This is a genomic window from Cronobacter sakazakii (assembly GCF_000982825.1).
Classification (GTDB): Bacteria; Pseudomonadota; Gammaproteobacteria; order Enterobacterales; family Enterobacteriaceae; genus Cronobacter; species Cronobacter sakazakii.
The window spans coordinates 2,622,664-2,734,792 of sequence record NZ_CP011047.1; the positions used below are offsets into that span (position 1 = coordinate 2,622,664).

Genomic DNA, 112,129 nt, shown 5'->3' on the forward strand with positions numbered 1-112,129 from the left:
CCACACCATTAACACTAAAACCCAGAACCGGACGATCAAGATCGCTATGAATTATCAGCGTTACCGCCCCGGTTGGCGGTCCCCAGATGCTTGCCCATACCAGCCAGGCGGCGTAAATCATCACCGGGAGTGATAACCCAAACCAGACCCATTTTCCCCAGCGGGCATATCCCCGGTTAACTGCCGCATCTATTTTTTCGAGCCGACGATAAAATCCCATTTTTATTCCCTGCCTGCCTTGCTTTCGTTTGGGGATATTAAACTTTAAAAAATAATGGAATATTGATCAGACAATGCTCCGGTGTGTGCCGTTGAATCTTACGGCCGATGTCATTGGCTTGGGCACATCTCTCCGGTGTCGGAGTGATGCTGGCGTTATCAAACCGCGAGTTGTACCCGATGCAATGCAGATAGTTACTGACGTCACAGAGATTTATTTTTAAGTGTTTTTTATGACATGTGGGTTTACGTTATAAAAAATGCATCATGCGCGGAATCTATGGAGCAGTGAGGTCACAATATAGAGGGAGGAGGTTTGGCGACAGTACGCTCAAGAAAAGCAAAAAGCCCGCTAAAAAGCGGGCTTTTTTGAATCTGGCTCCTCTGACTGGACTCGAACCAGTGACATACGGATTAACAGTCCGCCGTTCTACCGACTGAACTACAGAGGAATCGTGTGGAGGCTAATCATAGCGGCCCCGCGCCAATTGTCAAATGCCATTTTCCTTCGGCCTGCGTGTTCGGACATTCTCTGAACATTACGCGCTATTTTCCAACAATATCTCTGGAAAGCCTTTGCAGGAATGCGGGTTCTAACTCATTATTTGAAATGAGGTTTCAACTTTCACGCGCAGGTTCATTTTGAGTGTAACCACCACCGTTCGCCAGGCTATCGCTCGTACGCCCTGGTACAAGAAAAGAAAAAGCTATCGGGTTCTGTTCTGGCGCGAAATCACGCCGCTGGCTGTGCCTATTTTGCTGGAAAACACCTGCGTGCTGCTGATGGGCGTGCTGAGCACGTTCCTTGTAAGCTGGCTCGGCAAAGAAGCGATGGCGGGCGTGGGCCTCGCCGACAGCTTCAATATGGTGGTGCTCTCCTTTTTCGCTGCGGTCGATTTAGGGACGACCGTTGTGGTGGCGTTCAGCCTTGGCAAGCGCGATCGCAAGCGGGCGAGGGCGGCGGCCAGGCAGTCGCTGGTGCTGATGACTATCGTCTCGATTCTGCTGGCGGCGCTGGTGCATGTGACCGGTGAATACATCATTGACGTGGTGGCGGGCGAGGCGACGGCGCAGGTCAAAGAACTCGCGCTCATTTACCTGCAACTGACTGCCTGGAGCTACCCGGCGGCGGCCATCGCGCTTATCGGCAGCGGCGCGCTGCGCGGGGCGGGGAATACCAAAATCCCGCTGCTGATTAACGGCGGGATGAACATCCTGAATATCGTGATCAGCGGCTTTTTGATTTACGGGCTGTTTTCCTGGCACGGCCTCGGTTTTATCGGCGCCGGGCTGGGGCTGACTATTTCGCGCTATATCGGCGCTATCGCCATTCTTTATGTGCTGATGATCGGCTTTAACCCGGCGCTGCGCATCTCGCTCAAAAGCTATTTCTCGCCGCTTAAGCTCAATATTCTCTGGGAAGTGCTCGGCATCGGGCTGCCTGCGAGCATTGAATCGGTGCTGTTTAACGGCGGCAAACTGCTGACGCAGATGTTTGTGGCGGGCATGGGAACCAACGTGATTGCCGGTAACTTTATCGCGTTCTCGGTCGCCGCCCTGATTAACCTGCCGGGGAACGCGCTCGGCTCGGCTTCCACTATTATCACCGGTAAACGTCTCGGCAAAGGCCAGATTGGCCAGGCGGAACGCGAACTGCGCCACGTCTTCTGGCTTTCGACAATCATGCTGACGGCCATCGCCTGGGTGAGCGCGCCGTTCGCCGGGCTGTTTGCCTCGTTTTACACCCATGAAGACGATGTGAAAGAGGTTGTAAAAGTCCTGCTGTGGCTCAACGCGGCGTTTATGCCGATCTGGGCGGCCTCGTGGGTGCTCCCGGCGGGGCTTAAAGGCGCGCGCGACGCACGCTTTGCGATGTGGGTGTCGATGCTCGGCATGTGGGGCTGTCGCGTCGTGGCAGGCTATACGCTCGGGATTGTGCTCGGTATGGGCGTTGTGGGCGTGTGGCTCGGCATGTTCCTCGACTGGGCCGTGCGCGGCGTCTTCTTCTACTGGCGCATGGTGAGTGGCAAGTGGCTGCAAAAATATCCACGCCCGCCGAAGCGGCCCGTGGTACTGGACACCCCCGCACCGCCGGGGCAACCGAAGGCGATGTAAGCCTGAAGCCAAAAAGCCCGCTATAAAGCGGGCTTTTTTATACTCGTTATGCGTCATCTGAAAGCTACTTATCAGCGAAACGGTATTTCTTACTCCCCGAAAAGTTTTGTTTATATATCCATTCAGTTTCATTATTCATTTAATAAATTAATTCACGTGATAAATATTATTGGCTATATGTTCTGGTAGTCAAAAATAAATATTAAGCATTGTTTTTTCTGCGTGATGGCTATAGCAAGTATTCGCATCGAAATATACCGGGCTAAAAATGATTTATTACCTTTTTCCGGATTGACCCGAATTTTTTGCGGCTTATCCTGTTATTTTTTTTCGTTATTAAAACTGATCGGACGATTGCCGGACGCGGCAATGTTTTTCAAAGGAATGAAGGATGGATATTTCCGGTAAAGGATTCAGTGTTTCTTCCCGTTATACGCTTGAAATCGCCCACAGCCGGGTGAGGCCTGACGTACTTAATTTTCACGGGCGCGAAGCCCTTAGCGAGCCATACCAATGGCGCATTGAATTCACCGCTCCGCAGAGCGACCTGGCGCCTGATGACGTTCTTTTGAAATACGCCACTCTGAAGATGCTTTCTGGCCGCGTGGTATATGGCGTCATAACCCGTTTTGAATGGCTGGGAACGTCAGCAGACCAGACGCACTACGCGGTGACGCTCGCTTCGCGGCTGGCGTTACTGAGCCTGACCCGCCGCTGCGCGGTCTACCAGAATCTCTCAGTGCCTGAATTGCTGGAGCGGATACTGCGCGCGCACGGCCTGGAAGGGCCGGATTTTGATTTCCGCCTTGAGCGGTCGTATCCGCAGCGGGAACTCATCACCCAGTGGCGGGAAACCGATCTGGAATTTATTCAGCGCATTCTCTCCGAAGTGGGTGTGTGGTTTCGCACAGAAATGAACGCGGTGACGCAACTGGAAACTCTCATCGTTGGCGACAGCCAGCTTAACTGTGTGTTCGGCGTCAGCGTGCCATACCGGGAGCCATCCGGCCTGTATGACGGCGCGCAAGACGCCGTGTGGGATGTACGGTGCTGGCAGAACACAGTCACCGGCGTGGTACGCACCCGGGATTACAACTATCGCACCGCTGATACCCCGATGGATTCTGCCGTGACGGTAAGGAGCGAGGCTATCACCACCGGCGAGCATTACCGGTATGGCGCGCCGTTTCTTGAAGCGGGCGACGACGCGACGTCAGAGCCGGAAACGGAGAGCGGCGCGTTTTATGCGCGCATCCACCATGAGCGCGAACTGAACAGTGCTACGCGTCTGCATCTTTTGAGCAACGCCTCGCATCTCACGCCTGGGCAGGTGCTGGAAACGCCAGAAAGCCCGGTAGCCGCGCTGAAAGAGGGGATGCTGATTACGCTCGCAACATACCGCGCCGCGCGGGATACGCGCCTGCATGTCTCGCTGTGGGGCATTCCTTATTCCGAGCGGGTGAATTATCGCCCGGTGGAGATTATCCGCCCGGAAATTCACGGTACGCTGCCCGCCCGTATTGAAAGCCGTGAGCCGCATGACACCTACGCCTGGCTGGACGATACAGGCCGCTACCGGGTGAAGCTGGATTTCAGCCGTGAAGATGCTGAGCCTGGCTATCACTACCTGTGGGTTCGTCAGGCAAAGCCGTATGCGGGTGATGCCTTTGGCTGGCACACGCCGCTTCTGGACGGCACCGAAGTTAGCATTGCGTTTGACGACGGCAATATCGACCGCCCTTATATCGCCCATGCGTTTCACGACGCTGAACATGCCGACATCGTCACGCGCGACAACCGCAGCCAGAACATTCTGCGCACAGCGGCGCGCAATGAACTGCGGATGGAGGATCTGCGCGGGCAGGAGCACGTCGCGCTCACCACTCCATACGGTGCATCTTCTTTGAATCAGGGCCACATCACGAATGAACAGAGTCAACAGCGTGGCGCGGGTTTTGAACTCAGAACGGATGAATATGGCGTTATCCGCGTGGCAAAAGGGTTGTTTGTCACCGCCGAAGGCCAGACGAAAGCCGCAGGCGAGGTGCTGGAGAGGGAGGTGGTGCAGAGAGAAATAGAAATTTGCCTTAACCAGATCCAACAGTTAGCTGACGCCGCAGCGCAGGCACAGGCGCTGGAAGCAGATATTGCCAGCCAGATGGCGATGTTTAATGCGCGGTTAAAGCCGTTAAACCAGATGGTGCATTTCCACGGCCCGCAGGGAACGGCGTTCACCAGCGGCGAACATCTACAGATGACGGCCAGCAAGAATGTGGTAATGAATGCCGGAGGCTCTTTGAGTATGGGCGCGATGGGAAACATGACCCTGAACGCCGGTGAAAAAATCGGCCTGTTTGCCCGAACGGGAAAACTGAATGTTATCTCCGGTGAAGGCCCGGTGCAGTTTCAGGCACAGAACGGCACGATGTCTTTGAGCGCGCAGCAAAAAATAAGTCTGGTTTCGACAGGCGATATGCTGTTTGCCGGCAAAAAGAAGGTGACGCTGATTGGCGGCGGCAGCTACCTGAAAATAGAGCAGGGGAAAATAGAGTACGGAACGACGGCCACGTATTTACGCAAGGTGGAGCGGACGTTTGTTGGTGGTTCAGCCTCTCAGCCCCTGACGTTCCCCGAAATTCATCCGGTGATACAGAGCACTATCTGCATTCCATGTCTGCTTAAAGCGATTCAGGCGAATGATGCCATTATTGAGGGATTATAACGATGAACAATACTGCGCTATTCACGGCACTGAGTGTGACCAGGGAAGAAAAGATCAGCCTGATTTTTGAAGCAGGAGCGCAACCGGAAGCCGATTTTCTGACATTCAGGGATAAAAACGATAAAAGACTACACTCGCTCTATATTCACCCGCAACTTACGGCACTCCAGAATTACGGACCATGGCTGCTTGAAGTCGATGGTACGGAGCAACTACAGAGCGACATGAACACGCTGCCGGGCAGTGTGGCCGTCATTGTCTCCACACTCAACCGCCCCTTTCTGGCAATTCAGTTGTCCCGCGCCTGCACCATCGTCCAGCCAGGAGGAGCCACTACGCTGGTGCGCTTCTATGCAAATCATGTCATTACCGTACTTGCCACCTGCGCAGATTATGGCTGGCATGCGTGTTTATTTGATGGCATCACGCAGTGGTGGTTACCGGGAGAAACGCAGTGGCAACCTCTTCACATTGCACCATCACAAGCAGAAAGGGCCGACGACCCGATTATTCGGCTTGATGAAACCACCTGGCAGCAGATCGCGGATAATCCACTGGTGAAGAGTGTGCTGAGCGAATGGCGGAAAATGGCGTCCAGTCACGCTTTCCCGGCATGTACGCAGCGACGAATGGTTATCAGGGCACTGGACAAGGCGAAAAGCTTCGGGCTGGATGCGCCCGCCGACCAGCAACTGTATGCGCTTTGTTATCTCAATGGCGGGAAGAAAATACTGGAGTCAGAGACGGTTCGCACGTTATTGCCCGGAGTTGTGAACGGGAAGGAGTCTCTGGCAAACGTGTTATCCCGGGCGTCTGAATCGTGATGATTCGATAAAAGGGATTTTGGCGCTAATGAATTCAAGGAAAACATATGGAGTTATATAACCTTCTGAAGAAGCGTGCTGATAGCGAGCTAACGCAACTCTACGCCCGGCGTAAGCGCTGGCTATGGGGGTTTTTACTTACCCCTTTTATCCTGATGTTTGCCTGGACGTTTTGGGTGGCAAACTGGGGGGAGACAGCGGGCGGGGTGACGCTAATAATTCACAGCAGGCTGGATAGACCTGTTCTCGGGTTCAGTGTAAATGGTGTAGCCGGAGGTAATGCTTCCGCTTACGGAGAAGGTGCGACAACGTGCTGTGGTTCAATTCAGGGGCCCTCAGCAGAGGTTATCTGGACGCTGAGTGTTACCGGTCCGCAATATGAAGCGGGTATGCGGCCAGAAAAACACCGGGTGGTGCTTCCGCTGCCCGAGAGAAAGCGCGGTGAAAACGATCTTCATGTGCACTTTTTACCGGGGGATAAAGTGTTGCTGGGCTGGAGCGATAATGCCTGGTCGCCTTATGATAAAAATAATCCTAATTTTGATTTATCCGGTGATGATAAGGAATAACTCATATGGATATGGATGCAATAATTGCAACGGCAAGCCGTGCAAACCAGTCAATTCAGTATAACTTAGGGAGTTGCTCCCGGGTTTTGCATATTGGCTTTTTCTTTGATGGAGTGGGGCATAATGTTGAACAGGATGCGCCTAATGAACGGTTAAGCAATATTGCGCGTTTATTTCGAGCCTTCCCTGATGATAAAGACAATACTGATTATGCTTTTATTCATTATAAGAAACACTATATCTCCGGCTTAGGCACGCCCTTTAACGACGACCCCGCAGAGTTTTTGCAGTCTCAAATGAATAAGGCGCGCGATGATTATCAGGGCGGTTTGCCCACGGACCCGAAAGACGCGGCAGAAGATTTTGCCAAAGACGCGCTATCGGGTAAAAGCCCGAAAGAGACGTTGACTGAAATGAGAAATAAACTTCTGTCTCCTGTCGGGCGCCTTGATTCACTTAAACAATCTTATATGGGAAACCTTAAGAAAATTGTTACGGAAGCGACTCCCTGGCTACGCGACTCTCGCATCATGGCTTATAACTTTGCGACAGGTGTTGATAGTCGCTTGGAAAGCGCGAAAGCACGCTTTGCCTCTTCCTTTAAGGAGGCTGTCAGCACGGGAGAAATTCCTGTTAAGCTCATTTCTATTTCACTCTTCGGATATGATCTTGGCGCAACGTTAGCGCGTCAGTTTATTGATATGTTATTGACCTAAATATGTAAGAAAAATGGCGAGCAGTATATCTATGAGTCGGTGCCTATTGATATTGTTTTTACCGGATTATTTGATTGCTCAAGAGATACGCCTGCAAGTAGCAATAATGGTATGGAATATGCCGGTACCGCCGCTGCGTTTATTCCTGGAGGTATTGCGAAAGTAGCGGCTACGATATGTTCTATGTTGGGACGTAAATATATTGATCATATGTCCCCTCTACCAGAGCAGGTTAAAAAGTCTCTGCATTTGGTTGCAGCCCATGAACGCAGACCGTGGCGCTGTCTTTACCGAACAGGACAAAATGATCGTCATTGCGAAGAGCTGATGCCGGGATGTAGTGAAGATATCGGAGGTGGGCTGAAACCCGATGAGCAGAAACCCAGCGCGGAACTGAGCCGTGTAGCTCTTAACCGGATGTATCGTGAAGCGATGAAAGCAGGTGTGCCTTTCCCCGATTTAAGTTCTCTGTACCAGACGGACGCAATGGTGTGGTCATATTTTGCGATGAGCGATACCGTTAACGGGTTAACAGCCTCTGAATGGACTGCGCGTTACCAGCGTGCAGTGCCGCCAAAACGTGTGACATATCAGGCATTGAATCGACATCTTGATAGCTATTTTGAATGGCTGGGTGCGCAGTATTATCTATACAGAAAAAGATTACGACTGCTTGAGGCGCAACATAGCGCTATTTACAGATCGTATGAAGCCGCCAACGGGCTGCTGGGCATTTCATCTCAGGCGAAAAGCGCAGCGGATGATATTGTTGAGGATATTGCCATCCTTAAAAAGCACTGGGGTTGGCTTGATGAGGTTCGTGATGCGGCATACCAGCAATTAAGGGATGACCAGGATCTTCCGCCAGTTTATTACGAGAATGTTTACGAACCCGCTTGTATCAGAGCGCAATATTTTATCGACTGTGGTGGCTTTGGTTATCGAGGGGAACCTGCTCCGCCGAAATGGGATCGCGCACCTTCTGAAATTTACTCATGGTTTGTGCATGACGTTCAGACGCTACGGAATGGCGATAGTATTACCAACGAATTCTTTTGCATCAGATGGATGGAGCCTCATTAATGGCCGTCATTAGACCCTCACTTACAGAAAATAATTTTATTACCCGCGATTGATGGCTGACATTTTCATGGGAAGTCAGAACGGCTGGCCCGTATGGAGATTGCGTAAAAGGCATTATCAAAGTAGGTGGAAAAACGTACCAGATGAACCTTAAACAGCTCATGATGAGCGGACTTATCCGCGCGGATGAAATCGCCCGTAATTACTATTTGCGTCGGCGCGCTGGTAGTGACGCTGGGTATTCCGGAGGCCATTATTAGCGCATTTCTTCTGATTATTCGTCTGGCGATAACCGCCTGGGAAACCCTTGTAACAATTCTCGGCGGTGGCGCAGGCGCAGCGGCACTGGGTGCCGGTTAAAAGGAGCAGATATGGTATTACGGGATGTTGAGCTGAACTACCTTGAGAAGTGGCTGCCGGAAGCGTCAGTGAAATATAAAGACGGCAGCCCGGCAGTTAATCTTGGTCTGATTATCACGGTATTTTTTAAGGACGGGCATACGCATGACGTGCGCCGCAGGATGGTGGAGTGTGTCGATCGCTTTTATACGGAATTTAAGCCGTATCTGAAAAAGCATCTCACCCAAAACTGGGTTGGAATTACTGAGAAAAATTACGCCAGAAAGCGACAGGAGATTATCGATTCAACACCTGAAGAGATCTTTTCCTGGTATATGGGCAGCGCAGAGAAAGACTTCTTAGCGCCTGACTACAGTATATTAATTATGGGCAAACGTATCTTCCATAAAGATACTGATCGCTCCGTCATTAAACTGACATTTCCGCTCTCGCTGCTGAAAGAGCCTGACGGTAAAGCACAATATGAAGGCTGGCTGCTGTGGCTGTGTAACACCTTTGCCGTGGAAAGCGGCTATGCCGGGTTGTCATTTATTCTTCCTTATTCGCGTGAACGAATGTTCCCGTATGAGTACGCCCTGGCGCAGCGTTTCTTCGGTGTGATGGTGGATTCTATTGGTACGCTTGAAGGCAGAGTTGCAGTGAATAGTATAAAAGGCGCCTGCTGGTACACCATTCTCGGCACCCCGTGGCTGGAAAAGCTGGGCGGTACAGAACAGTTAACGCATCGCCTGGCTAAAACGCCGGAAATCAGGCTGTTGCCCTACAGCAACGGTGTGATTCTTAAGGCCGGAGAGCTTCCTCCGCCGTTGGGTGACATGAAAACGGAAGGGTTATCGCCACTCCTGATTAAGGTAAACCAGCTTATTCGCCCGGTGCGGTATGACGGGCATAATGGCCTGCACTTTTTTTCAGGCTATGAAAACTTACAGTTTGAAAAAGCGTCGTCCATGGCCTGGTTTGCCCGCTTTGACGAAGCCAGCGCTCAACTGGATAAAGCCGAAGCAGAGAGATCCCGCGAGCCGTGAGGCCAGCGCGTAAATTTACGATACAAAAAACCCGGCGATCTTTAGCAGAAGCGCCGGGTTAATTTGTTTTTAGCATCCCAGGATTGACTGGCACATCACAGGATTAAAATCTGGCTCCTCTGACTGGACTCGAACCAGTGACATACGGATTAACAGTCCGCCGTTCTACCGACTGAACTACAGAGGAATTGCGAGAACGGGGCGCATAGTAACGGCAGCGTTTCGGGTTGTCAAAGCCTGAATGTGAAATGCTGAACCGTTTGCTGAATAATTCCACAAACCCCGGCGCAGCCAGCGCTACGCCGGGGTTGCGTTAATCAGCGGAAGGGCGGCTCGTTAAAGGTGCGCAGTTTGCGCGAATGCAGGCGTTCGCCTTCCGCGCGCAGCAAATCGATTGCGCGAATGCCAATCTGCAGGTGTTCGGAAATCGCGCCCTCATAGAAGCGGTTCGCCTGGCCCGGCAGCTTGATTTCGCCATGCAGCGGTTTATCGGACACACACAACAGCGTGCCGTAAGGCACACGGAAGCGATAACCCTGGGCGGCGATAGTCGCGCTTTCCATATCAATAGCCACCGCGCGGCTCAGGTTAAAGCGCAGCGCCGAGGCCGAATAGCGCAGTTCCCAGTTGCGGTCGTCGGTTGTCACCACGGTGCCGGTACGCAGACGCTGTTTCACTTCCTCACCCGGCATATTGCTCACAAGCTTCGTGGCGTCATAGAGCGCGCGCTGCACTTCGGCGATACTCGGCACCGGAATATCCGGCGGCAGCACGGCGTCCAGCACGTGATCGTCACGCAGATACGCGTGCGCCAGCACGTAGTCGCCAATCGACTGGCTTTCACGCAGGCCGCCGCAGTGGCCAATCATCAGCCAGACATCCGGGCGCAGCACCGCGAGATGATCGCAAATCGTTTTGGCGTTGGACGGGCCGACGCCGATATTCACCAGCGTAATGCCCTGCCCGTCAGCGGTAATTAAATGCCAGGCGGGCATCTGGTGTTTTTTCCACGCGAGATCGGAAATCGCCGCTTCCGGCGCTTCGGTATCGGCGGTGATCCAGGTGCCGCCCGCGCACGAGAGCGCCACGTACGGGCTGTCCGGATCAAGGATCTGGCTGCATCCCCAGCGCACAAACTCATCGACATAGCGCGTGTAGTTAGTAAAGAGCACGAAGGGCTGGAAATGCTCGACCGGCGTGCCGGTGTAGTGGCGCAGACGCGCCAGCGAGAAATCGACGCGGCGGGCGTCGAAGTGCGACAGCGGGTAGAATTCGGTCGGGTGGAAAATCCCGTCGGCGGTCTCATCGCCAATCTGCGCCAGCTCGGTGGTCGGGAAGTGGCGGGTCAGACCGGCGCTCATCGAACGATCCAGCGTCAGCGCCGAGCCGTCAATCACATACGGGTAGGGGATCTCATGCTGTGAAGGGCCGACTTCAATCGTCGCGCCGTAGTCTTCATACAACAGAATCAGCTGTTCGCGCAGATAACTGCGAAATAACCCAGGACGCGTAACGGTGGTGGTGTAACACCCCGGATGGGTGAAACGCCCGTAAGCGCGCGTCTTCTGCGCTTTGCTGCCGTCACCATCCCAGCATACCCGCAACTGCGGATAGACAAATAAACCCTGCGCGCGCGCTGTCTCATCGGGGAGGCGGCCTTCGTTAATATAGGCGGCGATTGCCTCGCGCAGCGCGTTAACCGCGTCATCATATAACGCTTCCAGCTTGTCGAGCGCCTCGTCGGGCGTCAGTGGTGTTGCAGTAGTATTCATCGGTTCTCCTGATCCCACATAGCTCGGCGGGGAGATGGGCTGTCTCTGATAATTATTTCACAGGTTTATGAAACATAAAGGAATGGCGCAATGGCATAAATCTGTAAAGTGTTTACTTGCTGAGATTGTGCGCAATGGGCCTGGCCGACTCACGTCTTAACGTATTCGCGTTATGAGTAAATATTTTCACTGGTTATACATCTGTTTTTATTAATTAAAGTCGCAATAGCCCATAGTGAGCGACTTTTTGCGGGCAAATTCGCCGCTTGCGGTGAAAAGCGACAGGGTATACTGATTTTTTATATGACCTGAACATGCAGGAAAACGATGCTATCTACCCTGATTTACCGCAGTCGGCTGAAAGGCGATATCGACCAGGCGAGCCTGCAGGCGATTGTAAGGCAGGCACAGACGCGGAATGCGCAGATGCAGGTCAGCGGTATTCTGGTCTTTGATGGTCATCAGTTTCTTCAGGTGCTGGAAGGGCCGCTGCATGCGGTAGAAGCCCTTTTTGGTCGTATCAGCCGGGACGAACGGCACGATTTCGTCGTGGAGCTGATGCGCGACTACGCCCCTCGCCGGCATTTTGAAAATGTTGGCATGGCGCTCTTTGATCTGCGCAACGTCAAAGCCCACGCGGTGCTGAAAGCGGTGGTTAAATCAAGCGTGGTGCCGTTTAATCTCGCCCGCGAAGCGCGGGTGTATCAGTTTATCCGCTCTTTTTTGCGTCGGCCGGACAGCCTGCAGCTTTCCCGTCAGTTTCAGCCTGGTGCCTGGCGGATGGAGCCCACCTCGCCGCCACCGCTGGCGTCTGTCGCGCCCGTGGTGACGGATATCGCCTGCCAGTTTGCCCTGCAGCCGATTGTTGAGCCGACGACCTGCAAAATTAAAGCGTATGAGGCGCTGATCCGCTCCCCTGAGGGGGGCTCGCCCGCCGCGTTGTTTGCATCACTCTCCAGCAAAGCGCTGTATGAACTCGATCTGCATTCCAAAGAAATCGCGTTTGCACTGGCGAAAGCGTTCAATATCGGCAGCCAGATGATCTCGGTTAACCTGCTACCCGGAACGCTGGTGCAGATGCCGGGCGCGGTGGAGATCCTGCTGGCGCAAATTGCGCGCCAGGGGCTGTTACCACAGCAAGTGATTGTTGAGGTCACCGAGAGCGAGGTTATCTCGCGCTTTGATGAATTTGAGTGCGTCATTCGCCAGCTGCGTGCCGCGGGCATTAACCTGGCGATAGACGATTTTGGCGCCGGGTTTGCCGGTCTGTCATTGCTGACCCGCTTCCAGCCAGGCCGCATTAAAATCGATCGCTGCATCGTCGCCGATATTCACCTGCACGGCCCGAAGCAGGCCATCGTGCACGGCATCGTGCGCTGCTGCGCCGAGCTTGAGATAACGGTGGTCGCTGAAGGCGTCGAAAAAGTGGAAGAGTGGTGCTGGCTGGAAGCGGCGGGCATTCGCTATTTCCAGGGGTATCTGTTTGCAAAGCCATTACTCAACCGCGCCCCGTCGGTAAGCTGGCCAACGGCCAGATAAGCAAGCTCACGAAGGCTGGCATCGGAAACTGTCGTCAGCCTTATTCTGCCAACCCGTCATGCCATTTCAGCTTTCGCGCCAGCCCATTCTTCAAGAAATTTGAACCATTATGTTAAACAAAGGGCATTTATTCTTTCCCGTTATCAGCACAGAGTAGGGTATCTGAACCAGACAACGCGGCGGGCATGGCGTGATTGATATCGGTTGCGCCATATATGCTCGCCCTGAAAACGGGATCAACATGAAAAAAATAGGCTTTTTGTCATTTGGCCACTGGACGCCGTCGCCGCAGTCCGCCACGCGCACCGCCGCAGATGCGCTACTGCAATCCATCGATCTGGCCGTCGCAGCCGAAGAGCTGGGCGCGGATGGCGCGTATTTCCGCGTGCACCACTTTGCGCGCCAGCTCGCCTCGCCATTTCCGCTGCTGGCCGCCATCGGGGCCAGAACACGCAATATTGAGATCGGTACCGGCGTTATCGACATGCGCTATGAGAACCCGCTCTATATGGCGGAAAGCGCAGGGGCGGCGGATCTTATTTCAGGCGGTCGCCTGCAGCTGGGTATCAGCCGCGGATCGCCGGAACAGGTGATCGATGGCTGGCGCTATTTTGGCTATGAGCCTGCCGCCGGTGAAAATGAATCCGACATGGCGCGCCGTCACACCGAGACGCTGCTGGAAGTGCTGCGCGGGGAAGGCTTCGCCAAACCCAATCCGCAACCGATGTTTGCTAACCCGCCAGGCCTTCTGAGGCTTGAGCCGTGGTCTGAGGGACTTCGCGAGCGCATCTGGTGGGGCGCAGGCTCCAACGCCACCGCAGTCTGGGCGGCGAAGCTCGGAATGAACCTGCAAAGCTCCACCCTGAAAGACGATGAAACCGGCGAGCCGTTCCACATTCAGCAGGCGCAGCAGATCCGCGCCTACCGCGCCGCCTGGGCAGAGGCCGGGCATACGCGCACGCCCCGTGTGTCGGTGAGCCGCAGCATTTTTCCGCTCATGGACAGCCGGGATCGCGCCTGGTTTGGCAACAGCCGTGACGACAGCGATAAGGTCGGTTTTCTGGATGAGAAAACGCGCGCCATCTTCGGGCGCAGCTACGCGGCTGAACCGGAGAAGCTCATCGAACAGCTTAAGCAGGACGACGCGATTGCCGAAGCGGATACCCTGCTGTTGACGGTGCCGAATCAGCTGGGCGTGGAGTACAACGTACATGTGATTGAATCGGTACTGCGCCACATCGCCCCGGCCATGGGATGGCGTGACTAGCCAGGCGCAGAAAAGCAAAAAGCCCGTTTAAAAGCGGGCTTTTTAGAATTTGGCTCCTCTGACTGGGATCGCCTTTGCCATTAACTGGCTGATTGGTAAGCTAAACCTAAAAATTGGGGTTGTCAAGACCACCAGAATGACCACCTATTTAGCCAACACCGAACACACAATGAGTAAGCCTTGTAGATTCAACTATTCCATATATTTCTTAGCAAAATTTGCCAATTCTTTCGCCTTGGCAGGTTCCCAGCCATTATTGACTGCAAACTGTCTGATTGCCTCTTCAGTTGCTCTGAATCCTTGCTTTTTTAGGTCAGAAAAAATTCGCTTTGCCATGTCTTTATCACATGGATGGCTGAGCCCTGTTGCCATGTTGATGCATCGACCTAGTCGCAAAATCTCATCGCCTACATAGGTTGGCAATTGTGGCTTTTGTACTTTCCAGTGAGACTGACCGACTATTTCAGGATCCCATGTAGATAACCAGCGTTTACCTTCTTCCTCTGACCAGGGTAAGAAGACGATGCTGTTGATATTTTGCGCACTATCAACAATATCCATGTCTTTGCTCAGAAGATACGTTGCCAGTATTACGTCATAGTTATCATATGGTAAGAAACTCTTAGGGATCTTAAAGTCTAGTCGGATATTATCTCCCAGATCGACGGTTTTGCCTTTTCCCAATGCTTTTGCAGTTTGTGCGCCGAGAAATGTTGCAATATCAGAGTGCAAAAACATTCCTTTTGCAGGGAACACCAACGTGATTTTTTGAAGCCCAGCATCTTTGCATAGATGGTAAGCTTTACTGAAAGCGGCTTTTATATTGTCTTGATTCGAACCGATATTTTCGATCAAAAATCTGAGATTTGGCATGAAAACTCCTGTTACTAAACCTTAAGAATTAATAGAAAACGCTTGGGCCAGATAGCTATGGCTAAACTGAGTCATATCAAACACCAGTATCATCCCCTGTTGGCCCGTTCTCAGATGCTGGCAAAGCTTCAAGTTCTGATTTGAGTTGTTCATCTAACTGAGAAGCTAACGAGAGAAACGCGGCGAGTTTTTTCTGCCGTTTCTCCAGTACTCTTCTTTGTACAACCGTCGGATCATCTTTATTGACAGGATTATCCAGAAATCGAAAAATCCGCAATTCAATCATATCGATGTCTTCGTTAAGTCCGGCCTGTTGCGCCAATTCAACCCATTCTTTAGATTTATCAATAGCATTTTCTGCAGCTAAAGAGAGGCAGTAATCAATCAGCATTTTCGCCGTAGAATCAATATGATTAGCGATTGGGTAATGACTCCAACTTATTGATAGTGTTTTATGTTCAGATAATGCCCGATGACTTTGTCATGCAGCTCCACCGATTTTGAGAACGACAGCGACTTCCGTCCCAGCCGTGCCAGGTGCTGCCTCAGATTCAGGTTATGCCGCTCAATTCGCTGCGTATATCGCTTGCTGATTACGTGCAGCTTTCCCTTCAGGCGGGATTCATACAGCGGCCAGCCATCCGTCATCCATATCACCACGTCAAAGGGTGACAGCAGGCTCATAAGACGCCCCAGCGTCGCCATAGTGCGTTCACCGAATACGTGCGCAACAACCGTCTTCCGGAGCCTGTCATACGCGTAAAACAGCCAGCGCTGGCGCGATTTAGCCCCGACGTATCCCCACTGTTCGTCCATTTCCGCGCAGACGATGACGTCACTGCCCGGCTGTATGCGCGAGGTTACCGACTGCGGCCTGAGTTTTTTAAATGGCGGAAAATCGTGTTGAGGCCAACGCCCATAATGCGGGCGGTTGCCCGGCATCCAACGCCATTCATGGCCATATCAATGATTTTCTGGTGCGTACCGGGTTGAGAAGCGGTGTAAGTGAACTGCAGTTGCCATGTTTTACGGCAGTGAGAGCAGAGATAGCGCTGATGTCCGGCGGTGCTTTTGCCGTTACGCACCACCCCGTCAGTAGCTGAACAGGAGGGACAGCTGATAGAAACAGAAGCCACTGGAGCACCTCAAAAACACCATCATACACTAAATCAGTAAGTTGGCAGCATCACCAGCGATTGAGAGCCATTTTTTAACTTCGTCTGGTTCTTTTTCGGTATCTATCAGTTCTTGTGCGGGGGAAAAATATCTTCGCTGCTCGTTTTCAGGATCAAGGCTTTGTAAGGCTCTCAGAATAGGTTCAGCTTCCTGAAAAGATTTATTGCCAATTGGCAATTCGTAGCGATTAACCCAGAATGCCCAAATAGAGTCCCTGAGCTCCGCATGTTTAGTTGCACGAATAATTTCATCCGGGCTATGTTTCGCATCGTAAAGGAGTTCTGCAATATAGTGGGCCATCCACCGGCCCAACGTATCAACAGAGTCATTCAGTTTAAGCTCATCAACTAACTTCTTCCCCAATTCGATAATTGCCGTATAGCGTGTGGATGGTTCCGTCATGTCGGAAGAGGAAGAGTCGAGTGCTTGAAGGGATATTGTCGAGCTCATTTTCATTATTCCGTTCATATCTGCTGTTTCGTGAATAGCGATCAACATCAACCTCTAAAATGAGATCCATGTTGAATGTTTCTAATGCTGATTTTATGAAGTGTATTGAAGCACATAGCCTATAACCATGTGATTTTTCCTCCTCATTTTTACCTGATAGATAGCCCCAGATACTGGAAACCATCGCCGGTTCAACACTAGAAGGTGAATACCATACCCGATGATCTTTATCAGTAGTTAATTTCATCGCATCAATAATAAATGAGGCTGGTTCTGGGATTGGAAACCTTACATTACCCGCCCAAGGATCAAACTCATCAATTCCACAGTATTCAGCAATATCTTTAATCCATCCTTTTAGCTGATAGTGTGCGTGATTTATTTCAAGACTATCTCCAGCATCAGGGATTTTGTAGTCATATATGTTTTTAGTTGTTTGTAATGCTCTGAGGAGCGATAAAGATCGCTCCGGCGATACTAACGCAGAATGGACAACAATAGATTCTTTTCGATCTGAACAAACGTCAGACCAACGTCCCCATAGCGTTAATATTCCGGGGCTGGGGCATAGTGTTTCGTTAAATACATTTTCAGACATTGATGCCAGCCATTCATCCCTATTTTCAGCGCTGCTATTGAGCCAACTGGAGCGCTCTTTGGGCTGTATATCTCTCCGATCTGCGAGCCAGCGATTATCGTTCCGAGAAATATCATGCCTTCTTAACCAGTCTTGGAAAACATCCTCAACCTCATCGTAGCGACTGGTTACTTGAGGTTTTGTTGCTAGTAGCTTACCGGCTGTCATAAACATTGCATGGTATGACAAGTAAAAATGGTAATCATCGACACGTGGATAGGAACCATGGCTGTGATGGTTATCTCTGTCGTGATAATAGCGTCGTTTATTACGCTCATCTTCGTTCCAGTTGCGGCTGCCTTTATAACCAAGATCATCGCGAATAATGCGAAGCATTTCAGGTTCTAACTGTTTTTGAGATACGCCGAAACAACGGCCCAGAGGTTCTAACCAGTATGGGCCGAAGTCGATACCAAAAGTATATGAATCTTCACCTCTATGCTCTTCAACTTCATCTAGCACAGGGAGAGTCGTAGACTGGTTTATATTTCGGAGTTTATCCTCTTCTTGTGCAGGGATAGAGATCAGGCCGCTATCATGCAGCGTAAGTAAAGTTCTGGCAGCAAAAAGACGGATTAATACATGTGGCTGATCAGTAGTAGCATAGCGGTAGAAATAACCAATATTGGGAATCAGCGATTTTCCATCATCCAGCGCAACCCTTGCAGCAGCGATCATTAGCCACAATTGAGCATGAAGGGTATAAAAGGGCAGATTGCGATCACAAAAAGGTAAAGTGGTAGCATTTATCGCGTGCTGAAAAATTCCTTGTATAACGCTTGTACGATTCATTCGACATAGTGCCAGAACCGCATGCGCTGCCTGCCAGCGCATTTCTGCTTCTGGAGAACCCAACCGTGCCCAAATATATCCTGCAAGTGAATCTTCTACATGAGTTGGCGGAGATAATTTCTCGCTCCATGGGCCGTCACCATCCTCATCTTTTAGCACACCATCGAATAAATCCAGGGCATAAGATAATACATTTAACGCTTCGTTATGCTCCAGTTTACTAACAAGAAGGCCTGGAAGGCTAAACAAACGATCAGCATTTGCAGGATCTGGTGATTCTGCAATGGCTTCCAGGATAATACCGAAAATCTCTTTTTCACTTATATCAGAAAGCCTGCTGGCCAGACCGAAGGGAAAAATCTCGTAAAAACGACTTCTCCCTATCCGCATACAGAAACGTTGGCAATACTCTTTTATTAAACCTGCCAGGGCAGTTTTAATGCTTAAACGCGATGCCCATTCATCAGGTATAGATTCAAAAATATATTTGAAATCATAAAGCCCCCAGTGAGACATGGTACTAACAGCAGCGATAAAATTACATTCTTTCCCCGTCTTAACTCGGCTTATTGCTTTTTTGATGAAGGTTTCTTTGGAATAGAGCTCAGGAACACTACGAAATTTTTCGTATGCTGTACTAATACCATCAATAGACGATAAATCACAATCCTTTAAAACGGACTCCCATTCTTGGGCGTGATCTTGCTGACTATCACATGATGAGCAACTGGATTTTGTTGAAACCGCCTCAGTACGTTGTAGATGTGCGATTGTTTCTTTCAGTTCTGAGTGTTCAATAGTTAATGATGTAGCAATAGCATCCAGCTTTTTAAGACTTTGGATATTTTGTACGTCAAATTTCGTATAGTGGTAAACCACTTCGAATACCGCAATCTTATCTTCGTCATCAGTACACGAGGATAAAACTGAGTCAAGCAAGTTGCATTTATGCCAACCGTTCTCAGGTGATGCTGCCAACTTACTGATTTAGTGTATGATGGTGTTTTTGAGGTGCTCCAGTGGCTTCTGTTTCTATCAGCTGTCCCTCCTGTTCAGCTACTGACGGGGTGGTGCGTAACGGCAAAAGCACCGCCGGACATCAGCGCTATCTCTGCTCTCACTGCCGTAAAACATGGCAACTGCAGTTCACTTACACCGCTTCTCAACCCGGTACGCACCAGAAAATCATTGATATGGCCATGAATGGCGTTGGATGCCGGGCAACCGCCCGCATTATGGGCGTTGGCCTCAACACGATTTTCCGCCATTTAAAAAACTCAGGCCGCAGTCGGTAACCTCGCGCATACAGCCGGGCAGTGACGTCATCGTCTGCGCGGAAATGGACGAACAGTGGGGATACGTCGGGGCTAAATCGCGCCAGCGCTGGCTGTTTTACGCGTATGACAGGCTCCGGAAGACGGTTGTTGCGCACGTATTCGGTGAACGCACTATGGCGACGCTGGGGCGTCTTATGAGCCTGCTGTCACCCTTTGACGTGGTGATATGGATGACGGATGGCTGGCCGCTGTATGAATCCCGCCTGAAGGGAAAGCTGCACGTAATCAGCAAGCGATATACGCAGCGAATTGAGCGGCATAACCTGAATCTGAGGCAGCACCTGGCACGGCTGGGACGGAAGTCGCTGTCGTTCTCAAAATCGGTGGAGCTGCATGACAAAGTCATCGGGCATTATCTGAACATAAAACACTATCAATAAGTTGGAGTCATTACCCCGTTCTCAAATGTAATTAAAGGCAGTGCATCGAGTGCATTAATTTTATTTTTCTTTACAAGATGCTCAATGGTCCATGCCAGTATGCTTCTGTGATTACCAAATGTACGGTCACGCCAACGACTTATTATTGACATGGCTGAAGATGGACATAACTCAGCCAAAATCTCAACAGTATCACTCCACGCAAAATGTTTATCCCGATCAACATATTCTCTGGTTAGCTCAGCACACCGGGCTAGTTTATAGACAATTTCAGGTGGAACTTGCGTTTTTCCAGCAACATATTCAGCAAGATCAAGTATCGCTTCCCATCGACTTAAATTTTCATCACCCAGCTTATTTGTAACTTCAATCGCTTTGTTAAAGTATTCTTTAGCTTCTGGCTCATCAAGTGAAATGAGTGAACGGGAAAGGTCTATATAGCCATCAGCTTTGACCTGAGCATCAGAGTGCTCATCTCTCCATAAGGATAAGGCGAGTTCGGCGAAGTGATATGAAAGCCCTTCAAGCCCTGAAATCTTTGCACATACAGAACTGAAACGGTGAAACGTTGGTGTGAATACTCTGTTCCCTTTATGCTGACTCCATTTGATGATGCTTTCCACATCGTCTTTTGAAGCATTACCTGCTTCAATCAGAATATCAAACCATGCATTTGCGATCTCATTTGATGATAATGAATGCTCAGAGTAAGAATAACCCTTAATAGCCGCCGATTCTTTTTGAGTATCACTTAGCTCACTTTCTAAGTCTGCTTTCCCTGTTTTACCAAGAATTACTTTGGCCCGTAAATTATACCAGGGGATTAATACCCCACTGTACTGCTTCAACTGACGCAGGTCATCAGATTCGCTATGCCGTTTTTCAGCAATTAGTTCTTTTTTAACCTCAGCGGAGGCTAAATCGCTAAGTGCTAATTGAGAACCCATCAGGTTTGCCTGAAGAGCATATGCTCGGACGTAAGCAACTCTTTCTTGGTGATGCTGCCAACTTACTGATTTAGTGTATGATGGTGTTTTTGAGGTGCTCCAGTGGCTTCTGTTTCTATCAGCTGTCCCTCCTGTTCAGCTACTGACGGGGTGGTGCGTAACGGCAAAAGCACCGCCGGACATCAGCGCTATCTCTGCTCTCACTGCCGTAAAACATGGCAACTGCAGTTCACTTACACCGCTTCTCAACCCGGTACGCACCAGAAAATCATTGATATGGCCATGAATGGCGTTGGATGCCGGGCAACCGCCCGCATTATGGGCGTTGGCCTCAACACGATTTTCCGCCATTTAAAAAACTCAGGCCGCAGTCGGTAACCTCGCGCATACAGCCGGGCAGTGACGTCATCGTCTGCGCGGAAATGGACGAACAGTGGGGATACGTCGGGGCTAAATCGCGCCAGCGCTGGCTGTTTTACGCGTATGACAGGCTCCGGAAGACGGTTGTTGCGCACGTATTCGGTGAACGCACTATGGCGACGCTGGGGCGTCTTATGAGCCTGCTGTCACCCTTTGACGTGGTGATATGGATGACGGATGGCTGGCCGCTGTATGAATCCCGCCTGAAGGGAAAGCTGCACGTAATCAGCAAGCGATATACGCAGCGAATTGAGCGGCATAACCTGAATCTGAGGCAGCACCTGGCACGGCTGGGACGGAAGTCGCTGTCGTTCTCAAAATCGGTGGAGCTGCATGACAAAGTCATCGGGCATTATCTGAACATAAAACACTATCAATAAGTTGGAGTCATTACCAGCTATAGCCAACAAGCATTAACCCCACAGCGCAGTATTGGCTGTCACAAACTCCGCGAATCAATACAGGCATGCTTTCAAAGTCTTGGTTTTTTCTTAAAACAGCAATCGCAGCTTCAGAAAGTGCATGAGCCTGTGATAGCCAAAGAATTGGGTTCTTTAACTCATCACCTGTCGCTGGTTTTGTTATATCAACAGGAAATCCTGCACTAGTGGTAGCCATTCCTAACATTTGGCGAGCTAATGCACTGTACCCGAAGGGATCGCTGGCGAAAATAGATCTATTTGGTACTATATGTTTGCCGAACTCATTCATGTTGTTTATCTATCGTTACATCAAAAAATGTTGGTTTGTACTGATTAACCAGTATAAATATGAAAGCCAACGTCTTGGTTGAGTTTTTGCTACTGTTAGTAGCATTCTCTTGATTTGAAACCGAAACGCTATTCCAGCCTCAATCTCTCCCTAAGTTCCTTCACCAGCGAAACATCATCCAGCTCCGCGCTAATCTCATGACGAATAGCGTTACTGAATGGCTCGCTACGCTCACAACCATCATGATAACCATGTGACAGCCAGTTCCAGCTCCCGAGAACAATGTAGCGGCCATCGATCATCAGCACCTTTTCATGAGTACCTTCGGTCAGGCGGATAACATTGTCTTTTCCCAGCTGTTCGCGGTACTCAGCAATCAGAGTTTCATCATTGTCCCCTGCACGGTCCAGACGTTGATGATAGTAGCCGTAATAGACTTTAACCCTGATTCCACGCCGCTGTGTTGCCACCAGTTGTGCCAGTTCCGGCTCCGGCCTTTGATATTGTTTACCGCCCCGACGGATCCACGGAGTGATGATAACCAGCTCCTATTCGCACTGGCTCGCCAGCGCACTGAATGCGGCGATATGTTCACAGTCACGGTAATAACGTTGTAGGCGCGGTGTCTGGCTCAGGCTGTCGAAATTCGGATGCTGGCTGCCTTGTTCCAGAAGGAAATCTTCAGCAACAGTGTCCGCGAGAACTTTCAGGTATCCACCCGCCTGTCGCAACCGGTGGTGGTTACCTACCACGATAAACTGCTGTTTTGCGCGTGAAACCACAACATTCAGCATGTTTGGTGCATCGTTTTGAAAATTCGGATTATCAAGAGGATGAAAAATTACCGGGCTGTAAACAAGTCGGGTAAGTTCATGCTGTACCTGTTCGTTTGAGCCGCTATGAAACCACAACCAGTCAAGCTCTTGAATTGCAGGATCGCTGCGCAGATCATCAATGATATTTTCCACTGCTTTTATTGCCGTGGAGGTTACCAGCATGCCGAAGTTCTGATCCTTACTATCAGCAATTGCCAGCGCTCTGGCGACCAGTTGTTGGGCGATGAGTGACTTGAACAGAGTAGTCTTACCCGTGCGCTGGCGCGCCTTGCACTGCAATCAGACGCTCATCCTGATTAATGGCCTGAATTGCCGCCATCTGTCCATGACCCAGTGGATATTGTGTTTCAAACAAGCCACAGGTGACCACTTCATCTGGTTGCCAGGCATTTTCAGCATTATGGATATGGTTGAGATGCTGCTCCAGCAGAGGGAAGTCACCAGTCGAACTATCACACAGCCAGGTAAAATCTTCCGCATCTCGTTTGAGGTTATAATCTTCATTATGCAGCGGAGCCAACAGGGCATTAAATGCATTTTCCAGACTATGTTTACGGTTTGGTTGCTGAGCGATCCTTGTCTGAAGAGCCTCAAATGCTTCAAAGAAGGTGTCATATTTACATCCGGTGAGGGCGCTGACTACACTCATCATATGACGGTTTTCACCAAGCTCATTCAGCCGGATGCCAAACATTTCACGAAAAGCGAAGGGGAATGCGCTAACAAGTTGGTCATCCTTAACGGGAACCCGCAGCGTGGTTCCTCCCTGTTCAAAAAATGACTTTGGAAGCGGGAAAGAGAAAAGCGGTAAGTATTTTACATGGGATTTTCTGCGCTCATTTTTTATACAGCGGAGCACAGGAAAAAGCAGATTGACTGGTTCAATATAGGTGATCTCACCCTTTTCGCCATACTTAACAAAACGCTTGCGCCAGTTTTCGCTAATTTCAGGCTTAACATTGATGACTATGCCATTCTGATTTTCTTCACAGTTCTCTTCATCAAGCATGAGTTGCTGATGCTCATGTACCTGGCTGGCCGGTATTTTACTTTTTTCCGCGCCGCTGAGTTTTATATAGTCACGCCACGCTGAAAGAATATCTCTGGACGAGTTTTTCATCATACTAACAGAGCCTTAATCTGATTATCTCCCTGACATTCATAACCATAGAATAACACAATTGAAGATTATCTTATCCTGCCAATCAGTTTAAATTCATCAGAACATATATTTTGAGTTACAGGAGAATTACACATACTACCTGAAATAGTAAGTGCGTATCGATATCTTTTATCAGGAAAAGATTTTGGCCTTTCACGGCACTACGCCTGGACGTCTTGTTATAGATGCCTGTTTCCGAAATCTATTGAGACGTTACTTAGATCAAGGTGGTTTCTTATCAATGGGTGATTTCGACGGCAGGAATAAGCCCATATGTTTATTGTTTCTGTTGGTTATCACCTTGGATGCCACTCAGGATTAGCAACCTTCATAAGATTTCATGCAGGGCGTTAAACTACTAAGCCGACAGACTTAATCATTCAGCCCAGTATTATTATGAGTAATAATAGTGGAAACATAATAGGCGAACTTGAAATGGCTCCTCATTCTGCATGAACTGAATTATCAAGTCCCAATGGCGGCGCTATGTCAGAAGGTTTTTTATTGTGAAAACTTAGCGTCTGATTTGGCATCTGAGCAAGGAGCATTTCAGACCCAACAGAAAAAGCGTAAATGAAAACAGTGGTGACCTTCACATCCTAAGACAGAAAGGTGAGTGCAGAAAAGCAAAAAGCCCGCTAAAAAGCGGGCTTTTTTGAATTTGGCTCCTCTGACTGGACTCGAACCAGTGACATACGGATTAACAGTCCGCCGTTCTACCGACTGAACTACAGAGGAATCGTGTGAACGGGGCGCATAGTACCGAGGTCGCCTGGCGTTGTAAAGCCCTGAACGCACCAGAAAATTCGTTTGCTGAGAAAAGCGTCAACCAGCCGAAACCTTCCGCCTTTGCACTCTTCTGGTGCAAACGTACCTCTTATGGGGCATAAGCAAAACAGTGTTTCAACGTTGTAAACCGATAAGTTATCGCTTTCTCTTATAATTTAAGCAGTTATATTAGCCGCTCCCGCTTTTCAAAAACTGGCAAGCATCTTGCAAAACCTGTTACGACATCATTGCCGGCATTGGCTCTGGCATTCCGTACAGGAGGCAAAATGAACTTAAGACGACTGAAATACTTTGTGAAAATCGTCGATATCGGTAGCCTGACGCAGGCTGCGGAAGTGCTGCATATCGCGCAGCCCGCGTTAAGCCAGCAGGTTGCGACTCTGGAAGGGGAGATGGATCAGCAACTGTTGATTCGCACCAAACGGGGCGTCACGCCAACGGAAGCCGGGAAAATTCTTTATGCGCATGCCCGCACCATTTTGCGCCAGTGCGAACAGGCGCAGCTCGCCGTACATAATGTCGGCCAGACGCTACAGGGCCAGGTCTCTATTGGCCTCGCGCCTGGTACCGCCGCCTCTTCAGTAACCATGCCGCTGCTGCAGGCCGTGCGCGCCGAACTCCCGGACGTGCTGGTTTACCTGCATGAAGACAGCGGTGCGACGCTGAACGATAAACTGCTAAGCGGCCAGCTCGATATGGCGGTGCTGTATGACCGCGCGCCGGTGGCCGGGCTCACCAGCCAGCCGCTTATCAAAGAAGATCTGTTCCTGGTCGGCACGCGCGATTGTCCGGGGCAGAGCGTGGATCTGGCGAGCGTCGCCCAGATGAATCTTTTCCTGCCGCGTGATTACAGCGCCGTGCGCAAGCGCGTCGATGAAGCTTTCTCGCTGCGCCGCCTGACGGCAAAAATCATCGGCGAAATCGAGTCGGTGTCCACGCTGAGCGCGGCCATCGCCAGCGGCATGGGCGTGACGGTGCTGCCGGAATCCGCCGCGCGCTCGCTTGCCGGTTCAACCAACGGCTGGCTCGCGCGTATCACCAGCCCGTCGATGACGCTGCCGCTCTCGCTCAATGTCTCCTCCCGCGTGCCGTTAACGCCGCAGGCGCAGGCCGTGAAAGATATTCTGCTGTCACTGGTGGCGCGCCCGGCGCTGGAAAACCGCGAACTGCTGCTGGTGAGCTGACAGATATTCCCCAAAGGAATAACAGACAGCTTTTTATTATTTGTGATGCCCTCCGGGGGACTTTAACAATAGCGTCATGTTGAATCGCTCCCGGGGGCGCTGTGAATTTCCAGCAACTGAAAATTATTCGTGAGGCGGCAAGGCGGGATTTCAATCTCACCGAAGTGGCCAATATGCTTTATACCTCGCAATCTGGCGTCAGCCGCCATATTCGCGAACTTGAAGAAGAGCTCGGCATTGAGATTTTCATTCGCCGCGGCAAACGGCTGCTGGGCATGACGGAGCCTGGCAAAGCGCTGCTGGTGATTGCCGAGCGCATTCTTAACGAGGCCAGCAACGTGCGCCGCCTGGCCGATCTCTTTACCAACGACGCCAGCGGCGTGCTGACTATCGCCACGACGCACACCCAGGCCCGCTACAGCCTGCCGTCGGTGATTAAAACCTTTCGCTCGCTCTTTCCCGAGGTGCGTCTCGAGCTGATTCAGGGCACGCCGCAGGAGATAGAATCGCTGCTGCAAAGCGGCACGGCGGATATCGGTATCGCCAGTGAACGCTTAAGCGCCGATCCGGGCCTGGTGGCTTATCCGTGGTTTCGCTGGCATCACAGCCTGCTGGTGCCGAAGGATCACCCCCTCACGCAGGCCAACCCCCTGACGCTTGAAGAGATTAGCCGCTGGCCGCTTATTACCTACCGGCAGGGCATCACGGGCCGTTCGCGCATCGATGAGGCCTTCAGCCGAAAAGGGCTGACGCCGGATATCGTCCTGAGCGCGCAGGATTCCGACGTTATCAAAACGTATGTCGAGCTGGGGCTTGGCATTGGGCTGGTGGCAGAGCAGGCGAGCGAACCCCATGAAGAGAGCCTGCTCACGCGGCTCGACACGCGGCATCTGTTCGACGCTAACACCGTCTGGCTGGGCCTGAAACGCGGGCAGCTTCAGCGCAATTACGTCTGGCGCTTTATTGAGCTGTGCAACGCCGGGCTGTCGGTTGACGAAATTAAACAGCAGGCGCTTGAGCCTGCAAGTGACGTGGTGATCGATTATCAGATTTAGCGGTAAACGCCCCGCCAGCGCAGGGCTGGCGGAGCGTGACGATTACTGCGCCTGTGGCGTTTTAATAAAAAGCGCGGTCAGCGCCGACAGCAGACAGCCCGCCATCAGGTAAATCGCGACCGTATGCCATGCGCCGCCGGAGAAAGTCAGCAGGGCGGCGGCGATAAAGGGCGTAAAGCCGCCACCCACCACGCTAGCCACCTGATATCCGACGCCCGCGCCGCTGTAGCGATACCCCGCGCCGAACATCTCAGTAAACATCGGCTGCTGCACGCAGACCACCATATCGTGCGCGATGTTCGCGAGCATCAGCGAGAAAATCACCACGCCGACAATCGAACGGGCTTCCAGCGCCATAAAGAAAGGGAAAGCGCTCAGCGCGCCGAGCAGCGCGCCGGTGATATAAATGCGGCGCCGTCCGTAGCGATCGGCCATCCACGCGAACAGCGGAATGGTCAGGCAGCTCACGCCGCCCACCAGCAGGCCGATATTAAGAAACAGCTCGCGCGGCATGCCCAGATTCTGCGTGGAATAGTTAAGGGCGAAGGCGGTAACGATATACATCGTCAGCAGTTCGCACAGGCGCAGGGCGATGATTTTCAGGAATGCGCCAGGGTGGCGTACCAGCGCCTCAAAGACCGGCGGTCGCTTTTTCGCCTGCGCGGGCTTTGCCGCCTGCGCGCGCTCAAATTCCGCGGACTCCGCCATACCGTTACGCACCCACAGCGCCGCCAGCACCAGCACAATGCTGAACAGGAACGGCAAGCGCCAGCCCCAGCTCAGGAACTGCGCATCGGTCGTCAGATAGCTGATAAGCGACACCAGCCCGGTGGCGAGCAGCAGGCCTACGCCATATCCCACCTGAACGCCGCTACTGTAAAACGCTTTTTTCCCGGCGGGGGCGCTTTCCACCGCAAGCAGCGCCGCGCCGCCCCATTCGCCGCCCACGGCAAACCCCTGAATGGCGCGCAGCGTCACCAGCAGCACCGGCGCCCACCAGCCAATGGTAGCGAACGACGGCAGAATGCCGATGCAGGCGGTGGCGATGCCCATCATCCAGACGGTCATCATCAGCATCCGCTTGCGGCCCAGGCGATCGCCGAAGTGGCCAAAGACAATTCCGCCGAGCGGGCGGAATAAAAAGCCGACGCCGAAGGTGGCGAAGGCGGCAAGCGTGCCCATGGCCGGTGAGATCTGCGGGAAAAACTCGGTGTTAAACACCAGCGCCGCGGTAATGCCATAGAGTAAGAAATCAAACCAGTCTACGACCGCGCCGGCAAAGCTGCCCCAGGCCGCGCGGCGCGCGCGATTGCAGGCAGGGAGCGCCTCATCAGGGCGGGGAGTTGTGATTGTGGAATCCATCGTTGTCCTGTCCATTCGTCAACATTCTGTATTGTTATTGTTATCAAAGCAGATTGAAGGTTACTCACATCGTACGCAGCCAAAAAAAGCCGTTACTGAGACTACAGCGCCAGCCGCCGGGTGAAAACCGTTTTGCGCCGTGACGGACGTTTAAGGACCAATTAACTCAGAGATGCCGTGTGGGCAGAGGAATATGCGGTAAAGAGGGAGAGAATAACGGAAGCAGAAAAGCAAAAAGCCCGCTAAAAAGCGGGCTTTTTTGAATCTGGCTCCTCTGACTGGACTCGAACCAGTGACATACGGATTAACAGTCCGCCGTTCTACCGACTGAACTACAGAGGAATCGTGTGAACGGGGCGCATAATAATCATGCCCCGCATCAGTGTCAACGCAAAAAATTACGCTATGTATTCAAACGCTTAATTCTGCGTCAGATTGCGCTTTTAATGTACCTGACCGCCGTCGGAAAGGGCGGGCGTTTCACGCAGGCGTAAGCGCAGCAGCGGATCCTGACCGTAAAAGTGACAAAAACGCTGCCACAGCGACGGGAAGCGCGGCGCGAAAAGCTCCGGCGCACTGAAGAAATATTCGGAGAGCACCGCGAAGCACTCCGCCGGATCGGTGGCGGCATAGGCATCAATGCTGGCGGCGCTTTCACCCACCAGATCTATCTCATCCTGAATATTTTCCATCGCCGCGTGCAGGTCGTGCTCCCAGCCTGCGACTTCACGCAGCGCGATAAGCGGAATGCCGCTTGCGCGATCGCCGTTACGCATATCGAGCTTATGTGCCACTTCATGAATGATAAGGTTAAAGCCGGAGGCGTCGAACGAATCCTGAATATCGAGCCAGTTAAGGATAATCGGCCCCTGCTGCCAGCTCTGACCGGACTGCACCACGCGCTGGTTATGCACCAGACCGATGTCGTCTTCCCATTCGTCATCCACCACGAACGGCGCGGGGTAAATCAGCACTTCGTGAAAGCCGTCGAGCCACTCTAAACCGAGCTCCAGCACCGGCAGGCAGAAGAGCAGGGCAATGCGGGCGCTCTTCAGCTCATCCAGCTCAAAACCCTGTAAGGGCACCAGCCGCTTTTGCTGTAAAAAACGCTCGCTTAAGCGCACCAGCTTCTGCTGCTGTTCGTCGCTCAGGCCCGCCAGTAACGGAATGGCGAGCGCCGCTTCCCAGGGAAGAGGTGCCAGCGCGGCGGTGTGATTTGCTTTCCAGGGCCACTTAATCATCTTATTGCTCGCAAACTCGTCACTTGAACAAAATCGAAGAGGCAGGGACTGTTAAAATGCCAAAGATCCTGGCATCATGGCAACCTCAAGTACGGAGAGATGCCGGAGCGGCTGAACGGACCGGTCTCGAAAACCGGAGTAGGGGCAACTCTACCGGGGGTTCAAATCCCCCTCTCTCCGCCACTATTCAAGCACTTACCGCCTCGTTTTTCAGTGATAAAAATCCCGTTGAGAAAAGTTTGAGACTAATCGCGCCGTGAATTGTGCCCGGCTTCGCTTCTCGCCTGGAAGCTTTTTACCTTTCTTTGCAGTTTTCACCCGCTTTCATGTTACTGGTAGCCTCTCTTTTAAACGCGACAACGCGCGTCAGTCACCCAAACTAACCCTTAACGATTACCACTGAAAACTGCCGCCTGTGACGCAATCGGGTCTATTCTTATCTGATGCATATTGATGTTAACTCGCGGAATTCTCTGGCTTGTCGTTCGGGGGCTTTCAAAGTGAGTTAAAAACGAGCCTGACGCGGCTTCCGATAAACTTCAGTAAAATTAATGCAACGCGGGCAGGATACGCAGGAGGTGGCCGTCGTGCCTGAGAAAAAACAGTTTATCCGCATTCTGGCGCTGGATACGCCGCTCGGGCGCAGTCTGGCGTCCTTTCTGTTTATTCTGCTGGCAGGAAGCATCGCGGCCAATGCGGTAACGCTGTATCTCTCCTGGGAGCGCACGGTTGAAGATGCCGAGAGCAAGGCGATTAACCTGTCGCTTTCGCAGGTGCGCCAGGCGGATGACACTTTTCTCCAGACAGAGCTGACCCTGCAGGAGATCCGCCGCAATCTGGCTTATGGCTATCTTCCCAATCATGAACTCAACGCATCGCTTGCCGAGCTGGAACAGCGGCTGCCGCAGCTTGATGGGCTGTTTATTTACGATGCGCACGGCGCATGGCGCAACAGTTCTTTTGGGCAGGAACCTGCTGAGGACAACATTGCGGACCGCGATGATTTTCTCTACCACAAAGATCATGGCTGGATGGGAATACATATAGGCCATGTGGTGCGCAGTAACATCAGCGGCCAGCTGGTGATACCGGTTTCGCTACGCCTCAATGACATCACCGGCGGCTTTGCGGGCGTGGTAATGGCCACCGTCAAAATGGACTATTTCCGCCAGTTTTACAGCTACTTTGAACTGACGAATAATGACATCCTGGCGCTGCTGCTGGTCGATGGCAAGCCGCTGTACATTCGCCCCTTTGATGAAAGCGTGCTGAATAAAGATCTCTCTGACAGCCCGCTTTTTACGCAGGTGCTGCTGCGAGCGCGCCAGGGCAGCGCCACCTGGCTGTCAGCGCTTGATCAGGTCGTCAGAATCTACGGCTTTGCGCGCTCGACGCGTTACCCGATTGTCGTGGTGGCCGGGTATGACAAAGACAATCTGCGCGCGACCTGGCTTAAAAACAGTATTCCCGATTTGCTTATCAACGGTGCGCTGTTGACCGCCATTATCCTGATGGGCATGGTGCTGTTCAGACAGGTGAGAGTGAATATCCGCGATCGCAACGAGCTGGCGACGCTGCGTGACGAGCTGGTGAAAATCAACCACACGCTGCATTCCATGGCGATGGTCGATGGTCTGACGGGGCTTGCTAACCGGCGGCGCTTTGACGCCTTTCTTGAGCAGGCGCTGGCCGACACCGCTGTCACCGGGAACCCCGTCTCACTCATTCTTATCGATGTCGATTTTTTCAAACGTTATAACGACAATCGCGGTCACGTGGCCGGTGACGCCTGCCTGCGTCGTATCGGCGGTGTGCTCCAGCAGGCTTCTTTTAGCCATGGCGATCTGGTGGCGCGTTACGGTGGCGAAGAGTTCGCAATCATACTCTCTGAGGCTTCGTCCGCCGACGCCCTGCGCGTCGCGGAAAAGGTGGTCAGCATGGTGCGGGAGCAGGCGCTGCCACACCCCGACACCGAACTGCCCGATGGCGTGGTGACCATCAGCGCGGGCTGTTACAGCATGACATCTGACGGCAGAATGGCGTGTCTGACCGAGCTTATCAAAGGGGCGGACGAGGCGCTCTATCAGGCGAAAAGCACCGGGCGTAACCGTGCCGTCCTGTTGTCATAAGCCCCACTAGCCTGTTGCCTGCTGTATGAAGCGAATAAACGCTTCACTGGCGGATGACAGCCCTTTGTGCGGCGCGTAAATAAGCGAAAAGGGGCGCGTGCGGCCGCGGGTTTGCGGGAGGATCTCCGTCAGCAGGCCGTTTTCCATGAGCGGGCGCGCGATAAAATCGTAAGTCTGACAGATCCCCGCGCCGCTGACGGCAAGCGAGATAACGCCCAGAATGTCATCCGAGACCTGAATCTGCCCCTTCGGCGTCCACTCAATGGGGGCTCCTTCCTCGCACAGGCTCCACTGCGCGATACGCCCGCTGCTTGGCATGATAAACGGCAGGCATCGGTGGTTTTCAAGCGCGGCTAATTCGTGCGGCTCGCCGTGCTGGCGCAAATAAGCGGGTGCTGCGACCAGGCACAGCGGTGCCTCTTCAAGCTTACGCGCGACCAGCCGGCTGTCCGGCAGCGTGCCCAGACGGATAGCGAGATCGTAGCCTTCGGCCACCAGATCCACGTTTCGGTTAGTGATATTCAGCTCAACGGTAATCCCCGGATAGTGCGCGGCGAAACGCTGCAACAGCGCCGGAAGCCGGTAGTGCCCGTAGGTGGTCGGCGCGCTAAGCCGGATATGGCCGACCGTCTGTGCGCCGCGTCCCTGAATATCCCGCTCGGCGCGCTCAAACACACTAAAAGCGCTGCACGCCTGCTCGTAATAGTGCCGCCCGGCCTGCGTCAGGCTGAGCTGGCGCGTGGTGCGTCTCACCAGCTGTACGCCAAGCCGCGTCTCAAGCCTTGTTAGCGCCCGGCTCAGTACGGATGCCGTGGTGCCTAGCGCCACCGCCGCCGCGGTGATCGAGCCTTTCTCAATGATCGTCACGAAGATTTCCACATCGCTGAGATGGGCGAAACGTCGGCTCATTATGTCTCCTGAAGAACAAATGAATGTCTTTAGCGGTGGTTTATCCACTTTTGAGGAAACACTACAGTGTGCGCCAGTTGCAGGCAAGGCTTGCAAATCTAAAGACATCAACAGGAGTACATGGTGAAAATGGTACGTCATCTCGCGCTCGCCGCAGCGCTTGGTCTTTCTGCCCTGAGTGCGCAGGCCGCCAGCGTGCTGGTAGTGCTGTCGGATTCTGACCATCTGGATCTGAAAGACGGCAAAGTGTTTCAGACAGGCTTTTATCTCAATGAACTGATGCAGCCGGTAAAACGTCTGCTGGACGCCGGGCATCAGGTCACGTTCGCCACGCCGAATGGACAGGCGCCGACGCTCGATAAATCCTCTGATGACAAAATGTATTTCAACAATGACGTGAACGCGTGGCGCACGCATCGCGCGTTGCTCGATAAACTGAAACTGACGTCGCCTTCGTCTTCGCCGGTTATTAGCCTGGCGCGTGCCGCGCAGCGTGGCTACGGCGAGTTTGACGCGATTTACATTCCGGGTGGCCATGCGCCGATGCAGGATCTGCTGACCAGCCCGGCGCTCGGCAAGGCGCTGGCCGCGTTTCATGCCGCCGGTAAGCCAACGGCGCTGGTCTGCCACGGCCCCATCGCGCTGCTCTCCACGCTGCCGGATGCGCCGGCATTCACCCGCCAGCTGGCGGAAACCGGCCATGCCGCGGCGCAGCCCGGCTGGATTTACGCGGGTTACCGGATGACGGTTATCAGCAATGCGGAAGAGGAGATTGCCAAAGGCCTGCTGCCGAAAGGCGGGGCGATGAAATTCTATCCGCAAACCGCGCTCGAGCAGGCGGGTGGCCAATACAGCAGCAATACCGAACCGTTCACCTCGCATGTCGTGACGGACAGGGAACTCATCACCGGGCAGAACCCGGCTTCGGCAACGGCGGTGGCGCAGGCGCTGCTGGAACGTCTCCATTAATCTCTGACGCACTGCACTGAGGAACTAACATGGATCTGCAACTGAACACTAAAACGGCGATAGTGACGGCGGCGACGGCAGGCATTGGCCTTGCGATCGCCCGGACGCTGGCGCAGGAAGGCGTGGCGGTCACCATCACCGGCCGCGACCATAAAAAACTGGCGGCGGCGGTCGCGACCATTGAGGCGGAGGCGAAAGGTGCCTCCGTGACCGGCGTGCTGGCGGACGTCAGCACCGTGGAAGGCGTCGCGGCGCTGACGGCGCAACAGCCGGAAACCGATATTCTGATTAACAATCTCGGCTTTTATGAGGCGACGCCGTTTGCGGAAATCACCGACGAGGCGTGGCTGCGGATGTTTGAAGTTAACGTGATGTCCGGCGTGCGGCTCTCCCGTCACTATTTCCCGCAAATGCTGACGAAAAACTGGGGACGCGTCATTTTTATCTCCAGCGAAGTGGGTGCGTTTACGCCGCCGGATATGGTGCACTACGGGATGAGCAAATCGGCGCAGCTTGCGGTGGCGCGCGGTGGCGCGCGGCATGGCGGAATTAACCAAAGGCACCGGCGTGACGGTAAACAGCGTATTGCCTTCGGCCACGCGTTCAGAAGGCATTATGGAATATTTGCGCCAGACCGCGCCGCAACCGGGCATGACCGACGCCCAGATTGAAGCGAATTTCTTTGCGACGTATCGCCCGAGTTCGCTGCTTGCGCGCATGATTGATGCCACGGAGATAGCCTCAATGGTGGCGCTGCTGGCAAGCCCGCTGGGCGCGGCGTCAAACGGCGCGGCGGTGCGCGTGGAAGGCGGTACGTACCGCTCTATTCTGTAATCAGAGGCATAGCAGGAGAAAAGGGCTGGCCGGGCGTGACGCCGGGTGAATCTGAATAATAAAAAACCCGCGCTGGCGGGTTTTTTACTGTCGCTTATTCGTTAACCAGCCACATATCGGCTTCGTCGAACATCTCTTCCAGCATCCGGTTCAGCTTTTCGCGATCGTTTTTATTGGCGTCGGAATTGAGACCGTTTGTCTGCATCGGCTTAACGCGCACGTCAGCATCCGGAAAAATGCGGTGTACGCGGCGGGTCAGCTCGGCCAGGATAATCTCACGCGCGCCGGGCAAGCCTGCGACATTGCGTTTGTCATAAACCAGTTCAACAAACATGGAAAACTCCACAGTATGGATATATATACAGTCCTGGCACACTATAGCGCCCGTCCGGCATCCGGTAAAGAGGAGAGTGAAGGCGCGCGTGAAGAAGCGTGGAAAATAAAAAAGGCCCACACGCGGCGGGCCTGAAAAGGATGAGTAAAACGCTTAGAACTGATACACCATACCAATGCCGACGATGTCGTCGGTTGCGATGCCGTTGTCTTTATAGAAGTCGTCGTCGCTATCCAGCAGGTTGATTTTGTAATCAACGTAGGTCAGGAAGTTCTTGTTGAGATACCAGCTGGCACCGACATCCGCGTATTTAACCAGATCGTTGTCCTGGTACTTACCGGCATACCACAGATCTTTACCGCGGGATTGCAGGTAGGCCAGTGACGGACGCAGGCCGAAATCAAACTGGTACTGCGCCACGATTTCGATGTTCTGCGTTTTGTTGGCAATGCCGTCGCCGTCGCCATACGGCGTCATGTTGCGGGTTTCAGCATAGGTGGCGGCAAGATAGATATTGTTGGCGTCATACTTCAGGCCAGTCGCCCACGCATCCGCGCGTTCGCCGCCTGCGACGATAGAATCGCCACGGCCCTCATTAACCTGTTTTGACGTACGGTCAGAGGATGAATAGGCCGCGGATGCGCTAAAGCCCATACCGAAATCATAGGTCGTGGAGAGACCAAAACCGTCGCCGTTCTGGGTCTGGATGCCGTGACCGTTGTTGGTGCCTTCGTTGCCGTTGCCGTCGTCTTCGTTATTGCCCTGGTATTGCAGCGCGAAGTTAAGCCCGTCAACCATGCCGAAGAAATCGGTGTTGCGGTACGTCGCCATCCCGTTGCCGCGGCCCACCATGTAGTTATCGCTGTAGGTGTAAGAGTCACCACCGAATACCGGCAGCATATCGGTCCAGGCTTCAACGTCATAAATCACGCCGTAGTTACGGCCATAATCAAAAGAGCCGTAATCGCCATATTTCAGGCCCGCGAACGCGAGTTTGTTGTAAGAGGTGTTGCTGTCCTCGGTGCTGTTGGCCATGATTTTGTAGTTCCACATGCCATAGCCGGTCAGCTCTGAACTGATTTGGGTTTCGCCTTTAAAGCCGAATTCCAGATAGGTGCCGTCGCCGTCGTCACCCGGGTTATCGGAAAAGGTATGACGCGCGTCGACTTTACCAAACAAATCGAGTTTATTGCCGTCTTTATTATAAATCTCTGCCGCATTCGCAGCGCCTGCCATTAATAAAGCGGGTACTACAAGAGCCAGTACTTTTCTTTTCATTATTAATTTCCTTATCGTCATAAATAAAATAAATGAATGGTTTAATTGAATGACGTAACGGAGCATCGTCCGCGGCACGCATATTAGCAGAATGTAAAAACGCCACAAAAATTATTTCCCAGGGCGAATTCTGGTGAAAATTAATATATTTGTGTTGGTTATTTTATTTTTTCTTTCATTATTTTCATCAATGTTCTTGGTAGGGCGTTGAAATTATTTATAAAGGGTTGTTCTGGCTGAAGTACAGGTCCAGAGGGCATGGTGGCTGGTTTTTCTGGATGTGCGCGCTATCAAATAAATAAGCGTTAAAGGCATCAGCAATAAAAGATAATTGCCTGTTGAATTATTATTCGGATAATTAATTTTCAGAAAAAAGAACGGTACGAAGCGGGTCTGTCAGCGCTGAAAAAAGTCCGGTTCCGGTGTGTGAAAATAAAAATCAGATAAATGATGAATGCTTCCTTTTTTAAGGAGCGACTTTTAGGACCCGATATCAATCATTATCCCTGCTACCCGGCACGTGCTTTTTACTTAGCGATTTGTTACGCCTGCAGAAAGCCGTCCGCGCAAAAGCGCATAAAGCATGCTAATTTTGTGATCTGCATTACAGAAAAAACCGGACTGACCCGCGTAGAAGGAGACGCTATGTCGCTCACCCACTGGCAGCAGCGTTTTGAAGACTGGCTGCATCAAAGCTGGAATCAGGATGACAAAGCGCATGATATCGCGCATTTTCGCCGCGTCTGGAAAACCGCGCAGCAGATCATGGCAGGCAGTGAGGCCAACCGTCTGGTGGTGCTGACCGCCTGCTATTTCCACGACATCGTCAATTTGCCGAAAAACCATCCGCAGCGCCATCTGGCCTCGACGCTGGCCGCTCAGGAGACGTTGCGGATTCTGGACACTCACTTTCCCGATTTCCCACGAGAAATGTATGACGACGTGGCCCATGCGGTGCGTGCGCACAGCTTCAGCGCCGGTATTGCGCCGACGACGCTTGAGGCCAAAATTGTGCAGGACGCCGACCGGCTGGAGTCGCTCGGGGCTATTGGTCTTGCGCGTGTCTTTTATGTCTCCGGCGCGCTTGGCCGCGCCCTGTTCGACAGTGACGATCCGCTTGCCGCACACCGTGAACTCGACGACACCGCCTGGGCGCTCGATCACTTCCAGAAAAAATTGCTGACGCTGCCTTCCACCATGCAAACCGAGGCGGGCAGGGCGCTGGCGCGCCATAACGCTGATTTTCTCGTGCATTACATGGCCAAGCTCTGCGCCGAGCTGAAGGGCGATTTTTGTGAGCTTGATGAAGAGGTACTGCGTCGCTTTATTCAGGTTACGCCTTAACCGCAGCCCCGCGCGAAAGTGTGTTACTCTGTCCTATATCGGTTTTGTATGGCGAAGGTAATGCTCGACAATCACGCTGTTACTGAAGACGGACTGGCAGGCGCGGAGTTCAACGCCGCTCCTGCGCTGAGCGCACACGCGCTGCTGCAAAAAGTGCTGGAGATTTACGACACCAAAACGGTGGTGGCGCTGTTAAATGAGGCAGGCGAAAAGCGCTGGAGCCGCGCCAGGCTTAAGCGCCAGCAGCTCAACGCGGATGGCGCGCGTCTTGGCCCGCAAGAGTATCGCCGCCTGCTGGCGTTACTGCCCACGCCACCGCGCCATCATCCGAACTACGCGTTTCGCTTTATCGATCTCTTCGCCGGTATCGGCGGTATTCGCAGCGGGTTTGAAGCCGCAGGCGGCCAGTGCGTGTTTACCAGTGAGTGGAATAAACACGCGGTGCGCACCTATAAAGCCAACTGGTATTGCGATCCGCAACTGCATCAGTTCAATGAAGATATCCGGGATGTCACGCTAAGCCATAAGCCTGAAATCAGCGACGAGGCCGCCGCCGAGCATATCCGCGCGTGTATTCCGCAGCATGACGTTCTGCTGGCGGGCTTTCCGTGTCAGCCGTTTTCGCTCGCGGGCGTGTCGAAGAAAAACGCGCTGGGCCGCGCGCACGGTTTTGCCTGCGAAACTCAGGGCACGCTGTTTTTCGACGTGGTGCGTATTATCGCCGCGCGCCAGCCTGCGATTTTCGTGCTGGAAAACGTCAAAAACCTTAAAAGCCACGACAAGGGCAATACTTTTCGCATCATCATGCAGACGCTGGATGAGCTGGGCTATGAAGTGGCGGACGCCGCGGAAATGGGTCCGGACGATCCGAAAATCATCGACGGCAAACATTTCCTGCCGCAGCACCGCGAGCGCATCGTGCTGGTGGGCTTTCGCCGCTCGCTCAATCTGCACGACGGGTTTACGCTGCGCGCGCTGCCTGAGTTTTACCCCGCGCGTCGCCCGGCGTTTGGTGAACTGCTCGATCCGACCGTCGATGCCCGCTACGTGCTGACGCCGACGCTGTGGAAATATCTCTACCGCTACGCCCAGAAGCATCAGGCGAAGGGCAACGGCTTTGGTTATGGTCTGGTGGACCCGCAAAATCCCGCAAGCGTGGCGCGCACGCTCTCGGCACGTTATTACAAAGACGGCGCGGAAATCTTAATCGATCGCGGCTGGGATAAAGCGCTTGGCGAGCGGGATTTCGACGATGCCGCCAACCAGCAGCGCCGCCCGCGCCGCCTGACGCCGCGCGAATGCGCGCGCCTGATGGGCTTTGAAGCGCCGCAGGGCAGCGCGTTTCGCATTCCGGTTTCCGATACCCAGGCCTATCGCCAGTTCGGCAACTCGGTGGTGGTGCCTGCTTTTGCGGCGGTCGCAAAGCTACTGCGTCCGCGTATCGCGCAGGCGGTGCGGCTGCGGCTGGAGAATCGCGATGGCGGACGTTCATAGCAAGGCCGTTCGCAGTAAAAATATGCGCGCCATCGCCACGCGCGATACCGCCATTGAAAAGCGGCTCGGCGCGCTGCTCACAGAGCAGGGGTTTACCTTTCGCGTGCAGGACGCCGCACTTGCCGGTCGCCCAGATTTCGTGCTCGACGACTACCGCTGCGTTATCTTCACCCACGGCTGTTTCTGGCATCATCACGACTGCTATCTCTTTAAAGTGCCTGCCACCCGCACCGATTTCTGGCTTGATAAAATCGGCAAAAATGTGGCGCGCGATAAGCGCGATGTGGCCACGCTGCTCAGTGAAGGCTGGCGCGTGCTGTTAGTCTGGGAGTGTGCGTTACGCGGTCGTGAGAAACTCTCTGACGCGGCGCTCGCCGAGCGGCTGGAAGAGTGGATTTGCAGCGGCGGGGCGCATGCCGAAATAGACATCCAGGGCATTCACGCCCTTGAGGGCGAGCGGCCTGCGCCATCCGCCGGTTAAGGCTTACTTCTGAACGTCACAGGGCTCAACGACCGGTTTGGCCGGCAGCAGATATTTGCCGAGCGTCACCAGCAACACCGCCACAATGATCACGCCAAGCGCAATCCACTCAATCTGTGACAGGCTTTCGCCGCCAAAGCCGGTGCCGAGCAGCACCGCCACCACCGGGTTGACATACGCATAGCTGGTGGCGACCGCAGGCGAGACGTTGCGGATAAGATACATATAAGCGTTGATGGCAATCACCGAGCCGAACAGCGCCAGATAGCCCACCGCCAGAAAGCCCGAGAGATCGGGCAGCGCGGTCATCCGCTCGCCGGTGAGCAGCGACGCCACCATCAGCACCAGGCCCGCCGCCAGCATCTCAATCGCGCCCGCCATCATTCCCGTCGGCAATTCAATACGCGAGCCGTAGACCGAACCGAACGCCCAGCTTAGCGAGCCAATCAGAATTAACAGCGCGCCCCACGGATTGCCGTTCAGGTTGCCGCCGCTGTTTAACAGCACAATGCCCGCCAGGCCAATCGCCACGCCGAGCCACTCCAGCTTACGGGTCTGGATGCCAAAGAAACGGCTGAAAATCAGCGAGAAGAGCGGGACGGTCGCGACCATCACGGCGGCGATGCCCGACGGCACATGCTGATGCTCCGCCACCGTCACAAAGCCGTTACCGACGGCCAGCAGCAGCACGCCAATCAGCGCCGCGTTTAACATCGGGCGACGCGCCGGGAGTTTGTGACCGGTCGCCAGCAGATATGTCAGCAGCAGAACGCCCGCACAGAGAAAGCGCACGCCCGCCATCATAAACGGCGGCCAGCTTTTCACGCCGACGGCAATCGCAAAATAGGTGGAACCCCAGATGATATACAGCGCGAACAGTGCGCCAAGCAGCGGTAATACTCGACCGAAACGCATACTCCCTCACGACGTGAAATAAAGAACGCTTATAGTGAACGCTAAAATTATTGCCGAGGCGAGATTTTTAATTGTTTCGCTTAGGTTAATTTTGCGTTGACAGAAGGTGGTAGTTTCGGGGTAGCGCCTTTTACTCCATACTTAACACTTCAGAATCACAACACGAAGGAATGAAATTTTGGCCGGAAGTAGTTTATTAACGCTGCTGGATGATATCGCCACGTTGCTGGACGATATCTCAATGATGGGAAAACTCGCGGCAAAAAAGACCGCCGGGGTGCTGGGCGACGATCTTTCGCTTAACGCACAGCAGGTGACTGGCGTGCGCGCGAATCGCGAACTGCCGGTGGTCTGGGCGGTGGCGAAAGGATCGCTGCTCAATAAACTGATTCTGGTGCCGCTCGCGCTTATCATCAGCGCCTTCGCGCCGTGGGCCATTACCCCGCTCCTGATGGTGGGCGGCGCGTTTCTGTGCTTTGAAGGCGTGGAAAAGGTGATGCACAGTATCCACGCGCGTAAACACAAAGAGACACCGGAGCAGAAACAGCAGCGTCTGAATGAGATAGCAAAGCAGGACCCGAAACTCTACGAGCGCGATAAAGTGAAAGGCGCGGTGCGCACCGATTTTATTCTCTCGGCGGAAATCGTCGCCATTACGCTTGGCATCGTGGCCGAAGCCCCGCTCTTAAACCAGGTGCTGATATTAAGCGGTATCGCTGTTCTTGTGACGCTCGGTGTCTATGGCATCGTGGGCGTCATTGTGAAGCTTGACGATATGGGCTACTGGCTTGCGGATAAACGCTCGGCGCTGGCGCGCGGCGTTGGTAAAGGGCTGCTGGTGACGGCGCCGTGGCTGATGAAGGCGCTCTCTGTCCTCGGCACTATCGCGATGTTTCTGGTGGGCGGCGGCATTGTGGTACACGGCATCGCGCCGCTGCATCACGGGATTGAACACTGGGCGCAGAGCTTGGGCGGCGTGGGCGCGGCGGTGATGCCCACGGTACTAAACCTGGTGCTCGGTTTTATCCTCGGCGCTGTCGTGCTGGCCGTTGTTTCGCTTATCGGACGGCTGCGCGGTAAAGCGGCGCATTGAGAATATTCCTGAAACTGCACGTCTGACAGGCGAAAATCGCGTGCGTTGACTATCTTCTGGATGTTTTCACACTGATAAAGGAGGCAGGCATGGTCTTTTTAGTCAGCGATGAAGTCCGGCGCAAAAACAGCGGTCAACGCATGGTCGTGACCGGTTATTCAAGCGGCATGGTGGAATGCCGCTGGTATGACGGTTACGGCGTGCAGCGGGAAGCGTTTCGTGAAGACGAACTGCTGCCCGGCGAAAGGAAATCTCGCGAAGAACGTCGTTGAAAGAACGCCCGGTTACACTGCCGGGCGTTTTCTTTCCCCCCTCCATCCTGCAACAGATCAATGACATCCTTTTACTTTCCAGGCGACAATCCGTAAAAAAACGGCCACACTTTTAATATCCGCGCCGCCTGGTATTATCTGAGCCGCCTGACCTTCACTCTGCTTCATCCAGTCGAGCCTTTATCAGTACAGGGAGTCTGACGTGCCTGACAAGTTACTCATCAGCCGCTGGCGGACCAAAAACCCTATTCGGGTCGTCAACTTCTGCTTCTGCGCCGTCTTTATCTTCTCCACGCTGCTGACCTGGCGTGAAGGAGTTATTCTGCAGGACGCTTTTATCTCCTCGCAGCGCAATCAGCTCGACAGCATCGCCACGGCGATGGACCGTAATTTGCAATACAGCGTCGATAAACTGCTGTTTTATCGCGCGGGTATGCGTTATGCCATGCATAACCTGTTAGAAGGCCCGCAGACCGACGCTCTCATCGCCGGGTTTAAGGCGGAGCGCGATAAACCTGAATGGACGCTGCCGACCGGGCGCGATCTGGCACCGGAAATTCAGGGCGTATCTGACGCGTTTATTGGTCAGAGCACGCTGCTTGAGCGCGACGACGCGCTACTCTATAGCGAGCTGAATGCGACGCTGGCGCTCGGCCACATGCTGAGCATCGCCGATGCCCGCGCTGAGCGCCCGGAAGTACGCACTTTTTATGTGTCGCGCGCCGGTTTTTACCTCACTAATTTGCCGTTTTACGGTCACGGCAGCATACCGGAACTCTACTACCAGCAAGTCAGTAGCCGCTGGTTTCTCGATCAGTCGCGGCGGCGCAATCCTGGGCGTGGCGTGCGCTGGCTGCACGGGCGCGATCTCAGCATGCCCACGGGGCAGCGCGTCACCGCCAGCATCCCGCTCGATGATAAAGGCCGCTGGTTCGGTGTGCTGGCGATGGATTTCCCCATCGGCGCGATGCGCGATTTCCTGAAAAACGCACTGAATGACGACGACAGCGGCGGCGAAATTCTGCTTTTCGACAGCCAGCTAAGCCCGATAGCGACGACGGCTTCCGGCAGCGACACCGCGCTGCATTTCACGGCGCAGGATAAAGCGATGCTGGCCCGCCAGATGGAGCTTGGCAACGAGGGCGACGCGCGGATGGATACCCGCTTCATCACCTGGGCGAAGCTCGATTATTTCGACGGTGTGCTGGTGAAAGTCACCACGGTGTCGCAAAGCGCGGAAGGGAAATTCGGCAAAGTGGCGATGGTGCTTGGCCTGCTGTGGCTGCTCTTTACCGCCATGCTGTTTCTCTCCTGGCGGGTGATCGTGGGCATGGTGCGCAATATGCTGACCATGCAGCGCTCGCTGAAATGGCGCGCCTGGTATGACACGCTGACGCGCCTGTACAACCGTGGCGCGTTCTTTGAGCGCGCGCGTATGGCGGCGAAAACGTGTTTTGCGCAAAGTGAGCCGTTTTCGGTTATCCAGCTCGATCTCGTCACTTTAAAAGCATCAATGACCGCTATGGTCATCAGGCGGGCGATAAGGTACTGACGTGGGCGGCGGGCATGTTAAGCCGTTCGCTGCGCGCCCAGGATGTGGCGGGGCGCGTCGGTGGGGAGGAGTTTTGCGTGATTCTGCCGGGTACGACCGCTGACGGGGCGCGGCAGGTGGCAGAGCGGATACGCCAGCGCATCAACAGCCAGGAGATTCTGGTGCGCCCGGATACGACCATTCGTATCAGCGTGTCGGTAGGCGTGAGCGAAGCACGACGCGACGGCGATTACGATTTCGAGCATCTGCAGTCGATAGCCGATCACCGGCTTTATCTGGCCAAACAGCGCGGGCGCAACCAGGTATGTGACGAGGGGTAAGGCTTATGCCTTATCCAGAAAGTGATCGAGCCCTTCGCGAAAGCCCGCCGGGCCGCGCTCGGTCGTACGGTAGACGCGGGTGGGATCGTCATTTTTAAGCATCACGCCCTGGCGGTTTAAGCCTTTCACCACCACCGCCAGGTCGACGTTATCAAGCAGCGAGGCATCATCCGGCCCGTCGCCAAGCCCGATTGTGGTGCGCAGTGTGCCTTCACGCTTGCGGTACTGCTCTTTCAGCCAGTTCACCGCCTGGCCTTTACCGCCGCGTGCATCCAGCACATGCCAGAAACGGCCACCCTCAATCATCATCAGGCCGAGCGCTTCAAGGCTTGCGGTAAAGCGCGCCAGGTTTTCGTCGCTGTCGCGCCAGATAACCGTCTCGGAGGCTTCCAGCAGCGTCGCCATCGCGGCAAGTTTCGGGCTAAGCCCGGTCCATTCGGCAATGGTTTTCTCATCCACATCGCTGAAGCAGAAAAGCTTATAGCCGTGCTCGTCGCGCAGGCGGTTAATCACGGCGAGGATGTCGTCATGGGGAACGCCATTTAGCAGGCGAGGGAAGTCAGGGCTATCCTCCCAGGCGGCGTCAAGCTGAATAATCGCGCCGTTCTCGGCGATAAAAGGCTGCCCGGAGAGACCAAGCGCATCCTGGATGGCGATAATTTCCGCCGCCGTTTTGGTGCTGGAGAGAATCACCGGCACCTGATGGTCAATAAGGCGAGTAAGCCACGCCTGCGCCGGTTCCCATTCATGCGTATTCGGATCAAGCAGCGTGCCGTCCAGGTCGGTAATCACCAGCAAATCGTCATGCAGATGCGCCATAGTGGCTCCTTTTTACGCGCAGCCATTTGCCTGGCTAACCAGGAATAATCTCAATTAATCGGCCTTTTTTGCAGGGTTATTTTGAGATCGTTGCCACGAAAGGCGCGCGGTTGTTGGCTTGCAGTGAATATATGGTTCCATAATATTAGCAATGTATTATTCACCAAGAAAATATATCCTTGTGCGGCAAAAATTTTGCGGTATGTTGTTCATCGACATCAGTTTCCCTGGTGTAACGAATTTTAAGTGCTTCTTGCTTTCGCAAGCTTATCCCGGCTCCCCAGGCCGGGATATTTTTATGCTCAATGGTTCACTTCGCTCGGCCCCGCATCGCGGATATCCAGTTCAAACTCCTCGCCAAGCTCCCGACACGTATCCTTTCTGCGCGCATCCGCCAGCGTCGGGGAGACGCATTCTGGCGTGTGCCGCTCGTCTTCGCTAATCACCTCAATCGCGCCCAGCAGCGCGTCGATATCAGCCTGTGGCGTTTCTGGCGTTGGGTTTTCCGGTTTCATGGCATTCACCTCAGACGACCCCATCACACTAATTATAGCTGTCCGCTGGCAGGCGCCACTCAGCCCGGTGCCAGCAAAGCGGTTTTGTTCTACACTGGCACAATAGTGATAAGAGGAGCAGTTATGAACGTTAACGATCGGGTTACCGTTAAAACGGATGGCGGGCCGCGTCGTCCAGGCGTGGTGCTGGCCGTTGAGCCTTTTAATGAAGGTACGATGTATCTGGTTTCACTGGAGGAGTATCCGCTGGGAATATGGTTCTTTAATGAGAAAGATCACCCGGACGGGATATTTGTCGAAAAGGTAGAATAATACGTCATATTTTTTACTTATTGTTACGCCGCTCCGTTAATTCGGGGCGGCGTTATTTTTAAGACAGGGTTCATCCTCGCCTGAGCGATATGATGATGAGTCATGTAATCGTTCCGACGAGCGTCAGAGACGAATCGTGTAGGGTACAGGGTAAATTAACGTGCTGCGTTAGCGCATATTCACAAAAATGCCGTTGGTGACGTTATCGGTCAACCGCACAACATGATAGATCACTTGCTTATTATGGGTCTTGATTTTACGTTTTATATTCCCTTTGTGAGACGAAACTGTCTTGGCCTTAATATTCATCTGATCGGAAATCTGAATCGTATCCTGGCCCGACATCCACATTCTCAGCATACTGGATTCAGTACGGCTTAAAGAGAGTGTAGGCAAACTGATTTTCCCAATACACTGCATATCTTTGGTTAAATAATCTCCCAGAATAGCATCCAGCGACTCTGGTTTAATCGATTTAGAGCTAATTAACAGATTCTTACGCACCCGTAAATATTCATCGAAGTGAATATTGGCAATCGCCATAAAAACGATAAATAACGTACCGGGATGCTGATTAATGATGTGCTTTATATGCTGACTGCTTTCGGGATCGTGAATAAAACAGTCTTCATTAATAAACACCACATGGGGCTTACGCAGCTGACAGGCTTCTTCCAGAGTTTCAACACTATCAGCATGAAATATCTGACGTTTTCTGACTCCTCTTGTCGATAAATAACCGGTTAGCCCGAGCCTGGTATAGCTGCAGAGATCCATAATAATCGTTGACATAGCCTACCCTCACTAAACGCGTTATCCGTTAAAGCACAACGATTGCTCCACCAGCCTGAGAACGACCGCCGTTCTGCCAAGACCAGCATTTACGGGATAATAAAGCGTCAAACGGCGTACCGCAGACCGATAGCGTGAATCGTATCAGCCGGGTATCGAAGTCATTCAGGCGACCCCAACTATCCCGTAAAGTTACGTATAATTTGCCAGGAAAGTTCTTAAAGTAAAGAGGCGATCCGGTTCTGTGAGAGGCGTAAAATCATTAATTCCGCCTGGGATGTATGGTCAGCCAGAGAATATATTTTCCATATTAGGAATATCCTTAGGATGACCATTTAAAAAGAGGGGTTAACCCTTTGCAGGAATTTCGCTAACGATATCAGTCAACAAGTGAAATATTTCTGCGAATAAATGTTCACAGAACGGTGCTATTAAGGGCATTAACGCAGCGAGGACGATTATCCCGATACTCAGCGTCAGCGGAAAGCCAATGGCGAATACGGTCAACTGCGGGGCCATACGGTTTAACAGGCCAAGCGCCAGGTTTAATGACAGCAAAAGGGTAATCATCGGCAGCGCCAGCATGACGCCATTAATAAAAATCAGACCGCCCGCGCGAGTCAGCGCCATGAAAGCGTTGCTGTTAATTGCTTCGCCGCCAATGGGCAGAGTGTGAAACGTGTCGGCAAGAATGGAGATAAGCCACAGATGACCGTTAACCGTGAGAAACAGCAGCATCGCCAGCATATCGATAAAGCGCGCCAGCACCGGCATATTCAGACGGCTGCCCGGATCGAAAAACGTGGCGAATGAGAGCCCCATTTGCAGGCCGATAAGCTCGCCTGCGGTGCGCACCGCCGCGAAGGCAAATTGCATCGTAAAGCCGATAGCAACGCCGATAAGGATCTGCTGCAACCCCAGCCACAGCCCTTCGAGCGAGAAAATCGGCACGTTACTGCCGGGAATATTGGGCGCGAGCGCGATGGTAATCAGCAGCGCCAGACCAATCTTGACGCGGATGCTAATGGAACGCTCGCTTAAGATAGGCGCGGTGCTGATAAGAGCCAGCACGCGCAGCAGCGGCCAGAAGTACAGAGTCAGCCAGTGAAGATACTGGTCGCTGGTAAATTGCAGCATGGGCGCGGCCGTCAGCCGATGATATACGGCAGGTTAGAAAACAGCGTGCGCATATAGTCAAGCAGCAGGTTGAGCATCCACGGGCCCGCCGCCACGATAACCACAAACACCGCCAGAATTTTCGGAATGAACGAGAGCGTCATTTCGTTAATCTGGGTGGCCGCCTGCAAAATACTGATAAACAGGCCGGTCACCAGCGCCACCAGCAGCAGGGGCGCGGCAAGCGCGAGCGCGACTTTCATGGCTTCCGTGCCCATCATCATGACCGATTCTGGCGTCATCATGCACCTCGTTAACTGTAAAAGCTTTGGGCAAGCGAACCGACAAGGAGCTGCCAGCCATCAACCAGCACAAACAGCATCAGCTTGAAGGGCAGGGCGATAGACGCAGGCGGCACCATCATCATCCCGAGCGCCATCAGCACGCTCGCCACCACCAGATCGATGATCAGGAAGGGGATAAACACGGTAAAGCCAATCTGGAACGCGGTTTTCAGCTCGCTGGTGACATACGCGGGCAGCAGGATGCGCATCGGCACCGCTTCCGGCCCCTGAATCGGCTGCGTATTGGCAAGTTTCGCAAACAGTGCCAGATCCGCCTCGCGGGTCTGACGCAGCATAAATTCGCGCAGCGGTTGCGCGCCGCGGTCGAGCGCCACTTCCATCGAAATTTTGTTTTCGGTGAACGGCTGATAGGCGTCGGAATAGATCTTATCGATAACCGGCGACATGATAAAAAAGGTCAGGAACAGCGCGAGGCCCAGCAGCACCTGGTTTGGCGGCGCGGACGGGGTGCCGAGCGCGTTACGCAGCAGACCGAAAACGATAATGATGCGCGTAAAGCTGGTCATCATTAACAGAATGGCGGGCAGGAACGTCAGCGAGGTGATAAACACCAGCGTCTGTACCGGCAGCGACCAGCTCTGACCGCCGCCCGATATCGGTTGGCTGACAAGACCCGGCAGTTGTGCCATCGCAGGCGCCGCCAGCAGGCCGAGCGCGAGGAAAGAAAGATTTAACCAACGACGCATTACTTTCTCCCGCTACGCTTAAGCAGATTTTTCATCAGGTTCTGGAAGTCAGCGCCAGGCACGGTTTCCGGCTCCTGCGCGGGGGGCGCAGGCGGCAGGGTGTGCAGGGGCGTGATAGAGGTGGCGGTCACGCCCAGCACCAGGCGGGCGTCTTCCACTTCGACAATCACAATCTTTTCGCGAGCCCCAAGGCTCAGGCTGCTGTTGAGCTTCAGACCACGCATCCCGGTGCTTTTAGCCGCGAAGCCAAAACGCTTTGCCATCCAGGCAAACAGCAGAATAAAGAGGATAATCAGCGTCAGCGCGCCGCTTACCTGGATTAAGGATGAGCCGGCGTCGGGCATTGCCGGCTGTGCAACCGTGGTCTGATTTTTCATTTAACGACTCAGGCGACGCATACGTTCTGACGGGGTGATGATGTCGGTGATGCGCACGCCATATTTATCGGCGACGACCACGACTTCACCCTGAGCAATCAGGTAACCGTTGATAAGGATATCCAGCGGCTCGCCAGCGAGACCGTCCAGCGCGACCACGGAACCCTGCGTCAGACGCAGCAGCTCTTTAATGGTCATGCGGGTGCGGCCCAGTTCCACGGTGAGTTTCACCGGGATATCCATAATCAGGTTGATATCCTGGAGCGCGCCGACCATGTCGCCGCCTTCCAGCGCGCGGAACACGCTGTCCGCCGAGCTCTTGCCCGCGGTTTTCTGCTCGCTCAGCGCATCGGCCCACAGATCGTCTGCGGAGTCGCCGGTGCTTTTTTGTTCTTTCAGTGCATCAGCCCACAGATCGTCCATTTCACCAGCATTTTCATCGGACGGTTTGTTAATGTCACTCATTGGGCTGTTCCTCATTCAGCGAATTCAAAATTGGGTTGATCAAATGTTCAACGCGCAGGGCGTATTGCCCGTTTACGGTGCCGTACTGGCTGGTGAGAACCGGTACGCCATCCACATGCACCAGAATGCGATCCGGCTTATCAATGGGCAGCACGTCGCCTGGCTTCAGCTTCAAAATCTTCGAGAGTCGCAGCGGGATCTCGGCGAAGTTAGCAATTAACTCCAGCTCCGAGTGCTGCACCTGCCGTACCAGAGTGTCGCGCCAGTTCTGATCTTCCTGACGGGAGTTTTCCAGCGGCGGGTTAACCAGCAGTTCGCGCAGCGGCTCAATCATGCTGAACGGCAGACAGATATTAAACTCGCCGGTCAGGTTACCAATCTCGACGTGAAACGGGGTGTTAACCACGATATCGTTCGGCGAGGTGGTGATATTGGTGAATTTCACCTGCATCTCTGAACGCACATACTCCACGTCCAGCGGGTTAATCGCTTTCCACGCGTCGCTGTAGGCTTCAAGCGCCAGCTTGAGCATACGGTTGATGACGCGCTGTTCGGTGTGGGTAAATTCGCGGCCTTCCACTTTAGTCGGGAAGCGGCCATCACCGCCGAACAGGTTGTCCACCGCGATAAACACCAGGCTTGGCGAAAACACAAACAGCCCGGTACCGCGCAGCGGTTTTAAATGAATCAGGTTAAGGTTGGTCGGCACCGGCAGGTTGCGGGCAAACTCGTGGTAGGGCTGAATACGAATCGCCCCCACGGTGATGTCCGGGCTGCGGCGCAACAGGTTAAACAACCCCATACGGAACTGGCGCGCGAAGCGTTCGTTGATAATCTCCAGCGCCTGGAGGCGCTCGCGCACCACGCGACGCTGGGTATTGGGATCGTAGGGGCGAATGTCGCCATCGCCGCCTGTCGCTTGCTGTTCCGCGCTCTGCTCGCTGTCGCCGTTTAACAGCGCATCGATTTCGGCCTGAGAAAGAATGCTGTCGCCCATGGCTTTACCGCAGAATAAAGGCAGTGTAGAGGACGTCAGTCACTACCTGCTTCGGTTGTCCTGCCACCAGCGGCGCGGAAAGCGTCTGTTTAATCGCTTCCACCAGCTTCTGTTTGCCTTCATCGGTCGCGAGCTGTGAGGCATCCTGACGGGAGAAGAGCAGCAGCAGACGGCTGCGCACTTCCGGCAGATAGTCGCTAAGACGCTGGCGGGTCGCCTCGTCCTTCAGCCGCAGCGTAATGCCGACATACAGCACACGGTCGGCATCACCCAGGTTCACGGTGAAGGTGTCCAGTGCGAAAAAGACCGGCGCTGGCGGCGGTTCTGGCGCCGCTTTAGCCGCGGTGGTGCCATGCTGCTGCATACGCCAGTAGCTGTAACCTGCCGTCGCACAGGCAGCGAGAGTTATAATGACCAGTAACGGGATCCAGATGGAGCGTTTACGGCCTTTACCTTTGGTGATTGCGCTGTCAGTCATCAGACTCGGGTTTCCTGTATCAGTACTGCGATAGAGTGATTATCCCGTCTCTGCGCGCAGTCAAAGCCTGGAAAAAACGGGAATAATCACGTTACCTCTGGCGTTAGGCAAAGATATCGACCGCGCCATTGCCGCGAGCGGCTGCCTGAAGGCTTGCCGGAGCGGCAATCGCTTCTTCTTCACCATTCAGGCTAAAAGCGCCGCCGGAACGGGATGCGGCAGACTGTTGCGGGTTGTTTTGCTGCTGCTGACCGCTAAAGTTTTCGCTGCTGATGCTGCTCTGACCGAGCTGAATGCCGTTTTCCGCAAGCTGCGCGCGCAGCGTCGGCAGGGCGGCTTCCAGCGCTGCACGCACATGACTGTGCGGCGACACCATCTGAACCTGCGCCATGTTGTCGTCAATCTTCAGGCTGATCTGCACTGCGCCCAGCTCTTCCGGGTGCAGGCGCAGCTCGGCGCTCTGCTGGCCGTTGCGGGTAAACAGCGTGATGTGCTGGCTCACCGAGTTCTGCCAGTCCGGGGTGCCGAGCGGCGCGGTGACCTGCGGGGTCGGCATCGTCATGGACGGCGTGGTGTTCTGGGTGCCTTGCGTGGTCGTGGAGGCCAGCGCGTGCAGGTTCAGGTTATGCGGCACCTGCGTGCTGCTCACATCCGCGGCGGTTTTATCGACCGTCGAGACCGGCGCGACAACATCCGAAGCGGCCTGGCCGGTGACCGGCGCAGTCGCAGCGGCGGCCGTCAGCGGGGTGGCGGCGTCATCGCTTTTCGCGCTGGTTTTGGCATCGCTTTTGGCGTTGCCGAGCGTCTGGGTCAGGCTTGCCGCCGGGCTAAAACCATTAGCGCTCAGTGCGGCAACGCCCTGCGCCTGGGTTTGCATTGGTGCGTCAGCTGCCGCGTTCGGCTGCTGGGTCTGCGGCAGCATCGCGAAGAGGGCGCTTAACGCGGCCATATCTTCGTCGCTGAGTTTTTTATCGTCGTCAAGACCGGCGGTTTTCAGCGCGGGCTTCGCAGTGCCTGGCGTCACCGCCTGCGCGTCGCCGGCAGCAAGCGTCAGATCGGCCGGCGTGATCTCGCCGTTGGTCAGTTGATCCAGCAGACGCGCGAGATCGTTCTGCACGCCTTGCTGGCCCGCCGTAGCATCGGCCAGCGTTTTACCCGCCAGCGTCTCTTTACCGGCACCCTGCAACTGCGCGAGCGACAGCGTTTTGCCGTCGGCAAACGGCAGCTTGCCTGAGAAATGCTGGCCTAACAGCGCCAGAAAATCCTGCGCCGCGTCGCCGCTTTTCGCATCGACGCCTTTCAGCCCGGCACCGGTGCCAGTCGCATCGACGTCACTGGTAAGCACAACATTGGGCAACGTAATCATTCGCCTTTCCTCATTGATGCCCGCTGGGCAAATTCATCCATTCTTTTTTGATCGAGCCGGTTTTCCGCCAGCAGCGCCGCGCTGGCGTGCCGGTCCTGGAGCGTTTGCCAGGCCTGAAGACGCTGCTTTTTCTCTTTCCAGAACGAGAGCGCCTGATCGACTTTGGTATTCCACTGCGTAAGCTGGAGGCGATGCTGTTCAATCGCTTTCTCCAGCGTCTGGATAAACTGCTGGTAATTCACCCAGCGGTTACTGGCAATCCCCTGGGTCATGGTCTGATTCAGGTTATTGCGATATTCCTGCTGATAATTCATCAGCATCGACAACTGTTCTTCCGCCTGCTGACAGCCGCGACGCATTTCGCCAAGCCGCAACGCGGCATCGTCGACTTCTTTCTCAGCCATATCTTTAAGCGTGTTCAGCGCGCCATTTTGTTTCATGGCTACCTCCCTCATACCTCATCAAACTGACGGGAAGATAAGTTCCAGTGCCTGCAACGCATCCTCTACACCGGAACGTTCGTAAATACCCTGCTGCAGAAACGCTTCCAGTTGCGGCCACAGCGTAATGGCGCGATCCAGCATCGGATCGCTGCCTTTGGCATAAGCCCCAACGCTCACCAGGTCGCGGTTGCGCTGGAAACTTGAAAGCAGCTGTTTGAAGGTCCGCACGCGCGCGTAATGCTCTTCGCTGATGATGGCTGTCATCACGCGGCTGATGGACGCTTCGATATCAATCGCCGGATAGTGACCGGCTTCCGCGAGGCGACGCGACAGCACGATGTGGCCGTCGAGAATGGCGCGCGCGGAGTCGGCGATCGGGTCCTGCTGGTCGTCGCCTTCGGTCAGTACGGTATAAAACGCGGTAATCGAGCCGCCGCCGCTGATGCCGTTACCGGCGCGCTCGACCAGCGCGGGCAGTTTGGCGAAGACCGAAGGCGGATAGCCTTTGGTCGCGGGCGGCTCGCCGATAGCCAGCGCGATTTCACGCTGCGCCATCGCGTAACGGGTCAGCGAATCCATGATCAGCAGGACGTGCTGACCGCGGTCGCGGAAATCTTCAGCGATGCGGGTGGCGTAGGCGGCACCCTGCATACGTAATAAAGGAGAGACATCCGCCGGGGCGGCAATCACCACCGAGCGGGCGCGCCCTTCGGCGCCGAGGATGTTCTCGATAAAGTCTTTGACTTCACGGCCACGCTCGCCGATAAGCCCCACCACGATGACATCCGCCTGGGTGTAGCGCGCCATCATGCCGAGCAGTACCGATTTACCGACGCCGGAGCCCGCGAACAGGCCCATACGCTGGCCGCGACCGACGGTCAGCAGGGCGTTAATCGGGCGCACGCCCACGTCCAGCACATCTTCAATGGCGGTACGTTGCAGTGGGTTAAACGGCGGGGTGATAAGCGCGCCGGTGGTTTCGGTGTCAGGGGAGGGCAGACCATCAAGCGGCTTGCCCGCGCCGTCCAGCACGCGGCCAAGCAGTTGCGGGCCGAGCGGCAGCTGTTTGCTGCTCTGTAACCCTTCGCCACCCCCCGAACGGGCATAGACGCGCGCGCCCGGCAGAATGCCTTCGACTTCTTCGAGCGGCATTAAAAACAGTTTCTGGCCGTTAAAGCCGACCACTTCGCTTTCCACTTCCTGGAGCTGCGTGCCTTCCTGACGTTCGATAATACAGGTCGCGCCGAGCGGCAGTTGCAGCCCGGTCGCTTCCAGCACCAGGCCGGTGGCGCGTGTCAGGCGGCCGTAGCGGCGCACCGACGGCAGTTGCGCCATTTTGGTCTCGAAGTTATCGAGCGTATTGAGCCAGCGGGTCAGACGGGCGGTCATTACACCACTCCTGGTGCGGCCAGGCGGCACAGTTCCTGCCAGCGCGTCGCCACGCTCGCATCGAGATCGCCTTCATCGGCGGAGACTTTGCAGCCGCCCGGATGGAGGGTCGGGTCGCCGCGCAGACGCCAGCCGTGCAGGCTTAAGGTCGCGCCGAGCATCTCTTCGACGCGCTGTAAATCGTCCGGATGCACGCGCAGCTGCGGTTTGCCGCTAAACAGCGGCTCCTGCTGCAACAGCGTCTGGATCTGCTTAATCAGGTGGTTGTTATCCACCTGAACGTGGCCGATCACCTGGCGCGCGGCTTCCAGCGCCATCTGCATCAGGCGCGAGGCGATGACGCTGTCGAGCGCGTCCAGGGTGTACTGGAACTCGCTCACCAGCTGCTGCATTCGCGCGTGTATTGGCCCCTGCTGGGCGCGCGCTTCGGCGAGCCCCTGTTCGAATCCTTTGGAATGGCCTTCCTGGCGGCCCTGCTCGAAGCCCTGCTGACGCCCTTCGGCGAGCCCGGCGTTAAAGCCTTGCTCATGCGCCTGGGTTTGCATCATCACCAGCGCCTGCTGCTGTTGCTGCAGGCGTAACTGCTCTTCGTCGACTTCTTCGCTTTCGCCGCTGACCGTCTCGTCGAATGCCGTGAATTCCGGCATTACAGGCGGGGAGAGGTCATCCGGCATCCAGCGCTGCCAGGGAAGCTTATTAGACATAGGTATCCTCGCCGCTGCCAATTACCATCTCGCCGGTTTCCGCCAGACGACGGACGATGAGCAGGATAGCTTTCTGTTCGTTTTCCACCTGAGACAGACGCACCGGCCCGCGGTTGGCCAGGTCGTCGCGCAGGATATCGGCCGCACGCTGCGACATGTTGCGCAGGAATTTCTCGCGCAGCGGCTGCTCGGCACCTTTGAGGGCGATAAGCAGAGATTCGGACTCCACTTCCTGCAGCAGGCGCTGGATGGAGCGGTCGTCGACTTCCACCAGGTTTTCGAACAGGAACATTTCGTCGATGATTTTCTGCGCCAGATCGCCGTCGAATTCGCGCACTGCCGTAATAACGGCTTCTTCCTGCTGCGTTTTCATCAGGTTGATAATTTCCGCCGCCGTTCTCACGCCGCCCATTTTGCTGCGCTTGAGGTTCTGGCCGTCGAGCAGGTTGTTCAGCACTTCGGTCAGCTCCGCCAGCGCCGCCGGCTGGACGCCGCCGAAGGTGGCGATACGCAGCATGACGTCGTGACGCAGACGCTCGTCGAACAGCGCCAGGATATCCGCCGCCTGGGCACGTTTGAGGTGCACAAGAATGGTGGCGATAATCTGCGGGTGTTCGTCGCGAATAAGGTCGGCGGCGCTCTGCGGCTCCATAAAGTTGAGCGTTTCCATACCCGAAGTGGTCTCTTTGGAATCGAGAATATCTTCGAGCAGGCTGGAGGCGCGCTCTTCGCCCAGCGCTTTGACCAGCACCGAACGCAGGTAGTCGTTGGTGTTGATGCTCAGCGCCGCGAACTGTTCCGCTTCCTGTTCAAACTCCGCCAACACGTCAGTCAGCTGTTTGTTAGAGATCTGACGCACGCTCGCCATCGCGGCGCTGAGGTGCTGCACCTCGCGAGGCGAGAGGTGTTTGAACACCTCCGCCGCGCGGTCTTCACCGATGGTCATCAGCAGAATGGCGCTTTTATCGGTACCCGACAGGCCATTGGCATTAGCGTTGGAATTAGCGTTACTCATAGCTCGTTACTCATCCACTGGCGGATGACCAGCGCGACCACGCGCGGATCGTTGTCTGACATTTCGCGGATACGCTGGCTCATTACTTCGGCGCTCAGGCGCTGGTTAGCGCGGCGCTGCTGCGTCTGTTCGTCTTTGCTCAGGCGAACTTCCACGGACTCTTCCACTTCTTTACGCTGCTGCTGCATTTCCTGGACGCGCTTCACTTCTTCAGCACGGCGCTGCAGCTGCGGACGGACCGCTTTACGCCACAGCAGCCAGGCGACAATCAGCACCACCAGCCAGCGGCCTGCGGACAGAAGCTGATCGATGAACGCTTGTTGCTTCCAGAACGGCAGTTCGCCACCGGATTCATCGCTCGCGGTAAACTGCGAGTTAACGACGTTCAGGGTATCGCCGCGCTTGTCGGAGTAGCCCATCGCTTCGCGGGTCAGGTCTTCAATCTGTTTCAGCTGCTCGGCAGTCAGCGCGAGCGGCTTGCCATTGCCCAGCTGACGGTAGTTCACCACCACCGCGACGGAGAGACGCTGCACGTCGCCCACGTTCATTTTGGTGTGGCGAATGGTGCGATCCACTTCGTAGTTCGTGGTTTCATCACGCTGGCTGCTGTGCGGGCCGCTGCTGGCGCCTGCCGTGCTGGTGCTCTGAGTACGCTGCGCGTTCTGACCATTCGCATTCTGACCGTTGGCGTTCTGGCCATTGTTCTGGCCGGCAGGCGCGTCAATCGGTGCGCTGTTGGCCGGTGCAGGCTGGTTAGAGAGCGCGCCCGGTACGCCGCCCGGATAGGCACCGCCCACCTGGTCGTTGGTGTTCAGCTGACGAGAGCGGACGGCCATCTGCGACGGGTCGCTGTTCGGACGGTACTGCTCTTCGGTCTGTTCTTTATTAGAGAAGTCGATCTGCGCGGTGACCTGGGCATGGACGTTGCCGGTGCCGACGATAGGCGCAAGGATAGATTCGATACGGCGCTGAATACGGCCTTCAACATCGGAGGCGTATTTGAGCTGCGCGTCGTTAAGATCACGAGCGCCGGTGCCGGACTGCGTCAGCAGGCGACCGGTTTGATCCACAAGCGTTACGTTGCCCGGCGGCAGGCCCGCAACGGCGCTGGACACCATGTGCACGATGGCGGCGACCTGGCCATCATCGAGCGCGCGGCCCGGCTGCAGGTTCAGGGTGACCGACGCGGAAGGGGATTTCTGCTCGCGAACAAATAAAGAGGGTTTCGGCATGGCAAGGTGAACACGCGCATTCTTCACCGGACCTAACGTCTCAATGGTGCGCGCCAGCTCGCCTTCCAGCGCGCGCTGGTAGTTAACCTGCTCGCTGAACTGGCTGATGCCGAATTTTTCCTGATCCATCAGCTCAAAGCCCACGGCACCGCCTTTCGGCAGCCCCTGCTGGGCGAGACGCAGACGCAGATCGTACACCTTCTCGGCAGGCACCATGATAGAGGCACCGTTATCCGCAAAGTTGTAAGGAATATTCATCTGAGTCAGTTGGGTGACGATAGCGCCGCCGTCCTGATCGCTCAGATTGCTGTAAAGCACGCGGTACTCCGGCTGTTTTGCCCAGAGCACCAGAGCCACAATAATAGCCACCGCGGCGGCCCCGGCCACCATTAAGGGGATCTTCGGGTTTGCGCGTAAGCGGTTGAGCCACTCTACGGTTTTATTTTGTGGCGTTTGAGTTGAAGCTGCGGCAGTCATTGCGCCCCTCTTGACTCAGCGTTGACAGAATAATGCGTGTTATGAAGCAAAACGGACTCCCGGGTCGGCAAGCACGACTAAAGTTCCACTTGGATGGCGAGGGTCATTATTGGCTGTCGCGCGTTTTTCTATGGGTCAAATAGGTTGGTTTTTTATCGTTATTTAGAGCCTTTATCCCATTGACAAAGTGTTACTCTGCACCCCGTTGAAAAATCATCCAGGGGTAAAAGATGGCTATTCAGGGTATTGAAGGGGTACTCCAGCAGATGCAGGCCACCATGCAGGTGGCGCGCAATAATGCTGTCGAGACCCCGCCCTCCGTGAGTTTCGCCGGAGAGTTACAGGCCGCGCTTGGACGTATCAGCGATACGCAAAACGCCGCCCGCACTCAGGCGGAAAAATTCGCAATCGGCACGCCGGGCGTGGCGCTGAACGATGTGATGGTCGACCTGCAAAAATCGTCTATCTCGCTGCAGATGGGCATCCAGGTGCGCAACAAGCTGGTTGCGGCGTACCAGGATATTATGAATATGCAGGTTTAACAGGTCTGACTCGCTGATAAGATTGAAAAATCTGGCATCCCTGGCGTCTCGCTTTTGCTGGTGGACTTCAGTCTGCACGCGAAGCATAACGACATCATGGTCGCCAGTATTGGCGGCGAGTTCACCATTAAAAGGCTGGTGACGTACCCGGTGGCGTAGCTGCGCGCCGAGAACCCGGCTTACCCGCCTATCACTGTTTATGACGCCGACGACCTCGACATCGTCGGCGTTGTCATTTGCGTAATACACACTCTGCACCGCAATGTTCGCGCTGGTTGTTATGAACTCGTTCTACACGAGTTACGAGACGGCATTCCGTCCTGATCTGGCCAGTCAGCCCATTGTCGCGCTTTCGAATAACGATGGCTGCGTGATAGCGCGCAGCCGCGAAGCCAACGCGGCTGGCATAAAAATGGGCATGCCCTGGTTGTAAAAGTGATCTGATAAGGAATTAATGCAAAATAGGGGCGCTTTGAGCGAAGAGTGGACCTTCTGCGCATTATCACTGCCGACGGACGTATTACGAATATAGCGATGTATTAATCAATGGGGCAGTTCATGTACGCTACTTTGTACTAAAATGCTTATCCAACAGATGTTTTAAGATTTTGTTGCAGGTTAAAGATGGATTTATCAACATGACCAGAACAGAAAGGCTTCTCGAACTACTCCAGATACTCAGGGCGCAACGATATCCGATCACTGCATCTACTCTCTCAGAAAGATTAGGAATAAGCGTGCGCTCGCTTTATAGGGATATTAAAACGTTACAGCATCAAGGGGTACGCATTGAAGGTGAGGCTGGAATTGGTTATATCGTTAAGTCTGATTTTCATTTGCCACCCTTAAACCTTTCGGATGAAGAAATCAATGCTATTACACTTGGGCTAAATTGGGTATCTCATAATACGGATTATGATTTCAAAAATACAGCAAGGAGTGCACTTGCCAAAATACATGCTGTTATTCCTGATGAATTAAAAGTCCTTATTGAAAGTCAATCCTATTTGATCGGTCCTTCAGGAAATAATGAGATATTTTTTGAAGACATTCGCAATGCTATAAAAAAGCGAAAGAGAATCAAAATAAAGTATTGTGATAAGAAGGATAATTACTCTTCTCGAGTTATATGGCCTATCGGGTTGGCTTATATGGAGTCATGTTGGCTTTTGGTTGCATGGTGTGAGATGAGAAATGATTTTCGTCATTTTAGAACTGACAAAATTGCAGAGATGGTACAACTGGACTCCCTGTATAAAGAAAGCAGGACAGTTTTATTGAAAAAATGGAGGATAAAAGAAGGGATGTGCGAGGAGAAAGAGTACTGACAAAAACTGTCACAGCTAATTTGGGTAATGACTCCAACTTATTGATAGTGTTTTATGTTCAGATAATGCCCGATGACTTTGTCATGCAGCTCCACCGATTTTGAGAACGACAGCGACTTCCGTCCCAGCCGTGCCAGGTGCTGCCTCAGATTCAGGTTATGCCGCTCAATTCGCTGCGTATATCGCTTGCTGATTACGTGCAGCTTTCCCTTCAGGCGGGATTCATACAGCGGCCAGCCATCCGTCATCCATATCACCACGTCAAAGGGTGACAGCAGGCTCATAAGACGCCCCAGCGTCGCCATAGTGCGTTCACCGAATACGTGCGCAACAACCGTCTTCCGGAGCCTGTCATACGCGTAAAACAGCCAGCGCTGGCGCGATTTAGCCCCGACGTATCCCCACTGTTCGTCCATTTCCGCGCAGACGATGACGTCACTGCCCGGCTGTATGCGCGAGGTTACCGACTGCGGCCTGAGTTTTTTAAATGGCGGAAAATCGTGTTGAGGCCAACGCCCATAATGCGGGCGGTTGCCCGGCATCCAACGCCATTCATGGCCATATCAATGATTTTCTGGTGCGTACCGGGTTGAGAAGCGGTGTAAGTGAACTGCAGTTGCCATGTTTTACGGCAGTGAGAGCAGAGATAGCGCTGATGTCCGGCGGTGCTTTTGCCGTTACGCACCACCCCGTCAGTAGCTGAACAGGAGGGACAGCTGATAGAAACAGAAGCCACTGGAGCACCTCAAAAACACCATCATACACTAAATCAGTAAGTTGGCAGCATCACCCTAATTTGTATACTCTCCCAGGTGAAATACTCAATTCTACTTCATAGGGGGAGTTATGAATTTCCAGAATAAAGTTACTGTCATAACAGGAAGTACTGCAGGTATAGGTGAGGCAGTCGCAGATCAATTACACAAACATGGTGCTAAGGTCGTGATTGTATCCCGGTCGTCAGAGCAGGCTAACCAAAAAGCAAAACGATTATCCTCACAGGGACAACAAGCGCTGGGGATCGGATGTGATGTGTCACAACCCGAACAAGTAAAGAAAATGATAGATGAGGTTATCAGACATTTCGGCAGGCTTGATTATGCTGTAAATAATGCAGGCATAACTGGTGAGCATGGTAAAAACATAACAGAGCAGACAGCTGAAAACTGGAATAAGGTTATTGCCACCTCATTGAGCGGCGTTTTTTACTGCCTAAAATATGAAATACCTGAGATGATAAAATTTGGTGGTTCTATAGTTAATTTATCTGCAGTAAATGGTCTGGTTGGCATTCCAGGACTGGCACCCTACACCGTGGCTAAACATGGCATAATTGGGTTGACCCAAACCGCAGCATTAGAGTTCGCAAGCCAGGGCATTCGAATCAATGCCGTAGCTCCGGGCTATGTCCAAACTCCACGAATGAGTGAATTTCCTGAAAAGATTATACGTAGTTTCGCAAATAGCCACCCTATGAAAAGAATGGCAAAAATGCAAGAAATAGCAGACTTCATATTGTTTTTGCTTTCAGACAATGCAGCGTTCTGTACCGGAGGAGTTTATCCAATCGATGGCGGTTATTTAGCTGAGTAACCCTCTAATGTCTTTTTAAACTGCAAGGCGCCTCAACAAACATATTGGCTCAATGGGAGCGTTAGAACATATATAGCTAACGTTTCCGTTGAAGATCTGGTGATAACAATATTTCCAGTATAGATTAACAGAAGTATAGATGATCGGCTCTCCATGGGTTCATACATTATGCCATTAACAACGCCCGCTACTGGCACAAAGCTGACAGGGCTATTGCCTCGCAAGTCGCTCTCATTAGAAATAGACTAAACCGTTCGGAAAGTTACTTGCTGTTTGAGTAGAAAACAGGGCAATCTTAGCAGATTGACCTGATACCTGGAGCTATATCAGATGAATATGATGCTAAAATTTATGCTCTCTCAGTATGCTCAACTGCCCATACCACAGGACATCCTTCATAGCTGGCTTGAAAAATGGATTTATGAGCAGGAAAAATACTGTGTGGATACCACCTTTTCAGCACGTTTTCCATGGAAAGAAACTGGCTTACCACAAGAGTATTTTTTACAACGTAAACTCAATATTGATGGTCATCAGTTTCTTACTGGTCCGCGTTATCGCGGGGGCGATATCAATAACCCTTTCATTGATATTGTCGCTTCAGACTCCAACATAGATTGCTCTGTACTCAAATCTGTCTGCCAGGAGTGGGAGCAGTTAAAGCCACAGTACATTCGAATTCTCACGCCCTGCCACGAAAAAAATCAGGGTATAACAGACCAATTAATCTATGCATCCTGGCTGTCTGGTGCTTCAGAATATCCGGATGACACAGTAACCCTGAGATTGGCTGAGTACGTCGATTTTGAATGGTGCCGACGGGCTCTGATGGATGCCTATCAGTATTCGTTGTTAGCTATCCCAGCCTTAAGAGGCAATCTGTGCCCTGTCGATGAGGAAGAGCTCAGTAATCATATTTCAGAAGGTGATGCGCATATTGTTTACGAAGAGGGAATCCGTGTAGGACTGATAATTTGCGAAAGAGGAGACGTCGCTTTTTTACGTGGCTATCGAATTTCTGAAGAGGTTATCGTTCCTGCCTTTCGCGGACGCTCTCTGGCCTCCTTTGCTCAGCGCCTGCTTTGTAACTCTCTTTACCATTCCAGCCGGGAACCAATTCTGTTGACAGGAACTATCATTCCGGAAAATTTGCCATCCATAAAGACAGCTGTAAAAGCGGGGCGGACATGTATTCTCAGATATGAGTTTTTACCTGTGATGTTTAGTTAATCGGCTGAACCTGAACGTTAGTTCTGTTGCCGTGTAATGATATAAAATATGTCTATATGACTTTCTCTTTTGACCTGCTCTCTGTTGATTCACACACCACGATGTTAGTAATGCCTTCATCACCAGTCTGATTGAAATAATAGCGAAGCTATTAACTCCCGATGTGCGGACATAGTTATGGCAGGTGCCAGGCCTGCCGAATCTCATCGAAAAAAATCGTCTACCGCATCGCTCCACTCATGGCCTGACTTCGACCATATTTTGTTTATTGGTGGAGGAAAACCACTTCTGCAGTACCCATTTTTCCCGACGAAATCAAAAGCTCCATGCGGGTATCCGTTAATCAGTAGCACGCACTTTTGACTATCTTCAGACCAGCCAATTTTTACATCAGAAGGGACGTGGCCGTCAGAAATATCTTCGGCGTTGTAGATATGCAACGCGTCCTGAATCGGATTTCCGTCGACAGACTCATCGAGAGCGTAGAAATATCCGGTCTCACCATCGTCCTCAAAAACTGCCGCCAGCATCCCCTCAGGAGCCAGGCTCTTTATCACCTGTGCTTCACCAACTACGAGCTCGGCCTGTATTGTTACTAAGATTGCCATTCAAATTACTCTCCTTTCCTTGTGCATTACGTTAGATAGCTTTCTAACTTACCGCAAATTTAACATCGCGTCTGTTCTGGCATATAGCAGATAGTAATAACACTATAGAATTCTCTTAAATATCCCGCACGGTCAAGAACGGCACGAATTTTAGAAGTCGTATGGCATGGCGACCACCGGTACCAGAAAGCGCGGGATACTGGGTGACTTTTTCAGCCAGGGCGTGGCGCAGCTGAACCTGTTTGGTGAGAATGCGCTCGCGCGAACAGCGAGGCGCTGATATCACTGATGGACAAACTCAACCAGCAGGGCTGGGGGAACGATCTGTTTTGGGGCAGGGTATACAGCAGGCGTGTCAGATGAAGCGGGAGAGGCTTTCGCCTTGCTGCACGACATGGCTCGCTGATGTACAGACCGCGCGGGCATGGTTAAAGTGATGGTCTCCGGGCATTCAATGCAAGATAACATCCGCTTTGAGCGAGGCGCGGACGTTTAATTATGGCAAACTGAAGAAAGTCTGACTCAGCCTTCGCGCTGGGCCCGGTTTTGGGTTATCCAACGCTCTATTTTCATCCTGCTTTCTTCGGTTGCTGGATTGAAGAGCATCATTGACAGATCCGGCCTCCCTTCGACAGAAAAGGTGCAAAACTCCAGCGCAATTGTCCCGATTTGCGGGTGATGTAGCATCTTTAACCCTTCCCCATGCCCGGCAACATCGTTGTTACGCCACAGACGGGCAAAGTCAGCGCTTTGAGCGGATAGCTCCTCAACCAGCCGAGCGATTTCCTCTGACGCACCAAGGCGCGCGGCATCCGCCCGAAAGGCATTGACGATGAGCCGGGCCACGCCCTCCCGGTCGTGCTGCATCTCCAGCGCCTCCGGGTCGGTAAACAGCAGGCGCAGAATATTTCGCCGCGCGGGCGGCAGCAGCGCGTAGTCCTTCAGCACAACCGTCGCCGGGTAATTCCATGCCACTACATCCCAGATGACGGTTTTGATAATCGCCGGAATCGTCAGGCTTTCCAGCACGCGTTGCAGCCGTGGGGTTATGCTGCCGGACGGACTTACCCGGCTTTCCGGCGGATGGCCAAAGGCAAGTATAAACAGATGATCGCGTTCGGGAGATGTAAGCCGCAGCCCGGCAGCAATCCGGTTCAGCACCTCGCGTGAGGGGGCTCCCCCTCGGCCCTGCTCAAGCCAGGTATACCAGGTCGGGCTGATATTCGCGAGCTGAGCCACCTCTTCGCGGCGCAGGCCCGGCGTACGGCGGCGGCCGGGCAAAAAACCAAACGAAGCCGGGTCAAGTCCCAGACGGCGGGCTCTTAAAAAATCACCCAGAGGATTTTCAGAAAGCAGCGTCATAAATTAGCCTGTTAATGTTTATACACTGATAACGTCACTACTTTAATAGTAAAAGATCCGTGCTTACGCTGTTGCAGTAAATTACTCAGGAGAAAGACCATGCGTATTTTTGTAACGGGTGCGACGGGTTTTATTGGCTCACGTGTAGTATCAGCCCTTCTTGCACGCGGCCATCAGGTGACTGGGCTTGTGCGTTCAGAAGAAGCAGCCCGGCATTTAGTCGATAAGGGCGTTACTGCCCAGCGCGGAACGCTGGAAGATCCCCTGTCGTGGGTTGCAGGCATCGACCAGTGCGATGCAGTGATCCACACCGCCTTCGATCATGATTTCACCCGTTTTGTGGAAAATTGCGAAAAAGATCGCCGGGTTATTGGCGCTATTGGCTCTGTGTTGCAGGGCAGCCAGCGCCCGCTGCTTATCACCTCCGGCACCGGGATGGGTGATGACGGCAGCGGCCAGCCCGCTCTGGAGCAGAATTTCAACCCGGCACATCCTAACCCACGTGTAGCCTCTGAGCTGGAAGGCTCTCAGCTACTGGAATCAGGGATTGATGTGCGCGTGGTGCGTTTGCCTCAGGTTCACAACACCGAACGCCAGGGGTTAATCAGCTATTACATCTCCCTTGCCAGAGAAAAAGGCGCAGCAGCTTACATTGGCGAAGGTAAAAACGCCTGGTGTGCGGCACACGTTGATGACGTGGCCGGGCTGTACGTAAAAGTGCTTGAGCAAGGCGAACGCGGCAAACGTTATCATGCGGTAGCGGAGGAAAGCATTGCCTCATGGCTGATTGCGCAAACCGTGGCGACAGGCCTGGATATCCCTGCTGTTTCGTTGAAATCAGAACAGGCCGCAGAGCATTTTGGCTGGTTCGCCGCTTTCACAATGATGGATATGCGTGCCAGCGGTGCATGGACACGCCAGCAGCTCGACTGGCAGCCCAAAGGACCAGGGCTTATTGATGATATGCGCAGCATGAGTTTCTCAGGCAAGCCTTAGACCCAGCGCCGGGTAGCGGTTAAAACTTACATCTATAGGCAAAGCCTGTTATTACGGCGCCGCCGATACATCCGCTCCTGGCACAGAGCAGATGTTATTAACACCATACACGTGTCTCTGATTTTCGTACTGTCAGGGACGACGCGACGTCTGGATGCCGTATGGCGTGACGACCATCGGTACCAGAAGACGGGCGTTATGCCGGATCAGGCACGGTTTTATGGGCAAGTAGCGACAGGCTGTCAGAAATTCGCTGCCTGCTTTTTTGTTTTTATCACCGCAGGCCAGCGATCCGCTGAGCGCAGTTTTATGACGCGCAAGCGCGGGTGTTTTCTTGCTGATTTATCTGACTTAAGCAACCCTCCCGGAATGTTAAGCCTATACTGACCAGTGTAGTCGTAACTTTCCTCTGAGGTGGCGTACGGTAAATGAACCGATACCCGCCTTACCTATGGTCATCAGGAGAACAACATGCAAAAGACGAAAACCCTGAAAGGGCTGCTGGTTGCCTCAGCAGTCGCCGCGATGTTCAGCACCGCAGGCGTGCAGGCCGAGACGCCGAAAAGCACCACGCAAAATGAGGCCGCAGGCCAGACCACACCGGGTGCGAAACTCAGCGCGGGCGATGAAAAAGCACTGAAGGACATGGCGCAGGCCGACATCAATGAAGTCGCAGCCGCGAAGATTGCGCTGGAAAAAGCACAGAACAGCGACGTCAAAGCCTTTGCACAGAAGATGGTCGATGACCATAGCGCTGCCCTCAGCAAAGTGCAGGCGGTTGCCCAGCAGAAAGGCGTGACGCTGCCGACCGAGCCCGACGCGAAGCACAAGGCCATGGCCGCTAAGCTTGAAAAAGAGAGTGGCGACGCCTTTGACAAGCAGTATATGGAGAACGCCGGTACTAAAGACCACAAAATGGTGCTCTCAAAACTGCAGAGCGACGCCAAAAAAATTAAGGATGCAGATGTGAAGGCGCTGGCCGACGCGCATACGCCGGTTGTTGAGGAACACCTGAAGTCTGCCGAGCAGATGTCGAAACATTCAGGTAAATAATCGGGTCAATGTGTGAGCACGGGGTTCGGTAAACCGGAATACTTGTGCTCAGGACAAAAAATCGCGCCACGCCAGAAGTGGCGTTATTGTTGCGATCAATAGATGAATAACAGGGACGTTATTTTCACCATATCGCAGGCAAAAAAAACCAACCGCAACAGGTTGGTTTTTTTAATCGGTACGGACACCCATTCACATTGTGTTCGTGTCGTTCATCTGGCCGTGAAGCGTTGTGATAAGAAAAGCGGGGCGCCGCATTTGCCACAGCATCCAGATAACTCCCAGGCCCACAACGATAGCACCAACCCAGGCGGTGCTGGTCAGTCCCATAACTTCCAGACTCGCCCCTCCGAACAGTGAACCCAGTGCAATGCCACCGTTGAAGCCAGCAATGTTTAATCCAGCGGCAACGGCGGGAGCGTGCGGCGCATGGCTATGGGACAATCTGATAACACGTGCCTGCAAGGCCGGTACAGCCGCGTAAGTCAGTGCTCCCAGCAAGCCTGTGAGCAGCACCATCAGTGGCAATGACGACGCTGATAGCCAGATAGCCAACAACACGACGGCGAGGCCGACAAGCACCGTCATCACGGCCGCATCGGACCCCTTACGATCGGTGAGTCGCCCACCCCATACGTTGCCAATGGCTGCCATGATGCCATAACCCAGCATCAACAGGCTGGCAGTGCCTGAGCTAACCTTCGTCACTTGCTGTAAAACGGGTGAAATATAGGTATATAGCGCGAACGATCCTGCATAGGCCAGTACGGTGATACTGGCGCCTGCCAGTAAACGCGGATTGAATATGGCCCGAAGTCCGTTCATCGCATTAGCCTGCGTTAAGGTATCGTCACGTTCCGCTGGCATCAGCGTCAGTAAGCCCAGAAAGCCAATGGCGCCACTGCCTGCCACTCCCATAAAGATAACCTGCCAGCTTAACAAACTGCCCAAATAGGTGCCGACTGGCACGCCAATCGCCAGTGCCAGCGTCAGCCCGCCGAAAACTACCGCGACGGCCGCACCAGCGCGATGCTGCCCGGCAAGCTGCGTTGCCACGCTGGACGCCACAGCGAGAAAAACACCATGCCCCAGGCCTGAAGCAAAACGAGCGACCAGCATGGACGTCAACGCATCGGACATACTTACCACCGCGTTGCCCAGCGTGAACATTGCCATCGCCACCAGCAGTAGCCGCTTGCGCGGCCAGCGGGTTGCCAGCGCGGTCAAAACAGGCGCGCCGATCACCGCGCCCAGAGCGTAGGCTGTGACCGCCATGCCAACCTGGCTGACAGTGGTATGCAAATCGGCAGAGATGGTTGACACCAGCCCGATAGTAACGAACTCAGTAAAGCCCAGCGCAAAGGCGCAAAGCGCGAAGACATAGATGACGAAAGGCATACGTTCACTCATACCGTAACCTCCTGCTGCCGGTGGTTTAGCTCCAGCGGGAATTTCGTCACGGTCGCGGGACCGCCGGGCGCGCTGTCGGCTTCCTCAGCCGTTTTTTTACGTTTATGGTGGATCAGGACGAACAAAGGGTGTGGCATGGTTTGGGGCTCCTGTATTGCAAAACCGAAGACCGCCTTCGCCGATGTGACGGACACGATGACGCGCCGGGCCACGGGCGATTCTCATCAGCCAGCACCCCCATGAAAAGGGTGAAGCAGGGGCTGGAGATGACGATCTTCGGGGGAAAGCGGCGCGTCGCCAAAGACCAATACTTACTGCGACACGCCAGGTTTTGATCGCCATTCTAGTGATGCCGATCTACCATATAAATGACCATAATCGACAAACACTTTCCCTGAATCGTACCAAATGACTTTACGCAATCTTGATGACCTGGCGGTATTTGTGCACGTCGTTGAGTGCCGGAGCTTTTCTGCGGCGGCGCGCGCCCTGCACCTGGCACCCAAGACCGTGAGCAAGCAGATAGCCCGGCTGGAGCAGGCGCTGGGCGCGACTCTGTTTGAGCGAAACACGCGCAACCTGCGCATCACCCATGAAGGGCGCGCTATTGCCGAGCGGGCGAAGGTCGCGCTGGGCGTACTGGAAGAAATGCAGGAAGTGGCGACGGGTGCCAGCCGCGATCTGCGCGGCATTATCCGCCTGACCGCGCCCATGCCGTTTGGGCGTAAGTACGTGGCACCGGCCATCCAGGATTTCTGCCGCCTGCATCCTGGTGTCACTTTCGACCTGCGGCTCTCCGACCAGATGCAGGATCTGTATAGCGACGATCTGGACCTGGCTATCCGTATGGGTGAGCTGGCCGATTCGCGGCTGGTCGCGCTGCGTGTGGCCGACAACCGCCGTATCCTGGCGGCATCTCCTGATTATCTGAAAGCGCACGGGCAGCCTGCTCATCCGCAAGATCTGGCGCAGCATAACTGCCTGGTGTTCGCCTATCCGGGCCTGCAGCAAAGCATCTGGCCGCTGCGCAAAGGCCGCATGGAAAAAGCTGTCGCGGTGGGCGGCACGCTGTGCAGCGACAGCGGCGACGTGCTTCACGCCTGGTGCCTTGCCGGGATGGGCATCTCGCTGCGAGAGACCTGGGATATACATGAAGAACTGCGTGACGGGCGGTTAGTACGCGTTTTGCCGGAGTGGGAAGCGACCCCTTCCAGGATCAGCATCGTGCGGGCGCGGCGAGAACCCATTGCTCGCCGGTTGACGGTGTTCAGTGATTTTCTGCTGGAACGCTGGCGGGATGCGCCGTGGGATGCGCCCTGACAGGTTTTATGCCTCTTTGCTGCCTCAGACGTTAGCGATCAGTAAAGGGGCGTTCAGGCTGTCAAGATCGGTGAAATTCATGTGGCTCTCCGGTGATGAGGTGTCCGGTGAATCTATTGCACCTGGCAACACGTTCACAACCGAAAAACGGACGAGTATTTTTCGGTAAAGAGTAACTGATGGCCAGCAAGGTTTGCCTGCCCGACGTTCACGGCTCCCGCAGAAAGCGGGGAGCGGGCTGCTTATTTACGCGGTCACGTAAAAAACTTAACGCCACCCACCTGGAATCGGCGGCTCCAGGCGCTCGCCCGTGTGCGTATACTCAGTCTTTCAATTTCATCCAGGATACGCCTTATGACTCATCCTTCCTCAAAGACCGTCGCGCATTTTTACCGCCACCATGCCCTGCAGTGGGACGAGATAAGACAGACGCGATTTGTTGAGCAGCCGTGGCTCGATGCCGTACTGGAGGGGCTGCAGGAGGGCGGTACCGTGCTCGATATCGGCTGCGGGTCAGGAAGCCCGGTAGGTACGTATATCGACAGCAAAGGGTTTGATATCACCGGCATTGACGTAACGCCTGCGCTGGTTGCCCTTTGTCGGGAACGGCTGCCGCGCCACCGCTGGTTAACCGGTGATATGAGAACGCTGTCGCTTAGCGCGCGTTTTGATGCTCTGATTGCCTGGGACAGCTTTTTTCATCTCACGCGTGAAGATCAGCGCGCCATGTTTGCTATTTTTCAGCAGCACGCGAAGCCGAGCGCAAAATTACTTTTCAACAGCGGGCCGGAAAATGGCGAAGCGGTGGGAGAATTTCTGGGTGAGGCGTTATATCACGCGAGCCTGTCGCCGGAGGAATACACGCAATTGCTGAATGCGCATGGCTTTGACGTTCTCACGTTTCGCCCGAATGACGCGGCGAGCGGGGGACGCACCGTCTGGCTGGCGCAAGCGCGCTGAGCTTATTGACGCCGCGGCCCGTCTCGACGGGCCATATTATCCGGCATTACAGCCAGCCCATATAATCGGCGCACCAGACGACAACTGCCACTATCACTAAAATCATCGTTGTTTTGCGCATCGTATACGTTCTCTGATTAAGTTCTTTCTTAACATCATGCCCGTAATACGAAAGATTATCTAATAACAGCGTCACACGACAGGGTTATCAACAGGGGCGAGCAGGTCCGGGCTCTGGTTTCTGATATTCCCTACCGCGCGATCCACCGGGTGCCAGATAAACGCGTCAGGCCCGAGCGCGCCGTCGTGCGCGAGCGTTTCTGCGCGCTTGTCTGAGGTCTCCGGGCTAAGCCAGGCAAGCGCGGCCTCCGCCGTCAGCGCCACCGGACGGCGGTCGTGGATGTCGACAAGCCCTTTGTCCGCCGCCGCGGTGACAATCACAAACCCTTCCCGGTCGTCGCCATGCTCAAACGGCGCTTTGCCGATGGCGGCGAAAAACAGCGGCTCGCCATCAGCGCGGTGAATGAAATAAGGCTGCTTTTTATCGCCTTCGCGTTTCCATTCATACCAGCCGTCGGCAAAGACAATCGCGCGCCCGTGTTGCCACAGCGGCTTAAACATCCGGCTGGTGGCGGCGGTTTCCACGCGCGCGTTAATCAGCGGCGTTTTATGCCACCACGCTGGCGCATAGCCCCAGTGAACAGGGTCGAGATGCAACACATCATCGCGCTGGCTCAGTAACAGCACGCGGGTGCCGGGCGCGACGTTATAGCGCGCCAGCGGCTCCGGGTCGAAAGCGATATCGCGCTCCGTCGTTTCATCAAGCGCCGCGAGGTACGCTTCACGGCTTAAGGTCTGGACAAATCTGCCGCACATAGCAGGCTCCGGTTAACAGGCTTTTACCGAAGTATAGGGCAGGAACCGCGCGCCCTCCCGGCGGGGAGGGCGCTGAGGGTTATTTCTGAATGAGATAACGGATGGTGGGGCCATCCTGCTGGATATCCAGCACTGTATAGCCGTGGTTGCGGGCATCCAGCGGAATGTTATTAATCGACTGCGGGCAGTCGCTGATGACTTCCAGGATCTCGCCCTTTTTCAGCTGCGGCAGCGCTTCGAGCGTGGCGACCGCCGGGTAAGGGCAGGGCTCGCCGGACATATCCAGGCGATAATCAGGGGTAATGGCGTTCATGCGCCCTCCTTAATAGCCGCAGCGGTGGCGGCAGGTTTCTGACGGCGGAAAAAGCGTTTCTCCTGCGCGATGACCAGCATCAGCGCGGCGAAAAGCAGCAGATACGTCACCAGCAGTCCGCCGAGTGGCCCGAATGTATTCAGCAGATTGATTTTGTCCCAGCTGGTCGCAAGCGACGGCGCAAGGTCATCCCAGAAATACGCCAGCACGGTGGAGCCAATCACGTTGCCAAGCCCCACCCACCAGTAGTGCACCTGGCCTTCCACGGCGCGATACATCCAGCCGGTTTCACAGCCGCCGGCCAGCACAATACCGAAGCCGAACAGCAGCCCGCCGAGCACCGCGTTCGGGCCAGCCCACATGATTTTCGGCTCGGCACCCAACTGGACATAGCTGAAGATGCCGATGGCGCTCACCGCCATCCCAAAAATAATCGCTTTAGCCATATGGGTGCGGCCGGTTATCCACATATCGCGAAACGCGGAGGTAAAGCAGATCTGCGCGCGTTCGATAAGCAGGCCGAAACCGACGCCGAACAGCATCGCGAGGCCCAGTTTCGGCGCGTTCATGGCCGTGAGCAGTGCCCAGCCAATCATGCCCGCAAACACCAGCATCCCGATGCGAAAACGGCGCTTCGCCTGGTCAGGCTTTTGCGTCAGCGGCGCGGCGGCGCTCACTTTCTGCATTTTTACCGGAATACGAAACAGCGGCAGCAGGGTAAAACGCGCGCCGAACCACGAGCCGATGGCTGTCGCCAGCGCGAAAAACCAGGCGTGCAACGAGAACTGCGGAATGCCGGTAAAAAACGCCGCCAGGTTGCAGCCCATCGCCAGACGCGCGCCGAAGCCCGCGATGATGCCGCCCGCGACCGCCTGAATAATGCGGATGCGATGCTGTGGCATACGCAACTTCACATTGTTGGCCCACAGCGCCGCCGCGAAGCAGCCGCCGAACATCCCGATAATCATCATCCCGTCGATGCGGGTCAGCGGGGTGCCTTCGAGATGAATCAGCTTGTAGTAGCCCCAGTTTTCAGCGTGAACGCCGAAGAGCTGTAAGAGTTGTCCGCCCCAGCGGGTGAATTCGCCGGTAACGGCCCAGAAGGTGCCGGTGATGCCGAAATAGTAAGTGGAGAGGATGCCTGCGGCGATTACGGCGGGCAGCGGGGCCCAGAAACGAACAAGATATTGCTGTTTAAAGTCGTGCCATGACATGAATTTTAGCCTCTGAACTCAGACGGAACTAAAAGGCGCTGCGAGCGCGCCAAAAGAAGCCCGCATCTTACGCCGCTGGCGGTTTTCGCACAGCAAAAATTCGGCAAAAGTGAATCTGGATCAATTCCCGCGCCGCCGCGTTGGGGTGGAAGCGTTAACGCTTTAATGCCACAATCTTTTTTTCTTCACGGGCAGGACAAACGATGAAAAAAATCGCGCTGGGATTGATGATGCTGGGGCTGAGCGGATGCGTTCAGGTGGAGAATTATAACGAGGTGGTGAAAACGCCGCCGCCTGCGGGGATGGCGGGGTACTGGCAGTCGAAAGGGCCGCAAAGCGAGCTGGTAAGCCCGGAGGCGATCGCGAGCCTGGTGGTGACGCCTGCAGGCGATACGCTTGACTGCCGTCAGTGGCAGCGGGTGATTGCGCTGCCAGGGAAGCTGATGCGTCGCGATGATACCCTTTATAACGTGACCAATAAGCTTGAGGTTTATAAGTTGTCGCGCGAGGGCGATACGCTGGATTACGCCGGGATGACGCTTGAGCGCGTGGACCGTCCGACGACCGAGTGCGCGGATTTCCTTACCAAAAATCCGCTGGATACGCCGCTGCCGTAACCGTGCGTTGGCAGTGAAAGTGAGCCTGGCGCGTATTAGTGCGCCAGGCTTTTTTATGGGCGTCTGGCGGCGGGTGCGCTTCGCTTACCCGCCCTACGTCAGGGTTGGGTCTGGATTTATAAATGGCGGGTGCGCTACGCTTACCCGCCCTACGGGCCGGAATGTCTTTTGTAGGGTGGGTAAGCGTAGCGCACCCACCACCAGGCCAAACCCCGCCAAAGGCCAAACCCCCACCACCAGGCCGCACACCCTGCTTCCCACATCACACTGAAATATTCATATTCCCGGACGGGAGAAAAGCGCAGGGCCGCGGCGTTAACACCACGGCCCTGAATGACAGGAAATTATTGATTGAAATCGTTTGGCATTAACACATTGCCAGAAAGCTTACCGTAGGCGGATACCAGCGATTTCTGATTGCCGTTCTGCTCAATCAGTAAGCGTAATTCTTCCATCCGCGCCTGAAGCTTGATTTTCAGCGCCGCTTCGTTGGCCAGCACCTTCGTCAGCAGCTCACGTGCTTTTTCCTGAAACACGCTGTTATCCGGCTCGATTGGGTTGCGGGCAATCGCTTCCACCAGGGTAACGTACTTTACTTCCTGTTCAATCAGCTCATCCCACTGTCCTGAGTTCGCCAGGCTGAGCATGGTATTACTAAGCGCGTACAGCGCCTGCCAGTTGTTTAGGGATGAGATGAAATCATTCATCAGAACGTTTCCTGCGCGAGAGTGGTGCCGGGACCAATCTGCTTCCAGGCGTCAGCAATATTGGTCATCAGGGTTTCAACTTCATTGATGGCATCAACATCGTTACGCAGGTTCGCATGCAGTAAACGTCGCACCATGTATTCATAAAGCGAGGCCAGGTTACGCGGCAAATCGCCGCCAATATCCATATTCAGGCCAGCTTTAAGTCCGTTATCGATAATGTTAATGGCTTTAGTCAGCGCCTGACCTTTTGCCACCGTGTCGCCCTGTTCAATAAACAGGCGCGCGCGGACAAGGGCACTGAGTGCCCCGTCAAATAACATTACGACCAGCTGGTGTGGGCTTGCGCTCATTACCGCACTTTCCAGGCCCACCTGCTGATAGGCCTGAACACCAGAGCTATTGTACATATCCGTTCCTTAACTGCTTGAAGAGGAGAACTGTTTAGTCAGGTACGTTGAGGTGCTGTTCAGTTTGTTTACCAGGGAATCCAGGTTGCTAAACTGTGACTTATAACGCGCCATGGTGGCTTCAATAGAAGCTTCCATCGCGGTATAGCGCTTATCCAGCGATTTCAGCGTGTCGTTAATACTGTCTTTCGCATTCTGAATAACGCCTTCTTTGCCGGTGGTGGTGCTCAGCATGGAGGTCAGGGTGTTATTCATCTGCATGGCCATACCGGTCGCTTTACCGTCGCCCACGAAGTACGCCTGAACGGCGTCCGGGTTTTCGGTCAGCGCTTTAGTCAGTTTCGCATCGTCAACTTTCAGCACGCCAGCGGCGCCGTCGGCAGCCAGAACCGGGTCCTGTGTGATGCCGAGCTGTGCCATGATAGCGATACTGCCGCTCTGCACCTGGGTCAGCGTGCTGCGCAGCTGAGACTGGATGGAACGTACGTTACTGTCGCCGATCAGCGCGCCGTTGCTTGAAGACTGAGTATCGCCTTTATCTACTTTGACGTACTTGGTCACAGAAGCAATGGTGGACTGCAGCGCGTTATACGCAGTGACCCAGTCGGTCACGGCCTTTTTGTTGGCGTCGGTCGCACGGGTCACGGAGAGCGTTTCGTTAGCGGTGCTCTGCGCTTTCAGCGTCAGCGTGGTGCCCGGCAGCGCGTCAGAAATCACGTTGGTGGAACGTTCGATTTCGATATCGTTCACCACCACTTTGGCGTTCTGAGAGGCCGTCTGGATGGAGAGCGCACCGGTTTTGGTGCTGGAATCGAAGCCGATAATCCCCTGCAGGGTATCGTCGCCGGTGACCGTGACGGTCATGTCATTGCTGGTACCGGTGGTTTTGGAGGTCAGCATCAGGCGGAAATCGCCGTCAGACGCCTTAATCACGCTTGCGGAAACATTGCCGCCCGCTTTGTTAATCGCTTTTGCGATGCCGTTCAGCGAGGTATCGCCATCAGCCAGAGAAACGGTCAGCGGTTTGGACGTGCCCAGCTGGCTGATGGTGACGGTACGGGTGGTGCCCGTGGTGGCGCCCAACTGCGTGGTGCTGCTGGCGATAGAGCCAGAAGTCAGTACCTGCGCTTTCGCCATCTGTTTTACGTTGACGGTGTAATCACCGGTCATCGCATCGCTGGTGGTGGTCGCCGCAAACGCGGTATTGGTGCTACTGACCGAGGTTGAGTTCCATGTTGCGGTTTTACCGAGCGCAGCCGTCGCGGTCTGCAGGCTCTGCAGAGAACTTTGCAGCTTGCTGTAGGCGCTCAACTGCGTGTTATACGTCGACTGCTGTTTGGTAATAACCGTCAGTTTGGTTTGTTCTGCCGCTTCCAGCTTGTCATACAGATCGGCAAGCCCAAGATTCGAGCCTACCCCGAGATTACTGATTGTAGCCATGCGTGATTTCCTTGAAGTCGATGGTCGTTTCAGTCTCTTATCGGCGACGCAAAGCAAAAGTTTACTCCCGGCGGCAAAAAAATAATCCCTGGAATAGATGATGCAGACGCAGGCTATTGAGCCGATAGCCTGCCTTAAGTGAAATATTCCCCTTCTTTATATGTCTGCAAAAGAGTCAGAAAAAAATGACCAACCCGCATTAATAATAAGGGAATGGCAGCCAGAATTTATTTATACAATACATAAGAAAAATCTTAGTTCTGAGACTTATAAAAAGACATTAAATAAAACAATTATTTTAAAAACAATCACATGTAAATTTTTTGAGTTTGTTTCTAAAGTCTTTTTAAGAAGCGTCGATAACCTTGATGACGGTGAGAGACGCCGTGAGTGTTAGGCACCGAACCTAAACCCAATTTTTGAAGGAATTAAATTATGTCAGTTATCAATACTAACCTTTTGTCCCTGACCACTCAGAACAACCTGAACAAATCTCAGTCTGCTCTGGGCACTGCTATCGAGCGTCTGTCCTCTGGTCTGCGTATCAACAGCGCGAAAGATGACGCTGCTGGCCAGGCGATTGCTAACCGTATGACCTCTCAGGTTAAAGGTATGACCCAGGCTGCTCGTAACGCAAACGACGGCATCTCCCTGGTTCAGACCGCTGAAGGTAACCTGAACGAAATCAACACCAACTTACAGCGTATCCGTGAGCTGGCTGTTCAGGCTGCAAACGACACCAACGGTTCCAGCGACCTGACTTCTGTAAACACTGAAATCACTCAGCGTCTGGCAGAAATCGACCGTATCGCTGGTGGTGCTAACTTCAACGGTAAAAAACTGCTGGATGGCTCTGTTACTTCTTCTCTGAACATTCAGGTTGGTGCAGGTGTTTCTGCTAACGATACTATCGGTATCGGCAGCAATGCCCTGATCAACGCGACTTCTGGTAGCCTGGATACTAACCTGAAGACTACTATCTCTGATAACGCCTCTGCTAAATCAGTAATTTCTGCTGCTGACGCTGCTATCGCTAAAATTGATGGTGCTCGTTCTAACATGGGTGCGATTCAGAACCGTTTTGAATCTACCATCAACAACCTGAACAACTCTATCAACAACCTGTCTGCGGCACAGTCCCGTATTCAGGACGCTGACTACGCGACCGAAGTTTCTAACATGTCTCGCGCTCAGATCCTGCAACAGGCTGGTACTTCTGTACTGTCTCAGGCAAACCAGGTTCCGCAGTCCATGCTGTCCCTGCTGCGTTAATAGACGCTCAAGCTTTCAAAAAGGTTGCTGGAAACAGCAACCTTTTTTTTTGCCTGTCAGTTATCGGCATTTACCTTAAATGCAATCTCCAAAATAAGCCGCTATTCGCGGGGTTTTTCACTCCATTATGCCCGCGCCCCCGGTGTTACCCTTTCAGGAAAGCTTCCTTTTTGTATGCCGCGAAGGGAATTTACCCCCAAGGTTGCGACAGATATAGCCGGATTGATTGGCATACCGCCGTCGCGTGTTGCAATTAATGATGAGTTAAAACCGATGAATCAGTTTGCCCAGTGTCGTGCAATGCATCAGTATTACCGTGACATCTTCACCCGCACTATTTATCTCCCTGAAGCGGATGTGATGCCGTCGCACCTGGTGGCGGAAGTGCTGCACTTCTGGAGCACCGATTACGCCGCGCTGGAGCCTGCCATCATGGCGGCGCAAACCAGCCTGGAAGAAGAAAAAGCGCTGGCGGTGAAACACCTGCTGTGCGCCGCGACGCTCGCCAACCAGGCATTCGACAGTAAAAAGCAGGGGCATCAGATTGCCGCCGTGGAAGGTTTCGGCGATCGAGTGACCGCGCACGTGGTGGAAGCGCTTAAGCGCGACGACGCGGTCAATCTCGTGGTCGCCGCCATTCAGCTCCTGTTTCGGGTGGGCGAAATCGACGGCGCGGTCTTTTTAATCTCGAATCATCTCTCGCGGCTCAGCAACAGCGCGCCGGTCCTGAAAATTCTGCTGCTCATCTGCCTGATGGAAGAAGACTACAACCAGGCGCAGGTGGTGATTCAGGCGCTGACGGCGGACTCTTCCTTAATAGAGGAAGAGTCACTGGTGCTGCTGATGATCGTTTGCGGCATTTATAAGCTTGGCGGCTGCCCGGATTCCTTTATCGATTTCCGCCCGCTTAACGAACCGCTGCCGCTGCCGGATTACAGCCGTTACCGCTGGCACATCGCGAAAGCCGCGACCGGCAATACCACGGTGCTGGTCTCCTGCGATCCGCAATATTTCTTCGATCACGCCCAGGCGCTGGTGGCGTCAGTCTATGACACCAACCACATCGCGCTTGACGTGCATCTGCACATTTATAACTGCGATGCGCGCTGCGAAGCTCGCGTGCGCGAAATGCAGGCGGCGTTCCCTGGCCTGAATCTTTCTCTTAGCAGTGAAGTCATCGAACCAGTGCGCGGCATTAACGTGCATTACGCTTCACGCCGTTTTGTCTTCCTGCGCCATGCGCTGGAGCAGTTCGACACGCCGGTCATTCTGCTGGATGCCGACTGCCTGGTGCGCAAACCCTGGGCCGATGTGCATACGCGCCTGGATAATGCTGACCTGATCCTCACCTGCAGCGACGGCGCGCCGCTCTGGGAGCGCGTATTAGGAGCTTTTCTGTATTTCCATCCGACTGATGTGAGCTTTCGCTACCTGGACATCGTCGCCCGCTTTATTGATCGCAACCTGGCGGCACAAAACAACGAGTGGTTCCTGGACCAAGTGGCGCTCTCTTTTGCACTTGATGTGCTGCCTGCTGTTGAGCAGATGCAAATCCGTCGTGAAGACGCTTCCCGTCTGGTGAGTCTCAACCATACGCCGGATGCCTTCGCCTGGATGGTCACGACTGTTAAAAACGGCACTGGTGTATTTAGCGACTACAAAACCAGCCTGATGGCGAAATACCTCGCCGCGTAAGCTCTGGACTTTTTACAACGGATGAATGATGTGAAGATACTCTACCCGGAACACCGCATTAGCCCTGCCGCGCTGCACGCCAGCGCCGCGCTCAACCATGTGGCGGCGACGCTGCCTGCGTTCTCACGCGTGCTGGAGATTGGCTGCGGGGCAGGCGAGGCGCTCATCGCCCACGCCCGCGCCTGGCCGAACAGCATCGCGCTTGGGATCGATCTTGATGAAGCGCGTATCGGTGAAGGGCAGCAACAGATCCAGGCAAGCGGGCTGACCAATATTGAGCTGTTCGCCGCGGGTCTTGGCGATCTGCTGGCGGTGTCGCCGGGCGAGTTTGATTACATCATCATTCACGGGCGTTTTTCTCACACCGACGACGACACGCGCGACGCGCTGCTGCGCTGGTGCCGTCAGCACCTGTCCGCGCAGGGCATTATTGCGTATCACGCGGTTGTGCTGTCGGACAACGATGATAAGACGACGTTGCGCAACGCGCTGGCGTTCCACAGTGCGCGTGCCGCAAGCGAGGCGGAACAGCTTTCCTCTGCGCGCGCCATGCTCGGCTATCTGGCGATGACGCTGCCGGATGGCGCGCTGAAAACCCAGGTGACGGACGCCGAGGCGCTGGATGATCTCTCTCTCCGCCGGCGTTACCTGACTGGCGACGCGGCGGCGGGCGACTATACCGATTTCGCCGACGCGATGCAGGCGCTGGATCTGGATTGTATCGGCGACGCGCTGGCGCAGACCGACCTTGCCGCGTCTTACGGCGAACGTCAGCAGCAGCTGCACGCGATGATTGCCGGGCAGAGCGATCGCCACAGCGCCCGTCAGTATCTCGATTTCGCGGTCAACCGCCGCGAACGTTTCACGCTGCTCTGCGCGACGGGCACGGCGCAGCCTGCCTTCGTGCCGGATCTGGCTGTACTGGAATCGCTGCACTGGGCGGGTAATTTTACCCGTGTATTTACTATTAACGAACAACCGATTCGCGGTCATATTTCGCAGTCCGGCGTGCTTGTTCATACCGAAAACCCGGTGACGCTGCAAATTTTCGACCTGCTGGGCGGTGCCTGGCCGATGAGCCTGAGCGTCGATCAACTGATTTTTAACTGCCGTTTGCCGGAGCGACCGGGCGATGACACCCGCAAGCTGGTGCTGGAATCGCTGCGCGATCTCTTTTTGAACAATCTCGACGGGCTCTACTGGAGCGCCGCGCCGGGGCCGTATAACCTGGCAGATAACGATGTCTTAATGCCGATTGCGCCGCTTGCGCAAACCGATAAAGACACCCGCATCATGAACCTGTGGGGCGAGGCGGTGACCGTCACGCCCGCGCAGGCGCGCTGGCTGCGCGACGGTATGCGCGCCACCGATGAAGACGCTTGGGCGATCTTTACCGCGCTGCGTCTTCGCGGCGTGCTGAAAGGCTCGCCGCTGGCGTGGAAAAACGCCATCCAGCCCTTCCTGCGCACTGGCAAGGTGGCGTGGCTGAAGCAATGTATTAATACGCTGCTGCTGTTAAGCGTCAGCGAGAAGCGCGGCGGCCTGCTGTATAGCGAAACCAATCTGGACGCTGACAGCCAGACCGACAGCATCCACATGGATGCTGTGTATGAAGAGGCGAACCGGCTGATTGGCAAAGGCATGGCGAAAGAGGCGCGCGACTACACCCGCGCGCTGCTGGAAGACGATCCGCAGAATATGCACATCCTGCGCTGCTACTCGCGCACCTGCGTGCTGACTAGCGCGTGGGACGAAGCGCTGGACGCGCTCTGCCGCCTGATGGGCCATTACTTCTCAAGCCTTGATATCTATTACGATCTGGCGACCGCTCTGCAAAAAACATTTGACCATTTCAACGCCCGCAAAGTAGTGCGTGGCCTGCTGCGCCTGGATGAGAAAAACGCCGGGTTCTGGAATTCGCTTGGAGCTATCTACCATGCCAGTGGTGAGGTGACGCTTGCTGAAAAATGCGCCCGCGAGGCGTTCCGCTTCCAGCCGCGCAACCCGCGCTATCTGGGAATGATGGGCGTGGTGCTGAGCGACAACCAGAAGCTCGATGAAGCGCGTTACTTCCTGGAAAAATCACTGGAGATAGCGCCAGAGGATTTTGACTGCTTCACCAGCCTGCTGTTTGTGATGACGCACGATAACCGCGTCAGCACGCAGGAACTGCTGGCGAAGCACCGCGACTATGGCGAGCGCGTCACGGCCGCCGCCGCGCGCAGCGCGCTCGAACTGCCGCTGAACAACGTTAAAGACCCCAACCGCAAGCTGCGCGTCGGGTTTGTCTCAGGCGATCTACGCGATCATCCTGTTAGTAACTTCTTGTTACCGTTCTGGGATTCGTTTGACCGCACGCAGTTTGAGCTGGTGGGCTATAACGCCGCGCCGATGGCAGACGAGGTCACCGATCACCTGAGCGCAGGCGCCGTGCTATGGCGCGACGTCTATCAGTTAAGCGATCGCGAGCTGGCGCGTCAGATCAATGACGATGGCGTGGACATTCTTATCGATCTCTCCGGGCACACGACCTGGACGCGGCTGCCGATGTTCGCGCTGCGCCCGGCGCCGCTGCAAATGACCTGGATTGGCTACCCCGGCACCACCGGCGTACCAGCAATGGATTACCGTGTTATCTCGTCGACGCTCGCCAGCCCCCCCGGTCTTGCTGAACAGTTTACCGAGCAGATCCTCTGGGTGCCGATGCGCAAAATTTTCGAGCCGCACCCGCAAAGCCCGGATGTGAATCCTCTGCCGGCGCTGCGTAACGGCCATCTGACGTTTGCGAGCTTCAACCGCCCGAAAAAGATTAACGATGAGGTGCTCGAACTCTGGGCGCAAATTCTGGTGCGCGCACCGAGCGCGAAGCTGCTGATGGGCTTTATGGCCGATGACGAAATGATAGCGATGATGACGCGCCGTCTGACGCATTTCGGCGCGCGCCCCGAACAGCTCATTTTCAGAACGCGCACCGGGCTTATCGAGTATCTCGAATACCACCATCACATCGATATTTTGCTCGACGCCTTCCCGTATACCGGCGGCACTACCACCAACCACGGCGCGTGGATGGGCGTGCCGACGCTCACCCTCTGCGGCGAGACGATGGCGGGGCGTCAGGGCGTAGAAAATATGAATAGCTATGGACTGGCGGAATTTGTTGCGAATGATAAAGCGGACTACGTCGAAAAAGCGCTCTCCTGGCAGGGCCGTTTTGAAGAGCTGAACGCGATTCGCCTCTCCATGCGCAGCCGTATTCCGACTGATAACGCCGGTGGGTTCCGGGTGGCTGACACCTTTGAAAAAGGGCTGCGCGAGGCGTGGAAAATTTACTGTAACGGAGAAGCGCCGCGTTCGTTCTTCGTTGAGGAATAACGCGTCGCTACGGCATTACCCATACCGGCCGGGGCCGGCAACGTTTGGTGTAAAACACCGAGGTGTATCATGCAAAATCTATTTGTCACCAGCCCGCTGCTGCCGCCGCTGGAAGAGTTTATCCCGTATCTTGAGCAGATCTGGGAAAACAAATACCTGACCAACGGCGGTCCGTTTCATCAGGAGCTGGAGACCCGGCTCGCGGAGTATCTCGGCGTGGAACACCTCTGCCTGTTTTCCAACGGCACGCTGGCGCTCCTGACCGCGCTGCAGGCGCTGCGCATTACGGGTGAAGTGATTACTACCCCGTATTCGTTCGTCGCCACCTCCCACTCGCTGCTGTGGAACGGCCTGACGCCGGTTTTCGCCGATATCGACCCGGTCACCTGCAACATCGATCCGAACAAAATCGAACAGCTGATCACGCCAGCGACCTCGGCTATCCTGCCGGTCCACTGCTACGGCCTGCCGTGTGACGTCGACAAAATTCAGTCCATCGCCGACGCCTGGGGCCTGAAGGTGATTTACGACGCCGCGCATGCGTTTGGCGTGAAGAAAAACCACCAGAGCATCCTGAACTGCGGAGATCTGTCGATCCTGAGCTTCCACGCCACCAAAGTTTTCAACACCTTTGAAGGCGGGGCAATTATTTGCCCGGACGCGCGCATGAAACAGCGCATCGACTACCTGAAAAACTTCGGCTTTGCCGGAGAAACGACCGTTGTGGCGCCGGGTATCAACGCCAAAATGAACGAAGTGCAGGCGGCATTCGGCCTGGTGCAGCTTGGACATATCGATAACGCGCTGGCGAACCGCGCGGCTATCCACGACCGCTACTGCGAGTGGCTCGCCGATATCCCTGGCATCGAAACCTTCAGCGCGCCGGATGATGTTGAGTGGAACCACTCTTACTTCCCGATCCGCGTGAACGACGATTTCCCGGTCAGCCGCGACGCGCTCTATGAAGCGCTGAAAGCCGAAAATATTTACTCGCGCCGCTACTTCTACCCGCTTATCAGCGCGTTCTCGATGTACCGACATCTGCCGTCGGCGCAGCCGCAACATCTGCCGATAGCGACGGGTATCGCCGAGCGTATTTTGTGTCTGCCGATTTTCCCGGATCTGACCGAAGAGGATCAGCGCCGCGTGGTGGATGCTATCCGCGCGCAGGCCGCGCTCGGCCTTGCGGAGAAAGTGGCATGAAGCTTGGCATTTACGGCGCGGGCGGGTTAGGGCGCGAGGTGCTGATGCTGGCGCGCGCCATTAACCAGTGTACGTCGCGCTGGAGCGAGATTTTCTTTATTGACGACGTAACCGACGCGCAGGAGGTCTACGGCGCGGCGGTGGTGCGTTTTGACGCGCGTCCTGCTGAGTGCGAAGTGGCTATCGCCATTGGCGAACCTGCGCTGCGCCAGCGTCTGGCGCAAAAGCTCGCAGGCAACGCGCCGCTTGCGACACTGATTCACCCGAATGTCGATGTCCCGTCGCAAAGCGAGATCCGCGCAGGCGCGATCATTTTTGAGGGAGTATTTATTTCTTGCGGCGTTGCGATTGGTGAAAACGCATTAATTCTGCCTCGAGCATACATCAGTCATGACTGCGCTATTGGCGCGCACAGTGTAGTAGCAGGATTAGTGGCACTTGGGGGGTATGTGAAGATAGGCGAACGTGCTTTTCTCGGTATGAATAGCTGTGTGAAAGAGCAAATCCACATCGGTAACGACGCTATCGTTGGCATGGGAGCGGCAGTAGTCAATGACGTGGCAGATACCACTATTGTTGCAGGTACCCCAGCAAAAATGATGCGTCAGAATATAGAGGGCAAAGTATTTAAATAGTTTCTGAACGACGCAGCTTTGCGTAGCCTATAAACGCAATTGGAGATTGCCGCCGTCTGGCTGGCAGATACACCTTTCCGGCAACCACCTCACATGCAGCGTGTTGCGGTGTCTGTTATTGAAGATGGTGGCGACATGCTGACCTAAGGCAAGGCGCTTACGTTTTTAAGCGAATTTTCCCGGAAGCTACTGGCCGATCCGCGCGTGCGCGCCTACAGCGATGTGGTGAGCCTCGCGTTCTGGTGTCGTCCGGCGTCGCTTGAGAAATTGCGCCAGGAATTTATGCCGCAGGGCATTACCCAAGGCCGCGGCGTGGCGTTTCATATCGCGCCGTCCAACGTGGCGGTGAACTTCGCGTTTTCGCTGGCGGCGGGGTTGCTCACCGGCAACGCCAATATCGTCAGGCTCTCCTCAAAACCGTTCCCCCAGACCGCGCTGATTTGCGACGCGCTGAAAGGGGCACTGGCACAGGTGCCGTCGATGGCGGCGAGCCTCTGTCTTGTGCAGTACCCGCACGACGCGGCGCTGACGGATTATTTCTCCGCGCTCTGTGACGCGCGGCTTATCTGGGGCGGCGATCGCACGATCAGCGAGGTGCGCCACTCGGCGCTGCGCCCGCGCGCGGTGGATATCGCCTTTGCGGATCGTTACTCCTTTGCGGTGATCGACGCCGACGCGTGGCTTGCGGCACCGGATAAAGCGCGCCTGCTGGAAGCATTTTATAACGATACGTTACTGACCGCGCAGCAGGCGTGTACGGCCGCGAAAATGGTGGTGTGGACCGGCGAGCGTACCGATGAAGCCCGCGCGCAGTTCTGGCCCGCGTTTCGCGACTGGTGCGGCGAGCGCTACGCGCCGCTGCCTGCGACGGCCGTGAGCAATCTGGCGTGGTTTTGCGCCCAGACTGTCAACGACCCGACGCTCAGGCGCATCGCGCAGCCGGATAATCGTGTTTTCCTGGCGCAAACTGACGTGCCGGATGGCGCGTTGCTGGCGGATCATCACCAGAGCGGCGTGTTTATTGAATATGTGGCGCAGGATCTGCTGGACATCGCGCCGCTGTGCGGGGAGAAGTGCCAGACGATCGTCACGTTTGGTGTCGATCCTGAGGAATTTCAACGCTTTCTGGCGGTCGCGAAACCGCGCGGCGTCGATCGCGTGGTGCCTCTGGGGCAGAGTATGCAGTTTTCTTTGCTGTGGGACGGGTATCCGCTGGCCGATATGCTGACCCGCCGTTTAACTTTAATTTCTTATTAATCAACTTATTTTCAGTGATTTAGCGCATAACCTGAAAATAACCCCTTATTTAGACCATTATTCTCCCGATTAAAAAGCGCTGTAGAATTAGATAATCACGCCGATAACTCAACTAACGCAGGGCTGTTTATCGTGAATTCTCTCTATACCGCTGATGGTGTAATGGATAAACACTCGCTCTGGCAGCGTTATGTCCCGCTGGTGCGTCACGAAGCGTTGCGCCTGCAGGTGCGTTTGCCGGCGAGCGTCGAACTGGACGATTTGTTACAGGCGGGCGGCATCGGCTTGCTGAATGCTGTAGAACGCTACGACGCCCTGCAAGGAACGGCATTTACCACTTACGCAGTGCAGCGTATACGTGGCGCGATGCTGGACGAGCTGCGCAGCCGTGACTGGGTGCCGCGCAGTGTCCGACGCAACGCGCGCGAGGTGGCGCAGGCAATAGGCCAACTGGAGCAGGAACTGGGACGTAACGCGACGGAACTGGAGGTCGCAGAGCGACTGAGTATCCCGCTTGAAGAATATCGTCAGATGTTGCTCGACACGAACAACAGTCAGCTGTTCTCGTATGACGAATGGCGTGAAGAGCATGGCGATAGCATCGAACTGGTGACGGAAGATAACCAGAACGAAAACCCGCTGCATCAACTGCTGGAAAGCAATTTGCGCGAGCGTGTTATGGAAGCGATTGAATCGCTGCCGGAGCGCGAGCAGATGGTGCTGACGCTGTACTACCAGGAAGAGCTGAATCTCAAAGAGATTGGCGCGGTACTGGAAGTGGGCGAGTCAAGGGTGAGCCAGTTGCATAGCCAGTCCATCAAACGTCTGCGTACCAAGCTGGGTAAGCTATAGGTTGTTGATTCGTCATCATCCTGGTAATGCCGCACACAGGAACGACAACCAGGAGTTATCATGACGGCGCAGCAACCTAAAAGGCGGCCCCTGAGCCGCTACCTTAAAGATTTCAAGCACTCACAGACGCATTGTGCGCATTGTCACAAGCTGCTGGACCGCATTACGCTGGTTCATCGCGGCGAAATTGTGAACAAGATAGCGATCGCTGCGCTCGACACGCTGCTTGACGAGGCCACCTGGGAGCAGGAAAAGCAGGACTGGGTGGCGCTTTGCCGCTTCTGTGGCGATCTGCATTGTAAAGAGCAGAGCAACTACTTCGATATCATCGGCTTTAAGCAATATCTCTTCGAGCAAACCGATATGAGCCACGGCACAATCCGCGAATATGTGGTGCGCCTGCGCCGTCTCGGCGCGCATCTCACCCAACGCCAGGTGCCGCTCTCGCTTGCCCGTCAGGATAATCTTGACGAGCATCTTGAGGCGTGGCTGCCGCTCACCAGTACCAACAATTATCGTATTGCGCTTCGTAAGTATGCCCAGTATCAGCAGCTCTCGTCATTGCCGACAGAGAAAACCGACTCAACGGCAACTTCTGATATATATTAAAAAAGCATAAGTTGTAGCACAGTGGTTTTGATTTCTTTGCGTAACTACTTACACTAGCACTTAATTTCGTTAATTCGGGGTACTTATGAAACTTGCACTTTTGGGTCGTCAGGCGCTGATGGGCGTTATGGCGGTCGCGCTGGTCGCGGGCATGAGCGTGAAAACCTATGCTGCGGAAAATTTGCTGAATAAAGTTAAAGAACGCGGCACGCTGCTGGTGGGGCTTGAAGGCACTTATCCGCCGTTTAGCTTCCAGGGCGATGACGGTAAGCTGACCGGCTTTGAAGTGGAGTTCGCCGAGGCGCTCGCGAAGCACCTGGGCGTGAAAGCCTCGCTTAAACCGACCAAATGGGACGGGATGCTGGCGTCGCTGGACTCTAAGCGTATCGACGTGGTGATTAACCAGGTCACCATCTCCGATGAGCGCAAGAAAAAATATGATTTCTCAACGCCGTATACCGTTTCCGGTATTCAGGCGCTGGTGAAGAAAGAGAACGCCGACAGCATTAAAACCGCGGCCGATCTCAAGGGTAAAAAAGTGGGCGTTGGTCTTGGCACCAACTACGAAGAGTGGCTGCGCCAGAACGTGCAGGGCGTGGATATCCGCACCTATGACGACGACCCGACCAAATATCAGGATCTGCGCGTAGGCCGTATCGACGCCATTCTGGTGGACCGCCTGGCGGCGCTGGATCTGGTGAAGAAGACCAACAACACGCTGGCCGCGGCCGGTGAACCGTTCTCTCGTCAGGAAGCGGGCGTGGCTATCCGCAAAGGCAACGACGATTTCGTCAAGGCCGTTGATAACGCCATCGCCGAGATGCAGAAAGATGGCACGCTCAAGAAAATCTCTGAGAAGTGGTTTGGCGCGGACGTGACTAAATAACGGCTTTGCTGCGCAAAAAAGGTGCTGATATCAGCGCCTTTTTTTATGCCTGCGAAAAATTGCTGCATAATGACGGTTTAACCGCTGAACTGGCATGAGGTTTACCATGCAAAATCTTACCCGCTATGCGCGCCTTGAGCTTATCGGCGCGCCCACGCCGCTGGAGTTTCTGCCGCGCCTGTCTGACTACCTGGGCCGCGAAATTTTCATCAAGCGCGATGACGCGATGCCAGTGGCGATGGGCGGCAATAAGCTGCGCAAGCTGGAGTTTCTCGCAGCCCAGGCGCTGCGCGAAGGGGCCGACACGCTGGTGACGGCGGGTGCTATCCAGTCGAACCATGTGCGCCAGACGGCGGCGGTGGCCGCGCGCCTCGGCCTGCACTGCGTGGCGCTGCTGGAAAACCCGATTGCCACGCGCAAAGAGAATTACCTCACTAACGGCAACCGGCTGCTGCTGGATCTCTTTAATGTGCAGGTTGAGATGTGTGACGCGCTGGACGCGCCAGACCAGCAGCTTGACGAGCTGGCGGTGCGCCTTGAAGCGCAGGGCTTCCGGCCTTATGTCATTCCGGTTGGCGGCTCGAACGTGCTGGGCGCGCTCGGCTATGTCGAAAGCACGCTTGAGATCGTACAGCAGTGCGAAGGCGTTGTGCGCCCGTCATCCGTAGTGGTCGCCTCCGGCAGCGCCGGAACACACGCGGGGCTCGCCGTCGGGCTGGAGCAGGGGATGCCTGAAGCTGAACTTATCGGCGTGACGGTCTCGCGAAGCGTCGCCGCGCAGAAGCCGAAAGTCGTCGCGCTGCAGCAGGGCGTTGCAAAAGCGCTGGAGCTGGAAGCGCGCGCCGATATTTTACTGTGGGATGACTATTTCGCGCCGGGTTACGGCGTGCCGAACGACGAGGGCATGGAAGCGGTGAAGCTGCTGGCGCGTCTCGAAGGCATTTTGCTTGACCCGGTTTATACCGGCAAAGCGATGGCGGGGCTCATTGACGGCATCGCACAGAACCGTTTTAAAGATAACGGCCCGATTCTCTTTATTCACACCGGCGGCGCTCCGGCGCTGTTCGCGTACCATCCGCATGTCTGAAAACGCAGGGTGAAACCACTATAATGCAGGAAAGTATCCAACTGGTTATCGATTCGGCACCCTTTCTCCTGAAAGGGGCCGTTTTTACGCTACAGCTCAGCATCGGCGGCATGTTTTTCGGCCTGGTGTTAGGCTTTTTGCTGGCCATGATGCGGCTGTCGCCTTTCTGGCCTGTCTCGTGGCTGGCGCGGTTTTATATCTCGATTTTTCGCGGTACGCCCCTTATCGCCCAGCTCTTTATGATCTACTACGGTCTGCCGCAGTTTGGCATCGAGCTGGACCCGATCCCGGCGGCGATGATTGGCCTTTCGCTCAACACCGCAGCGTATACCTCTGAGACGCTGCGCGCGGCGATTTCGTCGATTGATAAAGGGCAGTGGGAAGCGGCGGCGAGTATTGGCATGACGCCGTGGCAGACGCTGCGCCGCGCCATTCTGCCGCAGGCCGCCCGCGTGGCGCTGCCGCCGCTCGGCAACAGTTTTATCAGCCTCGTGAAAGATACGTCGCTCGCCGCCACCATTCAGGTGCCGGAACTTTTCCGCCAGGCGCAGCTTATTACCTCGCGCACGCTGGAGGTATTTACGATGTATCTGGCCGCGTCGCTCATCTACTGGGTGATGGCGACGGTGCTTTCTGCCTTGCAAAACCATTTTGAAAACCAGCTAAACCGACAGGAGCGCGATCCGAAATGAGTGCCATTGAGGTCAAAAACCTGGTGAAGAAATTTCACGGGCAGACGGTGCTGCATGGCATCGATCTGGAAGTGCAGACCGGAGAAGTGGTCGCGATTATCGGCCCGAGCGGCTCCGGTAAAACCACGCTTTTGCGTAGTATTAACCTGCTGGAACAGCCTGAAAGCGGCACCGTGCGCGTGGGCGATATCACCATTGATACCGCCAAATCGGCCCGCGAACAGCGCGGCCTGGTGCGGGAGCTGCGCCAGCAGGTCGGTTTTGTGTTCCAGAGCTTTAACCTGTTCCCGCACCGTACCGTGCTGGAAAACATTATCGAAGGGCCGGTTATTGTGAAAGGCGAGCCGAAAGCGGAGGCGACAGCGCGCGCCCGCGAACTACTGGCGAAAGTCGGCCTTTCTGGCAAGGAAAACAGCTATCCGAAGCGGCTTTCCGGCGGTCAGCAGCAGCGTGTGGCGATTGCCCGTGCGCTGGCGATGCGCCCGGAGGTGATTCTGTTCGATGAGCCGACCTCCGCGCTGGACCCTGAACTGGTGGGCGAAGTGCTGAACACTATCCGTCAGCTCGCCCAGGAGAAGCGCACCATGGTTATCGTTACCCATGAGATGAGTTTCGCGCGCGATGTGGCCGATCGCGCGATCTTTATGGATCAGGGCAAAATCGTCGAGCAGGGCGAGGCGAAAGCCCTGTTCGCTAACCCGACACAGCCGCGCACCCGCCAGTTTTTAGACAAATTTCTCAATGCCTGACCCCTTACCCGGTGCGTTTTAGCACCGGGTGCCTTCGCAAACTCCCTGCAAAAAATAAGCCTTAAAAAGTGTCTGACTAATTAATCAGCATATACAGTTCGTTAGCGTTTTAATTTGGCTTAAAGCCTGTGTCTGGCGCAATGTCGCGTGCGGAATGCGGATTATTGATATTAATAATTATGAAGAATGTGTTATTTTGTCATATCACAAAAAAATAATGCTTACAGCACGACAGGAGTTTCGCCCCACAGCATGAAGGAAAGTGACTTTTTTAACTGGCGTCGGGAAATGACGACCCGCTTTCAGGAAATTCAGGATTCAAGCGACATTTATTCGCTCCTGAAAACCGAAACGCAGAACATGGAATATGATTATTTCGCGCTGTGCGTTCGCCATCCTGTGCCTTTCACGCGCCCAAAACTGACGCTGCACACCACCTATCCTGAAGCCTGGCTTGAGCATTACCAGGCGGAAAATTATTACGTGATAGATCCGGTGCTGAAGCCTGCAAATTATCTGGTGGGTCCGCTCTCCTGGAACGACGCGCTGTTCGCTGGCGCCGCAGAAGAGCTCTGGAATGCCGCGCGCGACCACGGTCTGGTCAAGGGCGTAACGCAGTGCGTCATTGCGCCTAACCGCGCCCAGGGATTTTTATCCGTCTCTGGAACCAGCCCGCGTGGACACTCCATGGCGGATGACGAACTGGCGTTGCGACTTCAGCATTTGGTGGAACAAAGCCTAGTTACCATGATGCGCCTGGAAGATCCGGCGGCAACGGTGCTGGAAATGAAACTGAGTAAACGAGAAAAAGAGATATTGCAGTGGACGGCGGAAGGTAAAACGTCGGCGGAAATTGCGATAATATTATCTATCTCGGAAAATACCGTTAATTTTCACCAGAAAAATATACAGAAGAAGTTTAATGCTCCAAACAAAACGCAAATTGCCTGTTATGCTGCTGCAATTGGACTGATTTGAGCGGGTCATTTGTTCTGCGTGCCAGACACTCGAACCGGCTGGAAGAATAAACGTTCTCCAGCCGGTTTTTTTATTAACGGCGGTAAGCCTGTTTAATTTGCTTAACGGTATTGGTGTAAACCGCCGCTTGCTCCGCATCTTCCATTTCAGCTATCTGTTTTTCCATTTTAATGATAACCCGGCCCGCATCAGCCTGACCCATTGCCTGCAGCATCAGGGTCAACAGGGATTTCAGGCATGACACCTCGGTAGCCAGTTCCTGGTTGTTCTCTGCGGTGGAAATATCGGGAGTGCTCATGGTTTATCCTCTGTCAGTGTAACGACGTGCAGCGGGCACGCCTGTTGATGTTTTAAGGCGGCGGAGTATACCACAAGGTCCTAAAAAGTAATTAGCGCCGTTTTTTTGAGCGTTTTGTGAGGCGTCTGGCTTATTATAATAAGCTTTTCACCGATAAACGGGATTTCTCAGGGTTCGCTGACGTAGCGGTGAAAATATATGTTTCCAATAAGTTTCTCCGTTGTAAATTTAAAAGTTGCCCATCAGCGCTTTTAAATTGTCAGAAAGTAATATGATATATCCAGAAATGCTGAACCTTGATTTCTGGACGTTTTTTAAGTATTGGTGCCGCTATCGCAGGCTCAAAAACGCGTTTTAACTGGATTTAACCCGCCCATTGCTTACAGAAGTGCATTTTTTGCGTTTCAAAGTTGACTTAAAAAACGCTAATATGGGGCGAATAAGTTACCAGCAGCGTTATCCCTTTTTGAGGAGTGTTTTCCTTTGATCAACGTTCTTCTTGTTGATGACCACGAACTGGTGCGCGCAGGGATACGACGCATACTTGAAGATATGAAGGGCATTAAGGTGGCAGGCGAAGCCTGCTGCGGCGAGGACGCCATCAAATGGTGTCGCATTCACCCGGTGGATGTGGTGCTGATGGACATGAACATGCCGGGCATTGGCGGCCTGGAGGCGACTCGCAAAATCGCCCGTTATTCTTCAGACATTAAAGTGATCATGCTTACCGTACATACGGAAAATCCGCTTCCGGCTAAAGTGATGCAGGCCGGTGCAGCGGGGTATCTGAGTAAAGGTGCGGCTCCCGCCGAAGTGGTGAGCGCTATCCGTTCGGTTCACGCCGGACGGCGCTACATCGCTTCCGACATTGCACAGCAAATGGCGCTCAGTCAGATAGAGCCCGACCGCAGCGAATCCCCCTTCGCAAGTTTGTCGGAAAGGGAATTGCAGATTATGCTGATGATTACCAAAGGTCAGAAGGTCAATGAAATCTCTGAGCAGCTTAATCTCAGCCCTAAAACCGTCAACAGCTACCGCTATCGTATGTTTAGTAAGCTAAACATTCATGGCGATGTTGAGTTGACGCATCTGGCCATCCGCCATGGCCTGTGTAACGCGGAGACCTTATCAAGTCAGTGAGTGAAGTTTTTGATTCCAAATCGTTCCTGAAAACCGTCACCAGCCAGCCTGGCGTCTACCGTATGTATGACGCCAGCGGCACGGTTATCTACGTCGGCAAGGCCAAAGATCTCAAAAAGCGCCTTTCCAGCTATTTCCGAAGCAACCTCGCCAGCCGTAAAACCGAAGCGCTGGTGGCGCAAATCCAGAATATCGACGTGACGGTGACTCACACCGAGACCGAAGCGCTGCTGCTGGAGCACAACTACATCAAGCTCTACCAGCCGCGCTATAACGTGCTGCTGCGCGATGACAAATCTTATCCGTATATCTTCCTGAGCGGCGATACGCATCCCCGGCTGGCTATCCATCGCGGCGCGAAACACGCCAAAGGCGAGTATTTCGGCCCGTTCCCGAACGGCTACGCGGTGCGGGAAACGCTCGCGCTGCTGCAAAAGATTTTCCCGATTCGCCAGTGCGAGAACAGCGTCTATCGCAACCGCTCGCGTCCTTGTCTGCAATATCAGATTGGCCGCTGCCTCGGGCCATGCGTCGAGGGGCTGGTAAGTGAAGAAGATTACGCGCAACAGGTGGAATATGTGCGGCTGTTCCTCGCCGGTAAAGATGACCAGGTGATTAACCAGCTGGTCTCACGCATGGAGCAGGCGAGCCAGAATCTGGCGTTTGAAGAGGCCGCGCGCCTGCGTGACCAGATTCAGGCGGTGCGCCGCGTCACGGAAAAACAGTTTGTCTCCAATAACGGCGATGACCTGGATGTGATAGGCGTGGCGTTTGAATCCGGTATGGCGTGCCTGCACGTGCTGTTTATCCGTCAGGGGAAAGTGCTCGGCAGCCGCAGCTACTACCCGAAAGTGCCGAATGGCACCGAGCTTGCGGAAGTGGTGGAAACCTTTGTCGGGCAGTTCTATCTGCAGGGCAGCCAGATGCGCACGTTACCGGGCGAGATTTTGCTCGATTTCCCGCTCACCACGCCGGAACTGCTGGCCGAGACGCTGACAGAAATCGCCGGGCGACGTGTGAATGTGCAGACGCGCCCGCGTGGCGATCGCGCCCGCTACCTGAAACTTGCGCGCACCAACGCGGCGACGGCGCTGACCACGCGGCTTTCTCAGCAGTCCACCATCAGCCAGCGTCTTACCGCGCTGGCGCAGGCGCTGCATCTGCCGGAAATAAAGCGTATGGAGTGTTTCGACATCAGCCATACGATGGGCGAGCAGACCGTGACGTCCTGCGTGGTGTTTGACGCGAACGGCCCGCTGCGCGCGGAGTATCGACGCTATAATATTACCGGCATCACACCGGGCGATGATTATGCGGCGATGAATCAGGTGTTGCGCCGTCGCTACGGTAAGGCCATCGAAGAGAGCAAAGTGCCGGATATTATTCTTATCGACGGCGGCAAAGGGCAGCTTGGTCAGGCGAAATCCGTTTTTGCCGAACTGGACGTGCCGTGGGATAAACACCATCCGCTGCTGCTTGGCGTGGCCAAAGGCAGCGATCGCAAAGCCGGGCTGGAAACGTTGTTTCTGGAGCCGGAAGGGGAGGGCTTCGCCTTGCCGCCGGACTCTCCGGCGCTGCATGTGATTCAGCATATTCGCGATGAATCGCATAACCATGCGATTACCGGCCACCGTAAAAAACGCGCCAAAGTGAAGAACACCAGTACGCTTGAGACGATTGAAGGCATCGGCCCAAAACGCCGTCAGATGTTGCTCAAATATATGGGCGGATTGCAGCCGCTGTTGAACGCGTCGGTCGAAGAAATTGCGAAAGTGCCGGGCATCTCTCAGGCCCTTGCAGAAAAGATCTACTACTCGTTGAAACATTAAGGGCTATGTAGCAACATAGCGGTAATCTCAAATTATGACAGATAGTTACCTGCACTATGCGATTTAATATCCCTACATTGCTGACGCTGTTTCGAGTCATTCTGATCCCGTTTTTCGTGCTCGCATTCTATCTGCCTTTTCACTGGGCGCCTTTCGTCTGCGCGTTGATCTTCTGCTTTGCCGCGGTGACCGACTGGTTTGACGGTTTTCTCGCCCGCCGCTGGAATCAAAGCACGCGCTTTGGCGCGTTCCTCGACCCGGTTGCGGATAAAGTGATGGTGGCTATCGCGATGGTGCTTGTCGCCGAGCACTATCATAGCTGGTGGATTACCCTGCCGGCGGCCACTATGATCGCGCGTGAAATTATTATCTCCGCGCTGCGTGAATGGATGGCGGAGCTGGGCAAACGCAGCAGCGTGGCCGTCTCCTGGATTGGGAAAGTGAAAACCACCGCGCAGATGATGGCGCTGGTCGGTTTGCTGTGGCGTCCGAATCAGTGGGTTGAGTACGCCGCGATTGCACTCTTTTTCGTCGCTGCAGTGCTGACGTTCTGGTCAATGTTCCAGTATTTGAACGCCGCGCGCGGTGATTTGCTCGAACGTTGATCTATACGGCGTAAAATTCAGCAAACGAATCGCGTTGCCTGAAAATTTCGTTGACTCATTGCGTCAGGTAAGTAGAATGCAACGCATCGAACGGCGGCACGGTTCGCCGGACGGTAAGTAAATCAAGTAATTAGATTAAGCGATTCGCTTTCAGTTACTTCGATAAGCGGGAATAGCTCAGTTGGTAGAGCACGACCTTGCCAAGGTCGGGGTCGCGAGTTCGAGTCTCGTTTCCCGCTCCAAATTTTGATATCAGCCTCTTTGCTGGTGTCAGCCTGAAAAGGCAAGCAATTCTGGCGCGTTAACAAAGCGGTTATGTAGCGGATTGCAAATCCGCCTAGTCCGGTTCGACTCCGGAACGCGCCTCCACTTTCTTCCCGAGCCCGGGTGGTGAAATCGGTAGACACAAGGGATTTAAAATCCCTCGGCGTTCGCGCTGTGCGGGTTCAAGTCCCGCCCCGGGCACCATGGGAAAGACAAGAATAATCAAAGCAATAAGCAGTGTCGTGCAAACCACCTTCGGGTGGTTTTTTATTTTGTCGCGCCGTTTCCTGACATCTTTCCTGACATCATTTCTCGTTTTTTCCTGAGCGGCCACGGCGTCATCACGCTGATTCTTAATGTATTTAACTTAAGCGCACATCCTGAACACCATCACACTTCGCTAATAAATTAATCAATCACGATATATCATGTATCTGTTTTTCCATTCTGCTGCTACGTTTTAATAGCACCCCATCATGGTGCTCTCTACTCGCTGCAATGAGTTTTCCAGGTCAGCGTTCAGCCCCACGGTTGAGCCATTCTGACGCTGACTCACACGGGGGAAAATCGTACCTTGCAGAATAAGGGCCAGGACGGCGCAAACCATAACAGACTGAGCCAGTCCATGAGGACTGGCTTCTTTTTCCTCCCTCCCCGCACACCAAACTCTTTCCAGAAATACCGCCTGCCGAAATTCGGGGATTATGTCATCTGCCAGAAACGCTTAAGGTCAGTAAAAGATAACGAGGAAAAGACGATGGAATATCAGTTAACGGGCACCGCGGATGAAGAACTCAAAGCACGCATAAAAAAACAGGTCGGGCTTTATAACGCAAAGCATATGACGTCTGATCCGCAGGAGCTGATCATCAGCGTCACCGACGCGCAGGGCAATCTGACCGCCGGTCTGACCGGGCGTAGCTACTGGGGCTGCCTGCATATCGAATTTCTGTGGGTCGATGAAAGCCTGCGCGGGCAGGGCACCGGCGCGTCGCTCATGGCGATGGCCGAAGCAGAAGGGCGTAAGCGTGGTTGTAAACGGGTATTTGTGGATACCTTTAGCTTTCAGGCACCGGATTTTTACCGCAAACAGGGGTATGAAATCTACGGCGTGGCACCCGATTATCGCGATGGTCACTCCCGTTTTTACTTCAGCAAAGACCTGAGCGAAAAGTAAAAGCCCCGACATTGGGGCTTTAACCTGTTCAGCCAACCTCGCGCAATACGCCTGCGCTAATCAAAAACTGTATAGCCACAATGGCGATGCCGCAGGCAAAAACCAGTGCCAGCGTGAGACTGCCCCCCGCGACCTGCCAGCCTGCCGGGTGACGTTTACGGCTCTGCCAGGCGAGCAGGGAAGGGAGCAGCAGCGCCAGCACCGCCAGCGCCACGCCCGCATAGCCGAGCGCCATGGCAAACCCCTGCGGGTAGAAAAGCGAGAAAGCGAGCGGCGGCACAAAAGTCATCAGCCCGCTCTGGGCGCGGCCCGCTACGGTGCGGGAGCGTTTAAACATATCCGCCAGATAATCAAACAGCCCGAGTGACACGCCAAGAAACGAGGTGGCGAGCGCCAGATCGGCGAAAAGATGCACCGCCAGCTCCACGTGCGGCGAGGCGACGACATCGCGCACCGCCTGCAACAGACCATTCAGGCCAGCATGAGTAGCGAGCAGGCCCATAAAGGTGTCTGACGGGATGGCCCCCAGCGTGGCGAGCTGCCAGAACAGATATGCCACCAGCGGGATAGCGCTGCCGGTGATAAAAATCAGCTTAAGTTTGCGGACATCGCCCTTCATATAGCTGACGATACTTGGCACGCTGCCGTGAAAGCCAAATGACGTAAAAATGACCGGCAGCGCGGAGAGCGCCAGGCCTTTTTCCACCGGCAGCGTCAGCAGATTCACCTGATGAATATGCGGCATCATCATCGCCAGCATCACGACCAGAAAAATCGTTTTGGCTGTAAACAGCAGACGATTGACCAGATCCACGCTGTGCGTGCCGATGCTGACGATAAACCCGCCCACAAGCGTAAACGCCAGCACGCCGGCAGCAGGCGTAATGGCTACGCCCGTCCACTGGCTCAGGCTTGAGGCCAGCAGTTCGCCCGCGCCGCTGATATAGGCCGCCGTCAGCGCATACATCAAAAACAGCATGCTAAACCCGGCCAACCACTGGCCAGGTTTACCAAGATAATGCAACGCAAGCGTACCGAGCCCGGTCGATGCAGGCTGGTGCTGATAGACCTCTACCAACAACAGCGCGGTGTAGCACATCAGCCCCCAGAGTAAGAAAAGCAGCAGTGCGGTCACGCCAAAGCCAACGCCCGCCGCAGCCAGCGGCATCGCCAGCATCCCTGCGCCGATAGTCGTACCGGCGACGATAAAAATACTGCCAAAAGTGCGGTTCTTCACGCGGTGTACTGTCCTGCAATCATCAACTGGAAATTTATGCTGCGCAGGGTAAAGAATTCTGTTCACGTCGTCAAATTGACGTTACGTAGGGTGTAATTTTTTGTTTACGGAAGGGTGTGCAGGAAGATCTGCTTCAGCCGCTGTTAGCAGCGTCACAAAATAGAGGAAATGAAAGGCGGAGAGAATTAAAAGGCGGGAATAAAAACCGGTAATGACAGTGCCATTACCGGAAAAATATCAGGGCTGAGCGTCGAGCGTTGCCAGCTCTTTATCGATGAAATAAAGCCCTTCACCGCTTTTACCTGCGAGGCTCAGTTTATCCAGCACGGATTTAAACAGTTTTTCTTCTTCATGCTGTTCGGCCACATACCATTGCAGGAAATTAAAAGTGGGATAATCCTGCGTGGTCATCGCCACGTGCGCCAGTGCATTAATCTGGCGGGTGATCAGCTGCTCATGTTCGTACGTCGCCTGAAAGAGCGCATCAAGAGACGCATACTCGGCAAACGGCGACGGCACAGCGTTAATGCGCGGGAAACTGCCGGTATCTGTCAGATAGTTAAAGAGACGCTGCATATGCGTCATCTCTTCCTGCGCGTGGCGGCTTAAAAACGCCGCCGCCCCTTCAAAGCTGTGATAGCTGCACCAGGCGCTCATCTGCTGGTAAAGCAGAGAAGAATAGAGTTCAAGATTCATCTGCTCATTAAGTTTTTCAATCATATCTGGCTTCAGCATATTATTCTCCGCGATAACAGGGGTAATTATCGCCGCACTATAATTTGTTATTAAACTGTTTGCAAAAGATAAAATTAAAAAATCGTGGCGTTAATAATGCAAATAGGAATTAAAGTCATTCATTAATTAAATGAGAATTATTATTGCGAAAAAAGAAATAAATAAGACGATAAGAATAAACGTAAGAAGGAAAATAACAGGGGGAAGAAAAGAGAAGCGTACGCACAGCCACCGCCAGGCGGCGGCAGCTGTAACGCCGGTTTACCAGCCGCTGACCGCGCGGTTATTGATGGTAAAACCCCGGCACTGATACTCCAGCACGATAGATTCCGTCATGCATTGCGTGCCGGTGATAACTGAACACGTTTTGACCGGCGCACCGTAGGCTTCCGCCACGGCATAGCCCCAGTCCTGGCACTGGCGGTTCGCCATAGACTGCGCGACGTAGTTATCGACTTTCGCATGTTGCAGCGGTTGTTCGCTGATACCGAGTCTCACGGTGCCGGTAACTTTACTGCCGCCAACCACTTCCGGCGTTTTAGTAATGGTGCAGCCGCTCAGCGCGAGCAGCGCGGTAATGAAAATGACCTTGCGCATCGGTGTTCTCACAAAGTTTGCCTTCATAACATCATGCCACGCCATAGCCTGTCGCAATCGCCTGAAAAGCCCCCGGATCACCCCGTATCCCGCGCTTTAGCAAAACGCTCACGCACCGTGACTTTAAATAATCACTTAAGTTTATTGTTGCAATGCTTAAGTTCTGCGCGCGCAGGCCGACAACTACGATACGGTCAGTCTTTATCTGTGACGTAAAGAAATGCAGAAAAGGCAGGGATGGGTACCGTCATGTCTGCGCAGGGATGGCTTCTTCACACCAGGAATCAACATATGAATTTTATTCGCAATGTTAAAATCCGTGCGATGGTGGTATGGGGCTTGCTCTTATCCACAATCGCCTGGGTGGGGGTTTCCGGAGCGACGCTCTGGTTTCTTCATCACCTGGAAAATAGTCTTACGCTGAATGCTGAACAGGCGGGCTGGGTCAACACCGCGCAATGGCTGTTGAGTCTCTCCGTCGTGGGCAGTATTACCCTCACCATTCTGATGGAGCGCTACCTCTACTTCTGTCTGGTGCGCCCCGTTGAGATCATTCGCGGGCACCTGCACGTGCTGGCAGACGGTAACCTTGAGGTCAAACTTCAGGATCTCGGCCGCAACTGTGTCGGGCTGATGGTGCCCTATATCCAGCGCATGCAGGATAACTGGGAGAAAACCGTCAGCGCCATTCGCACCAGTGCGGAAACCATTCGCAGCCATTCGGGTGAAGTCTCGGGCGTGAATACCGAGCTTTCCACGCGTTCGGAAGAGCAGGCGGCGGCGCTGGAGCAAACCAGCTCCAGCATGCAGCAGCTCAGCAGCACGGTAAAACTCAACGCCGAAAACGCGAGCCATGCCAGCAAGCTTTCTGGTAACGCCACGCGCACGGCGCAAGCCGGCGGAGACTCCGTGAAACAGGTGATGGAAACCATGTCGCGCATTTCCAGCAGCTCCAGCAAAATTGTCGATATCACGACGGTGATCAACAGCATCGCCTTCCAGACCAATATTCTGGCGCTCAACGCCGCCGTGGAAGCGGCGCGCGCGGGCGAGCAGGGGCGTGGTTTTGCTGTTGTCGCGGGTGAGGTGCGCAATCTCGCGAGCCGCAGCGCGCAGGCGGCGAAAGAGATAGAAACGCTGCTTAACGAATCGGTCAGCAATATTCAGACCGGCTCCGGCCAGGTGAAAAAAGCGGGCGAGGCGATGGATGAAATTCTGACTGCCGTGCGCCAGGTGAACGATATTATGGGTGAAATCGCCAGCGCGTCCGGCGAGCAGAGCGACGGTATCAGTCAGGTGGGCATCGCAGTAAAAGAGATGGATGCTGTCACCCAGCAGAACGTACAACTGGTGCAGCAGTCCGTGCTGGCGTCAAACGATCTGGAGCGCCAGGCCACGCACCTGACCGAAGTGGTTGGCCTGTTCCGCCTGCGCGGACAGACGGCACGCGCGACGCCTGCCGCTGCAGCGCCACTCGTGCGGCCCGCGCTGGCTGGCAGCGCCGCGCCAAAGGCAACAGCCACAGAAACCAACTGGGAAACCTTCTGACAAAACGGGCATGAAAGAAAACTGTGAGCACCACTCTATTTTTTAAAACAATATTTCATTTAATTTGAAAGTTTGTTTGGTGAATAGTATGGTTGACTCACAGTTTGCTATTCATAGCCTTTTCAGGAGAGAACCCAATGAAAATTGCACTGATGATGGAAAACAGTCAGGCGGCCAAAAACGCGATCATCTATAAAGAGCTGAAAGCGGTGGCGGATGAAAAAGCGTTCCCGGTGTATAACGTCGGCATGAGTGATGAGAACGATCATCATCTCACCTACATTCACCTCGGGATTATGGCGAGCATCCTGCTGAATTCCAGAGCGGTGGATTTTGTGGTGACTGGCTGCGGCACCGGGCAGGGCGCGCTGATGTCCCTGAATATTCATCCGGGCGTAGTGTGCGGCTACTGCATCGATCCGGCGGACGCGTTCCTGTTCGCGCAAATCAACAACGGTAACGCGCTGGCGCTGCCGTTCGCGAAAGGTTTTGGCTGGGGCGCGGAACTCAACGTGCGCTTTATCTTTGAAAAAGCGTTTACCGGACGCAAAGGCGAGGGCTATCCGCCGGAGCGTAAAGAGCCGCAGGTGCGCAACGCGGGCATTCTGAACCAGGTGAAAGCTGCGGTGGTGAAAGAGAACTATCTCAATACCCTGCGCGCCATCGATCCTGAGCTGGTGAAAACCGCTGTTTCCGGCGAGCGCTTCCAGCAGTGCTTCTTTGATAACTGCCAGGATAAATCGATCGAAGGTTTCGTGCGTGAAATTCTCGGCTGATAAGGCCTGATGAAACAGCCAGCCCGCGGGCTGGCTTTTTTACGCCCGTTTGCCGGAGACGCTGTGGCCCGCGTGCGCAGCGAGGCGCAGCGTATCAAACATCCCCGCCAGGCTTATCAGGGCAATCATTACGAACGCCAGCCGGAAACTCGCGCCCGGAATATTGGCGCTCAAAAAAGAGGTACTTATCACCTCGCCAAGCCGGATGCCGATAGCGCCCAGCGTCACGCCAAGCCCCACGGCGAGCTGCGTGGCGGTGCTGAACAGCGTATTGGCGTAACTCATTTCGCCCGAAGGTACATCCGCAAACGCCAGCGTGCTGATGCCGGTAAACTGAATGGAGCGAAACACGCCGCCCAGAAAAAGAATCAGCAGAATCAGCCACACCGGGGTCTGCGGCGTCAGCAGCGCGCAGGCGAGCAGCGCCAGCACGTTCAGCAGGCCGTTAATCAGCAGCAGTTTTTTAAACCCGAGCCAGCGGATAAGCGGTGTTGTGGCAGGTTTTATCGTCAGGTTACCCGCGAAAACCGCCAGCACCAGCAGCCCGGAGTGAAACGCGTCCATGCCGAAGCCCACCTGAAACAGCAGCGGCAACAGAAACGGCACGGCGCTGATCGACGCACGAAACAGCGAACCGCCATACATCGTGACGCGAAAGGTCGGCACGGCCATCGCATCAAGGCGGATCATCGGGAACGGCGCGCGGCGAAAATGGCGCAGCGCGAAGACCAGCGCCCCGCACCCCGCCAGCAGCAGCGCGCCTGCAAGCAGGCCGTTTGATTCGCGCGCGGCCAGCATCTCCATCGCGCACACCAGCGCCACCATCGCCAGCGCGGTGGCGAGAAAACCGGGCGTATCAAACGGGCGGCGAACGTCATCGTGATTATCAGGAATAAGACGCCAGGCGAGCGCCATCGCGATAAGCCCGGCGGGCAGGTTAATAAAGAAAATCCAGCGCCAGTTTGCATAACTGGTGATAAACCCGCCGAGCGGCGGCCCGATAATGGGCGCCACCAGCGCGGGCCAGGTCAGCGTGGCGATAGCCGTAATCAACTGGTGTTTGGGCGTGACGCGCAGCACCGCGAGACGGCCGACCGGCACCATCAGCGCGCCGCCCGCGCCCTGCAATACGCGCATCAGCACAAACATTTCAAGCGAGTTAGCGAGCCCGCACAGCACCGACGCGCCGGTAAAAATCCCCAGCGCCAGCGTAAACACCTTACGCGCGCCGAAACGGTCGGCAATCCAGCCACTTGCCGGGATCAAGACCGCGAGCGTCAGCAGATAAGCGCTGATGCCAATATTCAGCGCGACCGCTTCGACACCGAAGGTGTGCGCCATCGTCGGCAGGGCAGTCGCTATCACCGTACCGTCGAGGAACTCCATAAAGAACGCGCCCGCCACCAGCAGCGCGGCGGGAGAGACGCCGCCTGCGCTGGCTTTCGCCATGTTCTGCCCCATACCCGCTCCCTAAAATTTTTTTATAAAAATTAATCAAATTGCACAAGCGTTAAGTGCCGGAAATGAAAGCAATTTGTTAACATTCAGTTCATTTTCATTAACAGCGTGGCGTGATTTTAATCACAAAATGGTTGATTTTTGTGATGCGGGTCATATTATTGGCGGGTAGCAACACGCTAACCAGAATGAATAAAACCGGAGCACGCCATGAAACTGCGTAAAATCCTTAAAAGCATGTTTGAAAATTACTGCAAAACCTTCAAAGACGTTCCGCCAGCCGGGATGTTCTGATAAAAAACCTGCCGCTGGCAGGTTTTTTTATGTCCGCATTTCTTGTTATACCCGCCATTGCCTCGTTCTGAAACCCTTAGTGCTGATTTATGAAATGATGGTTCATTTTAAACCCTCCAGTGTACCAGGTTCGCAATTGCCGGGCTTTGCCGCTACTATGTGCGCCTTGACGCTAAGGAGAATGCAATGTCCCAATCCCTCACTGCCGAAGATGAACTGGTTTCCGACGTCGTCGCCTGCCAGTTGGTGATTAAACAGATCCTGGACGTTATCGACGTCATCGCGCCGGTAGAAGTGCGCGACAAAATGGCGAGCCAGCTGAAAAGCATCGATTTCTCCGGCCATCCCTCCGCCGATCCGGTGACGCTGCGCGCCATTCAGAAAGCGGTGGCGCTAATTGAGCTGCGCTTCACCCCGCAGAACGAAGCGCACTAAGCAAAACGGCCCCGACGGGGCCGTTATCAGTTAAAAAATCCCATCCAGGCGCAGGCGAACAGCCACAGCGCCATCAGCCGCTGAAAGCGCACCAGCGCTTTGTCGCTGCGAAATACCCGCTGCACGCCGCTGCCAAGCCAGGCCCAGGCGGCGAGGCACAGCAGCGAAATCACAAGAAAGCCCAGCGCCTGAAACGAAAGTATGGTGAGCGCGCGGCCGCTGTGCGGCGCGAAGACCGTCACGACCGCCATCGCCATCATCCAGGTTTTCGGGTTAATCAGCTGTAATGCCGCCGCCGCGCCGGCGCCAAACGGTTTGCTCGCCTCGCCCGAGAGCGAGACCGCGGGTGAACGGAACAGCTGCCAGCTCATCCACGTCAGCCACAGCGCGCCAGCAAGTGCCATCAGACGCGCAAGCCAGGGGGCGTGGCGCAGCGCTTCACCCGGCCCGACGCCGCACATCAGCACAATAGCGCTGGAGGCCAGGCACGCGCCGACAACCGCGGGCAGCGTCGCGCGGGTGCCGTAACGCTGGCTGTTGGAGAGAATCAAAATGTTGGTCGGCCCCGGCGTAATCGAGGCCACAAAAGCGAAGAATAAAAAGGGCAGTTGTTGTGTAAGCAGGCTCATAGCATCTCCCGTTGTCTGAGCCTTTATCCTGCGTGACTCAGGCGCTGGCGTCTGGAAGATTCGTGCAGAGTTTGCGGTAGTGGGCGGGCGATAGCCGATAGGCGCGCTGGAACCAGCGCCCCAGATGGCTTTGATCGGCGAAACCGAGCGCCGCCGCCACGTCCACCGGCGTCATGCCGCGCGCAAGCATCGCTCTGGCGCGGGCGAGGCGCAGTTGCACCAGCCAGGCGTGGGGTGCCATACCAAAGGCGTGCTTGAACGTGCGCGACAGCGTAAAGCGGTCGGTGCCGAGCGCCTGTGCCAGTTCCGCCAGCCCGATATTCTCACCGAGATGCGCATACAGATAATCACGGGCGCGCAGCGCCATCTGCGCGTCGCGAATTTCACCTGGCAGCCGTTTGCGCCACTGGCACTGGTGCGTGAGCTGGCTTAACAGGTTATCCATCACGCCCTGCTGCACAATGCGCATTTCATCGTGATGCAGCGCGGTGAATGTCGAGGCAATCGCCTGTACCAGCGCGGGCTCACGGGCGATGGTGCGGGCGAAGTGTAGCTCGTAGCTGTCCGGCACGGTGGCGTAGAGCCCGCCGAGCGTTTCCCGCAGCCAGCGTTCATCGAGATAAAACGTGAGATAGGTAAAGCCGCCCGCCAGCGGCGCGTCGCCGTCATGGGTTTCTCCGGGCTCCAGCAGAAACGCCGCACCCGGCGTGCTCTGGTGACGCTCACGGCGACAGTGAAACTGCTGGGTACCGGCGAGCGTCATGCCCACCAGATAGCTGTCGTGCCAGTGCGGATCGTAAGCGTGGCCTTCAAAATGGGCGCGGATGGTTTCGATGCCGGTGTCAGCGTGCTGACGTAATTCAATCCAGTCTTTAGCCATAGCGTCTCCTGTGAAAGGAAACTCTAGCATAACGAGTCTTTAACAAAAGTCTGGAAGATTTGTGCAGGCGGTCCGCAGACCGCCCTGTTTGAGACGCATCAGAAGAAGAGTTGCACCAGCAGATAGCTGGCAGCGCAGGCGCAGCTGACGCCAATCAGCCCCGGCAGGATAAAGCTGTGGTTTAAGATGAATTTGCCGATGCGCGTGGTGCCGGAGCGGTCAAAACCGATGCACGCGAGGTCGCTTGGGTAGGTCGGCAGTACGAAATAGCCGTAAGAGGCCGGGAAAAATGCCACCAGCATTTTCGGCTCGACGCCCAGCATCAGCCCCATTGGCGCGACGGCGGTCAGCGCCGCCGCCTGGCTGTTCACCAGTTTAGAAACCAGAAACAGCACGATCGCGTAGGTCCAGGGGTGGCTTTTCACCACGCCTTCCAGCGCCAGTTTCAGCTCGTTTAAATGCGCCTGGAAAAAGGTGTCGCTCATCCACGCCACACCAAACACCGAGAAAATCGCCACCATCCCGGCTTTAAACACCGCACCGCTGGAAATGGACGCCGCGTTCACTTTGCAGACGACGAGCATCACCGCGCCTGCAATCAGCATCATCATCTGAATAACCAGATTCATGGAGAGCGGGGCGATATTGCCTTTCACCTCAAATGCCGGACGCAGCGCGGCGATCGCGCCGAGCAGCACCACCAGCGCAATGGCGGCGAAGAAAATCCAGGTGGACCACCAGGCGTGTTTGTCAAAGCGCTGATTCATCAGCGTTTCGCTGCCGCCATAGAGGTATTCACGCTGTTTCGGATCGCGCAGACGCGCCTGGAACGCCTCGTCGTCTTTTAAATCTTTACCGCGCCGCAGGCTCCAGAGCGCGGCGACCAGTACGCCGAAGAGCGATGCCGGTACGGAAACCGCGAGAATTTCCAGAATGCTCCATGCCTCGCCGATGCCGTGCTGCGCGCCGAGAATCGACACCAGTGATACCACGGCGACCGACACCGGCGAGGCGGTGATCGCCATTTGTGAGGCGACGGACGCCACGGCCATCGGGCGTTCAGGGCGTATGTCTTTCTTCAGCGCGATGTCGGCAATAATCGGGAACATGGTGTAGACCACATGCCCTGTGCCGCATAAAAACGTCAGCGTCCAGGTGGTGAGCGGTGCCAGCAGCGTGATGTGCTGTGGGTGACGGCGCAGCAGGCGTTCTGCGAACTGCATCATCACGTTCAGGCCGCCCGCGGTTTGCAGCGTGGCGGCGCAGCCTATCACCGCAAGGATGGTCAGCATCACGTCCACCGGCGGCTTGCCCGGTTCCAGCCCAAAGATAAAGGTTAAGAGAAACAGTCCGATGCCGCTGATGAGGCCAAGCCCCATCCCGCCGAGGCGGGTGCCTGCCAGCAAACACAAAATAATGACGATAAATTCGAGAGTAATCATAAGGCTCCTGCCACGTAACATGCGTTGAATCGCAGAAGCATTACAGAATGCAGGGTTAATCAACGGGAGCCAGATCGTATTTATAAAAACCTAACAAAAACAATACATTGTTAACATGGCGATAACGTTGAGCGAAAAGAAAGGGAAGGAAAAACGAAGGAAAACATTAGCGCCCTCAGGTGAGGGCGCGGGGATCAAAATCAGGGGGTCTGTTCCATCATGACAAGCAGACGCTGGTCCGCTTCTTCGGCACACAAGCCAGCCTGACGGGCCTGAGTGAGTTCGTTAAGAATGGTCGCGAGCAGCGCTTCGTCCTGGCGCAGCTCCTGTTCAAACTCGCCAAGCATGGCGAGCATCGCGTCATCACGCGCCGCCTGCGCTTCGCTCATCAGACGCGCCAGCGCGGCATGGCGTCCGCCAAGCTCATCCTGCATCTGGTGGAAAATCGCTTCCAGGCTTGAGCAGTCAGGTTTCACCGATTTCAGCGCGCCGACCACCGGATTCGCGCCGGTCTGTTTAAGGTAATCGAATAATCGCATCATCTGGGTTACGTTGTGCTGCGCCTGCTGGCGCAGTACCGTCGCGCTGCCGTTCAGGCTCTGCTGCGCGCACCAGTCGCTGTAATAGAGGCACAGGTTGGATGCGTAAAATTCCTGATTCATTTGTGCATTGAGTTTCTGCACCACGCCGAGGGGAGCCATATAAATATCCTTATTGACAGGGTTAAGGGGAACGGTCGTTGACCGCGACGCGTGTACGCTTGCCCGTCAGGTCCTGGCGGGTGGCCACGTGTCAGCCGTTATAAAACGTAAGCATCATCGCTCCCTGATGTATTAAGCCTGGTATAACTGTGGCTATTTGCCAGTCCAACCGATTCTTTCTTAAAACGTGACGCAGCGCTGGAATGCTTCCGGGGCGACCTTCGTTGTCGGTACGCCCGACGCAGCGGATACGTTTTATTCTCGTTTAAGCAAAAAGAAATGAAAAAGCGCGTTGTTGCTGACGACAGGGGGTGAGGGAAGCGCATTATGCCTGTCGATATATTATGGTGGCTAAACATTACGATGAACCGCGGCGCGCGAACACGCCCCTCACATCGATTCCCCTGGTAAAGCGGCATGGCGCGGCGGGCTATACTTACGCTTTGTTCGCGACAAGGAGGAGAGTATGACTAACGCGTGTGAAACGCTGTATCTGCCCGAGCCTTACGGCGGCGTGCCGAATAACGTGCTGCCAGTGTTGCTTTATCGCCATGTGTTGCCTGACGACGCCGACGACGCGGCGGTCTGGTTTGAACAGCGCTTCGGGCAGCATCAATGGCCGGCACGCTGGCGCTACCCGGTTTTCACTTACACCCACTTTCATACCAACACGCATGAAGTGCTCGGTATCTATGCGGGCGAGGCGCAGATCCAGTTAGGCGGTGAAGCGGGGCCCGTTGTCACGCTTCGCACCGGCGACGCGGTGCTGATCCCGGCAGGTGTCGGGCATAAGCAAATCGACGCCAGCGCCGATTTCATGGCGGTGGGCGCGTACCCGGAAGGGCTGTCGCCCGATAAATTCCTGGATGAACCCGCGCAACTGGCGCAAACGCGTAAAAATGTGGCGCAAGTGGCAACGCCCGGGCGCGATCCGCTCTATGGCACAGAAGGCGGTCTTGTCACCCTCTGGTAACGGTCAGGGATTCTCTGGCTGGGCTTATGGATATATCTGCTAAATCCTCGTTGAATCATCATACATATCGGGCCAGATTTATGCCCGATATTGCTGTATTTATGTACGCAATCACTGTAATTCCATGATGTGATTTCGCTCTCCTATGGAGAATTAATTTCCCGCTAAAACTATCTCCAGCGTTCGCCGCTTCCGGGAGGGAACGGCTAATGCTTTGTTTTCTGTCCGATTAAAAGAACCTTTCAGGTTTTTACCCTGCATAAAAGAAAGCTAAAGCTGGAGATAACCATGCACAAATTTACTAAAGCGCTGGCGGCCATCGGGCTCGCCGCCGTTATGTCACAATCCGCTATCGCAGAAACCATGAAGCTCGGTTTTCTGGTGAAACAGCCTGAAGAGCCGTGGTTCCAGACCGAATGGAAATTCGCTGATAAAGCGGGCAAAGACCTGGGTTTTGAAGTCATCAAAATTGCGGTGCCGGATGGCGAGAAAACCCTCAACGCCATCGACAGCCTGGCGGCGAGCGGGGCGAAAGGCTTTGTTATCTGTACGCCAGACCCGAAACTCGGCTCGGCGATTGTCGCGAAAGCGCGCGGCTACGATATGAAAGTCATCGCCGTGGATGACCAGTTCGTGACCGCCAAAGGCAAACCGATGGAAACCGTGCCGCTGGTGATGATGGCTGCGACCAAAATCGGCGAGCGCCAGGGCCAGGAACTCTATAAAGAGATGCAGAAACGCGGCTGGGACGTGAAAGAAACGGCTGTGATGGCGATTACCGCCGACGAGCTCGACACCGCGCGCCGCCGCACCACCGGCTCCATGGACGCGCTGAAAGCCGCAGGCTTCCCGGAAAAACAGATCTATAAAGTCCCGACCAAATCCAACGACATCCCCGGCGCGTTTGACGCCGCCAACTCTATGCTGGTTCAGCATCCTGAAGTGAAACACTGGCTGGTGGTCGGCATGAATGATAACACCGTGCTGGGCGGCGTGCGCGCCACCGAAGGGCAGGGCTTTAAAGCGGCTGACGTTATCGGCATCGGCATCAACGGCGTGGATGCGGTGAGCGAGCTGTCCAAAGCGCAGGCTACCGGTTTCTACGGCTCGCTGCTCCCAAGCCCGGACGTACACGGCTATAAATCCAGCGAAATGCTCTACAACTGGGTGACCAAAGGGGCAGAGCCGCCGAAATTCACCGAAGTGACCGACGTGGTGCTGATTACTCGCGACAACTTCAAAGAAGAGCTGGCGAAGAAAGGACTTGGCGGCAAGTAATGGGCGATTTATCGCGGTTCGGGCGCGCCTGCGCGCCCGCTTTTTGAGTGGCCCGGAGGTAACATGCAGACATCGTCACCTTATCTTTCGTTTCGCGGCATCGGGAAAACCTTTCCCGGTGTGAAGGCGCTTTCGGATATCAGCTTTGACTGCCACGCAGGCCAGGTTCATGCGCTGATGGGCGAAAACGGCGCCGGTAAATCGACACTGTTAAAAATTCTCAGCGGCAACTACGCGCCGACCACCGGCACAATCGCCATCAAAGGCGAAGACGTTACGTTTAGCGACACCACGGCGGCGCTCAACGCGGGCGTCGCTATCATCTACCAGGAGCTGCATCTGGTGCCGGAGATGAGCGTGGCGGAAAACATCTATTTGGGCCAGATCCCTCACAAGGCCGGGATAGTCAACCGCTCGCTGCTCAACTACGAGGCGAAGCTGCAACTGGAGCATCTGGGGCTCGATATCGACCCGCAGACCCCGCTGAAATATCTCTCCATCGGCCAGTGGCAGATGGTGGAAATCGCCAAAGCGCTGGCGCGCAACGCCAAAATCATCGCCTTCGACGAGCCGACCAGCTCGCTCTCGGCGCGTGAGATTGAACACCTGTTCCGCGTGATCCGCGAGCTGCGCAAAGAAGGGCGCGTCATTCTTTATGTGTCGCACCGTATGGAAGAGATCTTCGCGTTAAGCGACGCCATTACGGTGTTTAAAGATGGCCGCTATGTGCGCACCTTCAGCGACATGCAGCAGGTGAACCATGACAGCCTGGTGCAGGCGATGGTCGGGCGCGATCTCGATGATATCTACGGCTGGCAGCCGCGCAGCTATGGCCCCGAGCGGCTGCGTCTTGAGGCGGTGAAAGCGCCGGGCGTGCGCGCGCCGGTGAGCTTAAGCGTGAAGAGCGGCGAAATCGTCGGCCTGTTTGGGCTGGTGGGCGCCGGGCGCAGCGAATTAATGAAAGGCCTGTTCGGCGGCACGCGCATCACCAGCGGCCAGGTGCTGATCGACGGCGAGCCGGTCGCTATCCGCGCGCCGGGCGACGCCATCCGCGCGGGCATGATGCTCTGCCCGGAAGACCGCAAAGCCGACGGCATTATTCCGGTACATTCGGTGCAGGACAACATCAACATCAGCGCGCGGCGCAAGCACATCAGCGCGGGCTGTCTTATCAATAACGGCTGGGAGCAGGAGAACGCCCGCCATCATATTCGCTCGCTGAATATCAAAACCCCAGGCGCGGAACAGCTGATTATGAATCTCTCCGGCGGCAACCAGCAGAAGGCGATACTCGGCCGCTGGCTGTCGGAAGAGATGAAAGTGATTCTGCTCGATGAGCCGACCCGCGGAATCGACGTCGGGGCGAAACATGAAATCTACAACGTGATTTACGCGCTGGCGGCGCAGGGGGTGGCGGTGCTTTTCGCCTCCAGCGATCTGCCGGAAGTCCTCGGCGTGGCTGACCGCATTGTTGTGATGCGTGAAGGCGAAATCGCCGGTGAATTACTGCACGAGGAGGCCAGCGAATCAACGGCGCTCAGCCTCGCTATGCCCAAAACCAGCCAGGCTGTCGCTTAAGTAAGGAGAAATTATGTCATCACTAACCACATCCGGTGCGCCGAAGTCCTCATTCTCCGTGGGTCGCATCTGGGATCAGTACGGCATGCTGGTGGTCTTCGCCGTGCTGTTCCTCGCCTGCGCTATCTTCGTGCCGAACTTCGCCACCTTTATCAATATGAAAGGCCTGGGGCTGGCTATCTCGATGTCCGGGATGGTGGCCTGCGGCATGTTGTTCTGCCTCGCCTCCGGGGATTTCGACCTCTCGGTGGCGTCTGTCATCGCCTGCGCGGGCGTTACCACGGCGGTGGTCATTAACATGACCGAAAGCCTGTGGCTCGGCGTCGCGGCGGGTCTGCTGCTCGGCATTGTCAGCGGGCTGGTCAACGGCTTTGTTATCGCGAAGCTTAAAATTAACGCGCTGATCACCACGCTTGCCACCATGCAGATTGTGCGCGGCCTCGCGTATATCATCTCCGACGGTAAAGCGGTGGGCATTGAAGACGAAAGCTTTTTCACCCTCGGTTATGCCAACTGGCTCGGCCTGCCGGCGCCTATCTGGCTGACGGTCGCCTGTCTTATCGTGTTCGGCTTCCTGCTCAATAAAACCACCTTCGGGCGTAACACACTGGCGATTGGCGGTAACGAGGAGGCCGCGCGCCTGGCGGGTGTGCCGGTGGTGCGCACCAAAATTATTATCTTTGTGCTCTCAGGCCTGGTCTCCGCCGCAGCGGGTATCATCCTCGCCTCGCGCATGACCAGCGGCCAGCCGATGACCTCCATCGGTTATGAGCTTATCGTGATTTCCGCGTGCGTGCTGGGTGGCGTTTCTCTGAAAGGCGGCATAGGAAAAATCTCGTATGTGGTGGCGGGTATCCTCATCCTCGGCACCGTTGAAAACGCGATGAATTTATTGAATATCTCCCCGTTCGCACAGTACGTGGTGCGTGGCCTGATCCTGCTTGCGGCGGTGATTTTCGACCGTTACAAACAGAAAGCGAAACGCGTTGCGTAACGCATTTTCTCCCGCGTAATTCCCTCTAAAAACGCCTTCCGGCCTGTTTTTTCAGACAGGCGGAAGGCGTTGCCGAATGGCGACACTCGTCACACTGTCTATACTTACACGGTCATTAAAACTATCAGATAACCTCAGGGTTAGCTGTTTAACCCGTAAGGAAGGAGGAAACACTGGTGGCCGAAGTGTTAGCTGTACCGCCCGTAACCCGCGAAAATCTGGCCTTTTTTTTCGACCTTGACGGCACGCTTGCCGACATCAAGCCGCACCCCGATCAAGTGTTCATTCCCTCCGATGTTCGTCGCCTGCTGCAAAAACTCGCCGACATGAATGACGGAGCTCTGGCATTGATTTCAGGACGTTCCATGACGGAGCTGGACCAGCTTGCCGCGCCGCATCGCTTTCCGCTGGCCGGGGTCCACGGGGCCGAGCGTCGTGATATCCGTGGTCAGAATCATGTCGTGTCGCTGCCGGAATCGCTGGTCGCACATCTGCATCAGCAACTGGAAGCGGCGCTTGCACAGATGCCTGGCACGGAGCTTGAGGCGAAAGGCATGGCATTCGCGCTGCACTATCGCGGCGCGCCGGAGTATGAAGACCAGATTTTGGCGCTGGCGGAAGGCATCGCCAGCGAGCATAAGCAGCTGGGGCTGCAACCGGGCAAATGCGTAGTGGAGTTAAAACCGCTGGGCATTAATAAAGGCGCGGCTATCGAGGCATTCATGAAAGAAGCGCCGTTCGCAGGCCGCGTACCGGTTTTTGTGGGTGACGATCTCACCGACGAAGCCGGATTTTACGCTGTAAACCAGCTCAATGGCATTAGCGTCAAGGTCGGGCAGGGAGATACCCAGGCGAAGTGGCAACTCGCCGATGTCCCGGCCGTCCACGCGTGGCTGGAGCAATTAGTTCAAGAACAAGAAAAAAAAACGTCAAATAAAAGGAGAGAAGGCTATGAGT

The 112,129-nt window shown here is 54.7% G+C and carries 113 protein-coding genes, 8 tRNA genes and 4 pseudogenes (3 of these 125 only partly in view); 67 read left to right on the forward strand and 58 right to left on the reverse strand.

Features of this window, described 5'->3' with window-relative positions:
- Together CSK29544_RS12490 and CSK29544_RS12495 are read right to left on the reverse strand one after the other, a co-directional pair.
- Positions 1-220, reverse strand: the 5' end (the start) of a protein-coding gene (locus CSK29544_RS12490) for a DUF3304 domain-containing protein (protein WP_029039268.1). Its footprint begins 290 nt before the window's first position; 220 of the gene's 510 nt are visible here — the first part of the coding sequence; its start codon is at positions 218-220; the stop codon falls past the left edge of the window.
- A 375-nt stretch (positions 221-595) separates the two neighbouring features.
- A tRNA-Asn gene (locus tag CSK29544_RS12495) sits at positions 596-671 on the reverse strand.
- A 190-nt stretch (positions 672-861) separates the two neighbouring features.
- Between CSK29544_RS12495 and CSK29544_RS12500 the strand changes: the two genes are divergently transcribed.
- From CSK29544_RS12500 to CSK29544_RS12525, 8 genes and pseudogenes are all read left to right on the forward strand, one after another.
- On the forward strand, positions 862-2,334 hold the full coding sequence (locus CSK29544_RS12500; RefSeq protein WP_029039267.1) for an EmmdR/YeeO family multidrug/toxin efflux MATE transporter: 1,473 nt from the start codon (positions 862-864) through the stop codon (positions 2,332-2,334).
- Positions 2,335-2,725: 391 nt separating this feature from the next.
- Entirely contained in the window at positions 2,726-5,056 is a 2,331-nt protein-coding gene (locus CSK29544_RS12505; RefSeq protein ID WP_007900631.1) for a type VI secretion system Vgr family protein, read from the forward strand.
- Positions 5,057-5,058: 2 nt separating this feature from the next.
- Positions 5,059-5,880: a DUF4123 domain-containing protein gene (locus CSK29544_RS12510; RefSeq protein ID WP_032976299.1), complete on the forward strand. Its 822-nt coding sequence runs from the start codon at positions 5,059-5,061 to the stop codon at positions 5,878-5,880.
- Between the two features lie 47 nt (positions 5,881-5,927).
- Positions 5,928-6,449, forward strand: coding sequence for a DUF3304 domain-containing protein (locus CSK29544_RS12515; protein WP_029039266.1), 522 nt, complete (start codon positions 5,928-5,930; stop codon positions 6,447-6,449).
- 5 nt (positions 6,450-6,454) lie between these two features.
- Positions 6,455-7,165 (forward strand): T6SS phospholipase effector Tle1-like catalytic domain-containing protein, encoded by a 711-nt coding sequence (locus CSK29544_RS25095; protein WP_085001333.1) that lies wholly within the window; start codon positions 6,455-6,457, stop codon positions 7,163-7,165.
- Positions 7,166-7,204: 39 nt separating this feature from the next.
- On the forward strand, positions 7,205-8,248 hold the full coding sequence (locus CSK29544_RS25100) for a T6SS phospholipase effector Tle1-like catalytic domain-containing protein (RefSeq protein ID WP_165689120.1): 1,044 nt from the start codon (positions 7,205-7,207) through the stop codon (positions 8,246-8,248).
- Between the two features lie 186 nt (positions 8,249-8,434).
- On the forward strand, positions 8,435-8,608 hold the full coding sequence (locus tag CSK29544_RS24270; protein ID WP_007900646.1) for a hypothetical protein: 174 nt from the start codon (positions 8,435-8,437) through the stop codon (positions 8,606-8,608).
- 11 nt (positions 8,609-8,619) lie between these two features.
- A pseudogene (locus CSK29544_RS12525) lies at positions 8,620-9,630 on the forward strand (DUF3396 domain-containing protein); the annotation flags it as partial.
- Positions 9,631-9,744: 114 nt separating this feature from the next.
- Here CSK29544_RS12525 and CSK29544_RS12530 read toward each other — a convergent pair.
- Positions 9,745-9,820: transfer RNA gene (locus CSK29544_RS12530), tRNA-Asn, on the reverse strand.
- Between the two features lie 130 nt (positions 9,821-9,950).
- The gene (locus tag CSK29544_RS12535; RefSeq protein ID WP_004387287.1) at positions 9,951-11,405 is read right to left on the reverse strand and encodes an AMP nucleosidase; all 1,455 of its coding nucleotides are present in this window, start codon (positions 11,403-11,405) and stop codon (positions 9,951-9,953) included.
- A gap of 327 nt (positions 11,406-11,732) precedes the next feature.
- On the opposite strand from CSK29544_RS12535, the gene CSK29544_RS12540 reads away from it, so the two are divergent.
- A complete protein-coding gene (locus tag CSK29544_RS12540; protein ID WP_007891503.1) occupies positions 11,733-12,944 on the forward strand; it encodes a diguanylate phosphodiesterase in 1,212 nt (403 codons plus the stop codon).
- Positions 12,945-13,185: 241 nt separating this feature from the next.
- The gene (locus CSK29544_RS12545) at positions 13,186-14,211 is read left to right on the forward strand and encodes an LLM class flavin-dependent oxidoreductase (RefSeq protein ID WP_029039264.1); all 1,026 of its coding nucleotides are present in this window, start codon (positions 13,186-13,188) and stop codon (positions 14,209-14,211) included.
- A 192-nt stretch (positions 14,212-14,403) separates the two neighbouring features.
- Here the strand turns inward: CSK29544_RS12545 and CSK29544_RS12550 are convergent, their stop codons facing one another.
- The 5 genes from CSK29544_RS12550 to CSK29544_RS24280 form a co-directional block, all read right to left on the reverse strand.
- Positions 14,404-15,084, reverse strand: coding sequence for a DUF1889 family protein (locus tag CSK29544_RS12550; RefSeq protein WP_029039263.1), 681 nt, complete (start codon positions 15,082-15,084; stop codon positions 14,404-14,406).
- 76 nt (positions 15,085-15,160) lie between these two features.
- Positions 15,161-15,475, reverse strand: coding sequence for a hypothetical protein (locus tag CSK29544_RS12555; protein ID WP_007891497.1), 315 nt, complete (start codon positions 15,473-15,475; stop codon positions 15,161-15,163).
- A 47-nt stretch (positions 15,476-15,522) separates the two neighbouring features.
- Positions 15,523-16,220 (reverse strand): IS1-like element IS1B family transposase gene (locus CSK29544_RS12560; RefSeq protein WP_095033700.1). Its coding sequence is split into 2 segments (ribosomal slippage): positions 15,523-15,971 and positions 15,971-16,220, totalling 699 coding nucleotides; the frame shifts between segments, so codons are not numbered across the junction.
- Between the two features lie 28 nt (positions 16,221-16,248).
- Positions 16,249-16,560, reverse strand: a complete 312-nt coding sequence (locus CSK29544_RS24275) for a hypothetical protein (protein ID WP_151451224.1) — start codon at positions 16,558-16,560, stop codon at positions 16,249-16,251.
- Between the two features lie 43 nt (positions 16,561-16,603).
- A complete protein-coding gene (locus tag CSK29544_RS24280; RefSeq protein ID WP_133053185.1) occupies positions 16,604-19,078 on the reverse strand; it encodes a hypothetical protein in 2,475 nt (824 codons plus the stop codon).
- An 80-nt stretch (positions 19,079-19,158) separates the two neighbouring features.
- Here CSK29544_RS24280 and CSK29544_RS12575 point away from each other — a divergent pair.
- A protein-coding gene (locus CSK29544_RS12575) for an IS1-like element IS1B family transposase (RefSeq protein WP_095033700.1) occupies positions 19,159-19,856 on the forward strand; the annotation gives its coding sequence in 2 pieces (ribosomal slippage) (positions 19,159-19,408 and positions 19,408-19,856; 699 coding nt in all).
- Here the strand turns inward: CSK29544_RS12575 and CSK29544_RS24285 are convergent.
- The gene (locus CSK29544_RS24285) at positions 19,850-20,803 is read right to left on the reverse strand and encodes a hypothetical protein (RefSeq protein ID WP_046623033.1); all 954 of its coding nucleotides are present in this window, start codon (positions 20,801-20,803) and stop codon (positions 19,850-19,852) included. The genes CSK29544_RS12575 and CSK29544_RS24285 overlap by 7 nt on opposite strands.
- A gap of 102 nt (positions 20,804-20,905) precedes the next feature.
- Here CSK29544_RS24285 and CSK29544_RS12585 point away from each other — a divergent pair.
- Positions 20,906-21,603 (forward strand): IS1-like element IS1B family transposase gene (locus tag CSK29544_RS12585; protein ID WP_095033700.1). Its coding sequence is split into 2 segments (ribosomal slippage): positions 20,906-21,155 and positions 21,155-21,603, totalling 699 coding nucleotides; the frame shifts between segments, so codons are not numbered across the junction.
- A 10-nt stretch (positions 21,604-21,613) separates the two neighbouring features.
- On the opposite strand, the gene CSK29544_RS22965 is transcribed toward CSK29544_RS12585, so the two are convergent.
- The 5 genes from CSK29544_RS22965 to CSK29544_RS12595 form a co-directional block, all read right to left on the reverse strand.
- Complete coding sequence (locus tag CSK29544_RS22965) at positions 21,614-21,934, reverse strand: PH domain-containing protein (protein ID WP_179944791.1); 321 nt, start codon at positions 21,932-21,934, stop codon at positions 21,614-21,616.
- Positions 21,935-22,062: 128 nt separating this feature from the next.
- A complete protein-coding gene (locus tag CSK29544_RS24890) occupies positions 22,063-22,404 on the reverse strand; it encodes a phospholipase D-like domain-containing protein (RefSeq protein WP_029039551.1) in 342 nt (113 codons plus the stop codon).
- Between the two features lie 78 nt (positions 22,405-22,482).
- Positions 22,483-23,049 carry a hypothetical protein gene (locus CSK29544_RS24895; protein ID WP_234004296.1) on the reverse strand — a complete coding sequence of 189 codons (567 nt, stop codon included), beginning with the start codon at positions 23,047-23,049 and terminating at the stop codon, positions 22,483-22,485.
- A complete protein-coding gene (locus tag CSK29544_RS24900) occupies positions 23,018-23,893 on the reverse strand; it encodes a hypothetical protein (RefSeq protein WP_234004295.1) in 876 nt (291 codons plus the stop codon). Before CSK29544_RS24900 ends, CSK29544_RS24895 begins: the two co-directional genes overlap by 32 nt.
- Positions 23,894-24,594: 701 nt before the next feature.
- Positions 24,595-24,670, reverse strand: a tRNA-Asn gene (locus CSK29544_RS12595).
- 317 nt (positions 24,671-24,987) lie between these two features.
- On the opposite strand from CSK29544_RS12595, the gene nac reads away from it, so the two are divergent.
- Together nac and cbl are read left to right on the forward strand one after the other, a co-directional pair.
- Complete coding sequence (nac, locus tag CSK29544_RS12600) at positions 24,988-25,905, forward strand: nitrogen assimilation transcriptional regulator NAC (protein ID WP_029039555.1); 918 nt, start codon at positions 24,988-24,990, stop codon at positions 25,903-25,905.
- 101 nt (positions 25,906-26,006) lie between these two features.
- A complete protein-coding gene (gene cbl / locus CSK29544_RS12605) occupies positions 26,007-26,960 on the forward strand; it encodes an HTH-type transcriptional regulator Cbl (protein ID WP_004387291.1) in 954 nt (317 codons plus the stop codon).
- Positions 26,961-27,002: 42 nt separating this feature from the next.
- Here the strand turns inward: cbl and shiA are convergent, their stop codons facing one another.
- The 3 genes from shiA to mtfA all read right to left on the reverse strand — a co-directional run bounded on the left by shiA (position 27,003) and on the right by mtfA (position 29,563).
- On the reverse strand, positions 27,003-28,322 hold the full coding sequence (gene shiA / locus CSK29544_RS12610; protein WP_029039556.1) for a shikimate transporter: 1,320 nt from the start codon (positions 28,320-28,322) through the stop codon (positions 27,003-27,005).
- A 266-nt stretch (positions 28,323-28,588) separates the two neighbouring features.
- A tRNA-Asn gene (locus CSK29544_RS12615) sits at positions 28,589-28,664 on the reverse strand.
- A gap of 101 nt (positions 28,665-28,765) precedes the next feature.
- Positions 28,766-29,563 carry a DgsA anti-repressor MtfA gene (gene mtfA / locus CSK29544_RS12620; protein WP_004387292.1) on the reverse strand — a complete coding sequence of 266 codons (798 nt, stop codon included), beginning with the start codon at positions 29,561-29,563 and terminating at the stop codon, positions 28,766-28,768.
- Positions 29,564-29,656: 93 nt separating this feature from the next.
- On the opposite strand from mtfA, the gene CSK29544_RS12625 reads away from it, so the two are divergent.
- Together CSK29544_RS12625 and CSK29544_RS12630 are read left to right on the forward strand one after the other, a co-directional pair.
- A tRNA-Ser gene (locus tag CSK29544_RS12625) sits at positions 29,657-29,746 on the forward strand.
- A 404-nt stretch (positions 29,747-30,150) separates the two neighbouring features.
- Positions 30,151-31,692: a GGDEF domain-containing protein gene (locus CSK29544_RS12630; protein ID WP_029039557.1), complete on the forward strand. Its 1,542-nt coding sequence runs from the start codon at positions 30,151-30,153 to the stop codon at positions 31,690-31,692.
- Between the two features lie 6 nt (positions 31,693-31,698).
- Here the strand turns inward: CSK29544_RS12630 and CSK29544_RS12635 are convergent, their stop codons facing one another.
- The gene (locus tag CSK29544_RS12635) at positions 31,699-32,601 is read right to left on the reverse strand and encodes a LysR family transcriptional regulator (RefSeq protein WP_029039558.1); all 903 of its coding nucleotides are present in this window, start codon (positions 32,599-32,601) and stop codon (positions 31,699-31,701) included.
- A 120-nt stretch (positions 32,602-32,721) separates the two neighbouring features.
- Here CSK29544_RS12635 and CSK29544_RS12640 point away from each other — a divergent pair, with 120 nt between their 5' ends.
- The gene (locus tag CSK29544_RS12640) at positions 32,722-33,570 is read left to right on the forward strand and encodes a type 1 glutamine amidotransferase domain-containing protein (protein ID WP_004387295.1); all 849 of its coding nucleotides are present in this window, start codon (positions 32,722-32,724) and stop codon (positions 33,568-33,570) included.
- Between the two features lie 29 nt (positions 33,571-33,599).
- A pseudogene (locus CSK29544_RS12645) lies at positions 33,600-34,404 on the forward strand (SDR family NAD(P)-dependent oxidoreductase).
- A gap of 94 nt (positions 34,405-34,498) precedes the next feature.
- Here the strand turns inward: CSK29544_RS12645 and CSK29544_RS12650 are convergent.
- Positions 34,499-34,738 carry a DinI family protein gene (locus CSK29544_RS12650; protein ID WP_007794693.1) on the reverse strand — a complete coding sequence of 80 codons (240 nt, stop codon included), beginning with the start codon at positions 34,736-34,738 and terminating at the stop codon, positions 34,499-34,501.
- 153 nt (positions 34,739-34,891) lie between these two features.
- The gene (gene ompC / locus CSK29544_RS12655) at positions 34,892-36,016 is read right to left on the reverse strand and encodes a porin OmpC (protein WP_029039560.1); all 1,125 of its coding nucleotides are present in this window, start codon (positions 36,014-36,016) and stop codon (positions 34,892-34,894) included.
- A 645-nt stretch (positions 36,017-36,661) separates the two neighbouring features.
- Between ompC and CSK29544_RS12660 the strand changes: the two genes are divergently transcribed.
- Genes CSK29544_RS12660 through CSK29544_RS12670 form a run of 3 tightly spaced genes read left to right on the forward strand, consistent with a single transcriptional unit; the run spans position 36,662 to position 39,335 of the window.
- Entirely contained in the window at positions 36,662-37,360 is a 699-nt protein-coding gene (locus CSK29544_RS12660) for a phosphohydrolase (protein ID WP_007868970.1), read from the forward strand.
- A gap of 60 nt (positions 37,361-37,420) precedes the next feature.
- On the forward strand, positions 37,421-38,854 hold the full coding sequence (locus CSK29544_RS12665; protein ID WP_227003058.1) for a DNA cytosine methyltransferase: 1,434 nt from the start codon (positions 37,421-37,423) through the stop codon (positions 38,852-38,854).
- Positions 38,838-39,335 carry a very short patch repair endonuclease gene (locus CSK29544_RS12670; RefSeq protein ID WP_029039562.1) on the forward strand — a complete coding sequence of 166 codons (498 nt, stop codon included), beginning with the start codon at positions 38,838-38,840 and terminating at the stop codon, positions 39,333-39,335. The genes CSK29544_RS12665 and CSK29544_RS12670 overlap by 17 nt, the downstream gene beginning before the upstream one ends.
- A gap of 3 nt (positions 39,336-39,338) precedes the next feature.
- Here the strand turns inward: CSK29544_RS12670 and yedA are convergent, their stop codons facing one another.
- A complete protein-coding gene (gene yedA / locus CSK29544_RS12675; RefSeq protein ID WP_029039563.1) occupies positions 39,339-40,250 on the reverse strand; it encodes a drug/metabolite exporter YedA in 912 nt (303 codons plus the stop codon).
- Positions 40,251-40,428: 178 nt separating this feature from the next.
- Between yedA and CSK29544_RS12680 the strand changes: the two genes are divergently transcribed.
- The 3 genes and pseudogenes from CSK29544_RS12680 to dgcQ all read left to right on the forward strand — a co-directional run bounded on the left by CSK29544_RS12680 (position 40,429) and on the right by dgcQ (position 43,487).
- Positions 40,429-41,343: a DUF808 domain-containing protein gene (locus CSK29544_RS12680; RefSeq protein WP_029039564.1), complete on the forward strand. Its 915-nt coding sequence runs from the start codon at positions 40,429-40,431 to the stop codon at positions 41,341-41,343.
- Between the two features lie 89 nt (positions 41,344-41,432).
- Entirely contained in the window at positions 41,433-41,615 is a 183-nt protein-coding gene (locus CSK29544_RS12685) for a YodC family protein (protein ID WP_004388133.1), read from the forward strand.
- A gap of 202 nt (positions 41,616-41,817) precedes the next feature.
- A pseudogene (gene dgcQ / locus CSK29544_RS12690) lies at positions 41,818-43,487 on the forward strand (cellulose biosynthesis regulator diguanylate cyclase DgcQ).
- A 3-nt stretch (positions 43,488-43,490) separates the two neighbouring features.
- On the opposite strand, the gene CSK29544_RS12695 reads toward dgcQ, so the two are convergent.
- Both CSK29544_RS12695 and CSK29544_RS24590 read right to left on the reverse strand, forming a co-directional pair.
- The gene (locus tag CSK29544_RS12695; RefSeq protein ID WP_029039565.1) at positions 43,491-44,306 is read right to left on the reverse strand and encodes a mannosyl-3-phosphoglycerate phosphatase-related protein; all 816 of its coding nucleotides are present in this window, start codon (positions 44,304-44,306) and stop codon (positions 43,491-43,493) included.
- A gap of 302 nt (positions 44,307-44,608) precedes the next feature.
- Positions 44,609-44,821, reverse strand: coding sequence for a DUF2525 domain-containing protein (locus CSK29544_RS24590; RefSeq protein ID WP_004388135.1), 213 nt, complete (start codon positions 44,819-44,821; stop codon positions 44,609-44,611).
- A gap of 123 nt (positions 44,822-44,944) precedes the next feature.
- Here CSK29544_RS24590 and dsrB point away from each other — a divergent pair, with 123 nt between their 5' ends.
- Complete coding sequence (dsrB, locus tag CSK29544_RS24595) at positions 44,945-45,133, forward strand: protein DsrB (RefSeq protein WP_004388136.1); 189 nt, start codon at positions 44,945-44,947, stop codon at positions 45,131-45,133.
- A 168-nt stretch (positions 45,134-45,301) separates the two neighbouring features.
- Here dsrB and rcsA read toward each other — a convergent pair whose 3' ends face one another.
- The 14 genes from rcsA to fliF form a co-directional block, all read right to left on the reverse strand.
- Positions 45,302-45,925, reverse strand: a complete 624-nt coding sequence (rcsA, locus tag CSK29544_RS12710; RefSeq protein WP_004388137.1) for a transcriptional regulator RcsA — start codon at positions 45,923-45,925, stop codon at positions 45,302-45,304.
- Between the two features lie 348 nt (positions 45,926-46,273).
- Positions 46,274-47,062, reverse strand: a complete 789-nt coding sequence (gene fliR / locus CSK29544_RS12715; RefSeq protein ID WP_012124383.1) for a flagellar biosynthetic protein FliR — start codon at positions 47,060-47,062, stop codon at positions 46,274-46,276.
- A gap of 11 nt (positions 47,063-47,073) precedes the next feature.
- Positions 47,074-47,343: a flagellar biosynthesis protein FliQ gene (gene fliQ / locus CSK29544_RS12720; RefSeq protein WP_004388139.1), complete on the reverse strand. Its 270-nt coding sequence runs from the start codon at positions 47,341-47,343 to the stop codon at positions 47,074-47,076.
- Between the two features lie 11 nt (positions 47,344-47,354).
- Positions 47,355-48,092 (reverse strand): flagellar type III secretion system pore protein FliP, encoded by a 738-nt coding sequence (gene fliP, locus CSK29544_RS12725; protein WP_004388140.1) that lies wholly within the window; start codon positions 48,090-48,092, stop codon positions 47,355-47,357.
- On the reverse strand, positions 48,092-48,469 hold the full coding sequence (gene fliO, locus CSK29544_RS12730) for a flagellar biosynthetic protein FliO (RefSeq protein WP_014728582.1): 378 nt from the start codon (positions 48,467-48,469) through the stop codon (positions 48,092-48,094). Before fliO ends, fliP begins: the two co-directional genes overlap by 1 nt.
- On the reverse strand, positions 48,470-48,934 hold the full coding sequence (fliN, locus tag CSK29544_RS12735; protein WP_004388142.1) for a flagellar motor switch protein FliN: 465 nt from the start codon (positions 48,932-48,934) through the stop codon (positions 48,470-48,472).
- Positions 48,927-49,931 carry a flagellar motor switch protein FliM gene (fliM, locus tag CSK29544_RS12740; RefSeq protein ID WP_004388143.1) on the reverse strand — a complete coding sequence of 335 codons (1,005 nt, stop codon included), beginning with the start codon at positions 49,929-49,931 and terminating at the stop codon, positions 48,927-48,929. Before fliM ends, fliN begins: the two co-directional genes overlap by 8 nt.
- A 4-nt stretch (positions 49,932-49,935) precedes the next feature.
- The gene (gene fliL, locus CSK29544_RS12745) at positions 49,936-50,409 is read right to left on the reverse strand and encodes a flagellar basal body-associated protein FliL (RefSeq protein WP_004388144.1); all 474 of its coding nucleotides are present in this window, start codon (positions 50,407-50,409) and stop codon (positions 49,936-49,938) included.
- A 103-nt stretch (positions 50,410-50,512) separates the two neighbouring features.
- The gene (gene fliK, locus CSK29544_RS12750) at positions 50,513-51,775 is read right to left on the reverse strand and encodes a flagellar hook length control protein FliK (RefSeq protein ID WP_029039566.1); all 1,263 of its coding nucleotides are present in this window, start codon (positions 51,773-51,775) and stop codon (positions 50,513-50,515) included.
- Entirely contained in the window at positions 51,772-52,215 is a 444-nt protein-coding gene (fliJ, locus tag CSK29544_RS12755) for a flagellar export protein FliJ (RefSeq protein WP_004388146.1), read from the reverse strand. Before fliJ ends, fliK begins: the two co-directional genes overlap by 4 nt.
- A 21-nt stretch (positions 52,216-52,236) precedes the next feature.
- Positions 52,237-53,607, reverse strand: a complete 1,371-nt coding sequence (fliI, locus tag CSK29544_RS12760; RefSeq protein WP_012124387.1) for a flagellar protein export ATPase FliI — start codon at positions 53,605-53,607, stop codon at positions 52,237-52,239.
- The gene (fliH, locus tag CSK29544_RS12765) at positions 53,607-54,311 is read right to left on the reverse strand and encodes a flagellar assembly protein FliH (protein WP_004384855.1); all 705 of its coding nucleotides are present in this window, start codon (positions 54,309-54,311) and stop codon (positions 53,607-53,609) included. Before fliH ends, fliI begins: the two co-directional genes overlap by 1 nt.
- The gene (gene fliG, locus CSK29544_RS12770) at positions 54,304-55,326 is read right to left on the reverse strand and encodes a flagellar motor switch protein FliG (protein WP_004384858.1); all 1,023 of its coding nucleotides are present in this window, start codon (positions 55,324-55,326) and stop codon (positions 54,304-54,306) included. Before fliG ends, fliH begins: the two co-directional genes overlap by 8 nt.
- Positions 55,323-57,035, reverse strand: coding sequence for a flagellar basal-body MS-ring/collar protein FliF (gene fliF / locus CSK29544_RS12775; RefSeq protein WP_029039567.1), 1,713 nt, complete (start codon positions 57,033-57,035; stop codon positions 55,323-55,325). Before fliF ends, fliG begins: the two co-directional genes overlap by 4 nt.
- Before the next feature lie 230 nt (positions 57,036-57,265).
- On the opposite strand from fliF, the gene fliE reads away from it, so the two are divergent.
- From fliE to CSK29544_RS12790, 4 genes and pseudogenes are all read left to right on the forward strand, one after another.
- Positions 57,266-57,577, forward strand: a complete 312-nt coding sequence (gene fliE / locus CSK29544_RS12780; RefSeq protein ID WP_004384862.1) for a flagellar hook-basal body complex protein FliE — start codon at positions 57,266-57,268, stop codon at positions 57,575-57,577.
- A gap of 36 nt (positions 57,578-57,613) precedes the next feature.
- Positions 57,614-57,736 carry a S24 family peptidase gene (locus CSK29544_RS24910; RefSeq protein WP_227003055.1) on the forward strand — a complete coding sequence of 41 codons (123 nt, stop codon included), beginning with the start codon at positions 57,614-57,616 and terminating at the stop codon, positions 57,734-57,736.
- 103 nt (positions 57,737-57,839) lie between these two features.
- Positions 57,840-58,004 (forward strand): annotated as a pseudogene (locus CSK29544_RS22980) (Y-family DNA polymerase); the annotation flags it as partial.
- A gap of 211 nt (positions 58,005-58,215) precedes the next feature.
- Complete coding sequence (locus CSK29544_RS12790; protein WP_029039568.1) at positions 58,216-58,905, forward strand: helix-turn-helix transcriptional regulator; 690 nt, start codon at positions 58,216-58,218, stop codon at positions 58,903-58,905.
- Between the two features lie 38 nt (positions 58,906-58,943).
- Here CSK29544_RS12790 and CSK29544_RS12795 read toward each other — a convergent pair.
- Positions 58,944-59,641, reverse strand: a protein-coding gene (locus tag CSK29544_RS12795; RefSeq protein WP_095033700.1) for an IS1-like element IS1B family transposase whose coding sequence is annotated in 2 segments (ribosomal slippage) — positions 58,944-59,392 and positions 59,392-59,641 — 699 coding nt in all. Because the reading frame shifts where the segments join, the coding sequence is not laid out codon by codon here.
- Between the two features lie 110 nt (positions 59,642-59,751).
- Here CSK29544_RS12795 and CSK29544_RS12800 point away from each other — a divergent pair.
- The gene (locus tag CSK29544_RS12800) at positions 59,752-60,498 is read left to right on the forward strand and encodes an SDR family NAD(P)-dependent oxidoreductase (RefSeq protein ID WP_029039216.1); all 747 of its coding nucleotides are present in this window, start codon (positions 59,752-59,754) and stop codon (positions 60,496-60,498) included.
- Positions 60,499-60,828: 330 nt separating this feature from the next.
- Complete coding sequence (locus CSK29544_RS12805) at positions 60,829-61,728, forward strand: hypothetical protein (protein WP_080637922.1); 900 nt, start codon at positions 60,829-60,831, stop codon at positions 61,726-61,728.
- Positions 61,729-61,931: 203 nt separating this feature from the next.
- On the opposite strand, the gene CSK29544_RS12810 is transcribed toward CSK29544_RS12805, so the two are convergent.
- Positions 61,932-62,336 carry a DUF2251 domain-containing protein gene (locus CSK29544_RS12810; protein ID WP_004386784.1) on the reverse strand — a complete coding sequence of 135 codons (405 nt, stop codon included), beginning with the start codon at positions 62,334-62,336 and terminating at the stop codon, positions 61,932-61,934.
- Between the two features lie 359 nt (positions 62,337-62,695).
- Here CSK29544_RS12810 and CSK29544_RS24915 point away from each other — a divergent pair, with 359 nt between their 5' ends.
- The gene (locus CSK29544_RS24915) at positions 62,696-62,773 is read left to right on the forward strand and encodes a hypothetical protein (protein ID WP_227001538.1); all 78 of its coding nucleotides are present in this window, start codon (positions 62,696-62,698) and stop codon (positions 62,771-62,773) included.
- 85 nt (positions 62,774-62,858) lie between these two features.
- Here the strand turns inward: CSK29544_RS24915 and CSK29544_RS12815 are convergent, their stop codons facing one another.
- Positions 62,859-63,698 carry a helix-turn-helix transcriptional regulator gene (locus CSK29544_RS12815; RefSeq protein ID WP_004386786.1) on the reverse strand — a complete coding sequence of 280 codons (840 nt, stop codon included), beginning with the start codon at positions 63,696-63,698 and terminating at the stop codon, positions 62,859-62,861.
- Between the two features lie 99 nt (positions 63,699-63,797).
- Here CSK29544_RS12815 and CSK29544_RS12820 point away from each other — a divergent pair, with 99 nt between their 5' ends.
- Both CSK29544_RS12820 and CSK29544_RS12825 read left to right on the forward strand, forming a co-directional pair.
- Positions 63,798-64,694: an SDR family oxidoreductase gene (locus CSK29544_RS12820; RefSeq protein WP_007888287.1), complete on the forward strand. Its 897-nt coding sequence runs from the start codon at positions 63,798-63,800 to the stop codon at positions 64,692-64,694.
- A 471-nt stretch (positions 64,695-65,165) separates the two neighbouring features.
- Complete coding sequence (locus CSK29544_RS12825; RefSeq protein ID WP_007888290.1) at positions 65,166-65,747, forward strand: DUF4142 domain-containing protein; 582 nt, start codon at positions 65,166-65,168, stop codon at positions 65,745-65,747.
- A 192-nt stretch (positions 65,748-65,939) separates the two neighbouring features.
- Here CSK29544_RS12825 and CSK29544_RS12830 read toward each other — a convergent pair whose 3' ends face one another.
- Both CSK29544_RS12830 and CSK29544_RS24600 read right to left on the reverse strand, forming a co-directional pair.
- Positions 65,940-67,157 carry an MFS transporter gene (locus tag CSK29544_RS12830; RefSeq protein ID WP_007868916.1) on the reverse strand — a complete coding sequence of 406 codons (1,218 nt, stop codon included), beginning with the start codon at positions 67,155-67,157 and terminating at the stop codon, positions 65,940-65,942.
- Complete coding sequence (locus CSK29544_RS24600) at positions 67,154-67,294, reverse strand: hypothetical protein (RefSeq protein WP_007868912.1); 141 nt, start codon at positions 67,292-67,294, stop codon at positions 67,154-67,156. The genes CSK29544_RS12830 and CSK29544_RS24600 overlap by 4 nt, the downstream gene beginning before the upstream one ends.
- A gap of 271 nt (positions 67,295-67,565) precedes the next feature.
- Here CSK29544_RS24600 and CSK29544_RS12835 point away from each other — a divergent pair, with 271 nt between their 5' ends.
- A complete protein-coding gene (locus tag CSK29544_RS12835) occupies positions 67,566-68,477 on the forward strand; it encodes a LysR family transcriptional regulator (protein WP_004386791.1) in 912 nt (303 codons plus the stop codon).
- A 354-nt stretch (positions 68,478-68,831) separates the two neighbouring features.
- Positions 68,832-69,437 (forward strand): class I SAM-dependent DNA methyltransferase, encoded by a 606-nt coding sequence (locus CSK29544_RS12840; protein WP_007868899.1) that lies wholly within the window; start codon positions 68,832-68,834, stop codon positions 69,435-69,437.
- Between the two features lie 192 nt (positions 69,438-69,629).
- On the opposite strand, the gene CSK29544_RS12845 is transcribed toward CSK29544_RS12840, so the two are convergent.
- The 3 genes from CSK29544_RS12845 to yedE all read right to left on the reverse strand — a co-directional run bounded on the left by CSK29544_RS12845 (position 69,630) and on the right by yedE (position 71,840).
- On the reverse strand, positions 69,630-70,313 hold the full coding sequence (locus tag CSK29544_RS12845; RefSeq protein ID WP_007868896.1) for an SOS response-associated peptidase: 684 nt from the start codon (positions 70,311-70,313) through the stop codon (positions 69,630-69,632).
- A gap of 79 nt (positions 70,314-70,392) precedes the next feature.
- On the reverse strand, positions 70,393-70,626 hold the full coding sequence (gene yedF, locus CSK29544_RS12850) for a sulfurtransferase-like selenium metabolism protein YedF (protein ID WP_004386794.1): 234 nt from the start codon (positions 70,624-70,626) through the stop codon (positions 70,393-70,395).
- A complete protein-coding gene (yedE, locus tag CSK29544_RS12855; protein WP_007868894.1) occupies positions 70,623-71,840 on the reverse strand; it encodes a selenium metabolism membrane protein YedE/FdhT in 1,218 nt (405 codons plus the stop codon). Before yedE ends, yedF begins: the two co-directional genes overlap by 4 nt.
- 203 nt (positions 71,841-72,043) lie before the next feature.
- Between yedE and yedD the strand changes: the two genes are divergently transcribed.
- Entirely contained in the window at positions 72,044-72,457 is a 414-nt protein-coding gene (yedD, locus tag CSK29544_RS12860) for a lipoprotein YedD (protein WP_007888310.1), read from the forward strand.
- A 344-nt stretch (positions 72,458-72,801) separates the two neighbouring features.
- Here yedD and fliT read toward each other — a convergent pair whose 3' ends face one another.
- The 3 genes from fliT to fliD are packed head-to-tail and all read right to left on the reverse strand — an operon-like array spanning position 72,802 to position 75,014.
- Positions 72,802-73,164, reverse strand: a complete 363-nt coding sequence (gene fliT, locus CSK29544_RS12865; RefSeq protein ID WP_007893708.1) for a flagella biosynthesis regulatory protein FliT — start codon at positions 73,162-73,164, stop codon at positions 72,802-72,804.
- Positions 73,164-73,574, reverse strand: a complete 411-nt coding sequence (gene fliS, locus CSK29544_RS12870) for a flagellar export chaperone FliS (RefSeq protein WP_007850993.1) — start codon at positions 73,572-73,574, stop codon at positions 73,164-73,166. Before fliS ends, fliT begins: the two co-directional genes overlap by 1 nt.
- A gap of 9 nt (positions 73,575-73,583) precedes the next feature.
- Entirely contained in the window at positions 73,584-75,014 is a 1,431-nt protein-coding gene (fliD, locus tag CSK29544_RS12875; protein WP_029039214.1) for a flagellar filament capping protein FliD, read from the reverse strand.
- A gap of 435 nt (positions 75,015-75,449) precedes the next feature.
- Between fliD and CSK29544_RS12880 the strand changes: the two genes are divergently transcribed.
- The 13 genes from CSK29544_RS12880 to sdiA all read left to right on the forward strand — a co-directional run bounded on the left by CSK29544_RS12880 (position 75,450) and on the right by sdiA (position 90,304).
- The gene (locus CSK29544_RS12880; RefSeq protein ID WP_029039213.1) at positions 75,450-76,286 is read left to right on the forward strand and encodes a flagellin N-terminal helical domain-containing protein; all 837 of its coding nucleotides are present in this window, start codon (positions 75,450-75,452) and stop codon (positions 76,284-76,286) included.
- Between the two features lie 213 nt (positions 76,287-76,499).
- Positions 76,500-77,981 carry a hypothetical protein gene (locus CSK29544_RS12885; protein ID WP_029039212.1) on the forward strand — a complete coding sequence of 494 codons (1,482 nt, stop codon included), beginning with the start codon at positions 76,500-76,502 and terminating at the stop codon, positions 77,979-77,981.
- A gap of 21 nt (positions 77,982-78,002) precedes the next feature.
- The gene (locus tag CSK29544_RS12890; RefSeq protein WP_029039211.1) at positions 78,003-81,356 is read left to right on the forward strand and encodes an O-linked N-acetylglucosamine transferase family protein; all 3,354 of its coding nucleotides are present in this window, start codon (positions 78,003-78,005) and stop codon (positions 81,354-81,356) included.
- 69 nt (positions 81,357-81,425) lie between these two features.
- Positions 81,426-82,559: a DegT/DnrJ/EryC1/StrS family aminotransferase gene (locus CSK29544_RS12895; RefSeq protein WP_007850978.1), complete on the forward strand. Its 1,134-nt coding sequence runs from the start codon at positions 81,426-81,428 to the stop codon at positions 82,557-82,559.
- A complete protein-coding gene (locus tag CSK29544_RS12900) occupies positions 82,556-83,194 on the forward strand; it encodes a NeuD/PglB/VioB family sugar acetyltransferase (RefSeq protein WP_007901765.1) in 639 nt (212 codons plus the stop codon). The genes CSK29544_RS12895 and CSK29544_RS12900 overlap by 4 nt, the downstream gene beginning before the upstream one ends.
- A 204-nt stretch (positions 83,195-83,398) precedes the next feature.
- Positions 83,399-84,451 (forward strand): acyl-CoA reductase, encoded by a 1,053-nt coding sequence (locus tag CSK29544_RS12905; RefSeq protein WP_029039210.1) that lies wholly within the window; start codon positions 83,399-83,401, stop codon positions 84,449-84,451.
- A gap of 132 nt (positions 84,452-84,583) precedes the next feature.
- Positions 84,584-85,303, forward strand: a complete 720-nt coding sequence (locus tag CSK29544_RS12910; protein WP_029039209.1) for an RNA polymerase sigma factor FliA — start codon at positions 84,584-84,586, stop codon at positions 85,301-85,303.
- Positions 85,304-85,363: 60 nt separating this feature from the next.
- A complete protein-coding gene (fliZ, locus tag CSK29544_RS12915) occupies positions 85,364-85,912 on the forward strand; it encodes a flagella biosynthesis regulatory protein FliZ (RefSeq protein ID WP_004387974.1) in 549 nt (182 codons plus the stop codon).
- Between the two features lie 85 nt (positions 85,913-85,997).
- The gene (gene tcyJ / locus CSK29544_RS12920) at positions 85,998-86,798 is read left to right on the forward strand and encodes a cystine ABC transporter substrate-binding protein (RefSeq protein WP_007850949.1); all 801 of its coding nucleotides are present in this window, start codon (positions 85,998-86,000) and stop codon (positions 86,796-86,798) included.
- 94 nt (positions 86,799-86,892) lie between these two features.
- A complete protein-coding gene (dcyD, locus tag CSK29544_RS12925; protein WP_169737563.1) occupies positions 86,893-87,885 on the forward strand; it encodes a D-cysteine desulfhydrase in 993 nt (330 codons plus the stop codon).
- Between the two features lie 23 nt (positions 87,886-87,908).
- Complete coding sequence (gene tcyL / locus CSK29544_RS12930; RefSeq protein ID WP_004387977.1) at positions 87,909-88,577, forward strand: cystine ABC transporter permease; 669 nt, start codon at positions 87,909-87,911, stop codon at positions 88,575-88,577.
- The gene (gene tcyN, locus CSK29544_RS12935) at positions 88,574-89,326 is read left to right on the forward strand and encodes an L-cystine ABC transporter ATP-binding protein TcyN (RefSeq protein WP_004387979.1); all 753 of its coding nucleotides are present in this window, start codon (positions 88,574-88,576) and stop codon (positions 89,324-89,326) included. Before tcyL ends, tcyN begins: the two co-directional genes overlap by 4 nt.
- A 252-nt stretch (positions 89,327-89,578) precedes the next feature.
- Complete coding sequence (sdiA, locus tag CSK29544_RS12940) at positions 89,579-90,304, forward strand: quorum-sensing transcriptional regulator SdiA (protein WP_007901775.1); 726 nt, start codon at positions 89,579-89,581, stop codon at positions 90,302-90,304.
- Positions 90,305-90,377: 73 nt separating this feature from the next.
- Here sdiA and CSK29544_RS12945 read toward each other — a convergent pair whose 3' ends face one another.
- Entirely contained in the window at positions 90,378-90,602 is a 225-nt protein-coding gene (locus CSK29544_RS12945) for a DUF2594 family protein (RefSeq protein ID WP_004387981.1), read from the reverse strand.
- 483 nt (positions 90,603-91,085) lie between these two features.
- Between CSK29544_RS12945 and uvrY the strand changes: the two genes are divergently transcribed.
- The 7 genes from uvrY to CSK29544_RS12980 all read left to right on the forward strand — a co-directional run bounded on the left by uvrY (position 91,086) and on the right by CSK29544_RS12980 (position 95,617).
- Positions 91,086-91,742 carry a UvrY/SirA/GacA family response regulator transcription factor gene (gene uvrY, locus CSK29544_RS12950; protein WP_004387982.1) on the forward strand — a complete coding sequence of 219 codons (657 nt, stop codon included), beginning with the start codon at positions 91,086-91,088 and terminating at the stop codon, positions 91,740-91,742.
- Positions 91,739-93,571 carry an excinuclease ABC subunit UvrC gene (gene uvrC, locus CSK29544_RS12955; protein ID WP_029039208.1) on the forward strand — a complete coding sequence of 611 codons (1,833 nt, stop codon included), beginning with the start codon at positions 91,739-91,741 and terminating at the stop codon, positions 93,569-93,571. Before uvrY ends, uvrC begins: the two co-directional genes overlap by 4 nt.
- Before the next feature lie 56 nt (positions 93,572-93,627).
- Positions 93,628-94,176 (forward strand): CDP-diacylglycerol--glycerol-3-phosphate 3-phosphatidyltransferase, encoded by a 549-nt coding sequence (pgsA, locus tag CSK29544_RS12960; protein ID WP_004387984.1) that lies wholly within the window; start codon positions 93,628-93,630, stop codon positions 94,174-94,176.
- A gap of 166 nt (positions 94,177-94,342) precedes the next feature.
- Positions 94,343-94,418: transfer RNA gene (locus CSK29544_RS12965), tRNA-Gly, on the forward strand.
- 53 nt (positions 94,419-94,471) lie between these two features.
- Positions 94,472-94,545, forward strand: a tRNA-Cys gene (locus tag CSK29544_RS12970).
- Between the two features lie 12 nt (positions 94,546-94,557).
- Positions 94,558-94,644: transfer RNA gene (locus tag CSK29544_RS12975), tRNA-Leu, on the forward strand.
- A gap of 553 nt (positions 94,645-95,197) precedes the next feature.
- Positions 95,198-95,617 carry a GNAT family N-acetyltransferase gene (locus CSK29544_RS12980; RefSeq protein ID WP_029039207.1) on the forward strand — a complete coding sequence of 140 codons (420 nt, stop codon included), beginning with the start codon at positions 95,198-95,200 and terminating at the stop codon, positions 95,615-95,617.
- Between the two features lie 28 nt (positions 95,618-95,645).
- Here the strand turns inward: CSK29544_RS12980 and tyrP are convergent, their stop codons facing one another.
- The 3 genes from tyrP to yecR form a co-directional block, all read right to left on the reverse strand.
- Positions 95,646-96,854 carry a tyrosine transporter TyrP gene (gene tyrP / locus CSK29544_RS12985; protein WP_007900839.1) on the reverse strand — a complete coding sequence of 403 codons (1,209 nt, stop codon included), beginning with the start codon at positions 96,852-96,854 and terminating at the stop codon, positions 95,646-95,648.
- A gap of 237 nt (positions 96,855-97,091) precedes the next feature.
- Positions 97,092-97,589, reverse strand: coding sequence for a non-heme ferritin (ftnA, locus tag CSK29544_RS12990; RefSeq protein ID WP_004387987.1), 498 nt, complete (start codon positions 97,587-97,589; stop codon positions 97,092-97,094).
- A 261-nt stretch (positions 97,590-97,850) separates the two neighbouring features.
- Complete coding sequence (gene yecR, locus CSK29544_RS12995) at positions 97,851-98,198, reverse strand: YecR family lipoprotein (RefSeq protein ID WP_007868822.1); 348 nt, start codon at positions 98,196-98,198, stop codon at positions 97,851-97,853.
- Positions 98,199-98,477: 279 nt separating this feature from the next.
- On the opposite strand from yecR, the gene CSK29544_RS13000 reads away from it, so the two are divergent.
- On the forward strand, positions 98,478-99,734 hold the full coding sequence (locus tag CSK29544_RS13000) for a methyl-accepting chemotaxis protein (protein ID WP_007900838.1): 1,257 nt from the start codon (positions 98,478-98,480) through the stop codon (positions 99,732-99,734).
- A gap of 137 nt (positions 99,735-99,871) precedes the next feature.
- On the forward strand, positions 99,872-100,510 hold the full coding sequence (locus tag CSK29544_RS13005; RefSeq protein ID WP_007900836.1) for an RpiB/LacA/LacB family sugar-phosphate isomerase: 639 nt from the start codon (positions 99,872-99,874) through the stop codon (positions 100,508-100,510).
- Between the two features lie 39 nt (positions 100,511-100,549).
- On the opposite strand, the gene CSK29544_RS13010 is transcribed toward CSK29544_RS13005, so the two are convergent.
- Complete coding sequence (locus tag CSK29544_RS13010) at positions 100,550-101,971, reverse strand: MFS transporter (RefSeq protein ID WP_029039206.1); 1,422 nt, start codon at positions 101,969-101,971, stop codon at positions 100,550-100,552.
- A gap of 207 nt (positions 101,972-102,178) precedes the next feature.
- On the opposite strand from CSK29544_RS13010, the gene azuC reads away from it, so the two are divergent.
- Together azuC and CSK29544_RS13015 are read left to right on the forward strand one after the other, a co-directional pair.
- Positions 102,179-102,262, forward strand: a complete 84-nt coding sequence (gene azuC, locus CSK29544_RS24295) for a stress response protein AzuC (RefSeq protein WP_015386592.1) — start codon at positions 102,179-102,181, stop codon at positions 102,260-102,262.
- 186 nt (positions 102,263-102,448) lie between these two features.
- A complete protein-coding gene (locus tag CSK29544_RS13015) occupies positions 102,449-102,697 on the forward strand; it encodes a DUF2766 family protein (protein WP_004387991.1) in 249 nt (82 codons plus the stop codon).
- A 26-nt stretch (positions 102,698-102,723) separates the two neighbouring features.
- Here CSK29544_RS13015 and CSK29544_RS13020 read toward each other — a convergent pair whose 3' ends face one another.
- The 4 genes from CSK29544_RS13020 to CSK29544_RS13035 form a co-directional block, all read right to left on the reverse strand.
- Positions 102,724-103,326: a LysE family translocator gene (locus tag CSK29544_RS13020; protein ID WP_012124431.1), complete on the reverse strand. Its 603-nt coding sequence runs from the start codon at positions 103,324-103,326 to the stop codon at positions 102,724-102,726.
- 37 nt (positions 103,327-103,363) lie between these two features.
- Positions 103,364-104,206 (reverse strand): AraC family transcriptional regulator, encoded by an 843-nt coding sequence (locus CSK29544_RS13025; RefSeq protein ID WP_007900827.1) that lies wholly within the window; start codon positions 104,204-104,206, stop codon positions 103,364-103,366.
- Positions 104,207-104,304: 98 nt separating this feature from the next.
- Positions 104,305-105,648: an anaerobic C4-dicarboxylate transporter gene (locus CSK29544_RS13030; RefSeq protein WP_029039205.1), complete on the reverse strand. Its 1,344-nt coding sequence runs from the start codon at positions 105,646-105,648 to the stop codon at positions 104,305-104,307.
- A 200-nt stretch (positions 105,649-105,848) separates the two neighbouring features.
- Positions 105,849-106,349: a non-heme ferritin-like protein gene (locus tag CSK29544_RS13035; RefSeq protein WP_004384878.1), complete on the reverse strand. Its 501-nt coding sequence runs from the start codon at positions 106,347-106,349 to the stop codon at positions 105,849-105,851.
- A 466-nt stretch (positions 106,350-106,815) separates the two neighbouring features.
- Here CSK29544_RS13035 and CSK29544_RS13040 point away from each other — a divergent pair, with 466 nt between their 5' ends.
- Positions 106,816-107,322: a cupin domain-containing protein gene (locus CSK29544_RS13040; protein WP_029039204.1), complete on the forward strand. Its 507-nt coding sequence runs from the start codon at positions 106,816-106,818 to the stop codon at positions 107,320-107,322.
- A gap of 288 nt (positions 107,323-107,610) precedes the next feature.
- Positions 107,611-108,600, forward strand: a complete 990-nt coding sequence (araF, locus tag CSK29544_RS13045; RefSeq protein ID WP_004384880.1) for an arabinose ABC transporter substrate-binding protein AraF — start codon at positions 107,611-107,613, stop codon at positions 108,598-108,600.
- Positions 108,601-108,663: 63 nt separating this feature from the next.
- Positions 108,664-110,178 carry an L-arabinose ABC transporter ATP-binding protein AraG gene (gene araG / locus CSK29544_RS13050; RefSeq protein WP_007900821.1) on the forward strand — a complete coding sequence of 505 codons (1,515 nt, stop codon included), beginning with the start codon at positions 108,664-108,666 and terminating at the stop codon, positions 110,176-110,178.
- A 13-nt stretch (positions 110,179-110,191) separates the two neighbouring features.
- The gene (araH, locus tag CSK29544_RS13055; RefSeq protein WP_007776025.1) at positions 110,192-111,172 is read left to right on the forward strand and encodes an arabinose ABC transporter permease AraH; all 981 of its coding nucleotides are present in this window, start codon (positions 110,192-110,194) and stop codon (positions 111,170-111,172) included.
- Positions 111,173-111,348: 176 nt separating this feature from the next.
- On the forward strand, positions 111,349-112,129 hold the 5' portion of the coding sequence (gene otsB / locus CSK29544_RS13060; protein ID WP_007850904.1) for a trehalose-phosphatase. 20 nt of this gene lie beyond the right edge of the window; 781 of the gene's 801 nt are visible here — the first part of the coding sequence; it begins with the start codon at positions 111,349-111,351; its stop codon lies off the right edge, out of view.
- Positions 112,124-112,129, forward strand: the 5' end (the start) of a protein-coding gene (otsA, locus tag CSK29544_RS13065; protein WP_007900814.1) for an alpha,alpha-trehalose-phosphate synthase. The gene runs 1,419 nt beyond the window's last position; the window shows 6 of its 1,425 coding nt (coding positions 1-6); the start codon lies at positions 112,124-112,126; its stop codon lies off the right edge, out of view. Before otsB ends, otsA begins: the two co-directional genes overlap by 26 nt.

Excerpts from the sequence above, each read along its gene's own strand:
- CSK29544_RS12505 (WP_007900631.1), top strand. The coding sequence starts at position 2,726 with ATGGATATTTCCGGTAAAGGATTCAGTGTTTCTTCCCGTTATACGCTT.
- CSK29544_RS12510 (WP_032976299.1), top strand. The coding sequence starts at position 5,059 with ATGAACAATACTGCGCTATTCACGGCACTGAGTGTGACCAGGGAAGAA.
- CSK29544_RS12515 (WP_029039266.1), top strand. The coding sequence starts at position 5,928 with ATGGAGTTATATAACCTTCTGAAGAAGCGTGCTGATAGCGAGCTAACG.
- CSK29544_RS25095 (WP_085001333.1), top strand. The coding sequence starts at position 6,455 with ATGGATATGGATGCAATAATTGCAACGGCAAGCCGTGCAAACCAGTCA.
- CSK29544_RS24270 (WP_007900646.1), top strand. The coding sequence starts at position 8,435 with ATGAAATCGCCCGTAATTACTATTTGCGTCGGCGCGCTGGTAGTGACG.
- CSK29544_RS12535 (WP_004387287.1), bottom strand. The coding sequence starts at position 11,405 with ATGAATACTACTGCAACACCACTGACGCCCGACGAGGCGCTCGACAAG.
- CSK29544_RS12540 (WP_007891503.1), top strand. The coding sequence starts at position 11,733 with ATGCTATCTACCCTGATTTACCGCAGTCGGCTGAAAGGCGATATCGAC.
- CSK29544_RS12545 (WP_029039264.1), top strand. The coding sequence starts at position 13,186 with ATGAAAAAAATAGGCTTTTTGTCATTTGGCCACTGGACGCCGTCGCCG.
- CSK29544_RS12550 (WP_029039263.1), bottom strand. The coding sequence starts at position 15,084 with ATGCCAAATCTCAGATTTTTGATCGAAAATATCGGTTCGAATCAAGAC.
- CSK29544_RS12555 (WP_007891497.1), bottom strand. The coding sequence starts at position 15,475 with ATGCTGATTGATTACTGCCTCTCTTTAGCTGCAGAAAATGCTATTGAT.
- CSK29544_RS24275 (WP_151451224.1), bottom strand. The coding sequence starts at position 16,560 with ATGGCCCACTATATTGCAGAACTCCTTTACGATGCGAAACATAGCCCG.
- CSK29544_RS24285 (WP_046623033.1), bottom strand. The coding sequence starts at position 20,803 with ATGGGTTCTCAATTAGCACTTAGCGATTTAGCCTCCGCTGAGGTTAAA.
- CSK29544_RS22965 (WP_179944791.1), bottom strand. The coding sequence starts at position 21,934 with ATGAATGAGTTCGGCAAACATATAGTACCAAATAGATCTATTTTCGCC.
- CSK29544_RS24900 (WP_234004295.1), bottom strand. The coding sequence starts at position 23,893 with ATGATGAAAAACTCGTCCAGAGATATTCTTTCAGCGTGGCGTGACTAT.
- nac (WP_029039555.1), top strand. The coding sequence starts at position 24,988 with ATGAACTTAAGACGACTGAAATACTTTGTGAAAATCGTCGATATCGGT.
- shiA (WP_029039556.1), bottom strand. The coding sequence starts at position 28,322 with ATGGATTCCACAATCACAACTCCCCGCCCTGATGAGGCGCTCCCTGCC.
- mtfA (WP_004387292.1), bottom strand. The coding sequence starts at position 29,563 with ATGATTAAGTGGCCCTGGAAAGCAAATCACACCGCCGCGCTGGCACCT.
- CSK29544_RS12635 (WP_029039558.1), bottom strand. The coding sequence starts at position 32,601 with ATGAGCCGACGTTTCGCCCATCTCAGCGATGTGGAAATCTTCGTGACG.
- CSK29544_RS12640 (WP_004387295.1), top strand. The coding sequence starts at position 32,722 with ATGGTGAAAATGGTACGTCATCTCGCGCTCGCCGCAGCGCTTGGTCTT.
- CSK29544_RS12650 (WP_007794693.1), bottom strand. The coding sequence starts at position 34,738 with ATGTTTGTTGAACTGGTTTATGACAAACGCAATGTCGCAGGCTTGCCC.
- ompC (WP_029039560.1), bottom strand. The coding sequence starts at position 36,016 with ATGAAAAGAAAAGTACTGGCTCTTGTAGTACCCGCTTTATTAATGGCA.
- CSK29544_RS12660 (WP_007868970.1), top strand. The coding sequence starts at position 36,662 with ATGTCGCTCACCCACTGGCAGCAGCGTTTTGAAGACTGGCTGCATCAA.
- CSK29544_RS12665 (WP_227003058.1), top strand. The coding sequence starts at position 37,421 with ATGCTCGACAATCACGCTGTTACTGAAGACGGACTGGCAGGCGCGGAG.
- CSK29544_RS12670 (WP_029039562.1), top strand. The coding sequence starts at position 38,838 with ATGGCGGACGTTCATAGCAAGGCCGTTCGCAGTAAAAATATGCGCGCC.
- yedA (WP_029039563.1), bottom strand. The coding sequence starts at position 40,250 with ATGCGTTTCGGTCGAGTATTACCGCTGCTTGGCGCACTGTTCGCGCTG.
- CSK29544_RS12685 (WP_004388133.1), top strand. The coding sequence starts at position 41,433 with ATGGTCTTTTTAGTCAGCGATGAAGTCCGGCGCAAAAACAGCGGTCAA.
- CSK29544_RS12695 (WP_029039565.1), bottom strand. The coding sequence starts at position 44,306 with ATGGCGCATCTGCATGACGATTTGCTGGTGATTACCGACCTGGACGGC.
- CSK29544_RS24590 (WP_004388135.1), bottom strand. The coding sequence starts at position 44,821 with ATGAAACCGGAAAACCCAACGCCAGAAACGCCACAGGCTGATATCGAC.
- dsrB (WP_004388136.1), top strand. The coding sequence starts at position 44,945 with ATGAACGTTAACGATCGGGTTACCGTTAAAACGGATGGCGGGCCGCGT.
- rcsA (WP_004388137.1), bottom strand. The coding sequence starts at position 45,925 with ATGTCAACGATTATTATGGATCTCTGCAGCTATACCAGGCTCGGGCTA.
- fliR (WP_012124383.1), bottom strand. The coding sequence starts at position 47,062 with ATGCTGCAATTTACCAGCGACCAGTATCTTCACTGGCTGACTCTGTAC.
- fliQ (WP_004388139.1), bottom strand. The coding sequence starts at position 47,343 with ATGACGCCAGAATCGGTCATGATGATGGGCACGGAAGCCATGAAAGTC.
- fliP (WP_004388140.1), bottom strand. The coding sequence starts at position 48,092 with ATGCGTCGTTGGTTAAATCTTTCTTTCCTCGCGCTCGGCCTGCTGGCG.
- fliO (WP_014728582.1), bottom strand. The coding sequence starts at position 48,469 with ATGAAAAATCAGACCACGGTTGCACAGCCGGCAATGCCCGACGCCGGC.
- fliN (WP_004388142.1), bottom strand. The coding sequence starts at position 48,934 with ATGAGTGACATTAACAAACCGTCCGATGAAAATGCTGGTGAAATGGAC.
- fliM (WP_004388143.1), bottom strand. The coding sequence starts at position 49,931 with ATGGGCGACAGCATTCTTTCTCAGGCCGAAATCGATGCGCTGTTAAAC.
- fliL (WP_004388144.1), bottom strand. The coding sequence starts at position 50,409 with ATGACTGACAGCGCAATCACCAAAGGTAAAGGCCGTAAACGCTCCATC.
- fliK (WP_029039566.1), bottom strand. The coding sequence starts at position 51,775 with ATGATTACGTTGCCCAATGTTGTGCTTACCAGTGACGTCGATGCGACT.
- fliJ (WP_004388146.1), bottom strand. The coding sequence starts at position 52,215 with ATGAAACAAAATGGCGCGCTGAACACGCTTAAAGATATGGCTGAGAAA.
- fliI (WP_012124387.1), bottom strand. The coding sequence starts at position 53,607 with ATGACCGCCCGTCTGACCCGCTGGCTCAATACGCTCGATAACTTCGAG.
- fliH (WP_004384855.1), bottom strand. The coding sequence starts at position 54,311 with ATGTCTAATAAGCTTCCCTGGCAGCGCTGGATGCCGGATGACCTCTCC.
- fliG (WP_004384858.1), bottom strand. The coding sequence starts at position 55,326 with ATGAGTAACGCTAATTCCAACGCTAATGCCAATGGCCTGTCGGGTACC.
- fliF (WP_029039567.1), bottom strand. The coding sequence starts at position 57,035 with ATGACTGCCGCAGCTTCAACTCAAACGCCACAAAATAAAACCGTAGAG.
- fliE (WP_004384862.1), top strand. The coding sequence starts at position 57,266 with ATGGCTATTCAGGGTATTGAAGGGGTACTCCAGCAGATGCAGGCCACC.
- CSK29544_RS12790 (WP_029039568.1), top strand. The coding sequence starts at position 58,216 with ATGACCAGAACAGAAAGGCTTCTCGAACTACTCCAGATACTCAGGGCG.
- CSK29544_RS12800 (WP_029039216.1), top strand. The coding sequence starts at position 59,752 with ATGAATTTCCAGAATAAAGTTACTGTCATAACAGGAAGTACTGCAGGT.
- CSK29544_RS12805 (WP_080637922.1), top strand. The coding sequence starts at position 60,829 with ATGAATATGATGCTAAAATTTATGCTCTCTCAGTATGCTCAACTGCCC.
- CSK29544_RS12810 (WP_004386784.1), bottom strand. The coding sequence starts at position 62,336 with ATGGCAATCTTAGTAACAATACAGGCCGAGCTCGTAGTTGGTGAAGCA.
- CSK29544_RS24915 (WP_227001538.1), top strand. The coding sequence starts at position 62,696 with ATGAAGCGGGAGAGGCTTTCGCCTTGCTGCACGACATGGCTCGCTGAT.
- CSK29544_RS12815 (WP_004386786.1), bottom strand. The coding sequence starts at position 63,698 with ATGACGCTGCTTTCTGAAAATCCTCTGGGTGATTTTTTAAGAGCCCGC.
- CSK29544_RS12820 (WP_007888287.1), top strand. The coding sequence starts at position 63,798 with ATGCGTATTTTTGTAACGGGTGCGACGGGTTTTATTGGCTCACGTGTA.
- CSK29544_RS12825 (WP_007888290.1), top strand. The coding sequence starts at position 65,166 with ATGCAAAAGACGAAAACCCTGAAAGGGCTGCTGGTTGCCTCAGCAGTC.
- CSK29544_RS12830 (WP_007868916.1), bottom strand. The coding sequence starts at position 67,157 with ATGAGTGAACGTATGCCTTTCGTCATCTATGTCTTCGCGCTTTGCGCC.
- CSK29544_RS24600 (WP_007868912.1), bottom strand. The coding sequence starts at position 67,294 with ATGCCACACCCTTTGTTCGTCCTGATCCACCATAAACGTAAAAAAACG.
- CSK29544_RS12835 (WP_004386791.1), top strand. The coding sequence starts at position 67,566 with ATGACTTTACGCAATCTTGATGACCTGGCGGTATTTGTGCACGTCGTT.
- CSK29544_RS12840 (WP_007868899.1), top strand. The coding sequence starts at position 68,832 with ATGACTCATCCTTCCTCAAAGACCGTCGCGCATTTTTACCGCCACCAT.
- CSK29544_RS12845 (WP_007868896.1), bottom strand. The coding sequence starts at position 70,313 with ATGTGCGGCAGATTTGTCCAGACCTTAAGCCGTGAAGCGTACCTCGCG.
- yedF (WP_004386794.1), bottom strand. The coding sequence starts at position 70,626 with ATGAACGCCATTACCCCTGATTATCGCCTGGATATGTCCGGCGAGCCC.
- yedE (WP_007868894.1), bottom strand. The coding sequence starts at position 71,840 with ATGTCATGGCACGACTTTAAACAGCAATATCTTGTTCGTTTCTGGGCC.
- yedD (WP_007888310.1), top strand. The coding sequence starts at position 72,044 with ATGAAAAAAATCGCGCTGGGATTGATGATGCTGGGGCTGAGCGGATGC.
- fliT (WP_007893708.1), bottom strand. The coding sequence starts at position 73,164 with ATGAATGATTTCATCTCATCCCTAAACAACTGGCAGGCGCTGTACGCG.
- fliS (WP_007850993.1), bottom strand. The coding sequence starts at position 73,574 with ATGTACAATAGCTCTGGTGTTCAGGCCTATCAGCAGGTGGGCCTGGAA.
- fliD (WP_029039214.1), bottom strand. The coding sequence starts at position 75,014 with ATGGCTACAATCAGTAATCTCGGGGTAGGCTCGAATCTTGGGCTTGCC.
- CSK29544_RS12880 (WP_029039213.1), top strand. The coding sequence starts at position 75,450 with ATGTCAGTTATCAATACTAACCTTTTGTCCCTGACCACTCAGAACAAC.
- CSK29544_RS12890 (WP_029039211.1), top strand. The coding sequence starts at position 78,003 with ATGAATGATGTGAAGATACTCTACCCGGAACACCGCATTAGCCCTGCC.
- CSK29544_RS12895 (WP_007850978.1), top strand. The coding sequence starts at position 81,426 with ATGCAAAATCTATTTGTCACCAGCCCGCTGCTGCCGCCGCTGGAAGAG.
- CSK29544_RS12900 (WP_007901765.1), top strand. The coding sequence starts at position 82,556 with ATGAAGCTTGGCATTTACGGCGCGGGCGGGTTAGGGCGCGAGGTGCTG.
- fliZ (WP_004387974.1), top strand. The coding sequence starts at position 85,364 with ATGACGGCGCAGCAACCTAAAAGGCGGCCCCTGAGCCGCTACCTTAAA.
- tcyJ (WP_007850949.1), top strand. The coding sequence starts at position 85,998 with ATGAAACTTGCACTTTTGGGTCGTCAGGCGCTGATGGGCGTTATGGCG.
- dcyD (WP_169737563.1), top strand. The coding sequence starts at position 86,893 with ATGAGGTTTACCATGCAAAATCTTACCCGCTATGCGCGCCTTGAGCTT.
- tcyL (WP_004387977.1), top strand. The coding sequence starts at position 87,909 with ATGCAGGAAAGTATCCAACTGGTTATCGATTCGGCACCCTTTCTCCTG.
- tcyN (WP_004387979.1), top strand. The coding sequence starts at position 88,574 with ATGAGTGCCATTGAGGTCAAAAACCTGGTGAAGAAATTTCACGGGCAG.
- sdiA (WP_007901775.1), top strand. The coding sequence starts at position 89,579 with ATGAAGGAAAGTGACTTTTTTAACTGGCGTCGGGAAATGACGACCCGC.
- CSK29544_RS12945 (WP_004387981.1), bottom strand. The coding sequence starts at position 90,602 with ATGAGCACTCCCGATATTTCCACCGCAGAGAACAACCAGGAACTGGCT.
- pgsA (WP_004387984.1), top strand. The coding sequence starts at position 93,628 with ATGCGATTTAATATCCCTACATTGCTGACGCTGTTTCGAGTCATTCTG.
- CSK29544_RS12980 (WP_029039207.1), top strand. The coding sequence starts at position 95,198 with ATGGAATATCAGTTAACGGGCACCGCGGATGAAGAACTCAAAGCACGC.
- ftnA (WP_004387987.1), bottom strand. The coding sequence starts at position 97,589 with ATGCTGAAGCCAGATATGATTGAAAAACTTAATGAGCAGATGAATCTT.
- CSK29544_RS13000 (WP_007900838.1), top strand. The coding sequence starts at position 98,478 with ATGAATTTTATTCGCAATGTTAAAATCCGTGCGATGGTGGTATGGGGC.
- CSK29544_RS13005 (WP_007900836.1), top strand. The coding sequence starts at position 99,872 with ATGAAAATTGCACTGATGATGGAAAACAGTCAGGCGGCCAAAAACGCG.
- CSK29544_RS13010 (WP_029039206.1), bottom strand. The coding sequence starts at position 101,971 with ATGGGGCAGAACATGGCGAAAGCCAGCGCAGGCGGCGTCTCTCCCGCC.
- azuC (WP_015386592.1), top strand. The coding sequence starts at position 102,179 with ATGAAACTGCGTAAAATCCTTAAAAGCATGTTTGAAAATTACTGCAAA.
- CSK29544_RS13015 (WP_004387991.1), top strand. The coding sequence starts at position 102,449 with ATGTCCCAATCCCTCACTGCCGAAGATGAACTGGTTTCCGACGTCGTC.
- CSK29544_RS13020 (WP_012124431.1), bottom strand. The coding sequence starts at position 103,326 with ATGAGCCTGCTTACACAACAACTGCCCTTTTTATTCTTCGCTTTTGTG.
- CSK29544_RS13025 (WP_007900827.1), bottom strand. The coding sequence starts at position 104,206 with ATGGCTAAAGACTGGATTGAATTACGTCAGCACGCTGACACCGGCATC.
- CSK29544_RS13030 (WP_029039205.1), bottom strand. The coding sequence starts at position 105,648 with ATGATTACTCTCGAATTTATCGTCATTATTTTGTGTTTGCTGGCAGGC.
- CSK29544_RS13035 (WP_004384878.1), bottom strand. The coding sequence starts at position 106,349 with ATGGCTCCCCTCGGCGTGGTGCAGAAACTCAATGCACAAATGAATCAG.
- CSK29544_RS13040 (WP_029039204.1), top strand. The coding sequence starts at position 106,816 with ATGACTAACGCGTGTGAAACGCTGTATCTGCCCGAGCCTTACGGCGGC.
- araF (WP_004384880.1), top strand. The coding sequence starts at position 107,611 with ATGCACAAATTTACTAAAGCGCTGGCGGCCATCGGGCTCGCCGCCGTT.
- araG (WP_007900821.1), top strand. The coding sequence starts at position 108,664 with ATGCAGACATCGTCACCTTATCTTTCGTTTCGCGGCATCGGGAAAACC.
- araH (WP_007776025.1), top strand. The coding sequence starts at position 110,192 with ATGTCATCACTAACCACATCCGGTGCGCCGAAGTCCTCATTCTCCGTG.